Annotated in this window: 71 protein-coding genes and 2 tRNA genes (1 of these 73 cut by a window edge); 41 read left to right on the top strand and 32 right to left on the bottom strand. The window is 65.8% G+C overall.

What is annotated here, in order from left to right:
• Positions 1-437, top strand: the 3' portion of a protein-coding gene (gene ahpC / locus JS528_RS04570) for an alkyl hydroperoxide reductase subunit C (protein ID WP_214357912.1). It extends 127 nt beyond the left edge of the window; 437 of the gene's 564 nt are visible here — the last part of the coding sequence; its start codon lies beyond the left edge, outside the window; its stop codon occupies positions 435-437.
• 178 nt (positions 438-615) lie between these two features.
• Positions 616-2505: an FAD-dependent oxidoreductase gene (locus JS528_RS04575; protein ID WP_214357913.1), complete on the top strand. Its 1890-nt coding sequence runs from the start codon at positions 616-618 to the stop codon at positions 2503-2505.
• Between the two features lie 242 nt (positions 2506-2747).
• Here JS528_RS04575 and JS528_RS04580 read toward each other — a convergent pair whose 3' ends face one another.
• Positions 2748-4058, bottom strand: coding sequence for an OFA family MFS transporter (locus JS528_RS04580; protein ID WP_214357914.1), 1311 nt, complete (start codon positions 4056-4058; stop codon positions 2748-2750).
• A gap of 530 nt (positions 4059-4588) precedes the next feature.
• A complete protein-coding gene (locus tag JS528_RS04585; protein WP_214357915.1) occupies positions 4589-9217 on the bottom strand; it encodes an Ig-like domain-containing protein in 4629 nt (1542 codons plus the stop codon).
• Positions 9218-9588: 371 nt separating this feature from the next.
• On the opposite strand from JS528_RS04585, the gene JS528_RS04590 reads away from it, so the two are divergent.
• From JS528_RS04590 to JS528_RS04600, 3 genes are all read left to right on the top strand, one after another.
• A complete protein-coding gene (locus JS528_RS04590; RefSeq protein ID WP_214357916.1) occupies positions 9589-11169 on the top strand; it encodes an MFS transporter in 1581 nt (526 codons plus the stop codon).
• Positions 11170-11417: 248 nt separating this feature from the next.
• Entirely contained in the window at positions 11418-12977 is a 1560-nt protein-coding gene (locus JS528_RS04595; RefSeq protein WP_214357917.1) for an MFS transporter, read from the top strand.
• A 479-nt stretch (positions 12978-13456) separates the two neighbouring features.
• Entirely contained in the window at positions 13457-14461 is a 1005-nt protein-coding gene (locus JS528_RS04600; protein WP_214357918.1) for a LacI family DNA-binding transcriptional regulator, read from the top strand.
• A gap of 39 nt (positions 14462-14500) precedes the next feature.
• Here the strand turns inward: JS528_RS04600 and JS528_RS04605 are convergent, their stop codons facing one another.
• Complete coding sequence (locus JS528_RS04605) at positions 14501-15424, bottom strand: LysR family transcriptional regulator (protein ID WP_214357919.1); 924 nt, start codon at positions 15422-15424, stop codon at positions 14501-14503.
• Between the two features lie 218 nt (positions 15425-15642).
• On the opposite strand from JS528_RS04605, the gene JS528_RS04610 reads away from it, so the two are divergent.
• A complete protein-coding gene (locus JS528_RS04610; RefSeq protein ID WP_240541322.1) occupies positions 15643-16944 on the top strand; it encodes an aspartate aminotransferase family protein in 1302 nt (433 codons plus the stop codon).
• 28 nt (positions 16945-16972) lie between these two features.
• Entirely contained in the window at positions 16973-17593 is a 621-nt protein-coding gene (gene cysE, locus JS528_RS04615) for a serine O-acetyltransferase (protein ID WP_214357921.1), read from the top strand.
• 123 nt (positions 17594-17716) lie between these two features.
• Here cysE and JS528_RS04620 read toward each other — a convergent pair whose 3' ends face one another.
• The 3 genes from JS528_RS04620 to JS528_RS04625 form a co-directional block, all read right to left on the bottom strand.
• The gene (locus JS528_RS04620) at positions 17717-18649 is read right to left on the bottom strand and encodes an alpha/beta hydrolase (RefSeq protein ID WP_214357922.1); all 933 of its coding nucleotides are present in this window, start codon (positions 18647-18649) and stop codon (positions 17717-17719) included.
• Between the two features lie 597 nt (positions 18650-19246).
• On the bottom strand, positions 19247-19372 hold the full coding sequence (locus JS528_RS11720) for a hypothetical protein (protein ID WP_276312611.1): 126 nt from the start codon (positions 19370-19372) through the stop codon (positions 19247-19249).
• A 677-nt stretch (positions 19373-20049) separates the two neighbouring features.
• The gene (locus tag JS528_RS04625) at positions 20050-22806 is read right to left on the bottom strand and encodes a phosphoenolpyruvate carboxylase (protein WP_214357923.1); all 2757 of its coding nucleotides are present in this window, start codon (positions 22804-22806) and stop codon (positions 20050-20052) included.
• 577 nt (positions 22807-23383) lie between these two features.
• Here JS528_RS04625 and JS528_RS04630 point away from each other — a divergent pair.
• Together JS528_RS04630 and JS528_RS04635 are read left to right on the top strand one after the other, a co-directional pair.
• Positions 23384-25174 (top strand): threonine/serine exporter family protein, encoded by a 1791-nt coding sequence (locus JS528_RS04630; RefSeq protein ID WP_240541337.1) that lies wholly within the window; start codon positions 23384-23386, stop codon positions 25172-25174.
• 45 nt (positions 25175-25219) lie between these two features.
• Positions 25220-26830: a sodium/proline symporter gene (locus JS528_RS04635; RefSeq protein ID WP_214357976.1), complete on the top strand. Its 1611-nt coding sequence runs from the start codon at positions 25220-25222 to the stop codon at positions 26828-26830.
• Between the two features lie 524 nt (positions 26831-27354).
• Here JS528_RS04635 and JS528_RS04640 read toward each other — a convergent pair.
• A complete protein-coding gene (locus tag JS528_RS04640) occupies positions 27355-28896 on the bottom strand; it encodes an amidohydrolase (RefSeq protein WP_420838182.1) in 1542 nt (513 codons plus the stop codon).
• A gap of 290 nt (positions 28897-29186) precedes the next feature.
• Between JS528_RS04640 and JS528_RS04645 the strand changes: the two genes are divergently transcribed.
• On the top strand, positions 29187-30203 hold the full coding sequence (locus JS528_RS04645) for a hypothetical protein (RefSeq protein WP_214357977.1): 1017 nt from the start codon (positions 29187-29189) through the stop codon (positions 30201-30203).
• A gap of 342 nt (positions 30204-30545) precedes the next feature.
• On the opposite strand, the gene trpS is transcribed toward JS528_RS04645, so the two are convergent.
• Positions 30546-31646: a tryptophan--tRNA ligase gene (gene trpS, locus JS528_RS04650; RefSeq protein WP_214357925.1), complete on the bottom strand. Its 1101-nt coding sequence runs from the start codon at positions 31644-31646 to the stop codon at positions 30546-30548.
• A 161-nt stretch (positions 31647-31807) separates the two neighbouring features.
• Between trpS and JS528_RS04655 the strand changes: the two genes are divergently transcribed.
• Positions 31808-32206: a DUF3073 domain-containing protein gene (locus JS528_RS04655; protein WP_214357926.1), complete on the top strand. Its 399-nt coding sequence runs from the start codon at positions 31808-31810 to the stop codon at positions 32204-32206.
• A 90-nt stretch (positions 32207-32296) separates the two neighbouring features.
• Here the strand turns inward: JS528_RS04655 and JS528_RS04660 are convergent, their stop codons facing one another.
• Entirely contained in the window at positions 32297-32770 is a 474-nt protein-coding gene (locus JS528_RS04660) for a sterol carrier family protein (RefSeq protein ID WP_214357927.1), read from the bottom strand.
• Between the two features lie 406 nt (positions 32771-33176).
• Here JS528_RS04660 and JS528_RS04665 point away from each other — a divergent pair, with 406 nt between their 5' ends.
• On the top strand, positions 33177-35621 hold the full coding sequence (locus JS528_RS04665) for a glycogen/starch/alpha-glucan phosphorylase (protein ID WP_214357928.1): 2445 nt from the start codon (positions 33177-33179) through the stop codon (positions 35619-35621).
• Positions 35622-36156: 535 nt separating this feature from the next.
• On the opposite strand, the gene JS528_RS04670 is transcribed toward JS528_RS04665, so the two are convergent.
• On the bottom strand, positions 36157-36882 hold the full coding sequence (locus tag JS528_RS04670) for a rhomboid family intramembrane serine protease (protein ID WP_420838183.1): 726 nt from the start codon (positions 36880-36882) through the stop codon (positions 36157-36159).
• Positions 36883-37023: 141 nt separating this feature from the next.
• On the opposite strand from JS528_RS04670, the gene JS528_RS04675 reads away from it, so the two are divergent.
• On the top strand, positions 37024-37272 hold the full coding sequence (locus tag JS528_RS04675) for a hypothetical protein (protein WP_214357979.1): 249 nt from the start codon (positions 37024-37026) through the stop codon (positions 37270-37272).
• Between the two features lie 114 nt (positions 37273-37386).
• Here the strand turns inward: JS528_RS04675 and JS528_RS04680 are convergent, their stop codons facing one another.
• From JS528_RS04680 to JS528_RS04690, 3 genes are all read right to left on the bottom strand, one after another.
• Complete coding sequence (locus JS528_RS04680) at positions 37387-38031, bottom strand: anthranilate synthase component II (protein ID WP_214357929.1); 645 nt, start codon at positions 38029-38031, stop codon at positions 37387-37389.
• Positions 38032-38121: 90 nt separating this feature from the next.
• A complete protein-coding gene (locus tag JS528_RS04685) occupies positions 38122-39255 on the bottom strand; it encodes a class E sortase (protein WP_214357980.1) in 1134 nt (377 codons plus the stop codon).
• 33 nt (positions 39256-39288) lie between these two features.
• Positions 39289-40086 carry a DUF881 domain-containing protein gene (locus tag JS528_RS04690; protein ID WP_214357930.1) on the bottom strand — a complete coding sequence of 266 codons (798 nt, stop codon included), beginning with the start codon at positions 40084-40086 and terminating at the stop codon, positions 39289-39291.
• A gap of 178 nt (positions 40087-40264) precedes the next feature.
• Between JS528_RS04690 and crgA the strand changes: the two genes are divergently transcribed.
• Complete coding sequence (gene crgA / locus JS528_RS04695) at positions 40265-40675, top strand: cell division protein CrgA (RefSeq protein ID WP_214357931.1); 411 nt, start codon at positions 40265-40267, stop codon at positions 40673-40675.
• Positions 40676-41611: 936 nt separating this feature from the next.
• Here crgA and pknB read toward each other — a convergent pair.
• From pknB to JS528_RS04730, 7 genes are read right to left on the bottom strand one after another with little or no spacing between them, the layout of a single operon-like run.
• Positions 41612-43774 (bottom strand): Stk1 family PASTA domain-containing Ser/Thr kinase, encoded by a 2163-nt coding sequence (gene pknB, locus JS528_RS04700; protein ID WP_420838184.1) that lies wholly within the window; start codon positions 43772-43774, stop codon positions 41612-41614.
• Entirely contained in the window at positions 43767-44819 is a 1053-nt protein-coding gene (locus tag JS528_RS04705; RefSeq protein ID WP_214357932.1) for a serine/threonine-protein kinase, read from the bottom strand. Before JS528_RS04705 ends, pknB begins: the two co-directional genes overlap by 8 nt.
• On the bottom strand, positions 44816-46282 hold the full coding sequence (locus tag JS528_RS04710; RefSeq protein WP_214357982.1) for a peptidoglycan D,D-transpeptidase FtsI family protein: 1467 nt from the start codon (positions 46280-46282) through the stop codon (positions 44816-44818). The genes JS528_RS04705 and JS528_RS04710 overlap by 4 nt, the downstream gene beginning before the upstream one ends.
• Positions 46283-46287: 5 nt before the next feature.
• Positions 46288-47814: an FtsW/RodA/SpoVE family cell cycle protein gene (locus tag JS528_RS04715; RefSeq protein WP_214357933.1), complete on the bottom strand. Its 1527-nt coding sequence runs from the start codon at positions 47812-47814 to the stop codon at positions 46288-46290.
• A complete protein-coding gene (locus tag JS528_RS04720; RefSeq protein WP_214357934.1) occupies positions 47811-49595 on the bottom strand; it encodes a PP2C family protein-serine/threonine phosphatase in 1785 nt (594 codons plus the stop codon). The genes JS528_RS04715 and JS528_RS04720 overlap by 4 nt, the downstream gene beginning before the upstream one ends.
• Positions 49596-49602: 7 nt before the next feature.
• Positions 49603-50199 carry an FHA domain-containing protein FhaB/FipA gene (locus JS528_RS04725; RefSeq protein WP_214357935.1) on the bottom strand — a complete coding sequence of 199 codons (597 nt, stop codon included), beginning with the start codon at positions 50197-50199 and terminating at the stop codon, positions 49603-49605.
• A 27-nt stretch (positions 50200-50226) separates the two neighbouring features.
• Positions 50227-50928: an FhaA domain-containing protein gene (locus JS528_RS04730; protein ID WP_214357936.1), complete on the bottom strand. Its 702-nt coding sequence runs from the start codon at positions 50926-50928 to the stop codon at positions 50227-50229.
• Between the two features lie 404 nt (positions 50929-51332).
• Here JS528_RS04730 and JS528_RS04735 point away from each other — a divergent pair, with 404 nt between their 5' ends.
• The 6 genes from JS528_RS04735 to JS528_RS04760 all read left to right on the top strand — a co-directional run bounded on the left by JS528_RS04735 (position 51333) and on the right by JS528_RS04760 (position 59959).
• Complete coding sequence (locus tag JS528_RS04735) at positions 51333-53948, top strand: prolyl oligopeptidase family serine peptidase (protein ID WP_214357937.1); 2616 nt, start codon at positions 51333-51335, stop codon at positions 53946-53948.
• A 9-nt stretch (positions 53949-53957) separates the two neighbouring features.
• Complete coding sequence (locus JS528_RS04740) at positions 53958-55022, top strand: alpha/beta fold hydrolase (RefSeq protein WP_214357938.1); 1065 nt, start codon at positions 53958-53960, stop codon at positions 55020-55022.
• Positions 55023-55163: 141 nt separating this feature from the next.
• Positions 55164-56918, top strand: coding sequence for a VWA domain-containing protein (locus JS528_RS04745; RefSeq protein ID WP_214357939.1), 1755 nt, complete (start codon positions 55164-55166; stop codon positions 56916-56918).
• Complete coding sequence (locus JS528_RS04750; RefSeq protein WP_240541324.1) at positions 56918-57616, top strand: hypothetical protein; 699 nt, start codon at positions 56918-56920, stop codon at positions 57614-57616. The genes JS528_RS04745 and JS528_RS04750 overlap by 1 nt, the downstream gene beginning before the upstream one ends.
• A gap of 5 nt (positions 57617-57621) precedes the next feature.
• Positions 57622-58734, top strand: coding sequence for a substrate-binding domain-containing protein (locus tag JS528_RS04755; RefSeq protein ID WP_214357940.1), 1113 nt, complete (start codon positions 57622-57624; stop codon positions 58732-58734).
• A 40-nt stretch (positions 58735-58774) separates the two neighbouring features.
• Complete coding sequence (locus JS528_RS04760) at positions 58775-59959, top strand: toxic anion resistance protein (RefSeq protein WP_240541325.1); 1185 nt, start codon at positions 58775-58777, stop codon at positions 59957-59959.
• A gap of 207 nt (positions 59960-60166) precedes the next feature.
• Here the strand turns inward: JS528_RS04760 and JS528_RS04765 are convergent, their stop codons facing one another.
• Entirely contained in the window at positions 60167-60493 is a 327-nt protein-coding gene (locus JS528_RS04765; protein ID WP_240541326.1) for a hypothetical protein, read from the bottom strand.
• A gap of 94 nt (positions 60494-60587) precedes the next feature.
• Between JS528_RS04765 and JS528_RS04770 the strand changes: the two genes are divergently transcribed.
• Together JS528_RS04770 and msrB are read left to right on the top strand one after the other, a co-directional pair.
• Positions 60588-61544 carry a DMT family transporter gene (locus tag JS528_RS04770; RefSeq protein WP_214357941.1) on the top strand — a complete coding sequence of 319 codons (957 nt, stop codon included), beginning with the start codon at positions 60588-60590 and terminating at the stop codon, positions 61542-61544.
• Between the two features lie 860 nt (positions 61545-62404).
• The gene (gene msrB, locus JS528_RS04775) at positions 62405-63367 is read left to right on the top strand and encodes a peptide-methionine (R)-S-oxide reductase MsrB (protein WP_214357942.1); all 963 of its coding nucleotides are present in this window, start codon (positions 62405-62407) and stop codon (positions 63365-63367) included.
• Between the two features lie 361 nt (positions 63368-63728).
• Here the strand turns inward: msrB and JS528_RS04780 are convergent.
• The 3 genes from JS528_RS04780 to tgt all read right to left on the bottom strand — a co-directional run bounded on the left by JS528_RS04780 (position 63729) and on the right by tgt (position 66306).
• Positions 63729-63814 (bottom strand) — tRNA-Leu (locus tag JS528_RS04780).
• A gap of 316 nt (positions 63815-64130) precedes the next feature.
• Positions 64131-65045, bottom strand: a complete 915-nt coding sequence (locus tag JS528_RS04785; RefSeq protein WP_214357943.1) for a nitroreductase family protein — start codon at positions 65043-65045, stop codon at positions 64131-64133.
• A 13-nt stretch (positions 65046-65058) separates the two neighbouring features.
• Entirely contained in the window at positions 65059-66306 is a 1248-nt protein-coding gene (tgt, locus tag JS528_RS04790; protein ID WP_214357985.1) for a tRNA guanosine(34) transglycosylase Tgt, read from the bottom strand.
• A 298-nt stretch (positions 66307-66604) separates the two neighbouring features.
• Between tgt and JS528_RS04795 the strand changes: the two genes are divergently transcribed.
• From JS528_RS04795 to JS528_RS04820, 5 genes are all read left to right on the top strand, one after another.
• Positions 66605-68497: a S1C family serine protease gene (locus tag JS528_RS04795; RefSeq protein ID WP_214357944.1), complete on the top strand. Its 1893-nt coding sequence runs from the start codon at positions 66605-66607 to the stop codon at positions 68495-68497.
• 1035 nt (positions 68498-69532) lie between these two features.
• Positions 69533-71950, top strand: a complete 2418-nt coding sequence (locus JS528_RS04805) for an HAD-IC family P-type ATPase (protein ID WP_420838188.1) — start codon at positions 69533-69535, stop codon at positions 71948-71950.
• Between the two features lie 198 nt (positions 71951-72148).
• Entirely contained in the window at positions 72149-73603 is a 1455-nt protein-coding gene (locus tag JS528_RS04810; protein ID WP_214357945.1) for an FAD-dependent oxidoreductase, read from the top strand.
• A gap of 368 nt (positions 73604-73971) precedes the next feature.
• A complete protein-coding gene (gene htpX, locus JS528_RS04815; protein ID WP_214357946.1) occupies positions 73972-74913 on the top strand; it encodes a zinc metalloprotease HtpX in 942 nt (313 codons plus the stop codon).
• A 122-nt stretch (positions 74914-75035) separates the two neighbouring features.
• Positions 75036-75106, top strand: a tRNA-Gly gene (locus JS528_RS04820).
• 226 nt (positions 75107-75332) lie between these two features.
• Here JS528_RS04820 and JS528_RS04825 read toward each other — a convergent pair.
• Positions 75333-76619, bottom strand: a complete 1287-nt coding sequence (locus JS528_RS04825) for a polysaccharide deacetylase family protein (RefSeq protein ID WP_240541327.1) — start codon at positions 76617-76619, stop codon at positions 75333-75335.
• A gap of 418 nt (positions 76620-77037) precedes the next feature.
• Here JS528_RS04825 and fbaA point away from each other — a divergent pair, with 418 nt between their 5' ends.
• The gene (fbaA, locus tag JS528_RS04830; protein WP_214357947.1) at positions 77038-78105 is read left to right on the top strand and encodes a class II fructose-bisphosphate aldolase; all 1068 of its coding nucleotides are present in this window, start codon (positions 77038-77040) and stop codon (positions 78103-78105) included.
• Positions 78106-78896: 791 nt separating this feature from the next.
• On the opposite strand, the gene JS528_RS04835 is transcribed toward fbaA, so the two are convergent.
• Positions 78897-79895 (bottom strand): type IV toxin-antitoxin system AbiEi family antitoxin domain-containing protein, encoded by a 999-nt coding sequence (locus tag JS528_RS04835; RefSeq protein ID WP_240541328.1) that lies wholly within the window; start codon positions 79893-79895, stop codon positions 78897-78899.
• A 671-nt stretch (positions 79896-80566) separates the two neighbouring features.
• Between JS528_RS04835 and JS528_RS04840 the strand changes: the two genes are divergently transcribed.
• The 8 genes from JS528_RS04840 to JS528_RS04875 all read left to right on the top strand — a co-directional run bounded on the left by JS528_RS04840 (position 80567) and on the right by JS528_RS04875 (position 90097).
• Positions 80567-81853: an adenylosuccinate synthase gene (locus JS528_RS04840; RefSeq protein WP_214357948.1), complete on the top strand. Its 1287-nt coding sequence runs from the start codon at positions 80567-80569 to the stop codon at positions 81851-81853.
• A gap of 197 nt (positions 81854-82050) precedes the next feature.
• Entirely contained in the window at positions 82051-83232 is a 1182-nt protein-coding gene (locus tag JS528_RS04845; protein ID WP_214357949.1) for a fluoride efflux transporter FluC, read from the top strand.
• Positions 83229-83594, top strand: coding sequence for a fluoride efflux transporter FluC (locus JS528_RS04850; RefSeq protein WP_214357950.1), 366 nt, complete (start codon positions 83229-83231; stop codon positions 83592-83594). The genes JS528_RS04845 and JS528_RS04850 overlap by 4 nt, the downstream gene beginning before the upstream one ends.
• A gap of 393 nt (positions 83595-83987) precedes the next feature.
• The gene (locus tag JS528_RS04855) at positions 83988-85418 is read left to right on the top strand and encodes an ABC transporter permease subunit (RefSeq protein ID WP_214357951.1); all 1431 of its coding nucleotides are present in this window, start codon (positions 83988-83990) and stop codon (positions 85416-85418) included.
• A gap of 3 nt (positions 85419-85421) precedes the next feature.
• Positions 85422-86405 carry a branched-chain amino acid ABC transporter permease gene (locus tag JS528_RS04860; protein WP_214357952.1) on the top strand — a complete coding sequence of 328 codons (984 nt, stop codon included), beginning with the start codon at positions 85422-85424 and terminating at the stop codon, positions 86403-86405.
• Positions 86398-87480, top strand: a complete 1083-nt coding sequence (locus JS528_RS04865; protein WP_214357953.1) for an ABC transporter ATP-binding protein — start codon at positions 86398-86400, stop codon at positions 87478-87480. The genes JS528_RS04860 and JS528_RS04865 overlap by 8 nt, the downstream gene beginning before the upstream one ends.
• 108 nt (positions 87481-87588) lie before the next feature.
• A complete protein-coding gene (locus JS528_RS04870; protein WP_214357988.1) occupies positions 87589-88398 on the top strand; it encodes an ABC transporter ATP-binding protein in 810 nt (269 codons plus the stop codon).
• A gap of 430 nt (positions 88399-88828) precedes the next feature.
• Positions 88829-90097, top strand: coding sequence for an ABC transporter substrate-binding protein (locus tag JS528_RS04875; protein ID WP_214357954.1), 1269 nt, complete (start codon positions 88829-88831; stop codon positions 90095-90097).
• Positions 90098-90471: 374 nt separating this feature from the next.
• On the opposite strand, the gene JS528_RS04880 is transcribed toward JS528_RS04875, so the two are convergent.
• Positions 90472-91035: a GNAT family N-acetyltransferase gene (locus tag JS528_RS04880; RefSeq protein WP_214357955.1), complete on the bottom strand. Its 564-nt coding sequence runs from the start codon at positions 91033-91035 to the stop codon at positions 90472-90474.
• Positions 91036-91862: 827 nt separating this feature from the next.
• Between JS528_RS04880 and JS528_RS04885 the strand changes: the two genes are divergently transcribed.
• Both JS528_RS04885 and JS528_RS04890 read left to right on the top strand, forming a co-directional pair.
• Positions 91863-93437: a glycoside hydrolase family 25 protein gene (locus JS528_RS04885; RefSeq protein WP_214357956.1), complete on the top strand. Its 1575-nt coding sequence runs from the start codon at positions 91863-91865 to the stop codon at positions 93435-93437.
• Between the two features lie 676 nt (positions 93438-94113).
• A complete protein-coding gene (locus JS528_RS04890) occupies positions 94114-96273 on the top strand; it encodes an InlB B-repeat-containing protein (protein ID WP_214357957.1) in 2160 nt (719 codons plus the stop codon).
• Between the two features lie 257 nt (positions 96274-96530).
• On the opposite strand, the gene JS528_RS04895 is transcribed toward JS528_RS04890, so the two are convergent.
• Together JS528_RS04895 and JS528_RS04900 are read right to left on the bottom strand one after the other, a co-directional pair.
• A complete protein-coding gene (locus JS528_RS04895) occupies positions 96531-98990 on the bottom strand; it encodes an InlB B-repeat-containing protein (protein WP_214357958.1) in 2460 nt (819 codons plus the stop codon).
• Positions 98991-99184: 194 nt separating this feature from the next.
• Positions 99185-100486 carry a hypothetical protein gene (locus JS528_RS04900; protein ID WP_214357959.1) on the bottom strand — a complete coding sequence of 434 codons (1302 nt, stop codon included), beginning with the start codon at positions 100484-100486 and terminating at the stop codon, positions 99185-99187.
• Between the two features lie 225 nt (positions 100487-100711).
• Between JS528_RS04900 and JS528_RS04905 the strand changes: the two genes are divergently transcribed.
• Positions 100712-102181, top strand: coding sequence for a CAP domain-containing protein (locus JS528_RS04905; protein ID WP_214357960.1), 1470 nt, complete (start codon positions 100712-100714; stop codon positions 102179-102181).
• Between the two features lie 13 nt (positions 102182-102194).
• Here the strand turns inward: JS528_RS04905 and JS528_RS04910 are convergent, their stop codons facing one another.
• The 3 genes from JS528_RS04910 to JS528_RS04920 all read right to left on the bottom strand — a co-directional run bounded on the left by JS528_RS04910 (position 102195) and on the right by JS528_RS04920 (position 107186).
• On the bottom strand, positions 102195-104306 hold the full coding sequence (locus JS528_RS04910) for an MFS transporter (protein ID WP_214357961.1): 2112 nt from the start codon (positions 104304-104306) through the stop codon (positions 102195-102197).
• A gap of 136 nt (positions 104307-104442) precedes the next feature.
• Positions 104443-105744: a hypothetical protein gene (locus JS528_RS04915; RefSeq protein ID WP_214357962.1), complete on the bottom strand. Its 1302-nt coding sequence runs from the start codon at positions 105742-105744 to the stop codon at positions 104443-104445.
• Between the two features lie 98 nt (positions 105745-105842).
• A complete protein-coding gene (locus JS528_RS04920) occupies positions 105843-107186 on the bottom strand; it encodes a DUF2142 domain-containing protein (protein WP_214357963.1) in 1344 nt (447 codons plus the stop codon).
• Between the two features lie 199 nt (positions 107187-107385).
• Between JS528_RS04920 and JS528_RS04925 the strand changes: the two genes are divergently transcribed.
• Complete coding sequence (locus JS528_RS04925) at positions 107386-109233, top strand: hypothetical protein (protein ID WP_214357964.1); 1848 nt, start codon at positions 107386-107388, stop codon at positions 109231-109233.
• Positions 109234-109444: 211 nt separating this feature from the next.
• On the top strand, positions 109445-111817 hold the full coding sequence (phoA, locus tag JS528_RS04930) for an alkaline phosphatase (RefSeq protein ID WP_214357965.1): 2373 nt from the start codon (positions 109445-109447) through the stop codon (positions 111815-111817).
• The last annotated feature ends 257 nt before the right edge of the window (positions 111818-112074 follow it).

Raw genomic sequence — 112074 nt, forward strand, 5'->3', positions numbered from 1 at the left:
TCACCTTCGTGTGCCCGACCGAGCTCGAGGACCTCGCCGCCAAGTACGAGGACTTCAAGAAGATCGGCTGCGAGATCTACTCCGTCTCCTGCGACACCCACTTCGTGCACAAGGCGTGGCACGATGCCAACGAGAAGATCGCGAAGATCCAGTACCCGATGCTGGCCGATCCGACCGCCCTGCTCGCCCGCGACCTCGACACCTACAACGAGGCCGACGGCATGGCCGAGCGCGGCGATTTCATCGTGAACCCGGAAGGGCGCGTCGTGGCCTACGAGGTCATCTCCTCCAACGTGGGCCGCAACGCCGACGAGCTGCTGCGCCGCGTCCAGGCCTCCCAGTTCGTCTACGAGCACGGCGACCAGGTCTGCCCGGCCAAGTGGCAGCCGGGCGAGGACACCATCGAGCCGAGCCTCGACCTCGTCGGTCTGCTGTGACGAACAGCGAGCGGCGATAGCGTCATAGCGTCGCGCGCGTACATCGCACCGCGCCCCCGCCGGTGGGGCTGTCGGCGGAGCCGACTGGAGGTGATTCGACGGGCATGTCCCGCACCACCTCCACCCGCTTCGCGGGAGCCCCGCCGCGGGGGCGAACCGTTTGCAAAGGAGTGTTCCCATGTCCGATACCCAGAATCTCTATGACGTCGTCGTGATCGGCGGCGGTCCGGCGGGACTCACCGCCGGCCTCTACCTCGCGCGCGCCCGCTACCGCGTGCTCGTGCTCGAGAAGGACGATTTCGGCGGCCAGATCACCATCACCAACGAGGTCGTCAACTACCCCGGCGTCGGCCGCACCACCGGCCGCGCGCTCACCGCCACCATGCGCGAGCAGGCGAAGGACTTCGGCGCCGAATTCCTCTCCGCCGAGGCCACCGGGCTCGACGTCGACGGCGACGTCAAGACCGTGCACACCACGCGCGGCGACCTGAAGACCTTCGGCATCCTCATCGCCACCGGCGCCTCCCCGCGCAAGCTCGGCTTCGAGGGCGAGGCCGAGTACGCCGGCCGCGGCGTCGCCTACTGCGCCACCTGCGACGGCGAGTTCTTCACCGGCAAGGAGGTGCTCGTGGTCGGCGGCGGATTCGCCGCGGCGGAGGAATCGGTGTTCCTCACCAAGTACGCGAGCAAGGTCACCGTGCTCGTGCGCGAGGACGACTTCACGTGCGACGCGTCGGTCGCCGCCGAGGCCAAGAACAACCCGAAGATCGAAGTGCGCTACGGCGTCGAGCTCAAGGGCGTCACCGCCGGTCAGGGAGGACTGACCGAAGCGACGATCCTCGACCGCGCGTCCGGCGCGACCGAGACGTGGAGGCCGGCCGACGGCGGCACGTTCGGCGTGTTCGTCTTCGCCGGATACGTGCCCGCGACCTCGCTCGTCAAGGGCGTCGTCGACCTCGACCCGCAGGGCTACGTCGTTACGCACGGCTATCTCGAGACGAGCGTGCCGGGCGTCTATGCGGCCGGCGACCTGCGCGTCAAGAACCTGCGTCAGGTCGTCACCGCGACCGCCGACGGCGCGATCGCGGCCGTCGAACTGGAGCGCTACGCCAAGTCGATGAGCGAGAAGACCGGGCTGGTCCCGCCGCGCCCGACCATCTCCGCGTACGAGCAGGCCGAGGCCCGGGCCGCCGCATCGTCGGCGAGCGCCGGCACGACCCCGGCCCCCGCGCCGGTCAAGCGCAGCGCCGATGCGGCCGCCGCCGCGCGTAAGCCCGGCGAGCTGTTCTCCGACGCCGTCAAGCAGCAGCTGGGCGTCGTCTTCGGCCGCATGACCCGTCCGATCACGCTCGCGCTCGAACTCGACGACACCCCGCTGTCGACGGAGCTGCAGGGCTTCGTCGGCGAGATGGTCGCGCTGTCCGGCGGCAAGCTCAACTCCGTCGCCATCGACGCGGCCGGCCTCGTCACGGCGGTCGACGGCTCGTCCGTGCCCGCCTCGCTGGTCGTCGGCGAGCCGGCCGAGATCGTCCTGCCGTCCGGCGGTGATGGCGATGCCGCCCTGCCGACCTACGGCACGCTCGACGACACCGGCCGAGCCGAGTTCGACCCCGCCGGTCTCATGCCGGTCGCGCGCCCGGCCGTGCGCCTGTGCGTCGCGGGCGATGACGGCCGACTGGCCTTCACCGGCCTCGCGTTCCACGGCGTCCCGTCCGGCCACGAGTTCAACTCGTTCGTGCTGGGCCTGTACAACGCCGCCGGCCCCGGCCAGCCGATCGACGACGACCTCAAGTCGCGCGCCGAGGCGATCGACGTCCCGACCGACGTGATGATTCTCGTGTCCCTCACCTGCACGATGTGCCCGGAGACGGTCCTCGCCTCCCAGCGCATCGCCTCGCTCAACCCGGCCGTGCGCGCCGAGGCCTACGACATCTCGCACTTCCCCGAGCTCAAGGACCAGTACGGCGCGATGAGCGTCCCGTGCATCGTCATCGACAGGGGCGGCGAGCAGAAGGTCGAGTTCGGCAAGAAGAGCATCCCCCAGATGCTCGCCCTGCTGGGCGCCTGACGGCGTCTCGGGACCAGCCGATTCCGGCAGCGGCGTACGGCAAGTGTGGCCAGACAGGCCGAGGCCACAGGGAACGTACGGTGAGACGTCGTCAGCGTACGTTCCCCGTGGTGAATTGTCGTTCGACCACAGAAAACGTGCACTGACACGGCCTAGGAGTACGTTTCCTGTGGTTCATCGTCATTAAGCCACAGGAAACGTACGCGGACGCCGATCGAGTGTACGTTTCCTGTGGCTACGGGTCAGGCCGCCTTGCCGACGGCGGCGGACTTGGCTGTGACCGTCGCGGCCTCGTCGACGCGGCCGCCCCTGACCTTGACGAACGTGATGCTCGCCAGCGCCACCACATACAGCACGGTGAGCACCGGGATGAGCGCGGCGTAGCGGTGCGCCTGATCGGGTGCGTGCGTGACCACGAACGAGGCCAGCTGGTTGCCGGACAGGCCGGCGAACGCCCAGGCGCTCAGTGTCAGGCCGTGCGTGGTGGAGACGGTCTTCGTGCCGAAATGCTGGTCGAGCAGCACCGGCAGCGTGGAGAAGCCGCCGCCGTAGCCGGCGTTGACGAGGAACAGCATGGCCAGGATCGCCCACAGCAGCGCGTTGCCGATGCTGTTGAGGACGATCTGCAGCAGGCACACGGCGATCGACATGACGAAGATCACCTGATAGACGCTCTCGCGGCGCTTCAGGTGGTCGGAGAGCGTGGAGAAGCCCACGCGGCCGGCCGCGTTGAACACGGCGTCGACGGCCAGCACGAGGCCGATGATGCCCGCGATGGCGGTGGCCAGCGCACTCTGGTCGAGCCCCGAGTACCGCGGGAGCGCCTGCAGCACGTCGTGCAGGATGTCCTTCTCTTGGCTGATCAGGGCCAGACCGCAGGTGATGTTGAGGTAGAACGCGATCCAGATGCCCCAGAACACCGGCTTGGTGAGGATCGTGCGGCGACTGACGTGCGAGGTGGCCGGGTCGTACGTCCAGCCGGCCGGGCGGCGGATGATCAGGAAGCCGACGAGCATCATCGTCGCGTAGACCGCGGCCAGCACGTAGAACATGTTCACGAGGCCGACCGTGCCGATCAGCCACTCCATGACCGGGCTGGCGATGGCCTTGGCCAGACCGAATCCGGCGACCGCTATGCCGGTGGCGAGACCCTTGTTGTCGGCGAACCAGAGCATCAGGTTCTTGACCGGCGTCAGGTAGCCGACGCCGAGGCCGACGCCCATGATCGCGCCGTAGCAGATGAAGACGCCCGGCAGGAAGTGCAGTGCGATGCTCGCGCCCGTGCCGGCGAAGCCGACCACGAAGCAGATCATCGACGTGAGCGCGGAGCGCTTGATGTTCCTCTCCACCATCGGCCCGGCGAATGCGGCGGACATGCCTAGGAAGAAGATGGCGAGGGAGAACGCCCACTCCACCGAGGACGGGCTGGCGCCGAGCTCGTCGGCGATGAGCTGCTTGAACACGCTCCAGCAGTAGACGGTGCCGATCGGGATGTGGATCAGCAGCGCGGGAACGATGGCGCTGGTCCAACGGTTGGTGGCAAATCGTGCCATGCGGACGGGTCCTTTCATGAACGGACGTACGGGTTATCCGCCGGTCCCCCAAGAGTCCGCCAATCCGCGGCACGACCGGACGCGCATGCGGGGGTCTCTTCGCGCGCGGATATCGCGCGTTCCCCTCCCCGTTGCGAACATCATCGGTGTGCGTTTCATCGGCGCTGCTGACCCTTGTCGGCGCCGACAAAGAGCACGATACCACCGTTGTGTGTCGGCCACGCGCGGCCGTACCGCGGATGCTGCGTGATATTGTTCACATCGTTTTGCGCCTCCGGCGTGTGCGCCTGTACACGTCCAGCGCATATCCGCGCGCGTCCGCGCACGACGAACGGGCCCCGGTTCGCCGCGTTGTTGGTGGTGCATCGCGGTGAACCGGGGCCCGTCGAGGTCCGCGGCCGTCCTAAGCAGGAGAAGACGGACGGCCGCAATCAATCAGCCGGAGTCAGAGATGGGCGTATACGGCATCACCTCGCTTTCCGGGCAAAACATGACAAGTCATCGATTCCTCCTTGGGAATGGGCCGGCGGTCAGGCGGGCATCCGGGCGTCGCCGCGGACCTCGGTGATCGCCACGACGTTGCCGGGCTCGGACGTGAACGTGATCCTGATGCGGGACGTGCGGACCATGTCGAACGCGTAGGTCGTCTCGTCGCCCTTCGACGACATCGACGAGCCGGGCTTGTCGCCGACCGTCGCGTACACCCAGGCCGCGTCGTTGGTCTGCTCGACCGGGTGCGGCGTCACCGTGAGGTTCGCGACCGGCTTGAACTCGCCGTCCTCGTCGAGGAACTCGACGTCCACGTGCTCCGGCAGCGCCACGTTCTCGCCGTCGAGGCAGTAGTAGACCGTGAACGAGTTGAGCATGAACGGCGTCTCCTCGCCGTAGCCGAAGCGGTACTCCAGCCACGCGGTGTTCGACGGGTCGCCGGTGGTGGACCAGCGGTTCTTGAGGTTGTAGCCCACGCGCGGCGTGTAGGACACGATGCCGTCCATGAGCAGCGAGGCGTCCTCCTGGGCCTTCGGGTCCGGGTTGGTGTAGGACGCGCGCACCTGCGGGTACACGTCGTTGCGGTAGGAGAACAGGTCGCGGTTCTGCACGTACTCGTCGGTGACGCGCACGTGGGCGACGGCCCTGACGTCCAGTCCCTCGACGGCGCCCGAGAGGTCGAACTCGCCGGCCTCGGCGTAGTCGGCGGCCTCGGCGCGGTCCCACGTGACCTCGCGCTCCTCCTTCGTGCCGTCGGACCAGGTGACGACGACCTGCGGGTTGGTCTCCTGCGGCAGCGGCCTGATGCCGGTGATCGTCGCCAGCGAGACCTCCTCCACGGAGGCGACCTCGACGACGTGCACGGTCGTGGTCACGTCCAGATCGAAGCGCTCGACGCGGCCCGTGAGCTCGACGTCGCCGGCCTTGGCGTAGGCGTCGTCGGTCACGACCTCCCAGTCGATCGGCAGCGGCGCGGCGACACCGTGGTCGAACGTGACGGTCGCGGTCGCGGGCAGCGTCGGGACGACGCCGACCAGCGTGCGCACGTCCGGGACGGATGCCCTGACCGGGGTCTTCGGCTGCGAGCCGGCGGTGACGGTCACGACGGCCGGGTCGGAGGTCCTCGTGACGCCGCCGTAGGTGACGGACGCGGTGACGTTCGCGGTGCCGGACAGGCGGGCCTCGACCGTGCCCTCGGCGTCCTCGGCGGAGACTCCCGCCACGGACTCGTCGTCGGAGGCGAACGTCACCTCGGCGTCGTTGAGGGCGATGGCCGCGCCGGTCTCGTCGGTCGCGGAGACGACGAGCGTGGCGGTGCCGTCCTCGGCGACGGTCGCGCTCGACGGGGTCAGCGTGACGGAGGCGACCGGTGCCGGCGGGACGTCGAGATCCAGCGCGTAGGCGGCGTGCTGCTGACCGTCCTCCGACGTCACGCGGATGACGTAGGAGCCGAACGGGTACCTGATCGGCGGCACGACGACCGCGCTGGCGTTGTCGGCCGTCTCGACCTCGATCACCGGGGCCGGGTCGGTGTTGGCGCGGTGCAGCGTGACGCGCTCCTCGCCCTCGGGGAAGGCGACCGGTTGGCCGTCGACGAGCACGGAGGCGAGATCGGTGGTGTCGTGGGCGATCGGGGCGTCGGCGTCGGCGGCCGGCTCGGCCACGCGGACGGAGGCGGCGACGTTGAGGTCGTAGCCCTCGAGGGAGCCGCTGACCTTCACGACGCCGGGCGTACCCCAGGAGGACGCCTCGACGGATTCCCACGTGACCGGCGCGTCATCGGCGCTGCCGTCGTCGAACACGACCATCGCGCGCTCCGGCAGCGCCGGCTCCTCGCCGGCCTTGACGGCCAGCGAGACCGGGGCGGCCGCGACCGGGTGGGCGACGGTGACGAACGCCTTCACCTTGAGGCCCGCGGCCTCGCCTTCGACGACGAACGTCGACGTGGCGTGCGGTTCGACGTTCCACGTGACCGGTGCCTCGGCCGTGGTGTTGTCGCTCAGCAGCGCGGGGACGGTCTCGGGCAGGGCGAGCTCCTCGCCGGCGCGCACGCGCACGGCCACGTCCTTCACCTCGAGCACGTTCGCGTGCTCGGCGTCGGCCAGGGACTCGGCCACGAACACGGTCACGCCGCCGGGGCGCAGGCCCTTGGCGGTGGCGGTCACCTCGATCGGCTCGCCGGAGCCGTCGGACGCGACGATCGCCAGCACCTTGCCGGAGTAGGCGGAATGGACCGGGGACTGCAGCGGCTCGGTGTTCGCCTGGTAGCCGTTGTCGGTGCCGAGCAGACGGCCGTGTTTCACGTGGAACACGATCTCGTCGTTCGCGCGCGGCACGATCACGCCGTTCGCGTCGACCACGTCGGCCTCGATGAAGCTCAGGTCATGGCCGTCGCCGTCGATGACGTGGCGGTCGGGCTTGAGCTCGATGCCGGCCGGGTCGCCGGCGGTCGCGATGGAGTCGCGGGCCACGACGTTGCCGGCCTTGTCGTAGGCGACGACCTCGATCACGCCCGGCTCGAACGGCACCTCCCACTGCAGGGTGAGCTGCTTGGGCTCGTTGCCGTCCTTCTGGTAGCGGTACTCGAACGGCTTGTCCGCGTACTTGTTGCTCAGGTGGAAGGTGGCCTGGTGCGACTCGAACTCGCGCTTGCCGAGGGAGCGGCCGTTGAGGAACAGTTCGGCGGAGGCGGCGTTCGTGTAGGCCCAGACGGCCACGGACTCGCCCTCGTTCCAGTTCCAGTGCGGCAGCAGGTGCACCATCGGGGCGTCGTCCGGATCGGTCCACAGCGCCTTGTAGAGCCACCACGGGTTCTTCGGGAAGCCGGCGGTGTCGACCATGCCGTAGTAGGAGCGCAACGGTGCGAGCACGGTGCCGTCGGACTCCGGCATCTCCGGCTTGTTCCAGTAGAAGTTGGAGATGTACGGGGCGGGCTCGCCGATGTAGTCGAAGCCGGTCCACGCGAACTCGCCGACGTTGAACGGCAGGTTCACCAGGCGGTCGAACGCGATGTCGAGCGGGTAGCCGCGGTTCGTGGTGACGTTGTAGTCGGAGATCTCGTAGGTCTTCTCGTTCCACGGGCGGCGGCCCTTGGCGAACGGGTAGTCGCGGCCGCGCAGCTGCCATTCGTCGGTCAGGATCGTCGGATGCACGTAGTAGCCGCGGCACGGCGTGCAGTTGCCGGACTCGGAGTTGAGGATGACGTCGTCCGGGTGCTTCTCGTGCACCTGCTCCATCTGGTCGCGGTTGATGTAGGAGTAGCCGCGCACGTCCATCTTCTCGTGGATGCGGTTGCCGATGCCGTCGATGCCCTTGGACAGGTACGACGCGTCGTTGACGGAGTTCGGGCGGGTCGGGTCGAGCAGGTGGCAGCGGCGGGTGAGGTCCTCGGCGATCGGGATCTCGTGCTCCTGCCAGGCCACCTCGTTGCCCATGCCCCACATGAACACGCACGGCTCGTTGCGGTCCCTGAGGATCATCGTGGCGAGGTCCTCGGGGTAGTCCTGGGCGAAGTAGTTGGAGTAGTCGTTCGCGTTCTTCGGCGCGGTCCACATGTCGGTGAGCTCCTCGAGCAGGAGGAAGCCCATGCGGCTGCACTCCTCGGCCCAGACCTTCGAGCACGGGTTGTGGGAGGTGCGGATCGCGTTGACGCCCGCGTCCCTGAGGATCTCCAGCTGGCGCACGACGGCGCGGCGGTAGGTGGCGGCGCCGAGCGCGCCGAGGTCATGGTGCATGCACATGCCCAGCGCGCGCATGTTCACGCCGTTGAGGAACAGGCCGGACTTCGGGTCGAGGGTGATCCAGCGCAGGCCGAACCTCGTGTCGACCGAGTCGACGACCTCGCCGTCGACGAGCACCTCGGTGCGCAGCGTGTAGCGATACGGGTCGGCCGTGCTCCACAGGTGCGGGTCGGCGACGGTGAGCGTGCACTCGTAGCGGTTGGCGGCGGTCGCGTCGTCGTAGTGGACGGCGGCCTCGGTCGTGTCCGGGTGGGAGGCCGGGACGGTGACCGCGTCGTCGTCGATCGCGGCGACGACGCCGTCGGCGTCGATGACCGACGTGCGGATCGTCGCGGCGACGTCCTGGTCGGTGCCGTTGGCGACGATCGTGGCGACCTTCACCCGGGCGACGTGCTCCTTGACGTCCTCCTCGAGGGTCGGGGTGGTGATCTCGAGACCGAAGCGGGCCGTGTGCACCGGGTCGGCGACGGTGAGGGTGACGTTGCGGTACAGGCCGGCGCCGGCGTACCAGCGGGAGCTCGGCTCCTCGTTGACGGTGCGCACGGTCAGGACGTTCTCCTCGCCGAGCTTCAGTCTGCCGGTCAGGTCGATGCTGAAGGCGGTGTAGCCGTAGTGGTGCTCCCCCACCTTCTCGCCGTTGAGCCAGATCTCCGAGCGGTCCATCGCGCCGTCGAAGTCGAGCGTGACGTACTTGCCCGCCAGGGATTCGGGCGCGACGAAGGTCTTGCGGTACCAGCCCTCGCCGACCTTGAGGTAGCCGACGGTGGCGCGGGCGTTGCGCGAGAACCGGCCCTCGACGCCGTAGTCGTGCGGCAGCGCGACCTCGCGCCAGGTGGAGTCGTCGTAGTCGGGGCGCTCGGCGTTGGTCGGGGTTCCGCGGAAGAAGCGCCAGCCGAGATTGAAGTCGTTGGTGCGGTTGTCAAATGTCATCGGTGAGACCTCCAGTGGCTTTTCGATGAATGGTGGTGACCGGTTCGCGCTCCTGCGGTGGCGTGCGGTCCGGTGTTGACGAGTGTGTGATTCGTTGACGGAACCCATCATATCATCTCAACGATGAGATTGGGATAAAACCCTGAAAATCAGCACTCCATAAAGCGGTGTGACGCGCGAGAATCTTAACGTTGCGGGGATTTTGCACTATACTGAGGCTCAACAAGCAATCGGCGTGTCGAGGGCACGGGAACCGCGCGGAGGCGGCCCGGGCGCATCGACCGCGGCCGGCGACGGCCGAAAAGCAGGAGCAGGCGCGACGGCGTCGGACCGAGGTTGGTCCGCGTCCGGCCCGCGCGGAAAGGACGACGATGTCGAACGGACGAACGAACGGGACCACGGGAACGGCGGTGACGAGCCCGCTGTCATGGAAGGCGAAGCTCGGCTACGCCACCTTCTCCCTCTCCTACGTGATGCAGACGATGATCGTGACGTGGCAGATGTTCTACTTCACCACGTTCCTGGGCGTCTCGATGGCCGTGACGGCCGTCCTCATCGCCACCGGCAAGATCGTCGCCTCGGTGATCGGCCCGGTCTGGGGCTACATCTCCGACCGCATGTACCGCAACGCACTCGGTCGGCGCTTCGGCCGCCGCCGCTCCATCCTGATCTTCGCGATCCCGGCGAACTTCGTCTTCTACCTGCTGCTGTGGATACCGAACCTGCCGATCCCCGTCTACTTCTTCGCGAACCTCCTCTACTGGGCGTTCTTCGCCGGCATCACCACCGTGCAGTACGGCCTGCCGAGCGAGATGACCGAGAACCCGACCCAGCGCGCGCAGCTCGTCGGCGTCAACCAGATCGCCGGCGCGATCGGCGGCACGTTCCTGTCCGTCCTCAACGTCTACCTCTTCACCCTGTGGGGCAAGGACAACTGGGAGTCGTACTTCAACATGGCGCTGCTGTACGGCATCATCGGCACCGCCGTGCTCATGCTCGGCTTCCTGTCCATCCAGGAGCGCCCGTTCGACGAGTCGACCAACGTGTCCGACGCTGACGCGGACGCCGGTCCGGACGGCTCCGGCAGGGTCGGCGCGGGCCGGCGTCTGGTCTCCGTCGTGTGGAACTTCCTGTCGGTGCTCAAGGTCAGGGAGTTCCGCAACTACCTCGGCCTGTACCTGTCCGAGGAGATGTTCCGCACCGTGCGCGGCACGCTCAACACGTACTTCGTGATCTTCGTGCTGCTGCTCGACCCGCAGACCGTGTCGCTGGCCACCGGCGTCAACCTGCTGTTCGGCATCGCGTGCGTCGGCTTCTTCATGTGGGTGACCGCGCGCATCGGCGGCCCCAGGGCCTACCGTCTGGGCGGCGTCGAGGTGATCTGCGTGTTCCTTGCGATGTTCGCGCTGGCGATGAACGCCGGGAACCTGCCGGCCGGCACGCGCGCCGTGCTGTACATCGGGCTCGGCCTGTTCATGAACTTCGGCATCACCGGCGTCGTGAACGCCACGCAGTACACGTACACGTTCATCCCCGACGTCGACGAGATCATCACGTCCAAACGCCGCGAGGGCCAGTACGCGGCCATCAACTCGACGATCGACGACATCTTCTCGTCGGCCGAGACGATCGTCATCGGACTGGTGCTGGAGGCCACGGGCTTCGTCGAGGGCGCGCAGTCGCAGCCGCCGCAGACCGTGATGGCGCTCGCATGCCTGTTCTCGTTCGTGCCGATCGTGATCTGCGTCGTCGGCATCGTGTTCACGTACCGTCTGCGGCTCAACCGGGAGAACCACGAGCGGCTGCTCGCCGAGATCGCGCGCCTGCGCTCCGGCGGCTCCATGGACGACGCGACGCCCGAGACGCGCGCCCTGGTCGAGTCCCTGACTGGCATGCCCTATGAGCAATGCTGGGGCCACAACAACGTCATCAACGTGATGCACAAGGGCTGAAGTCCCCCGTGATGTGGCGGGACACGCCGATAATCGACAAAATAATCTCAACGATGAGATTTGTGGTATCGTAGGTATTGCAAACATCAAGAAAGGAAATCGGGCCTCAGAATCTCAACGATAAGGTTCCGAGGTAGGTGAGTCGGGTAACGGACGGAGAAGTCTTCCACCCGCACTGCACGCTCCAAGCAAGGGCCCTGCGCCGCGCTCACCGTGCCGATTCCCATGGAGAACAAGGAGAAACCCAAATGTCCAACTCGGCATCGCCCGCAGTGGGCCGCAAGCTGTCCTGGGTGACGAAGTTCACCTACGCGCTGCTGCCGCTGTCGTTCACCATGACCACGATGGTCATGACCTGGCAGATGATCTACTACACCCAGCCGCTGGCCATCGGCATCGGCATCGTCACTGCCCTGCTGGCCGTCGGCAAGGCCATCGGCGGCTTCATCACGCCGGTCTGGGGCTACATCTCCGACCGCATGTACTCCACCTCCTTCGGCCGCAAGATCGGCCGCCGCAAGGGCACGCTGCTCATCGCCGCACCGCTGAACCTCATCTTCTACGTGCTGCTGTGGGTGCCGAACATGCCGGTGGTGTACTACCTGGTCATCAACGTCATCTACTACGCGGTCTACCCGGGCATCAACACCGTCGTCTACTCCCTGCCCTCCGAGATGACCGACGACACCAAGGACCGCGCGGCCCTGGTCGCCATCCAGCAGATCGGCGGCGGCGTCGGCGGCTTCGCGTTCTCCATGCTCAACGCCTACCTGTTCACCGTCTGGGGCGCCACCGGCTGGCAGCCGTACTTCAAGGTCGCGATGATCTACGCGGTCGCCGGCACCCTGCTGCTCATCGTCGGCACGCTGTGCATCAAGGAGCGTCCGTACGACGAGACCACCGACATCTCCTCCGCCGACAAGGGCGACAAGGAGAAGGTCGGCTTCCTCGGCCGCCTCGTCTCCGTCTTCTGGAACTTCCTGTCCGTCATGCGCATCAAGACGTTCCGCAACTACCTCGGCATCTACCTCGCGCAGCAGACCTTCCGCACCGTGCGCGGCACGATCAACGGCTACTTCATCATCTTCGTGCTCCTGCTGACCCCGACCGAGGTCTCCCTGTCCACCGGCTTCAGCTTCCCGTTCGGCATCGCCTGCGTCATCCTGTGGGCCGCGCTGATCACCAAGCTCGGCGGCATCAAGTGCTACCGTCTCGGCGGCTGGCTGACCATCATCCTCTTCGCCGGCATCTACGTGCTCACCATGATGCGCGGCTCGCTGAGCCCGGCCCAGCTGACCCTGTGGTTCACGATCCTCATCACCGCGTTCTCGCTGGGCAACTCCGGCCTCGTCAACGCGCAGACCTACATCCAGGCCTTCGTCCCTGACGTCGACGAGATGGTCACCGGCAAGCGCCGCGAGGGCCAGTACGCCGGCATCCAGTCCACCCTCGAGGTCATCGTCAACACCGTCGTGACCATCGCCGTGGGCGCCATCCTCCAGGCCGTCGGCTTCCAGTCCGGCGCCGACGTCAAGACCCAGTCCCCGCTCGTGGTCAACGTGCTCATCTACATGTACGTCGGCACCGTGATCGTGCTCGCCCTCGTCGGCATCCTGCTGACCTACCGCATGCACCTCAACGAGAAGAACCACGACATCCTCGTGGCCGAGGCCGCCCGCCTGCGCAACGGCGGTTCGATGGACGACGTCACCCCGGAGACCCGCAAGGTCGTCGAGGACCTCTCCGGCATGAAGTACGAGGAGTGCTGGGGCCACAACAACGTGATCAACGTCTCCCGCGCCGCCTGATCACCGCGTGACCGCAATCGTCCGGCCCGGGCCCCGGCCCTTTACGGGGCCCACGGCCGGATTCCAATCCCCCTCCGACCGCTGCCGGCGTTCCCGACGGTACGACGGCACGGATGAACCGAACATCGAAATCCCCGACGAAAGGTCCGCGACAGAAACACATCACCAACCAATAGCTGCCAACCAACCAACCGGTCTCGGGGCGGGTCTACTGCCCTTACCTCCTTCCCCGCCCCGCGGCCGATCTCTTTTCCTTCCGTTCCTTTTTCTGCAAGGCGTCGGCCCCCTGCGATGAATCCGTCTCGTTCGCGAGACATCCGCTCATCACAGGGGGCCGACGCTATTCCATCGGCCCGTCATCGGGCCGATGCGGTAATCTCAAATCATCTGATATCCATCGCAACGATGAAACATGATGCGACGGCGCAACCGACGCCGTGCGATGGATACGTTCGTCACAACTAGGGAGTTGATTCATCATGGTGACGTTGAAGGACGTCGGCGAACTGGCCGGAGTGACGGCCACGACCGCCTCGGCGGCCCTCCGCGGCAAGGACTACGTCAAGCCGGAGACGATGCAGCGCGTGCGCGACGCCGCGCGAAAGCTCGGCTACAAGACCAACCTGTCGGGGCGGTCCCTGCGGTCCGGACGCAGCGACACCATCACGTTCCTCACCTCCGGCATCGAGGGCGACTACTTCTCCCATCTGGCGATGTGCGTCGCCGAGGAGGTGCACGAGCGCGGCTCGCACCTGCTCATCGAACTGTCGCGCTACCTCACCGACGACAACGACCTGTCCTACTCGTTCTCCGACGGCATCATCGCCATCAACGCGCCGCGCGCGGTCGAGATCCTCAAGCGTCATCCGGCGGTTTTGCTGGAGAACTACGACACGAGCCTGCCGATCGACACGGTCAACGCGCCCAGCGCCGAGGGCTCGCGTGCGGCGATCCGGCATCTGATCGCGCGAGGCTGCACGCGCATCGGCATCGTCGGCGACAACCGCGATCCGAAGAATCCGAACATCATTCCCGGTTCGCGCGACATCCGCATGCGCGCGGCGGCCGCCGAGATCCGCGCGGCCGGACTGGAGTTCGACGAGAAGCGCGACTTCATCAAGTGCTCCTGGTCGATCGATGGCGGCATCGAGGCCGGGCAGCGATTGGCGAAAAAGGGGCGTCAGGGGCTCAAATACGACGGCCTGTACTGCCTCAACGACGGCATCGCCATCGGCATGCTGCGCGGTCTGGCGGACGGCGGCGTGCACGTGCCCGACGACGTGCTCGTCATCGGCTTCGACGGCCTGGGCCAGGGCGCGTACACCGTGCCGACCCTGACGACCGTCGCCACCGACTTCAAGGGCATGGCCAACACGGCCCTGACGCTGCTCATGCGCCGCATCGAGCAGCCCGACAAGGACTACTTCCCCCAGACCGTGAGCGTCGGCTACAAGCTCATCGAACGCGAATCCACCAAGCGGTGAGGTCGGTCTGCCGACTTCCGGACGTCAGGGGCGTAGTAATCACTCAGGTATCCGCAGTTTCTCCGCCAGTTCCCTGGCGGTCTCCGCAAACTGGCGGATGGCCAGCCGGGACAGCTGCGACGACGTGGTCACCAGTGAGACCGAACGGGCCACCGTGGGCTCGATGGGGACCACGCTGATGCCATTCACGTTCGCCGTGGTCGCGAGCCACGGCAGCACGGCCACGCCGAAATCGCTCGCCACGGACTGCAGCACGGCCGGATATGAGCTGATCACGCCCGCCATGGTGGGCTCGAACCCTGCCTGGTCGGTCAGCGTGCGGATGTGGTTCGACAGATAGGTGCCCTCCGGCTCCTGCAGCCAGATATCGTCGGCGAGATCCTCGATATGTACGGACCGTTCGCCGGCCAGCGGATGGGATTCGGGCAGCACCGCGCACAGGCGGTCACTCAGCAGCGGCAGCGACATGCGCCCGAGTGATACCGCGGTTCCCGTCTTGCGCTCCCGTGAGGCGAATGAGGCGGAGAAGACGATGTCCAGCTGGCCGGCGTCCAGCAGCGGCAGACTACGGCCGGGCTCCAGCTCATTGAGGGTGATCGTCAGATTCGTGAACCGGGTCTTCATGGCCGCGCACGCCGGGGCCGCCAGCGGTGCCAGGGCACTGGTGAACGCGGCCACGCGTATGGCTCCGCGCACCTCCATGCTCTCGCTGCATGCCATGTCCTCGATCTCGCGCAGGTCGTTGAGTACGGGACGGGCCCGATCCACCAGCTCGTTACCCAGTGGGGTGAGCCGTACCTGTCGGCCCACACGTTCGATCAATGGCCTGCCGACATCCCTCTCCAGCGCGGCGATTTGTTGCGACACGGTGGATACGCTCAGGCGTGATACGTCGGCCACGGCCCGCATGGTCTTGAGCGCCTGCAGCTGCACCAGCAGGTTCAGTCGTTCCGGATTGAGCATGTCTGTCGCCTCCCGCCGTCAATCATGTGATGCCGGTCATGATAGACGGCGCCGGTATCATCGAATATTCGAAAACATGAAACATTATGTTTGATTTCATGTGATGGACGTAAACAATCAATCGCGTCTAGCATGCAGGCATGTTCATTGACAACAACAGATGGTATTCCGATCCCTTCGAATGCCGGGAGGGCTTCTGGAATGATGTGGACCAGCACATGCTTCGTTACGGCGCACCCTACTTCACCCCGGCCGTCATCGACCACGCCTCCGGCAGCTACGTATACACGGAGGATGGCAGGAAGATTCTCGACTTCACCTCTGGCCAGATGAGCGCCACCCTCGGCCACGCCCATCCGGCAATTGTGAAGACCGTCCAGGAGACCTACCCGAGACTCGACCATCTGTTCAGTGCCATGCTGTCCCGTCCGGTCGTCAACCTCACCCGTCGCCTGACCGATGCGGCCACCGCCGCGTCCGCCAAGGACGTGGACGGCCCCGCCGAACCACTCGACCATGCCGTGCTGCTCACCACCGGATCCGAGGTCAACGATGCTGCCCTTCGTCTCGCCAAGGCCGTCACCGGCAAATTCGAGGTCGTTTCGTTCAACCGCTCGTGGCATGGCCTGACCAGCGCCGCGGCCGGAGCCACCTACTCGTCGGCCCGCAAGGTGGGTGTGCCGGGTGTGCCCGGTCAGATCGCCATCCCCACCCCGTACGAGTACCGCCCTGACTTCACCGACGCCGACGGCAATCTCGACTGGAGCAGGCAGCTCGACTATGGATTCGCCATGGTTGACGCGCAGTCCGTGGGCAGCCTTGCCGCGTGCATCGTGGAGCCAATCGTCTCCGGCGGTGGCATCCTGGTCCCGCCGCCCGGATACTTCAAGGCCCTGCGTGATAAGTGCCACGAGCGCGGCATGCTGCTCATCTTCGACGAGGCGCAGACCAGCATGGGACGCGTCGGCAGCTGGTTCGGTTTCGAACGTGACGGCGTCACCCCTGACATCGTCACCGTCTCGAAGACCCTCGGCGCAGGACTCCCGCTCGCGGCCATGATCACCACCGCGAGCATAGAGCGGCGTGCTCACGACGCTGGGTTCGTGTTCTACACCTCGCACGTCAATGACCCGGTGGTGGCCGCCGTCGGTTACACCGTGATGGACGTAATCGAGCGCGACGACCTGTTCGGCAACGTGGAGCGCCGAGGCGCCCAGCTGCGCGACGGCCTGAGGCGGATTATGGACGGTCATGAGATCGTGGGCGACGCGCGAGGCCGTGGCCTGCTGCAGGGCATCGAGATCGTCGAGGACAAGGCATCCAAGATGCGCTCCGAGCACCTGGCCGATCTCATCACTCAGGAATGCTTCAAGCGCGGCCTGCACATGAACATCGTCTGCCTGCCGGGCATGGGAGGCGTCTTCCGCATCGCCCCGCCGTTGACCGTCTCCCCGGACGAAATCGATTTGGGATTGTCCATCCTCGACGAGTCGATCGGTGTGGTCGAACGGTCGCGCTGACGGCACCGATGGGATAAGGAGGAACATCATGACGATTACGATTACGCCGCGCGTCGATGCGGATTCCGGACATGGCGGAATCGCCCGTGGACTGTTCGCGGCGTTGACCGGTGGGCGGTCGGGGGCGTCCGTGACACGATTGGATTTGCGCGGCGACGTGGCGGCGGTGAGGGCGTATGATCCCTCTCTGTCGTCCGGCTGGCAGGTGTTGCTCACCTCCACCGGCATGCACGCGGTGTGGATGTACCGCCTGTCGCACCGCCTGTGGATTGACGGACACCGTCTGGCGGCGCAGCTCGTCAGGGCGTTCAGCCACACCATGACCGGCGTGGAGATTCATCCGGCCGCCACGATCGGCAGACGACTGATCATCGACCACGGCACCGGCGTGGTGATCGGGGAGACCGCGGTCATCGGCGATGACGTGATCCTGCACCATCAGGTCACGCTCGGCGGACGCGTCAACACACCCGGCAAACGGCACCCCACGATTGGCGACCGTGTGTACATCGGCGCCGGCGCCATGGTGCTCGGGAACATCACGGTCGGCGACGACAGCAAAATCGGTGCGATGGCGCTGGTTCTGCACGACGTGCCACCGCGTTCGGTGGCCATTGGCAGCCCGGCCAAAGTGCGCCCTATCAGGTGAGATGCCGATCGTCGTGCGGAGCTGAACGGATTGTTCCGGTGGCGGCGCCGTCCCAACGGCAAACCTCCATCCGCGAAGACAACGACAGTGGCTGATTCCCCTTCTGAAAATCGGGAACGGGGCTCAGCGCAGATGCGCGTCGCAGAACCCGACGAACCGGTCGGTCGCCGCACGCGAACGCCACACCTCCGGCTCGCCGTGGCCCCCGGTCGTCGGATACCACGTCTCGATGCGCCCGCTCAGACCCGCCTCGCGCAGACGGCACTCCAACGCGCGCGTCTGGGCGCACGGGACGACCGGGTCGTCGTCGGCGTGGGCCAGCAGCATCGGTGGCATGGTCGCGGCGAGCGACGGCGAGACGCGGGCGATCGGACTGGCGTCGGCCTCGGCCTCCGGCGTGCGGTCCCGGCCCAGGATCACGTCCTTGTAGTACTCGACCATGTCGTGCCAGTACGCGTCGTCCGTCTCCCACGTGCCGATGTCGCTGATGCCGAACGCGGCGATGACGAGATTCACCTCGGCGGACGCGTCTCGGGTCTCCTGATCGGCGCCGAGCGTGCGGTCGTCGTAGCGTTCGTCGCCGTTCGTGAAGCCGAGGAACTGCGCCAGATGCGCGCCGGCCGACGCGCCCCACGCGACGATGCGGTCCGGGTCGAGGCCGTATCGGTCGGCGTGCGCGCGCAGGAACCGGATCGCGGCCTTGCAGTCGTGAATCTGCGCGGGCCAGCGCGCCTCGGTCGACATGCGATAGTTGATGACCGCGACCGCGTAGCCGGCTTCGAGGAAGGCCCGCGCGTCCTCGCGGTCCGCGAGGCCGGTCGCACCGGGGGTGAAATTGCCGCCGACCCAGCCGCCGCCGTGGATGTAGACGACGAGGGGAAGGTTCGGTCCGGCTGCGGTCGGGGTCGCCGTTGCATTAACCGTGGGGTCGATCGGGGCATCGGCTGTCGATGACGGGAGCGCGAGGTACAGGCGGTGCGATTGCAGGCCGTCGCCGGCGTAATCCTGGTCGGTGAGCTCGATGACGGTGAGGTGCTGATGGTTCGGGGAAGTCATGGTATGTGAGTGCTCGCTTCGTTGCAGTTCCAATAATCTCATCGTTAAGAATAGTGTGATTCAAGGGGTGTGGTCAAGTCGCGCGATGCGGGTACGAGGGGCCGACGATGCGCACGCCCTTGCGCAGCGCGGTCAAGTCGCGCGACGTGTGGGGTCGAGGGGTGTGTGGTGAGGAGTGGGCTCGGGACGCGAGAGGCGACGGACGCCGGTCAAGGAAAGTTCACTGATGGAACCGACGGGCTCGGTGCGCGGGGCACGGGTCGATCGCACAGGTCAGCGACACGGATGGGAGGGCGGGCTCGGGGCTCGAGGAGCGACGGTGCAGAGGTGGGTCGATGAGGCGTACGGTGACGACGGATCCGGGGACGTGAGGTGGGATGCGGACTGTTCCGCCATCGGGAACGGTTCGCACAGGCGGGCCCAGAGATGCGAAAGACGACGAGGAGTGAAGGTAGGGGGCGGGATCGGAAGATCGAAAAGCGGGAGAGCAAGGAGATATGGACGCCGTTGTCCACTGATGTCGGGTGTTCGCCCGACGGTCGGTATTGCCGGAATGGCCTGCGGCCGATGGGTTGTTCGGCCTTGGTTTGGGGACGGTCAGCGGTCGCGGTCGTATTCGCGGGCGACCTCGATCATGGTCCTGGCCATCTCGTCGTTCATGTGCTTCATGTTCTCGAAGCCGGTCATCACCAGACCGCGCCTGATGTACTTGAGGAACGACATTACGTGCTCACCTCCCCCATTCTTATCGATGAAATCACTGTCGTGAGGCAGTATACGCCGGAGCCGTGAACGGATGTGATATGGGGTTGCGGAACATGTGCCACCCCCGCAACCGATACTGCAGAATCGGACGTTACAAGCGTGTCGTCGCTCCCGATTGCGCCCGATACTACAGAATCGGTCGCGAAGGGGCTGCTCAGAGGGGTGGAAACGTCCGATTCTGTAGTATCGGTCGCAAATGGTGTTCTCGGGGAACGTGAAGCATCCGATACTACAGAATCGGTCGCGAAAGGGCTGCTCAGAGGGGAGAAAACGTCCGATTCTGTAGTATCGGACGCAAATGGTGCTCTTGGGGAACATGAAACATCCGATACTGCAGTATCGGACACGAAAGGGGTTCTCGGGGGCGTAGGAACGTCCGATTCTGTAGTATCGGACGCGAAAGGGGTTCTCAGAGGGGCGGAAACATCCGATTCTGTAGTATCGGGCGTTCTTGCAGGGGTGTGGGGGATAAAGGAAAGCCTCCGCTGGGGAGCGGAGGCTTGCTGTGCCGCGGGGATTTCGCGCGCGCGAAGCGCGAATAATGCGAAATCCCCGCTACGTTTCGGATGGGAAAGCCCACTGGGCTTTCCCAGCGCTGTGGCGCGACGCAGGTCGCTCCACAGCGGCCCGAAACGTCAGCCCGTGTTCTGCAGGCCTGCGGCGACGCCGGAGACGGTGCAGAGGATGAGATAGATGAACCCGGCCTGCTGGCTCTTCGAGAGCTCCTCCTTGTCCACCTTCTTGCGCAGCGAACGCAGCGCCAGCACCTGGGTGACGGACAGCGCGTCCACGTACGGGGAGCGGATTCGGATGGCCTGGCCGAGCACGTGACGGTGCTGGAGCGGCCACTTGTCGCCCACGATCGCGAGCACCCACTTGCGGGTGAGCTCCATCTCGTGCATGACCTTCTCCGGCAGATCCTCGCGCTCGTCGAGCGCCAGGTACATCTTCGCGATGCGCTCGTCGGTCTTGGCCAGCGACATCTCGATGTTGTCGATGAAGGTGGAGAACAGCGGCCATTCCTCGTAGGCCTGGCGCATGGTCTCCAGATCGCCGAACTGCTCGCACGCGGTGCCGAGGCCGTACCAGGCGGCCAGGTTGATGCGTGCCTGGGCCCAGGAGAAGATCCACGGAATCGTGCGCAGATCGTCGAGCGACTTCGCGCCCAGGCCGCGCTTGGCCGGGCGGGAGCCGATCGGCAGCAGACCGATCTCGGTCAGCGGCGTCACGGTGGAGAACCACTGGGCGAAGTCCGGCGTGTGCAGCAGGTCGAGGAAGCGGTTGTGCGCGGCCTCGTCGAGCTCGTGCGCCATCTCGGCGTACTTGGCGGTCATGTCCGTGTTGCGCTTCTCGACGCTCGGCGCCGACTGGAGCAGGGTCGCGGCCGCGACGGACTCGACGTGGCGGATGGCCAGCACCGGGTTGCCGTAGCGGGCGAAGATGACCTCGCCTTGTTCGGTGAGCTTGAAGCGGCACTTGACCGAGCCGACCGGCTGCGCGAGCACCGCACGGTTGGCCGGGCCGCCGCCGCGGCCGACGGCACCGCCGCGACCATGGAACAGGGTCAGGTCGATGTCGTGCGACTCGGCCCACTTGGCGATGCGCTCCTGCGCGGAGTGCAGGGCCAGCGTGGCGGAGGTCGGGCCGGCGTCCTTCGAGGAGTCGGAGTAGCCGAGCATGACCTCGAGCTTGTTGCCGGTGGCCTTCAGACGAGCCTGGACCTCGGGGATCTTGATCATTTCCTCGAGCACGTCCACCGAGTTCTGCAGATCCTCGAGCTGCTCGAACAGCGGGATCACGTCGATGGTCGGCACGTCCTCCGGATGTGCGAAGGCGAGACGGTTGAGCTCGTAGACATCCTTGATGTTCTGCGCGCTCTTCGTGAACGAGATGATGTAGCGGCGGGCGGCCTTGGTGCCGTTGCGCTTCTGGATCGAACCGAGAGCGCGGAAGGTGTCGAGCACCTCCTGGGTCATCGGCTGCAGATCGCCGCGCTCGCCGTGCAGACCGTGCTCGCGGATGTCCGCGAGGGCGCGGGAGTGCACCACCGAGTGCTGACGGAACTCCATCTCGACCATGTGGAAGCCGAAGGTCTCGGCCTGCCAGATCAGGTCCTGCAGCGGGCCGTAGGCGGAGCGCTTGGCACCCGCGTCGGCCAGCGAGCGCTGGACGGTCTTGAGGTCGGCGATGTAGTCCTCGCAGGTGTGGTACATGAGGTCGGCGTCGCGCTCGATCGTGTAGTGCAGACGATCGGCGATCACCAGCATGACGGCGCGGTGCAGCTCCTTGGTGGAGATCAGCGCGGCCTTGTCGGTCAGGCGCTCGCTCATCTCCTTCTGGTGGCTCCACAGCACCTTGAGCTCGGCGCTCGGCGGCGTGGTCTCGGCCTCCATCGTGAGGTTGCGGCCCACGGTGCGGGTGGCCTCCTCGAGGGCGGCCAGCACGTGGTCGGAGAACTTGCGCGCGACCTGACGGCTCACCTTCGCGGTGACGTTCGGGTTGCCGTCGCGGTCGGAGCCGATCCAGCTGCCCGGGTGGAAGAACGCGGGGCAGACGGGCTCGACGAGGCCGGCCTGATCGCCCAGCACCCAGTCGTCGAAGCGACGGTAGACCTGCGGGATCGTGTGGAACAGCGTGTTGTCGAAGATGTCGAGGATCGTATCCGCCTCCTCGACCGGGGTCGGCTTCTTCAGCGCGATCGGCGAGGTGCGGAACAGCGCGTCGATCTCGTTGTAGAGACGGCGCAGGTTCTCCTTCTTGTCCGAACCGCCCAGCAGCTTGTTGGCCGTCAGCAGCTCGGAGATGCGGCGGATCTTGCCCTCGACCGCCTTGCGGCGGGCTTCGGTCGGATGCGCGGTGAACACCGGGTGGAACTCGAGACGATCGAGCAGCTCCTTGGCCTTCGCCGGGCCCATCTCGTTGATGAGCTGGTGGTAGGCGACGGTGAGCTCGTTGATCGGATCCACGGCGCTGTCGTCGGACACCTTGGCCTCACGCGCGTGCAGCACGGAGACGCGGTAGTCCTCCTCGCACAGGTTGGCGAGGTGGAAGTAGGTGGCGAACGCGCGGGCAAGCAGCTGCGCATCGTGCAGCGTCATGTTGTCGATGACGTTCACGGCCTTCTTCAGACCATCGTGATCGGGGTCGGGGTCAACCATCACCCCTTCGAAATGCTCGGCGCTGGCTTCGACCGCGTACTGACGCACCTGATCGAACGTGGAGAGCAATTTGGGATCGAATTCGCCCAGGACATCACGCAGAATGCGCAGACACAGATCCATGTCGCTGGCGAGTGATTCGGGCAGATGACGCTCTTCGGGACCTTTCGTTCCCGTGCCGGTCGAGACTATCGTCGCGTCGGCGGGCGTGATCTGCTGATCATTATCTGTCATCAGACCTCCTTCTGCCGTACCTCAGGTTGCTCGGTCTGACGGTCGCCCGCGGCTCCTCCGCGGTTGTTGAGGCCGTCCGTTGCGAGCCCACAGCCCGTATACGGCGTTTGGTTGTGGTCAGCATTGTATCGTCGCCTAATCGCAACGAATGTTACGAAGTCCGGTTTCCGGACGATTTCGTACACGGATGGTGTGCGTTTCAGGGGGCGTCCATCGCATTTCGACCCTCGATTGTCCGAAAGGTGGACCGGAAAGTGATCGCCGGGCCTCGCGGGGAGGGGCGCGGGGTAGCGTGAAACCTCAGAAATCTCGTCATTTGAAGCCAATCGGACCGCATGCGGCGGATCCGACGCGGCATGCGGATCGCATCATGCGGCCGCCGCGTCGCCTCCTTCCGTGTGGATCTTCACGAATTCGGACGAATCAGGGACATCACATGCGACAGCAGACGGACATGGGACAGACGGAACACGCGGAACACGGCCATCAGGGTCAGCAGAGTCAGCAGGGACAGGACCACAAGGAGCACGGCGCCATCGCCGTGTCCCACTACCACACGCACTCCATCCCGCTGGACATGGAGGACATCGAGCGTGACTGGGACAAGCCGATCGCCGAGGCCGGCATCGCGGCCAAGGCGAGCGTGATCGTGCGCGTCGGCCTGCTCGACCTGTCCGCCGGCACCGGATCGTTCCGCGTGCGCGAGATGATGCACCGCATCGCCTACCCGCTCGGCGTCCACGTGCGCGCCGACGTGAACCTCACGGACATCGAGGCCGCGTGCACCGACGGCAAGGACCGCATCACCGAGGTCATCGACCTGCCCACCACCGGCGTCAACACCGAGCGCATCTGGCTGCTCGAGCACTTCGCCGACTGGTTCAGCGTGAACCTCGGCGAGGAGAGCATGTACCACGTGCAGCCGGAGGTCTCGCAGGGCCTCATGCAGCACCTCGACGCCAAGGACGCCTCGCAGGTCTCCGCGGAGCTGTCCAAGCGGCTGCGCGAGGAGGAGCGAGAGGAGCGTCGCCAGGGGCAGGGAGGCGCCGGCGACGGCCGCGATCTGCCGGGCCAGGACGCCGTGCTCGACGCGCTCGAGGACGCCAGCCGCCACACCGACCCCGGCGACCCGCGCGCTCACCAGCTGCACGTGCACGAGACCGACTGGTCGCAGTCCGCGATGACGCAGTCGCTCGCCGCCCGCACCGCCGCGGAGCACGAGTCCGAAGCGACGGACCGTGACGAGACGGCCGCGTCGGCCCCGGCCGGACGCCGTCAGGCCAGAACCGGCCGGACCAAGCTCGCCGACCGCAAGCCGCCGAAGGAGTACGCCGAGCACTTCGACCACATCGGCTCCGAGCCCAAGCCCAAGGGCCAGCCCGGCATCACCGTGCGCCAGGCGCACCAGCGCCTCGATATGATCGAGCACCGCAAGCCGCTCTACTCCCCCGCCTTCGCCGGCCTCGCCTCCGCGATCGCCTGCGCGTCCTTCGTCTTCCTCCTCGGCGGCGGCCCGTACGACATGGTCGGCGCGTTCGTCGGCGCCGGGCTCGGCCACTGGCTGCGCCGCCGACTCTTCGCGCATCACCTCAACCAGTTCTTCGTCACGTTCGTGTGCGTGGCCGTCGCCGCGCTCGCCTGCACCGGCATGCTGCGTCTCATCGGCCTGTTCGACCCGATCGCGCTCAACCACGACACCGCGTACATCGGCGCGATGCTCTTCGTCATCCCCGGGTTCCCGCTCATCACCAGCGGCCTCGACATGGCCAAGATCGACTTCCCGTCGGGCATCCAGCGCCTGACGTACTTCTTCTGCATCGTGCTCATGGCCACGCTCGCCGGATGGATGGTCGCCTCGATCGTGCACCTCAACCCCACCGGATTCGAGCCGCTCGGCCTCAACCCGTGGGTCAACGGCTCGCTGCGCTTCGTGTTCGCGTTCCTCGGCGTGTGGGGCTTCTCGATCATGTTCAACTCGCCGCAGCGCATGTGCCTCGTGGCCGCGACCATCGGCGCGATCACCGACACCCTGCGTCTCGAGATCGTCGACATGGGCGTGCCCGCGGAGGCCGGCGCGTTCATCGGCGCGCTGCTGGCGGGCCTGCTCGCCACCGCCTGGCGCTCGTCCGTGCGCCGCGGCTGGCTCGCGCCGCACTTCGGCTATCCGCGCATCTGCCTGACCGTGCCGTCGATCGTGATCATGGTGCCCGGCCTGTACATGTATCAGGCCATGTTCCACCTGGGCTCGTTCGACACCCAATCCGCCCTCGACTGGGCCTTCCGCGCGTTCATGGTGATCATCTGCCTGCCGATCGGTCTGGCGATGGCCCGTGTTATCACGGATAAATCCTGGCGCTACGACATCTGATAGGAGTCACTTTTGGTCAACGCCGATTTCTGGATCCTCCTGGCCATGGTCATCTACTTCGCGGCCATGCTGTCCATCGGATTCATCTACTCGAAACGCTCGAACTCCTCGTCGAAGGAATACTTCGCCGGCGGCCGCGGCGTCGGACCGTGGCTGACGGCCCTGTCCGCCGAGGCGTCGGACATGTCCGGGTGGCTCCTCATGGGCCTGCCGGGCCTGGCCTACTTCACCGGCGCCGCCGACCCGATGTGGACCGCGCTGGGCCTGGCCATCGGTACCTACCTCAACTGGAAGATCGTGGCCCGCCGCCTGCGCCGCTACTCGGTCGTCGCCGGCGACGCGATCACCATCCCCGACTTCTTCGCCAAGCGATTCCACGACACCAAGGGAGTCATCTCCACGATCGCGGCGCTCATCATCCTCGTGTTCTTCAGCGTGTACGTGGGCAGCTGCTTCGTGACCGTCGGCAAGCTGTTCCAGGCCCTCTTCGGCTTCGACTACCACCTGATGATGATCCTCGGCGCCGTGGTCGTGTTCGTGTACACGGTCGTCGGCGGCTACCTGTCGGTCGTGATGACCGACTTCATCCAGGGCCTGCTCATGTTCTTCGCGCTCGCGGTCGTGTTCGTCGGCACGGTCGCCTCCGCCGGCGGCATCGACGAGACCGTCGCGTTCCTGCGCGCGATCCCGGGCTACATCTCCGGCACGCAGGTCGCGGTGCCGAAGCTCGACCCGGAGACCGGCCGCCAGATCGTCGAGGCCGGCCGCGCGATGTTCGACGCACCCGCCGACTACGGCGTCATCACCATCGTCTCGATGCTCGCGTGGGGCCTGGGCTACTTCGGCATGCCGCAGGTGCTCGTGCGCTTCCTGTCCATCCGCAGCGTCGAGGAGGTGCGCAAGTCCCGCATCATCGCGACCTCGTGGTGCGTGCTGTCGCTGGCCAGCGCGGTGTGCATCGGTCTGGTCGGCCGCGCGATGATGCCCACCCATCTGCTCACCTCCACCGACGCGGAGACCATCTTCATCGTGCTCGCGCAGACGCTGCTGCCGAGCTTCATGTGCGGCGTGGTCGTCTCCGGCATCTTCGCCGCCTCGATGAGCTCCAGCTCCTCGTACATGATCATCGGCGCCTCCGCGATGGGCGAGAACATCTTCCGCGGCCTGCTGCACCGCAAGGCCACCGATCGTCAGGTCATGATCGTGGCGCGCGCGACGCTCGTCGTCATGTTCCTGTTCGGCATCCTCGTGGCGTACGACCAGAACTCGTCGATCTTCCAGGTCGTCTCCTACGCGTGGGCGGGCCTCGGCGCCTCGTTCGGTCCGCTGATGCTGTGCTCGCTGTACTGGAGGCGCGCCAACAAGGCCGGCGCGGTGGCCGGCATGCTCTCCGGCACCGCGGCGGTGCTCGTGTGGCACAACCTCATCAAACCTTTGGGCGGCGTGTTCGCGATCTACGAGCTGCTGCCCGCGTTCCTCATCTCGCTGGCGTGCATCGTGGTCGTCTCGCTGCTCACCGAGAAGCCGAACGAGCGGATGCTCTTCGAGTTCGACCACTACATGGACGATCCGCTGCCCGGCGCCCTGCCTTCCGGCACGGTCCTCGTCGACGAACCGATGGAGGCCATGGAGGCCGAGGTCAACCCGCGCCGGTAGCGGTCGGGCCGCCGGCCGGTGCGGTGCGGCCGTGAACGGCTTGCATCGCACCGGTCCACATGCCTGTGCCCCCGGGCCCGGACCTTACGGCCTGCATGGCACGCCCGGTCCATGTATGAACCATATGAACCCCGTCGCCGGAAGCATCCGCCTCCGGCGACGGGGGTTTTGTGTTACGCGAGGCGTTCGCGGCATGCGGGAACCGCGCTATCTGCGTTGTGTGGGGTATTTCGGCGGGTTTGCGGATGCCTATCTCGTTTGCGAGGGGTACCCGGCCGGGGTATCGCGCCCCGGAAACGGCTTGACCGCGTTGCGGCGGGGCGGGTTCGCGGGCTGCGTACTCCCGGCAGGTACCCCTCGCAAACGAGATGGACATCCGCACGAGGCCGGAAGTACCCCTCACAACGCAGATAGCCAGCCAAACGACGACCAAATACATCCAAAACCGGCGAAGCCGGCGTCGTCGACCGCCCCTTCAGGAGCCACCTCCTCGTCCGCCGGAATCGTTCCGGCGGATGCCCGGGTCAGTGGGTCCGCTTCCCCGCGAGGAACGTCATCGCCACATGAGCCGGCATGGCGCGCATCGCCTCGGGGGTGGCCTGGACATACGGGTCGGCGTCCAGCAGCACGAGGTCCGCGGGATCGCCGGCCTCGAGACGGTCACGGCCGACCGCGGTGGACGCGGCCAGCGCCACCTCCACCGGCAGACACTGCTCCGGCTGGAACGGCTCGCGCGCGGAGCTCTCCGTGCCGAACACGGCCGCGGAGATCGCCATCCACGGGTCGAGCGGGGCCACCGGGGCGTCCGAGCCCATGCGCAGGGTCGCGCCCGCGTCGTACAGCGCGCGGAAGGCGTACGGGATGCCGGCCGGATGCGCCCAGAACCGGGTGATGACGTCGCGGTCGTCCATCGCATGCTGCGGCTGGATGCTGGCGGCGAGGCCGAGCGCGGCGAAGCGCGGGATGTCCGAACGCTTGAGCATCTGCGCATGCTCGATGGAACCGTGGGCGCCCGTGCGCTCGGCGGCGTCGAGCACGATGGTGTTCGCCTCGTCGCCGATGGCATGGCAGGCGATGTCGAAACCGTGTTCGGTGGCGAGGCGCATGTAGTCCTCGATCTGCTCGGGGGCGTAGCTCAGCACGCCGCGGGTCGGCGGTTCGATGCCGGAGTACGGGGTCGAGCAGTAGGCGGAACGGGTGTTGAGCGAGCCGTCGGAGATGAGCTTCATCGCGCCGACCGTGCCCAGTCCGTGCGAGCCGGGCAGCGCCTTGCCGGTCGTCCAGCCGTCGTCGATGGCCTTGGCCAGGCGCTCCGGATAGACGCCGGCCTCGACGCGCAGCCCGTCGAGCCCCCCGGCAAAACGGCCGATCCACGTGTCGATGTTCTCGGCCATCTCGTAGTCGCGGATGCCGGTCACGCCCTTGCCGGCCGCGTCCGCCTCGGCCTCGCGCAGCAGCCGGTCGGTCTCCTCGGCGGCGCCGGGCGCCTTGTCGAACTCCTTGTATGCCTCGAACCATTCGAGCTCGCCGACGAGGCCGGATTCGTCCACGTGCACGCCGAGGCGGCGGGCCGCCGCGGAGTTCACCCATCCGCAGTGCATGTCGGCGCTGGAGAGCGCGACCGGCTGTTCGCCGGCGGCTGCGTCGATGGCGGCCAGCGTGGGCTGCTCGTCGTCGGACCACAGCGAGTGGCGGAAGCGCATGCCCACCACGAACGCGTTCGGGTCGAGCGTGTCGGCGGCACGACGCTCGTCGAGGTGCGCGCGCAGCATCGCCATCGCCTCGTCGGCGGAACGCGCGTCGATGAGGTCGAGGCGGCCGAGCGTTTTCGACCACTGGGTGAAGTGCGTGTGGCAGTCCATGAGGCCGGGGATGACCCACAGATCGGAGGCGTCGATGACGTCGGAGGCCGGGGTCGAGGTCACGGAGGCACTCCGCGCGGCTGCGGAAGTGTTCTGCGCATGCGACGGATTCACGGAGACGATACGCCCGTTGCGGATGCCGAGATCCACGCGTGCCCCACTACCGGGGATGCGCGCGTTGGTGATGTTCAGATCGTTGTTCATAACCGTCATGGTGCCACCGTTATGTCCACGGACACGAGGGCGTTTTCGACGGCTGGAACGGCCCGACCGGAAAAGGCGGGAAACACAGCCGTGGCGGCATCCCACGCACGGCACGTTATCCACAGGAACCGGCGGTTATGCACTGTGGCATCCCCGGCGATGGCGCAACCGTCGCCGAGCATATAGTCTGGGGTTCCGGATGGATTTACCTCCCCGCCGAAGCATTGGAGCTCGAAGGGACATCCGATTCGGGGCAAGTCACGACGGACAACACAACGGGGTACGACATCATGGGTGATTCAATGGCGCTGGCCGAGCTCACGGAACGGAAATACCGCTGCATGGACGTGTGCGCCGCAATACGGCTCCGCACGGATTGGCGTCCTCCATATGCCCTGTCGACCGCGCTGGGCCTGTTGTCGATCGAAATGCCGAGGATGTCCTCGCCGCCGCGGACGGGGAGACGTCTCCGTTCCGGCATGGTCAATGATTCCCGTGAGCATATCGTGGTGGCCGTTCCGCACGCGAACCGCAAGTACCGCGTCAACGGGGTAGATGCCGTGGTGTGGAGGTTCCCGATGGAGACCGTCACGGTCGAACGGCAGTTCGTCTGCACATCCCCGGCCTGCACATGGGCGATGTTCGCCGCCCACCTGGATCTGGGGGAACTGATTGTACTGGGTGATTCCATGATGCGCCGCGATGGGCGTTTGCGCCGGACGACCGTGGATGAGCTCGAGCTGTACCTTGATGGCGCCGAGGAGTATGCACGACGCGAGGGGGAGGAGGGCCGCCCATGCCGGATGTTCAAGGGGTATGCCGATTGCCGGCGCGCCCTACCAGTGATTCGTCAGGGCACGGATTCCTCGATGGAGACTCGCACCCGGTTGGCGTTGATGCGATACGGGTTGGACTGTCCCCGTGTGAACTATCCAGTGTCGGTCGGGCGCGGAGGCAATACCCTGTATCTGGATCTCGCGTATCCCGAATTCAAGATCTGCATCGAATACGATGGCTCCCACCATGCCGGCCAATGGCTGAATGATGTGAGAAGGCGGCAGCTGCTCGAGGACGCGGGATGGAAATACATTCAGGTGACGTCGATGGACATCGGCGATGCCGCCGCCGAGGCGGATCTGGCCGGTCGTGTCGCGGCGAGGATATACGAGGTGACGGGCGTCGTCATGCCTCTGACGGAGAGAAAGACCATTCGTCAGGTGTGTGATGCCAGAAGCCGTCATCGCAGGCCGATGTACATACGGCTCGGATTCACGCCGCTGTTGGATCCCGATGGCGGGTGTCGATGATGTGCCGGGTATCGGCTTCGCCGCCGTCTTGCCGCTTGGGGGTGTCCATGGTCGTCGTTTGGCTGGCTATCTGCGTTGTGAGGGGTACTTCCGGCCTCGTGCGGATGTCCATCTCGTTTGCGAGGGGTACCTGCCGGGAGTACGCAGCCCGCGAACCCGCCCCGCCGCAACGCGGTCAAGCCGTTTCCGGGGCGCGATACCCCGGCCGGGTACCCCTCGCAAACGAGATAGGCATCCGCAAACCCGCCGAAATACCCCACACAACGCAGATAGCGCGGTCTCCCGCCGGAGTATGACGGGAAACCGCGCTATCGCTGATGAGATGATGCGGCGGGTTGGGACTCAGTACTTCATGCCCATGGCCTCGCGCACCTCGTCAAGGGTCGCCTCGGCGATCTCGTTGGCGCGCTTGTTGCCGTCGTGCAGCACGTCGCGGATGTAGTCCATGTCCTTGGCCAGTTCGGCGCGGCGCTCGCGGTGCGGGGCGAGGAAGTTGTTCACCGACTCGATGACGTACGCCTTGAGCGCGCCGGCGCCCGCGGCGCCGATCTCGTCGGCGATCTCCTTCGGGTCGCGGCCGGTCACGAGGCCCGCGGTGGTCAGCAGCGCGGAGACCTGCGGACGGTTCACCGGATCGAACGTGATGGTGCGCTCGGAGTCGGTCGGGCTCTTCTTGATGAGCTTGGCGGTCTCCTCGGCGGTGGCGCCCAGCATGATCGAGTTGCCGTACGACTTGCTCATCTTGCGGCCGTCGAGGCCCGGGATCTCCGGCGCGTCGGACAGGATCGCGGCCGGCTCCGGGAACACCGGGTGCTTCTTCGCGTAGCGCTCGTTGAAGCGGCGGGCGATGGTGCGCGTGATCTCGATGTGCGGCAGGTTGTCCTTGCCGATCGGCACGACGTTGGCCTTGCAGAACAGGATGTCGCACGCCTGATGCACCGGGTAGGTCAGCAGCAGGCCGGTCAGCGCGTGGCCGGAGGCCTCCATCTCCGACTTGACGGTCGGGTTGCGGTGCAGCTCGGCCTCGGTGACCAGCGACAGGAACGGCAGCAGCAGCTGGTTCTCGGCCGGCACGGCGGAGTGCGCGTAGATCATCGTCTTCTTCGGGTCGATGCCGGCGGCCATGTAGTCGAGCACGAGGTTCAGGACGTTCTCCTGGATGTGCTCGGTGGTGTCGCGGTCGGTGATCACCTGATAGTCGGCGATGATGATGTTGGAGTGCACGCCCTTGTTCTGCATGGCCACGCGCTCCTTGATGGAGCCGAAGTAGTGGCCGAGGTGCAGGCGGCCGGTCGGGCGGTCGCCGGTGAGCATCGTGAACTTGCCCGGCTCGGCCTCGAGCTTGGCCAGCGTCGCGTCCGAGCGCTTCTTCGCGGCCAGGAAGCTGGCGCTCATCTCATTGCCGGCAGCCGTGATCTGCGGTTCCTGCGTTTCGTCCGTCATCTGTTCGTCCTTTGAGTTCGATTCAGGTTGTCAGGTTGTGTCAAAACCGTGCAAAATATCGCTTTTATCGTAAAAGCGCGAGCCGACAAGCCCAACCAATCCAACAAGTGGTACTCTTCTATGTTGATGAATCGATAGCAAGCATTATCTCAGGGGGTCACATGGGCCGCGGACGTCAGAAAGCCAAGCAGCAGAAGATAGCTCGTAAGCTCAAATATCTGACTACCGACACCGATTACGATGAGCTTGCCAAGGAATTGAGCGGCCAGGAGCCCGGAACCGGCTCGATCGACCCGTTCGCCGACATCGAGGACCAGTACGAGTCCCACTATGCGGACAAGTCTGCGGACGATGACGCCGTCACGGACGCCGTCGCGTCCGAGCCGGCCGATCAGGGCGATGATCTGGACGAGTACGCCAAGTGGGCCGCCGAGGCCGCCGCGAAGGCGACCAGCGGTGAGTTCCCCAAGGCGAGCGCGAAGCCCGCGGTGCCGCACAAGCCGATTCCGATGCCGAAGCCGCGCCCGATTCCGAGCGCGCTCAAGCCGAAGCACGACTGAGTCGCTTCACGTAGTACGGTTTTGCCGAAGTCGCGCCGCGATCGTCCGATGACGGTCGCGGCGCGACTGCGTTTTGCGGAGTCGTGGCCGTCACAGCGGCAGCAGCCAACCCAGATCGTCTCGTTCGCCTACCGCGCTGATGCGCCCGGCCGACTTCTCCTCGTCCCATGACGTGATGCCGGCGGCGAGGCGCAGCCATACGTCGGGGTCGAGTTCGATGACGTCCGGCGGGGTGAGATTGTGCGGATCGGACGCCGGCCCGTCAAGGATCTTGATCGCGCCCCACGGCGCCACGCGCACCTCCACGCCCGGCCCCGGGGCCTTGCGTTCCAGCAGGAACAGCGAGTAGCGCACGGCCATCGCCATGACCGGCCGCGGCAGATGCGGGTTGATGGCCAGCCTCGATGCGGTGGTACCCGCCACGGTCTTTCCGTGCGCGGCCGACGTCATGTCATACCCTTCGCGATCCGCTGCCGTTGCGCGGGCCATCGTCCAAGCCGTCTCGCGCCATTGTTCGAACGCCGCGCGCCCGCGCGCCAGATCCTTCTCCAAAATCACAGCCATACCGGCCATTGTGCCACCATTCCACGCGGTTTCCGTGTGATATCGCACGGATCCTTCGGCGGTCTCATGCGATGCGTGCGGATGGCGTGCGATGCCGTACGGCCCCGTGAATCCCGTGGTGTGTGCCCGGGGAAGGACCGTCCGGGGCTCCGGCTCGCCACCCCGCGGACGACTGCATCGTTTGTCTTCCGCGTGGTCGTTGCCGCAGCGTGTCGAACCGTTTCGACCCGCGGAACGACGCGCGTTGGGCATGCTACGTAGTACAGTGGCTGTATTGGCTGATGACAACGTATGCACGATGGTGTGTGGAATGTAACGCACTGTTCATGTATGGGTTGAGACGCGTCCAATGGCGCGCCTTATCATGGTCAGGGAAGTTCCATCCCGGAAGGAAAACGAGAAAAATATGACCGAGATCACTGCACCGAAGTCTCCCGTCACTGCCGAGCAGTTCGCCGACGAGATTCGTGAACAGCTGAAGTACACCCAGGGCGTCACCCCCGAGCAGGCCACCGCGGCCGATGTCTACGTCGCCGCCTCCAAGGCCGTGCGCAACCACCTCGCCGACTCCTGGTTCAAGACCCAGTCCGATATGGTCAACGGCGACACCAAGGCCGTCGGCTACCTGTCCGCCGAGTTCCTCATGGGCAAGCAGCTGGAGAACGCCCTGCTCAACGCCGGTCTGACCGATCAGTTCGATTCCGCCGTCGAGGCCCTCGGCTTCCAGCCGAAGGACATCGTCGACGCCGAGTACGAGCCGGGCCTCGGCAACGGCGGCCTCGGCCGTCTCGCCGCCTGCTTCATCGACTCCCTCGCCTCCCTGGGCGTGCCGGCCTTCGGCTACGGCATCCAGTACAAGTACGGCATCTTCAAGCAGAAGTTCGACGAGAACGGCAAGCAGGTCGAGACGCCGGACTACTGGCTCTCCAACGAGGAGCCGTGGGGCCACATCGACTACAACCGCGACCAGAAGGTCTCCTTCGGCGGCGAGGTCGTCGAGGAGAACGGCAAGAAGGTCTGGAAGCCGGCCTGGTCCGTGCGCGCCGTGCCGGTCGACTACCTCGTGCCGGGCTACAAGTCCCAGCGCGTGAACACCCTGCGTCTGTGGACCGCCAAGTCCTACGACGAGTTCGATCTGCTCGCGTTCAACCGCTCCGAGTACCTGGACGCGGTCAAGCCGCAGGTCAAGGCCGAGAACATCTCCAAGATCCTCTACCCGGAGGACTCCACCAAGGTCGGCAAGGAGCTGCGCCTCGAGCAGCAGTACTTCTTCGTCTCCGCCTCCCTGCACGACGCCATCCGCGTCTTCTACCCGGGCGAGGCCAAGCCGGACCTGACCACCTTCCCGAACAAGATCACGTTCCAGCTCAACGACACCCACCCGGTGATCGGCATCCCGGAGCTCATGCGCATCCTCATCGATGAGTACGACTACGACTGGGACACCGCCTGGGGCATCACCCAGAAGACCTTCAACTACACCTGCCACACCCTGCTGCCGGAGGCCCTCGAGGTCTGGCCGTCCAGCCTGATCGGCGAGCTGCTGCCGCGTCACCTCGAGATCATCGAGAAGATCAACGCCCAGTTCGAGGCCGAGCTCAAGGACAAGGGCGTCGCCGACGAGACCGTCGAGAAGATGCGCATCTACACCGGCGACTCCGTCCGCATGGCGTACCTCGCCACCTACGGCGGTTCCCACGTCAACGGCGTGGCCGAGCTGCACTCCCAGCTGCTCAAGGACGTCACCCTCAAGGACTTCTCCGACGCCTACCCGGACAAGTTCACCAACGTGACCAACGGCGTCACCCCGCGTCGCTTCGTCAAGCTCGCCAACCCGGGCCTGTCCGACCTCATCACCGAGGGCCTCGGCACCGACAAGTGGATCTCCGACCTCGAGCTGCTGCAGGGCCTGGTCCCGCTGGCCCAGGACGACGAGTTCGTCAAGAAGTTCGCCGCCGTCAAGCAGGCCAACAAGCACTCCTTCGTCGGCTTCGCCAAGGACCACTACGGCATCGACATCGACGAGAACACCATGTTCAACACGATGGTCAAGCGTCTGCACGAGTACAAGCGCCAGAGCCTGAAGATCCTCGCCGTCATCTCCCGCTACGCCGGCATCAAGAACGGCACCATCGCGGCCGACGACGTGCTGCCGCGCACCGTGTTCTTCGGCGCGAAGGCCGCTCCGGGCTACTACCTGGCCAAGATGACGATCCAGCTCATCAACAACGTCTCCCGCGTCGTCAACAACGATCCGGACGTCAAGGGCAAGCTGGCCGTCCACATGCTCCCGAACTACAACATCGAGATGGCCCAGAACCTCATCCCGGCCACCGAGCTCGACGAGCAGATCTCCCAGGCCGGCAAGGAGGCCTCGGGCACCGGCAACATGAAGTTCGCCCTCAACGGCGCGCTCACCGTCGGCACCCTCGACGGCGCGAACGTCGAGATCCGCGAGCGCGTCGGCGCCGAGAACTTCTTCCTCTTCGGCATGGACGTCAACGAGGTCGAGGCCCAGTACGCCAACGGCTACGATCCGGCCAAGTACTACGAGGCCGATCCGCGCCTGAAGCAGGCCATCGATCTGGTCGCCGACGGCACCTTCTCCAACGGCGACCGCAACGCCTACGCGCCGCTCGTCTCCGACTGGCTGACCAAGGACTGGTTCATGACGCTGGCGGACTTCTCCTCCTACGCCAACATCCAGGCCCAGATCGAGGAGCTGTACACCCACCCGCTCGACTGGAACCGCAAGGCCATCCTCAACGTCGCGAACTCCGGCTTCTTCAGCTCCGATCGCTCGATCGAGGATTACCTCGAGCGCATCTGGAAGACCGGTCCGCTCGCCTGACGGCCGTCGGACCGACCTTCCAGCCGCGCGCAGGTTTCTGCCTCACGGCTGTCGCCGTTCGGCGTCGCCTACAAACAGTCCACCGGACTGTTTGCTTGACGGCGCCGCACTCTGGCACACCGGTCCGCTCGCCTGATTCTGATTGCCGTAGTAAGTAGTAGGGGGCGGCGACCATGATTGTGTGGTCGCCGCCCCCTACTTTGTGTATTGGGTCGGCACTACGGCGCGGAAGAACGCAATCCGTTGCGTTGTGCCAAAAAATCCTGGTACGACATCCGAATATGGGTGATTTCAGCGCACCGTACCAATCACCCTACTGGTTCGAATCGAGCGTTCCGATAGCAACCATTGCAAAACAAGGGTTTTCGTATCTTCGTACTTGGCACGATGCGCTCGTTATCGCCGAATGACTCCTTTGTCCCAAGGCTCGTTGGCACAAGAGAGAGTAATTAGGAAAATTCTTGCGTTGTACCAGGAAATCTTGGTACGACATGAACTTGCATTGATTGACGTGATCGTTGTGCCAACAATCACGTCACAGCATCCGCAACGGGGTGCAGATGATGGCGACGATCAGCAGCACGGCGACGATCGCGGTGCCGTAGATCCACATGCGCGCGTTGAACGAGCGGCCGCGCAGCGCGGGAAGCCCCGCGACCAGCAGCCAGGTGAGCACGCCGCCGGTCACGAATCCACCGACGTGCGCCTGCCACGCGATGCCGCCGACGACGAACGGCAGCAGGAAGTTGACCGCCATCCAGATCATCATCGAACGGATGTCCGCGCCGATGCGCCGGTAGACGACCAGAATCGCCGCGAACAGGCCGAACAGCGCGCCCGAGGCGCCGTACGTGGCCGTCATCCAGTCGCCGGTGAACCGAGCCCACACGACGAGCCCGACCGCGCCGCCGAACCCGGAGATCAGGTACAGCGCCAGATAGCGCCAATGCCCCATCAGACGCTCCAGCTCAGGGCCGACCGACCACAGCGCGATCATGTTGAACAGGATGTGCATGATGTTCGGCGCATGCAGGAACATCGACGTCAGCCACGTCCACGGTCGGGCGAGCATCGTCAGCGGCATCACCATGCCGGACGAGACGAACATGGCGAACAGGCCCGGGGAGATCAGCCGCAGGAGAACCTCCACGGCCCACACGGCCACGCACGCGGCGATCAGGACCTTGGTGACCACCGGCCCGTTGTGCTTCCACTCGTACGCGATCTGCTGTTTCGTAGGTAGGTTCATCCTCATGCTCATGGAGTCAAGTCTTGTGAGCGCTCCCGCCCAAGCGGGAGAGCGTTGGGCGAGTTCCCACCCAATTCTCACATAATCGCGCCTATGATGGTGAGCAAGGTCGGCCTGAACGAACAAGTCGACGAGAATGGGAAAGGAGCCGTCATGGAGAACAAGTCCTCGAACGGTTGGAAGTTCTTTGCATTGCTGTTCGGTGCGTTGCTCGCCGGTCTGGTGGGCCTGTACATCTACAAGCAGCAGAACCCGGATTACGATCCGTGGGAGGAACCGTGGGAGAACAGCTCTTCGCCGGTCGATCTGGGGCTCGACAAGGCCAAGGGCAAGGATAAGGACGCCGAGGCCGAGTCTGCCGACGAGCCGGCCGCCGACGCTCCCGAGGCCGCCGAGGCCTGATTCCTGCGCGATTGCCTCGATGCTCAACCACTGAGCGAGTACTTACGGCAAAGGTCCCGTGACCATCCGAAAAACGACGGATGATCCCGGGACCTTTCGCGTATGAAGCGGCTCCTACTTCGTGACCTTCGGCTGCAAACCGGCGGAGTTCGCGACTGCCGACTCCTGGCCGCACACGGCGAGCCAGTTGGCGAGCAGACGGTAGCCGTCCTGCGTCATCACGGATTCGGGATGGAACTGGACCGCGTACATCGGCTTGCCCTTGACGCGGATGCCCTGCACGATGTGGTCGCCCTGCGTCCACGCGGTCACCTCGAGCGTGTCCGGCACGGAATCCGGCTCGACGGCGAGCGAGTGATAGCGGGTGGCGGTCATCGGGTTGGCGACGCCCGCGAAGATCTCATCGTCGACGTGCTCGACGAGGCTCGTCTTGCCGTGCATGATCGTCGGCGCATGATCGACCGTGCAGCCGTACACCTCGGCCAGCGCCTGAAGCCCCAGACACACGCCGAACATCGGCTTGTCCTGCTTCGCGCACAGACGGATCATGTCCTCGCTGGCGCCCGATTCGGCCGGGGCGCCGGGGCCGGGCGAGATCAGCACGCCGTCGTAGCCGTCGGTCACGTGTTCGTCGGACGGGTCGATCGCGTCGTTGCGCACCACGTCGACCGTGGCGCCGAGCGTCTTGAGATACCCGACGATCGTGTAGACGAACGAATCGTAGTTGTCGACCACGAGGATGTGCGCGGAATCGGTCACGATGGCTCCTTTTCGACTGGACGCACGGGCTTGTGCTGCCGCCGGAAGCCGTGCTGAGCTGAACGCTATGCTGAACGCCAGTCTAGCCCACTACTGCTGCACGGCCACGTAGTTGCTCATCTGCTGCAGCATCGGGATGTTCGCCGACGCCCAAGGGAACGCCCACTGGAACAGCGCGCCCACCGCGGCCAGGACGAGCAGCGCCGTCAGCAGCACGCGGATCGGCAGGATTCCCGGCATGAGCCGCCAGATCCCGCCATAGAGGCTCGCGTCCGGCCTGCGCCGACGCCCCGCGCGGATGTCGGCCAGCAGCGGCCAGCGCCACGCGACCGCCGCCGCGATCGCGAACACGGCCCACGCCGTCAATGCGCCGACCACATACGGCTGCAGCGAGCCGATGCGCGCCGGCAGCGACATCTCGGTCGAGCTCGTGCTCGCGAACTTCACCTTGCCGCTCGAGTCGGTGGTCGACAGCTCCTGCGGGATGCCGTCGGACACCTTCGCCCAGTACTTGAGCTCGCCCCACGCGATCCACCGGTGCGTGGCGGTCGTGTACTTCGGCTCGCACGTGGTGAGCGTGATGAGGCGCTTGCTGGGATCCGCGCCCAGATTCTCCGGATCGGGGGCGATGACCCAGACGTCCGTCGGCACGACGATCTGGTAGCGCTTGTACGTGTAGACGTACCAGTAGTCCTGCGTGCGGATGATGATCGGGTCGCCCTCCTGGAGCTTGTCGATGTCGCCGAGCGGTTCGCCGTAGCCGGAGCGATGGCCGGCGATCGCGAAGTTGCCTACCTCGCCGGGCATCTGCGTGCTCTGGTAGTGGCCGAGTCCGTGGCGCGCGAGCTGCTCGGCGTCGGTGCCCTCGACGATGTTGCGCTGCCATCCCTCGCCGAACCGCGGAACGTACAGCTGCGCGATCAGGTCGCCGTAGCGCGCGCTCTCCGGCTGGACCGGGGCGTCGCCGGACTGCGCCTCGGCGATCGTCGTGTCGCCGGACGCGCTCGGGTCGGACCACGAGACCTGCTCGCGCGTCTCGACCTGCGTGCGTTCCGCCTGCACGCCGGTCCACCACATCTGCCACACGATGTACAGCGCGCAGATCGCGGCCATCGTGATGAGCAGCTCGGCGAGGATGCCGATCGCCTGCCACGCCGGTCCGCGCCGGGTGCGGCCCGACGTCTTTGGCCCGTCGATGGTCGCGTCCGTGATGCCGTCGTCCATGGCCCTCTTCGCGCTGTGCTTCATGCTCGCCCGTCACTCCCCCGTGGTCGTCGTGGTATCGTCCGTGCCGTCGTCCGATGCGCTGCCCGATCCCGCGACGGACGCGTACTTGAGCGGCTGCAGCAGCGACGCGGTCTCGTCGAAATGCAGGTTCTTCCTCCGTTCGACCTTCCATCCGAGGCCGAACGCGCTGACGTACTGCTTGTAGATGCGGATGGCCGGCGAATCGTCCAGCGCCTTGACGAGCGCGTCCTGATCGCCGATGGCGTAGATCGTGAACGGCGGCGAGTACTTCTTGCCGTGCAGCGAGACGACGTTGCCCGAGCAGATCACGGCGGAGTTGAACAGCATGCGTTGGTCCATGAACATCATGGACGTGGCGCCGCCCGCCCATAGCGCGTTGATCACCGATTCGATGTCCTGCTGGTGGATCACGTACTTGTCGATGTCGTCGCTGGAACCGGAGGCGTCGATCGCCTGCTCCCACATCGGCGAATCGTCGAGCGTGACGGCGACGCCCGGGCCGTCGACGGCCTGCAGGGTCGCGCCGGAGCCGGCGTCGGTGGTCGTGGCGGTGCTGCCGTTCTTCGAGACGAGATCGGTGAGCGTGCTCACGTCGGCACTGAGCTTCTCGACCTCGGCGTTGAGCTTGTTGACCTCGTCCACGCGCTGCTCGATGAGTCCGGCGGTGTCCGAATTGACCGTGGCCGTGCGGTTGAAGCGCAGGTTCGTGACGAAGAGATAGCCGGTCAGCGCGACGACGAGCATCACCGCGACGCCGCCCGCGAAGGACCGTTTCACGCTGTGCCGACCACCGCCGTGTCTGGCCATGCCGCCGCCTTTCCGCCGGGCCCGACGTGTTCACCGGGCCGTGTGCGCCGGTATCCACCGGTTCCGCCGGTTATTTGCACACATGCCTCGACGCTGCACATTTGGCCGCCAATATCCGCTGATCGCTCGCCACGTTCGAGTGTAACCACTATTATGACTTCTAGCCTATAGAACTTGAATGGAGACTACGCTGATGGCTGACGAAGAGCTGGACAACAACTCGAATGGACAGAAGGACTGGCAGTCCGATACGAAGCAGGACGACGCCGCGGGCATCGTCGATATGGACAAGGTCGAGGCCGTCCTCAACGCCACCGCCGACAAGTCGGCGATGACTCCGCAGATGCAGCGCATGATGGCGCGCCAGGAGGAGAACACCCGTCGAGTCGAGGAGACGATCAAGGGCACCAAGTCCAACCCGCGTTGGTTCGTGCCGCTGTTCTGCATCCTGATGGTGATCGGTCTGATCTGGGTCGTCACCTACTACCTGACCTCTGACTACCCGATCCCGAACATCGGCGCGTGGAACCTGCTCATCGGCTTCGTCATCATCATGATCGGCTTCATCATGACGATGTGGTGGCGCTGAGTTTTCCACATCCCGTGTGGCATGCAGGCCGTCGTCCCGTTTCCCGGGGCGGCGGCCTTCGTCGTCTCCGGGCGTGACGGCCGATATGACATCTGACGGAACGTCCGCATGTGGATAAGTCGGGGGTATGGGGTGTGTGCATAACAGTAATCCACAGGTTATCCACAGTGAAAATCGTTGGAATTCCGGCCTTTGTGGATTGTTATCCACAAGTTATCCACCACTTATCCACTGATACGTAGTGGTTGTCCACAAACTATCCACCGGATCGGGGCAAGTTATCCACAATCGGCGACGGTTATCCACCCGAAGGATGTGGATTTCCGCCCCCGGCGCCCCTTGCTGATCGCGTGGACGATTCCCCGGAAGTTGTCAACATGACTTCCGTACGATTGTGGATAACCCACTATGCACATATCCACAATTCACAATCGTTGATTTTTCAACGTTTCCGCAACCAGAGTGGGGTTGTGCACATCGGTTTTCCACTATGGGTCCACCGTTATCCCCAAGTTATCCACACTGTTTTCCACATCCTGTGGAAAACTACATATGTGTAAGTCACCCTACTAGGCACTACATGTAGTGTTCGGTTGGGTGGACGCGGCGGATCGGCCCATCCCGTTCGCGACACACTCAAGGCCGTTTGGCCAAGCCTACAGTCGCGAACGGGATGGGCCGATCCGCCGCTCACTCACGTACGGACGTTGCGCTGGGTGGGGTGATGACACTATCGGAGCCAGGAGCGACAATGCATATGCCGGGAAATGCGGCCAATACGGGCAACCATGGTGAGTTCACGACGAAACGGAGCAGAGGGGCGGGTTTCCTGTTCGCGATCGTAGGCTTGGCCGAACGGCCTTGAGTGTATCGCGAACAGGAAACCCGCCCCTCTGCGGTCACCGAACTAACGGCAAATCAGAAGCTAGGAACCCCCTACTTCGTAGCGGTCTTGCTGGCGGAGGACCCGGTGGATCCGGAGCTGGTCTCGCCTCCGGATCCGGACGAGCCGGAATTGCCCCCCGATTCGCCACCGGAGTTGGACCCTGATCCGGACCCCGAGTTGGAGCCGGAATTGCCCCCCGATTCGCTGCCGCCGGACGAGGTGGCGACCGTGGTCAGGGTGATCGTGGCGCCCTTCTCCGCGGTGGATCCGCTGGAGGTGCTCTGTGCGACGACGCGGTCGGATGTGGAGGCGGAACCGGACTGGTTCACGGTGAAGCCGAGCGCCTCGAGCTGCGCCTTGGCGTTCGCGTAGGTCTCGCCGATCACGTTCGGCACGGTGACCGGCTGCGAGCCCTTGGACACGACGAGGCTCACGGACGTGCCCTGCGCCACGGACGTGTTGGAGGACGGATAGACGCTCATCACGTTGCCGGCGGCCACGGAGTCGCTGTACTCCTCGGTGATCGTCACGCCGGTGAAGCCCGCGTCGCGCAGCGCGGCGACCGCGGAGTCCTTCGATTGGCCGACCAGTCCGTCGGGGATCGTGGTCAGGCCGGACGAGACGTACAGGAGCACGGTCGTGCCCTTCGGCTCGGACTTGCCCGCCGCCGGGTTGGTGCGGGTGACCTTGTCCTTCGCGATCGACGCGCTGTCCTCGGTCTGCACGCTGGTGCCGACCTTGAAGCCGGCCGATTCCAGCTCGGTGCGGGCCTCGGACTGCGTCATGCCGGTGACGTCGGGGATCTTCGTGCTCTGCGGGCCGGTGGAGAACCAGACGCGCACGGTCGAGCCGCGTGCGGCCTTCGCGCCGCCCTCGGGGTTTTGCTTGGTGAACGTGCCGTCGGGCTCGGTCGAGTCGTTGTCGTCGACGGCCTCGAAGGTGAAGCCCGCGGCCTCGATCTTCGCCTTGGCCATGTCCTTGGTCATCGACGTGGTGATCGTCGGGACGGTGGCCATCTGCTCGGTGGCCGCCTCGTTGCCGGAGACCATGAACCAGACGCCCAGTACGACGAGCAGCGCCACGGCCACGCCGATCAGCGAGCCGATGACGATCTTCTTGCGCTTGCGGGCCTTCAAGGCCGCGGCGCGCTGTGCGGCGCGCGTCTGGGCCATCGTGGTGGAGGCGGCGGGACGGATCTGCTCGAACTGGCCGGTGGCCGGGTTGAACGCCTGCGTGGACGAGCCGCCGCCGTCCGGGTTGAGCGGCACGGTGGCCGCGTCCTGCTCGGCCTGCTTGCGGGCCTTCATGTTCGCGAGGTCGGTGAGCGGGTTGAACGCGGCCGCCACCGGCACGCCGCCGTTCATGAAGGTCAGGATGTCGTTCTTGAACTCGGCGGCCGTCGCGTAGCGGTTCTGGCGGTCCTTGGCCATCGCCTTGGCGCAGATCGAGTCCCACATCTTCGGCAGGCCCGGCACCACGGCGGACGGCGGGGTCGCCACCTCGGAGACGTGCTGGTAGGCGATCGCCACGGCGGAGTCGCCGGTGAACGGCGGACGGCCGGTGAGCATCTCGTAGAGCACGCAGCCGGCGGAGTATAGGTCGGAGCGCATGTCGACGGTCTCGCCGCGCGCCTGCTCGGGGGAGAGGTACTGCGCGGTGCCGACGACGCCCTGCGACTGGGTCATCGTCGCGGCCGAGTCGTCGAGCGCGCGGGCGATGCCGAAGTCCATGACCTTGACCATGCCCTGATCGGAGATCATGATGTTGCCGGGCTTGATGTCGCGGTGGATGATGCCCATCCGGTGCGAGTACTCGAGGGCGTTCAGGACGCCGAGCATCACCTGTTCGGCGTCGCGCTGGCTCAGCGGGCCGTTGGCGCGGATGATGTCGCGCAGGGTCTGGCCCTTGACGTACTCCATCACGAGGTACGGCAGGCGTTCGGGCTGGCCGTTCTCGCCGGTGATCGTCTCCTCGCCCGAATCGTAGATGTTGACGATGTTCGGGTTGTTCATCTGGGCGACGGAGTGCGCCTCGCGGCGGAATCGCGCGAGGAAGATCTCGTCGTTGGCGAGGTCGGAGCGCATGATCTTGATGGCGACGGTGCGTCCGAGACGCGTGTCCATCGCCACGTGGACCTCGGCCATGCCGCCGCGGCCGACGAGCTGGCCGAGCTGGTAGCGGCCGTCCGCCAGAGCAGAGGGCATGTTACTCATTGGTGCTCCTTCCAAACGTCTGTTGGCTCGAGCCGTCCATGTTCGGCGCATCCACGACGCCGGTGTTGCCGGCGGTCCTGCCGGTCACGCCGGAACCGGGCGTCGGCGTCGTCACGGTCACGCGCGGGTTCGCCAGCGGGATGTGCGGGGTGCTCATCACCCGTCGCGGCAGACGCCCGCCGGCGACGATGCGCGTGGAGTCGGTCAGTTCGGTCTGCTGGTCGAGCAGACGGCGTTCGATGCGCGCCAGCGTGCGGGAGACGACGAGCGCGTCCTTGGGGCGGTCGAGCGGGTCCTTCGCCAGCATCGACATGACGAATTCGCGCAGCTGCACGTCGACGGTGGCCGGCAGCGGCGGCACGGGGTCGTTCACGTGCGCGGCGGCGATGTCGACCGGGGTGGCGCCGGTGAACGGGCGATGGCCGCACAGGCCCTCGTATGCGACGACGCCCAGGGAGTAGATGTCCGACTGCGGCGTGGCCTGCTGGCCCTGTGCCTGCTCGGGGGAGATGTACTGCGCGGTGCCCACGACCATGCCGTCCTGCGTGATCTGCTCCTGATTGGTGGAGTAGGAGACGCCGAAGTCGGTGATCTTCACCTCGCCGGTGTCGGAGACCATGATGTTGGCCGGCTTGACGTCGCGGTGGATCACGCCGTGGGAGTGCGCGACGAACAGGCCGCGCGCGGTCTGGATGAGGATCGGCAGCAGCTGCAGCGGATCCATCGCGCCCTGCTCGTGGAAGATGTCGGCGAGCGACTTCGACGGCACGTACTCCATGACGAGGAAGCCGATGCCGTCGTGCTCGTAGTATTCGAACAGCGCGGCGATGTTCGGGTGCGCGAGATTGGCGGAGTTGTGCGCCTCCGCGCGTAGGCGACGCAGCTTGGCCTCCGCGTTGGACAGGTCGGAGCGCAGCGCCTTGATGGCCACCGGACGATTGAGCTGGATGTCCCAGCCCTTCCAGACCTCGCCCATGCCGCCCTTGGCGATTCTCGAATCGAGGCGATATCGGCGATGGATGAGCTGTCCTTCGATCAGTTTCATTGCTTGAGCGCCTCCTGGATGACGGTACGGAAGATGGGGCCGGCCGACTGATAACCATAGCCGGTGGTGTTGTGCACGACCACGGCGAGCGCGATCTGCGGGTCGTCGGCGGGGGCGAATCCGATCACCCAGCCGTCGTTCGTGGCGTTGTTCGCGCCGATCTGCGCGGTGCCGGTCTTCGCGGCGATGTCCACGCCGGAGACGGCGAGCGTCGGCGCGTCCTTGGTGACGACCGACTGCATCATCTGCGTGAGCTTGTTGGCGGTGTCGGCGCTGAACGGCTCGCTCATCTCGGAGGCCTTGGTCTCGGAGAAGACGGACAGGTCGGCGGCGCGCACGCGGTCCACGAGGGTTGGGCGCATGAGCTTGCCGTCGTTGGCGATCGCGGAGGCGATCAGCGCGTTCTGCATCACGGTCTCGGTGACGTCTCCCTGGCCGATCGAGGCCAGCGCGAGCTTGTCGGCGGTCATCGAGGTCGGGTAGTTCGAGGCGACGGCCTTCATCGGCGATCCGGTGACGTCGGTGCCGTCGATGAGGATCGAGCTGCCGAAGCCGAGCTTCGAGGCCATGTCGGCGATGGCGTCCTGGCCGAGGCTCACGCCCAGCTGGGCGAACGCGGTGTTCGACGAGTAGGTGAGGGCGTCCTCGAGGCTCATCGAGCCGTTCGAGCCGTTGGCGGCCGAGCTGGAGTTGGTCAGCGCGGTGACGGTGCCGGGCAGCGTGTAGCTCGAGCCGGCCGGGATCTGCGTCGTCGTGTCGTACTTGCCGGTCTCGAGGGCCGTCGCGGCGACCACGGTCTTGAACGTGGAGCCCGGAGGGAAGAGCTGGCTGGTCGCGTTGTTGAGCATCGGGTTCGACGGGTCCGACGTGAGGTTCTTGTAGTTCTCGGTGAGCGTCTTGCCGTCGTGCGTGGCGAGCAGGTTCGGGTCGTAGCTCGGCGTGGACACCATCGCCAGGATCCGGCCGGTCTTCGGCTCGATCGCGACGACCGCGCCGGTCTGGCCCTGCAGCGCGTTGTATGCGGCCTGCTGGAGCTTGGTGTCGATCGAGGTCTCGATGTTCGCGCCCTTGTTCTCGCTGCCGGTCAGCGCCGACTTGACGCGCTGCCAGAAGAGGGTGTCCGATTCGCCGGAGAGCAGCGAGTTGCGCGACGCCTCGATGCCGCGGTCGGCGCGCTGGCTGATCGAGAAGAAGCCGGTGACCGGCGCGTACAGGGCGCCGCTGGTGTAGGAGCGCTGGTACTTGAACGCGTCGTTCGTGGCGGTCGACTGCGCGAGCACCGTGCCGTCGGCCGCGAGGATCGCGCCGCGCGGGGCGCCGAACTCGTGGTAGAGCGAGCGCGAGTTGCGCGTGTCCGAGTTGAGGGAGGTGGCTCGGATCGCGGTGATGATCGTCGTCGACAGGCCGAGGATCGTGAACAGGACGACGACCGCGGTGAACAGCTGGCGCAGCATCTTGTTCATGAAGTTCATCGTTCGCCTCCTTCCGACGTGATCGGGGTGATCGGCGGGGTCGGCGGAACCGGTGCGGCGCCCTGTACCAGCGCCTCGGTCTCGAACGCGTCGGCCTTCTCGGCGCGGGCTCGACGCTCCTCCTGGTCCTTGGCCTGACGGGCGACCTCGGCCTCGCGCTCCTTGAGCTCGTGGTCGCGCAGGACGGCCAGCGCCTCGTACTGGAAGGTGTCGGTGGAGACCTCGGGCGCGGGCTTGTTGGCCGCGTTCGAGATGACGATGAGCAGGGTGGCGAGCAGGTAGTTCGCGATGAGCGAGGATCCGCCGGCGGCCATGTACGGCATCGTCAGGCCCGTCAGCGGGATGACCAGCGTGATGCCGCCGACGACGGTGAACACCTGGAAGGCCATCGTGAAGACGAGTCCGGAGGACAGCAGCTTGCCGAAGCCGTCCTTGACCTTCATCGCGGTGACGAAGCCGGAGGCGATGATGATCATATACAGCACGAGCACGCCCATGCAGCCGACCAGACCCAGCTCCTCGCCCACGGAGGCGTAGATGAAGTCGGAGTTGCCGAACGGGGTGAGGTTCGGCATGCCCTGGCCGAGGCCGGTGCCGAGCAGTCCGCCGGAGGCCAGGCCGAACAGGCCGTTGACGATCTGGTAGGAGCCGCCGACGCGGTCGTAGAGCGACGGGTCGAACGGGTGCAGCCACACCTCGACGCGCGCGCCCACGTGGCTGAAGATGCTCGCGGCCGCCACCGCGCCGAACGCGAAGGCGATGAAGCCGATGACGAGCCAGCTCAGGCGTCCGGTGGACACGTAGAGCATGCCGACGAACATCGCGAAGAACATCAGCGAGGTACCGAGGTCGTGCTGCAGGATGAGCACGCCCATCGAGGCGAACCACACGATGATGATCGGGCCGAGGTCCTTGATGCGCGGCAGCTGCAGGCCGAGCACCTTCCTGCCGCCGACGGCCAGCTGGTCGCGGTGGTCGAACAGGTACGCGGCGAAGAAGAACGCGAGGAACAGCTTGGCGAACTCGCCCGGCTGGACCTGGCCGATGCCCGGCAGCTTGATCCAGATGCGCGCGCCGTTGATCTCCTGACCGAACACCGGCAGCATGGGGGAGAGCAGCAGCACGAGGCCGACGACCATGCTCACGTAGGAGAAGCGCCGCAGCACGCGGTAGTCCTTGAGGAACACGATGAGCAGCGAGCACAGCACGATCGCGATGCACACGAACTCGAGCTGGCGCTGGGCCACGGCCGTGCCCTTCTCATGGTCGATGCGGGCGATCATCACCGCGCCGATGCCGGTCAACAGCACCACGCACGGCTGGAGCACCTGGCTTGCGTACGGCTGGAAGTGGTTGATGAGCGCCCAGAAGATGAGCGAAAGCACCGCGCAGATGGTCAGCAGCGTGGTGAACCGGGTTGGCATGCCGCCCTCGGTGCGGGCGAACATCTGGTAGAACGCCATGCCGCACAGCAGGAACGACGCCAACAGCAGCGCGATCTGGCGCAGTCGAAGGGCTATCATTGCTGCGCATCGCCTCCCTGCTGGGTCTGCTGGTCGGTCTGTCCGGCCGCGGCGTCACCGCCGGTTGCGCCGTCGGCCGTGCCGGTGCCCGCCGCGTCGGTGCCGTCGGTGGTGCCGGTGTCGTCGGACGATTCGGCGGCCTTCTCCTGGGCGGCCTTCTCCTTGTTCGCCGCCTCGATCGACTTCAGTTCGTCGCGGATGAGCTTGACATGCGACTCGGCCTCCGCGTAGTTGTCGCGCACGATGCCCTGCTGCAGCTCCTTGTGCCATGTGGAGGGCAGGTCGGCGACCTTGATCGTGGTGCGCTTGACCTCGTGCGAGAGCGTCAGGCCGGCCACGCTCGTGGGCACGCCCTGATAGATCGCGACGTAGCCGTCGGACGTGCCGACGTAGTACTTCGACTGGCTGTAGGCGTATGCGCCGAACAGGCCGCCCGCGATCAGGGCCAGCACGAGCAGGACCGACGCGATGATCGCCGCGCGCTTGCGGCGGCGGCGCGTGCGCTTCGTGTGGTGGAGCTTGACCTGCTCGGCCCGGATGGCCTGCGCGACCTCCGGATCGTTCGGGTCCGTGGTGATGCGGCCGTTGCTCTTCGTGACCACCGGGATCTCGCCGGTGTCCGGATTCTTCTTGAGCTCGCCGTTCTCCTCGCGCGCCTGGGCCGGCTGGACGACGCGCGGGGCCTCGTCCTTGGGCTTGGGCTTGGCCGCGGGCTGCTCGTCCTCGTCCGCCTTCGGCGCCGGATGGTGCTCGGCGGCGATCAGCGCGGCCGCGCGCTGGGCGGGGGAGTCGTCATCGCGCAGCGCCGGGGCGGTGGCGATCGGCTCGTTGACGATGTCGGCGATCGGCTCGAGGCTCGCGCTCGCCGCGCCGCCCACCAGCGGCGTCTGATGCGTCAGATCGAAGGCGTGGGCGTCGAGCGCCATCGTGGCGTCGCCGATCACGGCGGTGACGTTGTCGGTGCTGCCGGCGCGCAGGGCCATGCTCACCAGACGCTGGGCGCAGTCGCCGGGGCCGGAGACCGTCGTCATCGTCTCGGCGATGGTGGAGTCCTCGAGCACGCCGCACAGGCCGTCGGAGCACAGCAGCCAGCGGTCGGCCGCGTGGGCCTTGAGGATGGCGATGTCCGGGTGGGGGTCGATGTCGAAATCGCCCAGCACGCGCATCACGACGTTGCGCTGCGGATGGTTCTTGCCCTCCGCCTCGGTGATGCGGCCGGTGTCGATCAGATGCTGCACGTAGCTGTGGTCCTGCGTGGCGCGGCTCAGGACGCCGTCGCGCAGCAGGTAGGCGCGGGAGTCGCCGATGTGGGCGAGCACCCAGTAGCCGGCCACGAGCGAGACCGCGGTGACGGTCGTGCCCATGCCGGACAGCTTGCGCTCGCGGCGGGCCTTGCCGACGATCGCGTCGTGCGCGGCCATCACGGAGGTCTCCATCATCGAGGCGATCTCGGCGACGTCGTCGGTCACGTCGTCGCGTTCGATGTGCGCGAGCGAGCGGATCGCGATCGTCGAGGCGGTGTCGCCTCCCGCGTGACCGCCCATGCCGTCGCAGATCGCGATCAGATGCTCGCCGGCGAACGACGAATCCTGGTTGTTCGCGCGTACGGTGCCCACGTCGGACACGGTGGCGGAGTACAGGAACAGCTGGTTGGGGTCGCGCGGCTTGCCCACGGGGTTCGCCGGACGCTGCTCCAACGCGACGGTGCGCGTGGAATCGGGCGACGGGGAGTCGGACCGTGGGATCTGTGTGGTCTGTGGCTGGTCGGCGGAGGCGGACATACGGCTATCACCTCAACTCGAATGTCGTGGCGCCGATGCGTACGGGTACGCGGGCGGGAAGTACGGTGGGAACGGTCAGACGCTGCCCGTTGACGACGGTGCCGTTCGTGGAATTGAGATCCTCGATGGCCCACTGGCCGGAACGGGGATCGGGGTACAGGCGCGCGTGGTGCGACGAGGCGAACTCGTCGTCGAGCACCACGGTGTTCGACGCGGCGCGGCCGATCGTGATCGCGTCCCCCGTCAGCGGGACGGAGGAGCCGGCCAGCGGGCCGTCGATGATCACCAGCAGCGACGGGGTGATCGCACTTCTGTTAGCGCTCACACCTCCGGACGCGCCGGAAGAGGCGGACCGTGCCGCGGGTGTGGCGCGCATCGCGTCGGCGGTCGGTGCCACGACGGGCGCTCCGGCGTTCGCCGAGACGGCGGCGGCCGGGGACTTGGCCCGGCGGGCGGCGTGACGCTCCTTGCGGCGGCGCGAGCGCGACGGGCGCGGGCTGAAGGACGAGATGTCCCGATGCAAGGAACGCACGGCGAGCCATACGAATACCCACAGCAGGATCAGAAATCCGTACTTGAGCAGTGCGAATGTCAGTTCGGTCATGCGGTTCGACCTTTGCTCGGCGGACGCTTATTCCTGTTCCTGCGAGGACGCCCAGTACAGGATTCGGGTGCGGCCGATGGTGATGGTGTTGCCGTCCAGCAGCGTGGCGGCGGGCACCTGATGGCCCTCGACGTACGTGCCGTTCGTGGAGCCGAGATCGCGGGCGATCACGCCGTTGGGCGTGATGTCGATCTCGAGGTGCTTGCGGGAGATGCCCGGATCGTCGATGACGATGTCGCAGCCGGAGCCGCGGCCGATGATCGTCTTCTCCTTGGTGAGCAGGTACTGGCTGCCGTTGATCTCGAGCAGCGGGCTGTCCTGGTTCTGGTCGTCGGTCGTGACCGGGACCGCGTTGCCCTGCACGGAGGCGGAGGTGAGCTTGAAGCTGCCCTTGGTCAGCTCCAGGTCCTCCTCGAAGATCACGACCACCGGGCCCACGAACGCGTAGTGCTGGCTGCGCGCGTAGTTCGTGAGGTTGTCGGCCAGCTCATCGGCGAGCGTCTCGCTGCCCCACTGCTCGATGCGGTCGAAATCGGGGGTGCTCAGCTTGAAGCGGTATTCGTTCGGGGCGACCGTGCGGTCGCGGCCCACCGGCATGGCCTCGTTGTCGATCTCGCGCTCAAGCGCGCTGGACAGATCGACGGGCTGCAGGTCCTTGGAGCCGAACTTCGAGAACACTCCGTTCACTGCGCCTTCCACGCTTTTCTCAAAACGGTCGAGAACGCTCATAGTCATCCCTTTCTATCCTTGACCAGTGTACGCATGGGTCGGAACGGTGCCCAGAACGTGGTCCAATACTTGCAAAAGTCACAAATCGGGCGAATAGCCGTCGAAATACCGTCGATTTTAGGGCACATGCCCCACCTGGGTGCCGTTTTCTGGTCGAAATCGTCGCCATCGCCGTCCGTCTGCGGTCTCAGCGGTACATATTCTCGGAATCCGCCCAGACCTCGAGAATATGTGCCGCTTGGCTCTCGTCAGCGGTACCTATTCTCGGGATCCGCCCATTGCTCGAGAATTTGGTACGCTGACCCGCGCTCAGCGTCACTTTTTCTCGAGCGCTGGGACGATTTCGAGAGAAACGTGCGTCGGGCGGTCGATCGGCGGCGCGTGGCGCGTGTAGCGTGAGGGGTATGAACGATGAAGTGACTGACGCGCCGTCCGACGATACGGCCGACGCGATTGCGAAGTTCCCGCGCGCCAAGGCGCGCACGCTGCGGTTCACCTCGGGCGCGCCGCGCTCGGCCAAGGTGATCGGCGACGGCTCCAAGGCGCTGTTCCTGCGCTCCGACGGCCCCGAGGATCTGGCGACCTCGCTGTGGCTGAGCTGGTTCGACGCCGACGGCGACCACTACGAGACCAAGCTCGCCGACCCGCGCGAGCTGCTCGGCGACAAGGCCGACAGCGAGGACGTGCCCGCCGAGGAGAAGGCCCGCCGCGAACGCGCCCGCGAGGGCGGCACCGGCATCGTCGGGTATTCGGTCGCGGCCGACGGCGACCGCGTGGTCTTCACGATCAACGGCCGTCTGTTCCTCACCGAGATCGGTGATCCCGAGGACGCCGACCACGACGGCGACCTCGACGTGCGCACGCGCGAACTGGCCGGCGCGTGGCTCGACGAGGACCCGGACCTGTACACCCCGGTCCTCAACCCGCGCATCAGCCCGGACGGCTGGCACGTGCTGTACACCACCGGCGAGCACCTGATGCTCGTCGACATCGGCGACTGGCCGTCGGACGGGATCGACCGGGAGGACCCGGCCGGCGAGCTGGACGACGGCGTCTCCGTGGTCGCGGACGCGCAGGACGAGGCCCTCACCGAGGGACTGTACGAGGCCGACGCGGATGCCGATGACGACGATGACGACGAGTTCTTCGACGACCGCATCACCGCGATCTACGGCGTCTCCGTCGAGGATGAGGACGGCGAGACGGCCGAGAACACGTGGAGGATCGGCCTGGCGGAGTTCGTCGCCGGCGAGGAGATGGACCGCTACGACGGCTTCTGGTGGGCGCCCGACTCCCGCCACGTGCTCTTCGAGTCCTTCGACACCGCCGACGAGCCGGTCTGGCATCTCTCCGACCCCGCCGACCCCGAGCGGCCGGCCGCGGCCCGCCGCTACCCGCGCGCGCTCACCCGCAACGCCGACGTGTACCTGACCGTCATCTCACTCGCCTTCAACGTCGACCAGCGCTACCGCGGCATCACCGCCAACGCCGACGTCGAGTGGGACCGCGACGCGTACGAGTACGTCGCGGCCGTCAGCTGGACGAAGGGCCACGACCCGCTCGTGCTCGTCCAGAACCGCCGCCAGACGCGCGACCAGGTGCTCGAGGTCGCGGTGGACGGCGCCTCGGACGCCGACGACGACGTCCGTACGCTCGGCTCGACGCGCGTGCTCGAGGAGCACGCCAACGACCAGTGGCTCGATCTGATCTCCGGCACGCCCGCCCGCACCCCGGACGGCCGTCTGGTCACCGCGCTCAACGACATGCAGACCGACACCAACCGCCTGATGGTCGACGGCCGTCCGTTCACGCCCGCCGGATGGCAGGTGCGCCACGTGCTCGACGTGACCGACGACGACGTGCTCGCCGTCGTCCAGCGCACGCCCGAACTCGCGCCCGACGAACCGATCGAATGGCGTCTCGCCGACGCCGGCGTCTCGCCCGACGACGCCTCCCGCATCGGCGCGCACGACGCGCGCAGCTTCGACGTGGTGAGCTTCGGCTACGACGGGTCGATCACCCCGCTGACCGTGACCCCCGGCTCGTGGACCGCCAGCCGCGCCGGCGACGGCTGCGTCATCACCGGCCGCGACATGACCTCGCCCGACGTGCGCATGTCCCACTCGCTGACCGCCGCGCTGCCCGCGGAGCCGGACGAGGGGGAGGAGCGCGACCCCGCCCTCACCATCCTCACCGCGCCCGTCGCGAGCCACGCCGCACGCCCCGGCTTCACGCCGAACGTGACGTTCACGCGCCTCGGCGAGCACCGCCTGTACACCGCGATCATCGCGCCCAGCGCCTCCAGCCCGTACGCCGGCGCCGACAAGCTGCCCGTCCTGATGAAGCCCTACGGCGGCCCCGGATTCCAGCAGGTCGTCGCCTCGCAGTCGTTCTACTGGGAGGCGCAGTGGTGGGCCGATCAGGGCTTCCTCGTCGTCACCGCCGACGGCCGCGGCACCACCGGCCGCGGGCCGAAGTGGGACCGCGAGATCTTCGAGGACATGAAGGCCGTGACCCTCGCCGACCAGGTCGAGGCCGTCCGCGCCCTGCCCGAGGCGCTCGCCGCCCTGCCCGGCATGCCCGCGCCCGACCTCGACCGGGTGTGCATGATCGGCTGGTCGTACGGCGGATTCCTCTCCGCGCTCGCCGTCCTCGATGCGCCCGACGTGTTCCGCGCCGCGTGCGCCGGCGCCCCGCCCACCGACTGGACGCTGTACGACACCCACTACACCGAGCGCTACCTCGGCCTCGACCCGGCGGTCTACGAGCGCAACTCGATCGTCGCCGACGCGCCGGGGCTCCGTCGCCCGCTCATGCTCATCCACGGGTTCGCCGACGACAACGTGACCATCGCCCACAGCCTGCGCCTGTCCCAGGCGCTCATGGCCGCGGGTCGGCCGCACACGTTCCTGCCGTTGACCGGCATCACCCACATGACCAATGACGAGACGGTCGCCGAGAACCTGCTCATCCTCCAGCGCGACTTCCTCCGGAACGCGTTCGAGTCGCCGCTCGCCTAGGATGGTCGTATGCAGCTGAACCTGATCGACGAGGGCGCGTACGCGCAGACGATGACCGAACTGGTGCGGCCGGCGCTGGCCGGCTGCCGCGAGGAGGGCTGGTTCAACCCGGCCCAGGCCGAGCGCGAGGCCGGCCTGACCCCGCGCGGCGGCGGCCTGCACTACCTGTGCTACGACGCCACCAAGTTCGACTACGAGCGCGAGGACGGCGCGACCGCCACGTTCCGCGGCGCCATCGTCATCAGCCACGGCTTCACCGAGTTCGCCGAGAAGTACGACGAACTCGTGTGGTACTTCCTCATGTCCGGCTACTCCGTGTGCGTGATGGACCATCGCGGACACGGCAAGTCGGCGCGCGACGTCGACAACCCGTCGCTCGTGTGGATCGACGACTGGCGCCGCTACGTCGCCGATCTCGCCGGCTTCGCGCGCACGATCGGCGAGCAGTACGCGGCCGGCGAGCCGATCAACCTGTTCTGCCATTCGATGGGCGGCGGCATCGGCGCGGCCGCGCTCGAGCAGTACCCGACCCTGTTCGACCGGGCCGTGCTCTCCTGTCCGATGATCGCGCCGCAGACCGGCATGCCGATGTGGCTCACGCGCGCGCTGGTCGGCGCGCTGTGCGCGTGCGGGCTTGGACGCCACCGCGTCTTCGGACAGAAGGACTTCGACGGCGTGCTGGACCTGGGCCCCTACCAGCGCTCCAGCGAGCCGCGCGAACGCTGGTACCACAAGCTGCGCTGCGAGAACCGCGACTACCAGACCTACTGCGCGTCGTTCGAATGGGTGCATCAGGCGATGCGCATGAACAGCGCGATCCTCCGGCCCGACGCGTGCGCCGAGATCGAGACGCCGATCCTGCTGTTCCAGGCCGGACACGACATCTGGGTGCGCAACCAGCCGCAGAACACGTTCGTCCGGCGCGTCAGGGACGGCGGCGGCCAGGCCAAGCTTGTGCACATCGCCGACTCGGAGCACGAGATCTTCTCGATGCCCAACAAGGTCTTCGGTCCGTATCTCAGGCAGGTGCTCGCCTTCTACAACGCCCCGATGATCGCCGGCGCGGAGGAGTAGCGGCCGGACGGTCCGATGGCCCCGATGATCAGACGGTCCGATGGCCCCGCAACGTAGTCGGGTGTTGTTTTTCATCGAGAGTTCACCTGCCGGTCATACGGCGGTCTCGGCCGCGTAAGGCCGCGGTTCGACAATGGAAGCATGGGTATTGAAGCCGTATTTCGCCGTCGAATCGCCGCCTGCGCCGCGCTGGTCGCCGCCACCGCGATGCTGCTGACCGGGTGCGCCCAGAACGGCGGCGAGGGGTCGAACGCCGCCGGCGGATCGGGCGAGGGCGGCAACTCCTCCTACGCCGGCCCGACCGGCACCTCCACCACCAGTTCGGACGGCAGCGAGCAGACGTTCACGCCCGGTTCCGGCAAGGCCTCCCAGACGATCACGATCGCGTCCGGATCGGAGAACAAGGAGGTCGCCGACGCGGTCCAGCGCGCGGTCGACGAATCGGACGTCGCCGTGACGATGAAGTACATGGGCTCGCTCGACATCATGAAGGTCCTCGAATCGGGCGCCGACGGCTACGACGCGGTCTGGCCGGCCTCCTCGATGTGGATCTCGATGGGTGACGTCAAGCATCTCGTCAAGGACCAGCAGAGCACCTCCACCACGCCGATCGTGTTCGGCATCGCCAAGTCGAAGGCCGTGAAGCTCGGCTGGGCCGACGCCTCCGGCAAGACCAAGGCCGTCTCCACCGCCGACATCCTCAAGGCGGTCACGGACGGCGACCTCAAGTTCTCGATGACCTCGGCCACGCAGTCGAATTCCGGCGCGTCCGCGTACCTCGCGTTCCTGACCGCGCTGCGTGGCGGCTCAGGCCCGATCACCGACGCCGACCTTGCGGACTCCTCGCTCACGTCCTCCGTCTCCCAGCTGCTCAAGGGCGTCGACCGCTCGTCCGGCTCGTCCGACTGGCTCAAGGACATGGTCGTCGCGAACCCCGAGCGCTTCGACTCGATGGTCAACTACGAGTCGCTCGTCATCCAGGCCGACAAGCAGCTGACGAAGGCGGGCAAGGACCCGCTGCTCGCAATCTACCCGTCCGACGGCATCGCCGTGTCCGACTCGCCGCTCGGCTACGTCGACCGCTCGCAGTCCGCGGACGTCAAACACGCGTACGAGAAGTTCGCCAAGGCGCTGACGACGAACGACGCGAAGCTCGCGTTCGAGCGCGCCGGCCGCCGCACGGGCCTCGGCGGCGCGCTGACGTACGCGAACGACAAGCAGGTCAAGCAGTCGTTCCGCGCCGAATGGGGGCTCAACACCGACGCGAGCGTGCTCAAGACCATCCCGCTGCCGGCCGCGAAGGTCATCACCAAGGCGCTCGACGTCTACCAGAACGGCCTGCGCAAGCCCAGCTGGACCGTGTGGGTCGTCGACTACTCCGGCTCGATGAGCGGCGCCGGCAAGTCGGGCGTCGTCTCCGGCCTCAACGCGGCGCTCGACCCGGCCAAGGCCGCCGAGGCGCACATCCAGCCCGGCAGCGGCGACGTCAACATCCTCATCCCGTTCGAAAGCCTGCCGCATAACCCGATCCGCGCCGAGGGCGCGAACACCGGCGAACTGCTGCACGTGGCCGACGCGACCGCCGCGTCCGGCGGCACCGATATCTACGGCGGCCTCGAGGCGGCCTACAAGCAGCTGCCCGACGCCGCCAAGGCCGGCGACTACACCACTGCGATCGTGCTCATGACCGACGGCCAGTCCGAGACGGCGCATCAGCAGGCCGCGTTCGACCAGTACCGCTCGCTCGGCCGCGACGTGCCGATCTTCTCGATCATGTTCGGCGAGGCCGATCCGACCCAGCTCAACCAGATCGCGCAGCTGTCCAACGCGAAGGTGTTCGACGGGCGCTCCGGCGACCTCGCCGACGTGTTCCGCACCGTCAAGGGATTCAACTGATGCTCCAGGTGATCTGCGGCTTTCTGGCGGGACTCGCGCTCGCCGCGACCGGCTTCTGGGTCGCCGGCGGCGGCGTGCCCGGACTCGTCGTCTCGCTGGCGCTGGCGGCGCTCGGCTACGTCGCCGGATCGACCCTGACCGAGCCGGAACGCCGCATCGGGCACATGCTCGTCTCCGCGCTGCCCAACGGGCAGAAGGCCGCCGATGCTATCGACGCGGCCAACACGCGCCTCAACGCGATCTCGATGCTCGCCACGCAGGTGCGCGACCCCGCGGTCAAGGCCGAGGCGGCCGACTTCATCGCCGCGACCCGATCCCTGACCGACTACGTGGCGCGCGACACGTCCGCCTACCCGACCCTGCGCCACTACATCACCGTGTACGGCGAGCAGACGCAGAAGCTGCTGCGCTCCTACGTGGACGTCGAATCGTCCGGCGCGCGCGACCAGATGCTCAAGGCGCGCGGCGAGACCATCGAGGCGCTGCAGGTGCTCGAACGGACCGCGGCCGGCGAGCTGAGCCGCGCGGTGAGCGCCAAGACGCTCGGCATCGCCGCCGACTCCGACGCGATCCAGCGCCTCGCGAGCATGGACGGGTACGACGCGCCGGCGCCGGCGGCAGTGACTACGCCGGTCGCGCCGGTCGCGGCAACAGGGGATCCGCAGCCAACGACGAAGCCAACAGGGGAGTCGAGGTAATGAAGATGTCCAAATCGAAGATCATCGGGCTCATCGCCCTCCTCGCGATCGTCGCGATCCTGGCCGGCACGCTCGTGTGGCGCCAGATCGGGCCGAAGCCGGCCGCGCCCGTCCAACCGGTCGAGACGGTGAACGTCAACGGGTACTTGGGCGGCGAGAAGATCGGACTGTTCGACGACCCGGTCTTCCTCAAGGCCGCCGCCGCGCAGGGGCTCGACGTGAACTATCGCAAGGCCGGGAGCCTCGCGATGATGACCGCCGACACCAAGGGCATGGACTACCTGTTCCCGTCCTCGCGCGCCGCCGTCGAATACGGCGCGGCGCAGGGCGTCAAGGCCACGCAGAGCGACATCGTCTTCAACTCGCCGATCGTCCTGTACACGCACAAGGTCGTTGCCGACGGGCTCGTCGCCGGCGGCATCATGAGCAAAGGCAAGGACGGCGTCTACTCGATGGACATGGCCAAGGCCGTCGACGCGATGCTCGCGAACAAGACCTGGGCCGACGTTGGCTACGCCGCCGGCTACGGCCAGTTCCGCATCGACTCGACCGACCCCGTCCAGTCGAACTCCGGCAACGAATACGCGGCGCTCATCGCCACCGTGCTCAATGGCGGACAGCCCGCCACTACCGACTCGCTCGCACGCGACGGCGACAAGATCCGCACGATCTTCGCCAAATCCGGCTGGATGGAGACCTCCAGCGAGGACGCGTTCAACCAGTTCCTCACCCTCGGCGTCGGCTCCAAGCCGATGATGGTCGGCTACGAATCGCAGATCCTCGACCTCGCCGTCAACCAGCCGTCCGCATTCAAACAGATCAAGGACGACGTCGTCATCGTCTACCCGACCCCGACCGTGTGGAGCACGCACACGCTCATGGCGCTCGACAAGAAAGGCGAGAAGCTGCTCTCCGTGCTCAAATCGTCCGAGATCCAGAAGCTCGCATGGACCCGTCACGGCTTCCGCGCCGCGAACTTCTCCGGCACCGACTCCATCAAGCGGTTCAAGGTCGGCGGCACGCTCGAGCAGGTGACCGCCGTCTCCGAACTGCCACGCAACAACGCCATGCAGGCGCTCATCGAACTGCTCAAAGGATTGACGCCGCAGCCGCAGTGACGCTGCCCCCGATCCACCCTCCTGAGAAAGGAATCCGATAATGGCCAAGCAAATCTCACTCGCCGACCTCGCCGGCGGCAACGCCGTCACCAACCCTGCGCTCGCGGGAGCCAACGCCGCCGGCGCCGCGAACGGCGACCTCGTCCCCACCGCATCCGAGGCGGCCGCGGACTCCGCCAGCCTCACCCCCGACCAGCAGATCGCCAAGCTCCCCGCGGCCGATCAACAGGCCGTCGCCCAGATGGCCGATCAGATCGACTTCACGCGTGACGGCATCGAATCTAGCTACGGCAAGGACGCGCAACGCGCCACCTCCAGCTTCGCCGACGAGATCCTCTCCGAAACCCGCTCCAAGGACACCGGCGAGGCCGGCGAACTGCTCAACACGATGCTCGTGACGATCGACGAGGCCGAACTCGGCGGCTTCCGCAAGATCCCGATCCTCGGCCAGGTCGCCGTCTCCATCGACAAGCTGCGCCGCCGCTACCAGAAGGTCGACGCGCAGATCGACGAGATCATCACCAAGCTCGAGGCCGCGCAGTCCCGGCTCGTCGCCGACATCTCCATGTACAACACGATGTACGAGCAGAACGCCCAGCAGTACCGCGAGCTCAAGATCACCGTGCTCGCCGGCAAGAAGGCGCTCGCCGACTTCCGCGCCCAGCAGCTGCCCGGGCTCGAGGCGCAGGCCGAGCAGAGCGGCGATCCGATGCAGGCGCAGATCCTCAAGGACTTCAAATCCAAGCTCGACCGCTTCGAGAAGCGTCTCGACGACCTCGACCGCATCGGCGTGGTGACGCTGCAGACCGCACCGCAGATCAAGATCATCCAGAACGCCGACCAGACCATTGTCGACAAGATCGACACGACCATCTCCACGACGATCCCGGTGTGGAAGTCGCAGATGGTGATCGCGCTGGGCCTGTCCAACCAGAAGAAGGCCCTCGATCTGCAGAACAAGGCCGACGACGTGACCAACAAGCTGCTGCAGCGCAACGCCGCCGCCATGCACAAGGGCGCGGTCGCCGCAGAGAAGGCCAACCAGCGCTCCGTGGTCGAGATCGAGACGCTCGAGAAGATCAACTCCGAGCTCATCGCCACGCTCAAGGAGACCGTGCAGATCCAGCAGCAGGGCAAGGCGAACCGCGAGGCCGCTCAGGTCAAGATGCGTCAGATCGAATCCGACTTGAAGAGCGCCCTCATCGAGTCCGCCCAGACGATGTGAGTCGGCTTTCTTCGTTATCAGGGGTACTTCGCGGGGCTGCGGACGTCCATCTCGCTTACAAGGGGTACCTGTCTCCGGTATGCGCGCCTGATAACGGCTCGGTCGCAATGCGGTCAAGCCGTTCGAGAGGCGTGATACTACGGACAGATACCCCTCGTAAGCGAGATGGACGTCCGCAGCCCCCGTAAAGTACCCCTCGAAGGCCAGTTACTTCCCCTGATTCCGGTGGTCGGAATGGGGTGGGGTGCGCCTGCCGGTGAACGGTTCGAGCAGTGTGTTCGGGTCGGAGACGCCGAGCATCTGGCGGCCGCCGGTCTTCTCCGGATGACGCGCGATGATCGCCATCGAGATGCCGCCCGGCACCATGATGATCGCGAAGATCGCCGCCAGCCCCCAGCTCACCGCGAATCCGAGCGCCAGGAAGATCGCGACCGCCGCCGCGACCGTGCCGATGAGCATCCATACGGCCTTGTTGGCCTTGCCGGATGCCTGCCTATCCGTCTCAGCGGTCTTGCCGCCGTCGATGTGCTTCATGGTCCCCAGCATAGGACCGGAGCATCCATTCGGGAGCCGCGGCGGGGATCCGTGGCGTGCGGGGCGCAATACCGTTACGACTAAGCTGGGCTCCATGAGTGAGAAGAGGGATGGGGCCGCCGGCACTGCGGCGACCGGAACCGCCGACAAGCGCACGCCGACGTTCGAGCGCACGCCGAAGGATCTGCTGGTCGGCGCCGCGCTGGTACTGCTTGGCGGCGTCATGTGGGGCTGCAACGCCACCGTCTCCAAGGTGCTGATGGGCGACTACCACGTCGATCCGATGTGGCTCGCCTGCGTGCGCGAGCTGCTCGCCGGCGTCCTGTTCATCGCCGTCGCCGCCGTGCGCACGCCGAGGCTCCTGACCGGGGCGCTGCGCGACCGTAAGGGCTGGCCGTGGTTCGTCGCCTGCTCGCTGGTGTGCGTGCTGCTCGTGCAGGTCGCCTACCTCTCCTCGATCGACTGGACCAACGCCGGCACCGCCACCGTGCTGCAGGCGTTGAATCTCCTGTTCGTACTCGCGTATGTGTGTCTGCGCGGCCGCCGATGGCCTGGGCTGCGCGAGGGAATCGGCGTCGCGCTCGCGTTCGGCGGCACCGCGCTCATCGCCACCGGCGGCGACCCGTCGTCGCTCAAACTGCCGCTGATCGGCCTCGTGTGGGGACTCGTCAACGCGCTCGCGACCGCCGCGATGGGCATCATGCCGGTCCGGCTCATCGCCCGATGGGGCAACATGGTCGTCAACGGCGTGATGTTCATCATCTCGGGCATCGTGCTGCTGCCGGTCGTGCGCCCGTGGGCCGGATCGCCGTCGTTCGATGCGCTCGGCCTGCTGCTCATGGCCTACACGGTCGTGTTCGGCACGTTCGGCGCGTTCGCGCTCTATCTGGCCGGAGTGATGCGCATCGGCGCCATGCGCACGACGATGCTCGGCACCAGCGAGCCGGTCGCGGCGACCGTCTCCTCGGTGGTGTTCCTCGGTGCGGTGTTCACCCCGACCGACCTGATCGGCTTCGTGATGATCCTGACGATGGTCTTCCTCGTGCGCTGACCGGACGTGAGGGTGTGATGCCGAGCTGGCCAGCCGGCCTCTGGCCGGGTTTGGCCGCTGGTCGGTGCTGCCCGTCGGATGCTGGGCCGGGTGCCGGGTGCCGGGTGCTGGGTGCCGGGTGCTGGGTGCCGGGGTGCTGGGTGCCGGGTGCCGGGCTGGCCGACGGCCAGTGGGTGGGCACTTCTGGCCCGTTCGACGCATCGGGACTATTGTCGGTGGTGCCGGTCGGTCGGCTGTTTGTGCCGTCCGGCAAATACGGAGGTACGCCAATTGGTTTCCTGTCGCCAATCCGCGGCTCCGCGTTGGGCCGGGCTGGCGATCTGGAACCCGCCAATCCGCAGTGTGGGCCGGGGCGTGGCGTACTAAGCCGCGCCCCGGTTCTCGTCTGATCCGGGGTTTGCACGTCCGATTCCGGGTTTGCTGGTTGGCTCCGGGGGTTGCACGGTTGGCTCCAGGTTTTGCACGTCCGATTCCGGGGTTTGCACGGTTGACTCCGGGACATGTATCACTTTTCCGTTACTAACCCCGGAGTGATGCGTGATGGAGACGGAGTGATGCGTGATGAAGGCGGAGCGAGGCGTGCGAAGCCCGGAGGATGCACGTGACTTCTGACTTCATTCTTGCTCAGCGGGACTGCAGGTGCGCTCGGCTCCGTTCTCGCTTGTTGCTCGGTAGTGGTTGTTTGCCGGGTGGTTGTTCGCCGAGTAGCTGCTTGCCGGGGTGGTTGTTCGCCGGGGTCTCGATAGGCGCATGCCCTCGACGTGCCGGTGTAGGATGCGCTGGTCGACAAGGGCGTCCTCGTCATGACGAATGCTCGTCGTGGGCGAACGCCCTCGGCGCGCCGGTGTAGGGTGGGGCGCATGAGTGACAACACCGCATCGCACAACGAAATCGCATACTTCGCCGGCGGCTGCTTCTGGGGCCTCGAACGCTACTTCCAGAACGTCGACGGCGTGACCGACACGACCGTCGGCTACGCGCAGTCCACGGTCGAGAACCCCACCTATGAGCAGGTCTGTTCCGGCGCGACCGACGCCGCCGAAACCGTCAAGGTCGAGTTCGATCCGTCGCGCGTGAGCCTGCGCACGCTCGCGCTGCTGTTCCTCGAGGTGATCGACCCGTTCTCCGTCGACCAGCAGGGCGAGGACAGGGGACGCCAGTACCGCACCGGCATGTTCTTCACGTCCGACGCCCAGAAGTCGGTGTACATCGCCGCGATCGAGCAGCTCATCGACCGCATCCCGCAGCGTCCGGCCGTGCTCATCGAGGAGCTGCGCAACTTCTATCCGGCCGAGGCGAACCATCAGGACTACCTGATCAACAACCCCAGCGGCTACTGCCACATCCCGCTCGCCGCGATCGCGAACGTGAAGCGTCGTCAGAAGTACGTCGGCAAGATCTGGGACCTGACGCTCGAGCAGTTCGCCGTGACGCAGAACGCCGCCACCGAGCGTCCGTTCGTCAACGAGTACGACCACACGTTCGAGCCGGGCATCTACGTGGACGTCGTCAGCGGCGAGCCGCTGTTCTCCTCGCGCGACAAGTTCGACTCCGGCTGCGGCTGGCCCGCGTTCTCCAAGCCACTCCGCGCCGATCTGGTGACCGAGCATGAGGACGACCGCGTGCCGGGCCGTCCGCGCATCGAGATCCGCACCTCGGACACCCAGATCCATCTGGGCCACGTCTTCACCGATGGTCCCGCGGACCGCGGCGGCCTGCGCTACTGCATGAACAGCGCGTCCCTGCGCTTCGTGCCGCGCTCGCGCATGGAGGAGGAAGGCTACGCCGACTGGATTCCCGCCGTCGACGGAGATGAGAAGTAGGCGGCGGCAGCGCTAGGTCATTGATCGGGACCTGCCGATAGTGCGGCGACGTTCCACGTCGGTAGGCCCCGGTCGGCCTCGGCTGGTGAACGGCATCGGGCGTGCATGAACCGCGGCGTACTGTAGCCCCCGACGTGCCTTCGGTACAGCGCACACGTGAGTCATTCGAGCGTGGTCCGGCGTCAGAAAAGGCTGGGCAGGACGGTCAAACTAATCCACGACACACCCGGATAAGACCCACGTTTTGACCCTTAACCCAGCGCACGCGTAGTCGTTCGAGCGTGGTCACGGCATCGGTCGGTTCGGGCTGATGCGGAGAAAGCAAAAGGGCTGGAACCTTTCGGTTCCAGCCCTTACTTGCTGGTGCGAGTGGAGGGAGTTGAACCCTCACGAGCATACACTCACTGCCACCTGAAGACAGCGCGTCTACCATTCCGCCACACTCGCGAACAAGCAGATAATTTAGCACAGCCTTCCGCATAAGGGCAAATCTGAGGGTCCTTACGGCGTGTCGCCTTTATTTGCAAGGGTTTGTTCTACTGTGGTTCGCCTTCGCCGGCAACTTCCTTTGGGAAAACACGGTCCGAAATCGTCTGATTCGGAGGGGACGCAGGTGGCGTGTACGGCAAGTCGTCCACACGCGAGCCCATTCGGAGCGGGCGTGCGGGCGTGTGAACGTCGGGGTGCGGGAGCGGGGTGTGAACGTGCGGGGTGCGGGGGCGCCACGCAGGCTTGGCACACGTGGCGCCCCCCGCGACGCGATCTACCGCCACTCGACCCGGTGCGGTGCCGCGCCGATCTCGAAGTGGTACTTGGCACAACCCAGGCCGACGTGGGCGAACAGGCCGTCGAGCGCCTCGGCCGTGACCGTGCCGTCGGACGGGTGGAGCGTGAAGTGGAACGGCTGCTGGCTCAGCGACGTGGGTGCCGCCATCGCGGCCTCCATGCCTGCCCTGAACCAGTCGGGGACGTCCGCAAGGGGAGTGGCGGCGGCATCGGCATCAGTGTCGCCGGCGTCCCCGGATGCGCGCGGCTCCCCGGCGATGCCGTCGGGCGCGGAGGAACCGCCCTCGATGCTCGCCAGCTCCTCCATCGGCTTGGTGCGGCGTCGCCCGCCGGGGCGCGCGCCGTGGCCGAACGCGATCACCCACACGACCGATTCGCCGGCGTCCGCGTCCAGCGTCCACCACGCGTCGTCCGCGCTCACGGCCTCGGCGCCGTCCAGCACGGCCCAGGATGTGTCCAATCCCAGCTGCACGGCGCGCAGGACGAGCCGTTCGCCGTAGTAGCCCACGCGCTCCTGCAGCGCGGCCGCGGCCTGCGAGACGGGCGTGCCCTCCGCGTCCTTGAACGACTGCAGGGTGGTGGCGGCATCGCCCGATCGCGTGGCGCCGCCAGCGCCGTTCGCGTCGGTCTCGCCGTCGTCGTTCGCGCTCCCGCTCCCGACCGCGCCGACCAGCGCGATCGCGTTGTGCACGCCCTTGAACCGCCCGTAGTGCGTCTTCAGGCCGAGGAACGCGTCGTCCAGTCCCGCGGCCATCTGGATGTGCAGTCCCGACTCGGCATTGCAGGCGTCGATTTCGGCCTGCAACGCGGCCAGCACGTCCGGTGCGACCGGTTCGTCGGTATACGCGCGGATGGCGTGGCGCGCGTCGATCGCCTCAAGAAGACTCGTCATGACGTAACCTCCGTCACTTGCCGTAGAAATGCGCCAGCGACTCGTCGCGGAACTCCTCGAAGTAGCCGCCGTCGATCGCGTCGCGGATGTCGTCGAGCAGCTTCACGAAGAAGCGCTCGTTGTGGATCGTGGCGAGCGTGAATCCGGTGAACTCGCGCGCCCGCAGCAGATGGTCGACGTACGCGCGCGTGTAGTGGCGGCACGTGTAGCAGTCGCAGCCCTCCTCGAGCGGGCCGAAGTCGAACTTGTGCTGCGCGCGCTTGATGTTGTAGCGGCCGCGGCGCGTGTAGATCGCGCCGTTGCGGGCGCAGCGGGCCGGCGCCACGCAGTCGAACGTGTCGCCGCCGTTCTCGACGCACGCGAAGATGTCGTCCACCTCCGCGATGCCGAGCACGTGGCGCGGGCGGCTCTCCGGCATCGCGTCGCAGATCCACGCGCACGTGTCGCCGATGATGCGCTTCTCGATCGCGCCGCCGATGCCCACGCCGTCGAAGTCGAGTGAGGCGATCTGCTCGGCCGCGTGCCGGCGCAGGTCCTCGTAGTTCGCGCCCTGCACGACGCCGTACAGCGCCTGATACGGCTTGCCGAGGCGTTCGGCCGTGAGCCGCTCGTGCTCGGCGACGCAGCGCTTCGCCCAGCGGAACGTGCGCTCGACCGACTCCTCCTGGTACGAGCGCGTGTTCATCAGCGTCGTCAGTTCGTCGAACGCGAACATGATGTCGGCGCCGAGCTTGTGCTGGATGCCCATCGAGATCTCGGCGGAGAAGCGGTGCTCGTCGCCGTTGAGGGGCGACTTGAACGTGACGCCGTCCTCGTCGACCCACGCCATGCGCTCCTTGCCCTTGGCGATGACGTCGTCCGACTTCATGCCGGTCACGTCCATCGCGAGCGTCTTCTTGAAGCCGACGCCCAGCGACATGACCTGGAATCCGCCCGAATCGGTGAACGTCGGGCCGTGCCAGTTCATGAACCGGCCGAGGCCGCCGGCCTGATCGAGCACGTCCTCGCCGGGGCGCTCGAACAGGTGGAACGCGTTGGCGAGCAGGCACTGCGCGCCGAGGTCGCTCATCGACTCGGGCAGGACGGCCTTCATCGCGCCCTGCGTGGACACCGGCACGAAGGCGGGCGTGCGGATGTCGCCGTGCGGGGTGTGCAGGATGCCGGTGCGGCCGTAGCGCGCACCATCGCGTCCTTTGCCGTCGGCGGCGTCGGACAGGCGGGTGACGGTCTCGAACCGGAACACGGAACGGTCGCCGGGCATGCCGTCGGCGGCGCCGCGCGGGTGCAGATTGAGGTCGACGGCGCCGTCGGGGACGTCATCGACCGCGGGGGAGGAGGGGATATGTGCAGAAAGGTCGGTCATAGCCTTCACTTTAGGCGAACAAGGGGATTGCGCAGTGTCCCTAGAAAGTCGGGAGAAGATTCACTCATCACTTCCAACAAACGTTCAGGAAACTTCCAGAGGTGGCGCTTTTACTCTTAGATAGCAATACGAACCGGCGGCGAGATTGCTGAAAAGAAAACCAAAGGTCGCCGGTCATATGAAGGAGCGAACGATTATGGCTGATGAGCAGAACAACTGGGCCCCGCAGGGCGACCAGAACGCGCAGCCGCAGCGCGACGCGCAGGAAACGCAGCACATCCCGACCTCGGCGAACGCGGCGTCCGCGAAGGCCTCCGCCGAGCGTCCCACCGAGACGATCCCCCCGGTCGCCGGCGAGGTCAAGCCCGACTACGCCTCCGCCGCCGGCGAGCAGACCGTGGTCTCCAACAGGCCGACCGCCCCGGCCGCGGCGCCGCAGGCCGCTCCGCAGGGCCAGCCCGCGTACGGCCAGTACCGTCCGGCGCCGGAGTACGGTGCGTACGGTCCGACCCCGACCGCCCCGGCCCAGGGCCAGCCCGGCCAGTTCAATCCGACTCAGGGTGCCCAGAACGCCGGTTTCGGCGGCGCACAGCAGCGTCAGGACCGCAACCCCTACACGAACTCCTCCAACCCGTTCGCGCCGTCCCCGTCCCCGACTTCGCCGAACGCGAACAACGGCAACCCGTTCGCCCCGCAGAACTCGGGCGATGCGGGCAACGGCGGCAACGGCAACGGCGGCCCGTTCGGCAACCTGTTCGGCGGCCAGCCGTCCGACCCCAACCAGCCGGGCGCCGGCCAGCCCGGCGTTCCGGGCACCAAGTCCTCCAACGGCGTCGGCCGCCTCGTGGTGACCGGTGTGGTCGCCGCGCTCGTCTCCGCGGCCCTGTGCCTCGGCGTCGGCTACGCTGCCATCACCTCCGGCGCGGTCCGCGTCGCGACCACCAGCTCCCTGTCGAGCGTCGACTCCAGCAAGTCCGGCTCCGGCTCGGCCACCGCCAAGTCCGGCGAGGCGGTCGACTGGACGGCCGTCGCCGACGAGGTCTCCGGCGCCGTCGTCTCCATCCAGACCCAGCTGTCGAACGGCTCAGCCCAGGGCTCCGGCGCGATCCTCGACAAGGACGGCCACATCGTGACCAACAACCACGTGATCTCCGGCGCGCAGAAGATCCAGGTGACGCTGTCCAACGGTCAGATGTACTCCGCGCAGGTCGTCGGCACCGACACCACCACCGATCTGGCCGTCATCAAGCTCGACAACCCGCCGAGCGACCTCAAGACCGTGAAGTTCGCCGATTCCGACAAGCTCGCGGTCGGTGAGAACATCATGGCCGTCGGCAACCCGCTCGGCTACGACGACACCGCCACATCCGGCATCGTCTCCGCGCTCAACCGCCCGGTGACCGTGATGGACGACGACAACAACGACATCGTCACCAACGCCGTCCAGATCGACGCGGCCATCAACCCCGGCAACTCCGGCGGTCCGACCTTCAACGCGGCCGGCGAGGTGATCGGCATCAACTCCTCGATCGCCTCCACCTCCAGCTCGTCGTCGTCCAGCTCCTCCGGCTCGATCGGCATCGGCTTCGCGATCCCGTCCAACCTCGTCAAGCGCGTCGCCAACGAGATCATCGAGAACGGCTCGGTCAAGCACGTGGCGCTCGGCATCACGATCACGTCCGACACGGTCGAGGCCGACGGCGTGACCCGCGCCGGCGCGAAGATCACCAAGGGCTCCTCCGGCTCCGCGGTCGTCTCCGGTTCCCCGGCCGACAAGGCCGGCCTGAAGGAGGGCGACACCATCGTGGCCTTCAACGGCAACGCGGTAAGCAGCAACGCCTCCCTGCTCGGCTACGTGCGTGCCGCCGCCCTCGGCGACAAGGTCACGCTGACCATCGTGCGCGACGACAAGACGATGGACGTCGACGTGACGCTCGACCAGCAGGAGGAGGCCGTCAACGGCTCCAACCGCTCCGAGTCCTCCAACGGCAACAGCCAGAACAACAACGGCAACGGTAACGGCAACAGCGACGGCAACGGCCAGGACGGCAGCGGCAGCGACAGCTTCGGCTTCCCGTTCGGCTGGTGATTCCTGGCAGCCGATTTCAGCTGATTTCGACCGGTTCCGGCCGGTCTTGGCCGACCGGTTCCGACCGACCTCGACCACTTGACCTACTCTGATGGGCCCCGAATCGTTCGCATCCACGCGGACGGTCCGGGGCCCGTCCTCGTTTCGGATCTCCGTGGCTCCCCGCGCCGCACATCCCGAAGGTCGCGTCAGGTTCCCGGACGGGGCACGATCGAATCGCCGGCGTGCAGTATGACGTCGTGCGCCGGCGGGTTGCGGTTGCGGACGGCACGGGGGCCTGTTAGGGTGGCCCCGATAACCGAATATCGAATCTTTACGCCGTGTATCGCGCGCGAAGCCGACGACGGTCCACCGGACCGGACGGAAGGGCATGCGCCGATGGGTTAACAAGGCGTGATCGCACCATCGCCGTGCGTCACGTTTTGCTGACCGCCGAACCCGGCAGACCGGGTGGACCCGAACGCAGCAAAGCGGCGCGTTCGGCCCTGATACCAACGTAAGGAGCATCAGATGAGCACACTCATCGCATCCCCCGACCCCGTTCGTGAACCGGATGGTCATCGGGCATCCGATTCCCCGCAACGAGACGTCACCGAATCCTCCTCATCCGTGCGGCCTGCCACCGATCATGACGATGTCCGTGTCTCCTCGGCGGCCCAAGCGCCGAAGACCCATGCCTCGGCAGGCCACGCTTCCGTCCGGCGAACCCCCATCGCCGCGGTCGCCGACCTGTGCCGGCGCGTGCCGATGCTGCCGGTCGTCGTGCTGTCCGTCATCCCGATCGCCCTCATGTGGAGGCTCAGGCCCTGGGGCGTAGCGCCATGGGCGCGCGGCTACCACGGGGCGCTCGCCGTCGATCCGTCGATCGGACAGTGGATCGTCGTCGCGCTCGTCGCGTACACGGTCGTCGACACCGTGCGCGGCATGATCGACGACATCCGCCATGGCCAGGTCGGCGTCGATCTGCTCGCCGTGATGGCGCTGCTGTCGACCCTCGCCGTCGGCGAATACTGGGCCAGCTGGGCGGTCGTCCTCATGATCACCTCCGGCGAGGCGATCGAGGAGTACGCGCAGTCGAAGGCCGAGGGCAGCCTGACCGCGTTGCTCTCGGCCGCGCCGCGGACCGCCCACGTCGTCACCCTGCCCGGCGTCGGCAGGGGAGTCGCGTCGGGCGTTGGCGGGAGAGCCGCGTCGGGCGTCGGCGGGGCCGACAGACCCGACGACGACGGGACTGCCGGCTCCGACGGGTCCGGCGCAGCCGCGCACCCCCGCGCCGCCCGCAACATCGCGCCGATCCGCGACACCGACGGATTCCGGCACGTGATGGCGTCCGCCTCGCGAGGAGGAACGTCTCGAGATGGCGGGGCGCCCCGGCCGCAGTACGGTTCCCACGCCGAAGGGGAGCCGTCCGTGCATCAGGCCGAGAGGAGTCGCGGCGAGTCCGCCCCGCATCCAGCCCGTGATGGCGCGGTCCCGAACTCGAACCTCCGAGGCGACGCCGTGTGCGCGCTGACCGGGCGGGACCCGGAGACCTGCGACCCCGTCGTCGCGAAGGCCGACCGACGCGTGCGGCCCGGCGCCGACTCGCGCTTCGAGACCGTTCCGGTCGAACGCGTGCGGCTCGGCGACGTGATCATCGTCCTGCCCGGCGAGACCGTGCCGGTCGACGGCGAACTGCTCTCCGGTTCGGCCACGCTCGACCTGAGCGCCATCAACGGCGAACCCGTGCCGCGCGAGATCTACGCCGGTGCCCGCGTCATGTCCGGCGCGGTCAACGGCTCGACCACGCTCGCCATGCGCGCCACCGAGGTCGCCGCCGACTCGCAGTACCAACGCATCCTCGCGCTCGTCAGCCAGGCGCAGGAGTCGCGCCCGGCCGTCGTGCGGACCGCCGACCGTCTGGCCGTGCCGTTCACCGTGATCTCGCTCGTGATCGCGGGCGTCGCGTGGGCGCTCGCCGGCACGCCGACCCGCTTCGCGCAGGTGCTCGTGCTCGCGACCCCCTGCCCGCTGCTCATCGCCGCGCCAGTCGCATACATCGCCGGCACCGGGCGACTGGCCGCCGCCGGCATCCTCATCAAGACGCAGGACGTGCTCGAGAACCTGGGCCGCGTCACGCAGGTGTTCTTCGACAAGACCGGCACCCTCACCGTCAAGCAGCCGCAGGTCGTCCGCGTCGAGATGGTGCCGGGCGGCGGTGCGTCGGCATCCCGTCTCGACGAGGACCACGTGCTGATGTTCGCCGGCGTGGTCGAGGGCTACTCGGTCCACGTGCTCGCCAAGGGCATCGCCGCCGCCGGCCGAGAGGCGATCGAGCGTCTGCACGCGCGGTACGCGGCCGGTCGTCGCGACTGCCCCGAAGCCGGCGAACCGGGTCACGGTCGCGATTATCCGGTCGTGACGAACGTCCACGAGGAGCCCGGCAAGGGCATCTCGGCCGAGGTCAACGGCCATGCGGTGCGCGTCGGACGGCTCTCGTTCGCCGCCGCCGGCGACGACGGATTCCTGACCGCCGGTCTTGGCCGTGTCGATGCGACCTCCGACCGTGCCCCGGTTGAGACGACGGCCGATTCCGGCCCCGCGGACAAGGGCCGCCGCCGGCTTCCGACTGAAGACAATCGACCGGACGTCCCCCGCACTTCCGCCCCCATTCCCACGCGTACCCGCTTCGGCATCGGCGCGGTCGAGGAAGAGGCATCCGAGCCCCACATCTCCCTGCGCACCCGCTTCGGCATGCTCGCCCCAGACGAGATGGCCTCCTACGTGGCGATCGACGGCCGTCTGACCGCCCGCATCGTGCTGCGCGACGTGCCGCGCTCCAACGCGCGCGAGGCCCTGACGCGCCTGCACGAGCTCGGCGTCGCCAAACTCGCGATGCTCACCGGCGACAAGCGCGCCTCGGCCGAGATCATCGCCCGCGAGGTCGGCATCGACGAAGTCCACGCCGAACTGTTCCCCGAGGACAAGGTGGCCGCGGTCCGTGCCGCGACGCACTCGACGTCGGGACGTGGGGAGACTCGCGACGCCGGCGTCGCCGGTGCGCCAGCCGCTCCGGCCGCGCGCGAACGGAACGGCAGGTCGGTCGTGCCGACCGGCGCACCCCGGTATGAGGTCACGATGATGGTCGGCGACGGCGTGAACGACGCGCCCGTGCTCGCCGCCGCGGATCTCGGCGTCGCGATGACCGACGGCACCTCCACCGCCGCATCCGAATCGGCGCAGGTCGTCATCATGAACGACGACATCGCCGCCGTGCCGCGCGCCATCGCCATCGCCCGCCGCACCAGGCGCGTCATGCTGCAGGCGGTCGTCCTCGGCCTCGCGCTCGCGCTCGTCGGCATGGTCGCGGCCGCGTTCGATCTCATCCCGGTCGTCGTCGGCGCTTTCCTGCAGGAGGCGATCGACGTGGTCAGCATCCTGTGGGCCCTCACGGCCCTCCTCGACCGCGACTGATCCGTCGAACGGCACTTCCTAGGCAGATTTCACGCTTCTTAGGCAGGTCTTCCGTCGGAGTCCGGAACATCCTATTGGAATATCAGGGGACCGAATCGGTCTCTTCGGTATGACCTGCCTAAGAAGCGTGAAATCTGCCTAGGAAGTGGAGGAAATCACCTCTTCCGCGATTCGGCGGCTTGAGATACCCTGTATCGCGTGACTGAATCTTCGAATACTGAACTCCGTATCGCCGTGATCGGCGCCGGCCCGGCCGGCGTCTACTCCTCCGACATCTTCCTGCGCCAGCTCAAGAAGCTCGGCGAGGAGCTGGGCCTCGGCACCCAGGCCCGCATCGACCTGTTCGAGAAGCTGCCCGTGCCGTTCGGTCTGGTCCGCTACGGCGTGGCCCCCGACCACCCGTCCATCAAGTTCATCGCATCCGCGCTCGAGAAGACCCTCGACAACCCGGACATCCACCTGTACTGCGACGTGGAGTTCGGCAAGGACGTCACGCTCGACGACCTGCTCGAGCGCTACGACGCCGTGCTGTTCGCCACCGGCGCCGTCAAGGACAAGCCGCTGCGCATCCCCGGCGCCGACCTCGACGGCGTCTACGGCGCCGCCAAGTTCGTCGAATGGTACGACGGCTACCCCACGGGCGCCCGCGAATGGCCGCTGACCGCCGAGAACGTCGCCGTGATCGGCGGCGGCAACGTCGCGATGGACGTCGCGCGCGAGCTCATGCGCAACGCCGACGACCTCAAGGCCAAGACCGACATCCCGGACAACGTCTACGAGGGCATCCAGAACAACAAGGCCAAGGTGCTCCACCTGTTCATCCGCCGCGGCGTGGCCCAGGCCAAGTTCAGCGTGCAGGAGCTGCGCGAGATGGAGAAGCTGCCCGGCGTGCAGCTCATCATCAACGAGGACGACTTCGAGCTGGACGACGAGACCATCGAGGTCGCCGGCAAGGACAAGCTCACCCGCCAGATGGTCGAGGAGCTGTTCGCCATCCGCGAGATGGCCGAGGACATGGAGGACGACGGCGACGTCGACTACGAGGGCAACCCGGCCGACCGCAAGTACTACGTCCACTTCAACTCCGCGCCCACCGAGATCCTCGGCGAGGACGGCAAGGTCAAGGCCATCCGCGTCGAGCGCACCGAAACCGGCGCCGACGGCAAGATGCACCGCACCGGAGAGTTCACCGACTACCCGGTCGAGGCCGTCTACCACGCGATCGGCTACCAGCCGGCCGAGGCCCCGGGCATCGCCTACGACGAGCACGGCGCCCACCTCGCCAACGCGAACGGCGACGGCCGCATCACCACCGAGGCCGACGGCGGCGAGGTGCGCGAGCGCCTGTACGCCACCGGTTGGGCCAAGCGCGGTCCGGTCGGCCTGATCGGCTCGACCAAGTCCGACGCGCTCGCCATCGTGACGAACATGCTCGAGGATCTGGCCAAGGCCGCCGAGGGCGGTCGCGTGGCCGCCGACCGCGATCCCGAGTCGATCGACCGTCTGCTCGCCGAGCGCGGCATCAAGCCGATCGACTTCGCCGGCTGGAAGAAGGTCGACGCCTTCGAGCGCGCCGAGGGCGCCAAGGAAGGCCGCGAGCACAAGAAGGTCATCGAGCCCGCCCAGATGCGCGAGCTCGCCCACGCCGAGTGACGCGTAGGTCTCGCCTCGCCTAGGCGATTACGGCAGGTCCTGCAGGCTCCTTTCCGTTCGGAAGGGAGCCTGTTTCCGTATGTGGCGGGACCGCCCTTCTCTCAGGTCCCTGCCGTATGCGGCCGATATGGCGTCCGATTCTATAGGATCGGACGCGAAAGGCGACTCGTGGGGCCTGATTGCGACGGATCCTATAGGATCGGACGTGAAAGGCAGCTCGCGAGGCCCGATTTCGTCCGATTCTATAGGATCGGACGCGCGGAGGAGCGAATGGGGATGAGCGTGGATGGCGAGCCGCGTCCGGGAAGCCGTTTCGCTCCCGGCGTGCGTTCAGCTAAGACTCAGCTCGTGAATTTAGTGTGTGCTTTATGGACGGCAAATTGCGAGTGCACGGCCATCACAATGGCCTGAAGACGACCCTCCTGTTCGGGTTGATGTGGGGCGTCATCATGCTCATCTGGTGGGCCACCGGCGGCTCACGGGGCACCCTCGGCGTCTACATCGTCATCGGACTGGTCACCACGTTCGGCTCGTACTGGTTCTCCGACAAGCTCGCCATCGCGTCGATGGGCGCGAAGGAGGTCAGCGAGGCCGAGGCACCCACGCTGTACCGGATCGTGCGCGAACTGTCCGCGAAGGCCGGCAAGCCGATGCCGCGCATCTACGTCGCACCCACGATGAGCCCGAACGCGTTCGCCACCGGCCGCAACGAGCGCCACGCTGCTGTGTGCTGCACGCAGGGCATCCTGCGCATCCTCAACGAACGCGAGATCCGCGGCGTGCTCGGCCACGAGCTGATGCATGTGTACAACCGCGACATCCTCACCTCCGCGATCGCCTCGGCGATGGCCACCGTCATCACGTATCTCGGCTACTCGCTCATGTACTTCGGCGGCGGCAACTCGCGCGACGACCGCGACAACTCCTCCGGCGGCCTCGGCCTGATCGGCGTGCTGATGAGTATGATCCTCGCGCCGATCGCCGCATCGCTCATCCAGATGGCGATCTCCCGCACGCGCGAGTACGACGCCGACGAGGACGGCAGCGTACTGACCGGCGACCCCGAGGCGCTCGCCTCCGCGCTCAACAAGATCTCGTACGGCGCGCAGACCACGCCGATGCGCAAGACCGCCGGTACGCAGTCGGTCTCCGCGATGATGATCGCGAACCCGTTCTCGACCATCGGCTTCTCGCGCCTGTTCTCCACGCACCCGCCGACCGAGGATCGCATCAGCCGCCTGATGCAGATGGCCCAGGAGATGCGCGCCCAGCAGATCTACGGCCCCGGTGCGCCGCAGACACGCTATTGAGCCACAGGTGCGTCAGAAGGACTCATCGCGATTCCCTCCGCGTCCCGCCTGCTGAGATGTCTCCGGGAACCGTCCGCCGCCGTGGATACACTGGTGGCTCGCGTCCAAAAGACGCACCTTCCGCGAATGTAGTTCATCGGTAGAACGACAGCTTCCCAAGCTGTAGAGGCGGGTTCGACTCCCGTCATTCGCTCTCATGTGATGAGAGACCTCCGTACAGGGACGGTTTCCCCTTCCCTTTTCCCACGTTCAGTGCCCTTTGGCACCGTCTCCCGTCTCCGGGCGGACGTTCGATCGGGCCTTTCCTTTCCGTTTCCGGTTGAACGTACGCTGACCGTGCCCTCAGCATACGTTCGACCGAACGAGTACGACAAATACCCGGGCAAATGTACGGCTACCGCACGTGAACCTCGAACCGCCTACTTCTGCTTCTCCCACTCCGGCTTCGGGCTCATCTTGATGAGCTGCTTGACGGTCACGAACTCGTATCCCTGCCCGCGAAGGTCGTCGATGATGCGCGGCAGCGCCTCGATGTCCTGCTCCCTATCGCCGCCGCCGCCGTCGTGCATGAGCACGATCGCGCCGTTGTGCGCGTGCTTCATCACGTTGTCGTGGATCGCGTCCGCGCCGGGACGCTTCCAGTCGAGCGTGTCGATGTCCCACAGCACGTTCATGTCGATGAGGTCGCCCGCGTCCTTCCACTGCTGTGACCCGAACGCGCCGTAGGGGGAGCGCAGCACCTTCGTGTCCACGCCCGACGCGTCCTTCATCGCCGAGAAGCCCTTCTCGATGTTCGCACGCAGCTCGTCGCGGCTCAGCTTCGGCATGTTCGGGTGATCGTAGCTGTGGCTCGCCACCTCGTGCCCCTCGCTGACCATGCGCTTCTCGACCGACGCGAACTCCTTCGACTGCTGGCCCAGATCGAAGAACGTCGCCTTGACGCCCTTCTCCTTGAGGATGTCGAGCATCGGCGCGCTGTACTTGCTCGGACCGTCGTCGAACGTCAGCGCGATCACCTTCTTGCCCTCCGGACGCGGGCTGTACGAGCGCACGACCATGTCGGTCGGCTTCGTCGTCACGCCCTTGTCGACCTTCTTGCCGGACTTCTTGCCGACCCACGTCTCGGCGACGCCGTCCTTGCCGTGGCTCACGCGCACCTGGATCGTGCCGCCGGCGAGGTCCACGTCGGCGCCGTACGGGGCGGCCCTCTTGATGACGGTGTGCCCCTCGGTCACGTCGGCGCCGGAATCGACCGTCACGTCCGCGTGCTCCGGCACGACCATCTTCGACCAGTCCGATTCCGGGATGGCCTGTCCGGCGATCGACGGGACGATCGCCTTGCCGCCGCGCTTGTCGATGACGGATCCGTCGATCGCGAGCAGACGCCCGCGTTTCGCACCGAAGTCGTCGTTCTTCTCGAGGAGCTTGACGAGCGTCGTATCGACGCGCGTGCGCACGGTACGGCCGTTCACGGTCACGTCGATCGGGCGCCAGTGGTCGTCCCACATCCACGAGAATCCCGCCGCGAGGCTCGCGACCAGACCGATCACGACGATGACGATCGCCGTGCGGGCCCACGGCGCGAGCGGTCGACGTGGCTTCACCGCGCCTTCGAGCGTGAGTTCCTCGGGGTCCGGACCGTTCTGCGCGCTGCGTGCGTCCATCGGACCGACCGGACGCATATTGCGATCGTGCGAATCGTGCATGTCGTTCTCCTTACCGACGCCCCATTGTATGGAGATCGCGCGCGGACGGGTAATCCAAAAGTAATACTTTTGGGTAGGTCGGGTGACGGTTCGGGAAACCGTCTGTCTGTGCGAATGCGCAGGTGCTTGGCATCCCTCGTGGCGCGCCGGGATCGGCTGGGGCCGAGCCGTTGGTGCCGGTGGTGATGCCGCATCCCTCTCGGCGCGCCGGGGTCGGCTTCGCGGATGGTTATCGACGCACCCGTACGCGAGTCGCTCCATGCGCGGATCGTCCGGCCGTTCGACCTTGAGCATCGATGCGCCCGTACGCGAGTCACTCGCGGGGCGTCGTCGGGATGTGACGAAACGCACACGCCGGTGCGCATCGTGTGCGGCCCGCCCGGCCCGTGACGTCACCGCGGCGCGGGATAATGAAGGCATGACTATCGCAACGCCAGAACGCTATGCCGAGATGCTGGATGCCGCCCGCCGCGGCGGCTATGCCTACCCCGCGATCAATGTGACGAGCACGCAGACCCTGAACGCCGCCCTCCAGGGCTTTGCGGAGGCCGAGTCCGACGGCATCATCCAGGTGTCCGTGGGCGGTTCCGCCTACTTCTCCGGACAGTCGCTCAAGAACCGCGTCACCGGTTCCCTCGCGTTCGCCGCGTTCGCGCACGAGGTGGCGAAGCAGTACCCGAACATCACCGTGGCTCTGCACACCGACCACTGCGCCGAGCAGTACCTCGACGACTGGGTGCGTCCGCTGCTCGCGTACGAGGCCGACGAGGTCGCGCACGGCAAGGAGCCGACCTTCCAGTCGCACATGTGGGACGGTTCGACGGTCCCGCTCGAGCGCAACCTCGACATCGCCGAGGAGCTGCTCGACAAGTCGCAGGCCGCGCACACGATCCTCGAGATCGAGATCGGCGCGGTCGGCGGCGAGGAGGACGGCCAGTCCGCCGCCATCGACGAGAAGCTGTACTCCACGCCGGCCGACGGTGTGAAGGTCGCCCAGCGTCTGGGCCTGGGCGAGCGCGGCCGCTACATGGCGGCGTTCACGTTCGGCAACGTGCACGGTGCGTACAAGCCGGGCATGGTCAAGCTGCGCCCGTCCCTGCTGGGTGAGATCCAGTCCGAGGTCGCCGGCGCCGTGGTCGACGGGCGCGTGCCGTCCGCCGCCGGCATCGTCGACTTCCCGGCCGGCAAGCCGTTCGAGCTCGTCTTCCACGGCGGCTCCGGTTCGACTCCGGAGGAGATCGCCGAGGCCGTCTCGTACGGCGTCGTCAAGATGAACATCGACACGGACACGCAGTACGCGTTCACCCGCGCGATCGCCGGCCACATGTTCGAGCACTACGACTCCGTGCTCAAAGTCGACGGCGAGGTCGGCAAGAAGAAGTTCTACGACCCGCGCTCGTGGGGCAAGAAGGCCGAGGCGTCGATGGCGCAGCGCGTCGTCGAGGCGTGCCAGCAGCTCGGCTCCGCCGGCCGCGCCCTCAAGTAGCCGCAAGCCGCGTCGTACGCGGATAGGGGTTCTCGTACCCGGATGTGACGTCCGATTCCACGGAATCGGACGTTGCGCCATGCCCGATACCGCATCAAAAACGTCCGTTCCTATAGGATCGGGCGTTTTCGTATGCGGTGGCTCCCCGCTGGCGTCCGATTCTGTAGTATCGGATGTTTTCGCGAGCCATGTCGCACCGTAAACGTCCGTTCCTATAGGATTGGGCGTTTCGCGGGCGGATTCGCACTTGGCGGCGTCCGATTCTGTAGTATCGGACGTTTCCGTGCTTCATATCGTCCCCTAAACGTCTGTTCCTGTAGTATCGGACGGTTTCATGAGCCGGGCCGCACCGTAAACGTCCGTTCCTATAGGATCAGACGTTATTGCGCTCCGTTGTGCGTCGTGAACATCCGTTCCCGTAGTATCGGGCGTTTCCGTATGCGGCGGATTCTTGCTGGCGTCCGATTCCGTAGTATCGGGCGTTTTCGTGTCTCATACCGTTCCCCAGACGTCCGTTCCTGTAGTATCGGTCGTTCTGGATGGTGGATTCGTATTTGCAACGTCCGATTCTGTAGTATCGGACGGTTTCATGAGCCGGGCCGCACCGTAAACGTCTGTTCCTATAGGATCGGATGTTATTGCGCTCCGTTGTGCGTCGTAAACGTCCGATCCCGCAGTATCGGACGTTTCCTGGGTGGATTTGCGTTCCGTGGCGTCCGATTCTGTAGTATCGGACGCCACGGATTCACGGATGGGATGACACGGATGGATGAGGGGGTGAGAGCGGGAAATTAGTATTCGGTGCACACGTAGCCGGTGAACGGCGTGCGTTTGCCGAGATTCGGTCGCGGCACCTGTGCCGCGACCAGACGTTGCTCGAACGGCGTGCGGTTGCGCACGTGGACCATCTGGAACCGCACGACCGGGATGTTGAGCATGTTGATCTCCGTCTCCCGGTCCTTCTCCCGCAGGGTGACGGCGACGACGTCGTCCCCTCCGGTCATGGCGGGGTTCACGTACTTCTCGCGGCCGTCCAGCTCGCCGACGACGAGCGATCCGTCGTCGCGCGTCCACGTGAAGTCCGCGTAGATCGCGCCTCCGTCGATCGGGCTGATGAACTGCCGCTGACACTGCGGCTGGGCGAATCCCAACTCCAGCGAGACCGCCAACGAGACGGCCTCGCCGCCGTTCGTGCACATCGGGTCGACGTGCTCGGCCACGAATCGGGCGCGGGGCAGGCCGCGTTTCCGCCGTTGGGCGGCGCAGTAGTCCTGCAATGACGCCGCCGGATTGCCCGTGGCGCGCAGTCCCATGGTGCATATCGACATGGCCGTGGGGAAATCCAACGTCCGCGCGCAATCGAACATGGTCTGTTCGGGTGAGGTGACGCGGATGCCGTCCACTACGACGACCTGCAGGTCCGGCGTGTAATGGGCTACGACCAGACCCCGCTTTCCGGTCTGGTGTGGATCGGTCACGGCGATGTGCACGTAGCGCTGGAGATACATGGACGAGGTGTATCGGTGGATGGCGGCGGCCGAGACGCCGGACAGCACCCAGTCGGGATGCTCGCGGCAGATCGTCCGCAGCCGGTATGCGATGCGGTCCCCGTAGGATAACGAGTCCCATAGCGGTTTGCGTATGTAGCGTCCCTTCACGGGCATGACCAGTTCTCCGGCGCCCAGCCGCCGGTCGAGGAGATGACGGTCTCCCGGCCGTTCGGCCTTGGCGAAGGTACGGCGTTGTTCCGCTTGCGTCAGCAGCTGTTCGATTCTGATGTGTTGTCTCATGTCGCGATGATAAAAGCCCGGAGGCTCGCTTCCTAGCCGTCGGGACAATGTGGACGAAGCCCTCATGAATCTTCACAAATCCAGGCATCGCACGGCGCCGTGATGCGTCCGATTCCACCCGAACCGACCATTCCCGCGTCCGATCCTGCAGTATCGGACGCGGGGCTGCACGTAGGAGGACCCGAATCGTCACATCCTATAGGATCAGACGTTCTCGGGTGTGGATTCGCCCTCATAACGTCCGATTCTGCAGTATCGGACGTTTCGGCGCCCCGCGTCGAACTCTAAACGTCCGTTCCTATAGGATCGGTCGTTCTGAGTGGTGGATTCGTGCTTGTGACGTCCGATTCTGCAGTATCGGACGTTTTCGTATGTGGATGGTTGCCGTTGACGTCCGATTCCGCAGTATCGGACGCTTCGGAGGGGCATTGCGCGTTGCGAACGTCCGATTCTATAGGATCGGGCGTTTGGGGAGCGGGGAGGGTGCGGAGTGAGCGGGCTGGCGGGCGGTGGAGGAGTGCCCGGGAGCGGATGAAGAGGTGTTCAGGAGTGAGCGAGGAAGCGCCCGGTGGGTGGGCGGGAGGATGCCCGGGTAGAGGGCGTACGGTAGGCTGATTCGCGGCGGAATCGAGCGAATCGAGCGTAAAAGCAAGCGTATGCGGAGGTGCGTAATGCCTGGAATTGTGTTGATCGGTGCCCAGTGGGGAGACGAAGGCAAGGGCAAGGCGACCGATCTGATCGGTACGAAGGTCGACTATGTCGCGCGTTTCAACGGCGGCAACAACGCGGGCCACAGCGTGGTCGTGGGCGATGAGTCCTACGCGCTGCACCTGCTGCCCTCCGGCATCATCAACCCGAACCTCACCCCGGTGATCGGCAACGGCGTCGTCGTCGACCCGGAGGTCCTGTTCCAGGAGATCGACGGCCTCGAGGCCCGCGGCATCGACTGCTCGCATCTGAAGGTGAGCGAGGCCGCGCACATCATCGCGCCATACCACCGCACGCTCGACAAGGTCACCGAGCGCTTCCTCGGCAAGCACAAGATCGGCACCACCGGCCGCGGCATCGGCCCGGCCTACGCGGACAAGATCAACCGCGTCGGCATCCGCGTGCACGACCTGTTCAACGCCGAGCACCTGCACGACAAGGTCGAGGCCAGCCTGCACCAGAAGAACCAGATCCTCGTCAAGCTGTACAACCGCCGCGCCATCGACGTCGACCAGACCACCGACGAGCTGCTCAAGCTCGGCGAGCGCCTCAAGCCGTACGTCGCCAACACCGGCCTGATCCTCAACAAGGCCCTCGACGAGGGCAAGACCGTCCTGTTCGAGGGCGCGCAGGCCACGATGCTTGACGTCGACCACGGCACCTATCCGTTCGTCACCTCGTCCAACCCGACCGCCGGCGGCGCCTGCACCGGCACCGGCGTCGGCCCGACCAAGATCACCCGCGTCGTCGGGGTTTCCAAGGCGTACGTCACGCGCGTGGGCGAGGGCCCGTTCCCGACCGAGCTGTTCGACGAGTCCGGCGAGTGGCTGCGTCAGCAGGGCCACGAGTTCGGCGTGACCACCGGCCGCCCGCGCCGCTGCGGCTGGTTCGACGCGGTCGTCAACCGCTACGCCAGCCAGGTCAACGGCCTGACCGACCTCGTCCTGACCAAGCTGGACGTCCTCACCGGCCTCAAGGAGATCCCGATCTGCGTCGCGTACGACGTGGACGGCGTCCGTCACGACGACATGCCGACCGACCAGGCCGCGTTCGCCGCCGCCAAGCCGATCTACGAGACGATGCCGGGCTGGGACGAGGACATCTCCAACTGCCATTCCTTCGACGAGCTGCCGGCCACCTGCCAGGCGTACGTCAAGCGTCTCGAGGAGCTGAGCAACTGCCGCATCTCCGCGATCGGCACCGGCCCGCAGCGCGACCACATCATCTCCGTCCACTCGCTCATCGACTGACATCGACTGACTTCGATCGATGCCGGCTGACGTCAGATCGGCCGGCACTGGTTCCGGTGATGGCCGATCGGTCCGATCGCATCGTGGCGGTCGGCCGATCGGCCGCTCGCCGGAACCTCGCAGGCCCGTGACGCGACGTCAGAGCCGAGTATCGAATCGAAGTCGAGAAGCCGAGAAAAGACGGACCGGACGAGCCTATGCCCGAGTATTTCGCCGAACCAGATCCCGCGACGCAGGAGATGAGCGCCGCGCACGCGCGTTCGTACGCGGTGGCCGCGCCGCATCCGCAGGGGGCCGCCGCGGCCGAGCGCCCGCCGCAGATCCCGCTCGCGCCGGTCAAGCGCGTCCAGGCGCAGTTCAATCCGCTCGCCGATGCGATGCTGTACGTGGTCGTGTTCCTCGGAGGCATGGTTGGTACGGCGCTGCGGTACGCGCTGTCGTTGGCGATGCCGGCGCCTCTTGGCGAAACCGGTTTCCTCAGCGCGTTCCACACGGCCACGTTCATCGCCAACATGGCCGCATGCTTCATCTTCGCCACGCTCACCGCGTACATGGCTCAGGCCTCGTGGATCCGCAAACGCGTGCGGCAGCTGGCCTCGCGAGGCGTCGGCATGGGCATGTGCGGCGGGTTCTCGACCCTGTCCGCGATGGTCATCGAGGAGCTGACCTCGATCCACGGCGATCAGATCGGCGGATTCCTCTTCTATATGTTCGCGAGCTTCACCGTGGGCATGCTCGTCGCCGCGCTGGGCGCGTGGCTCGCGACCGATCTCGCCTCGCATCACGCCGCCCGACTCGCCTCTGCCGAGATCGACGAGCGCGCCGCCGCGGCCTCCGGCGGTTCCGCGCCGACGAGCCACAAGGCGCCCAAGGCCCGGAGGCGAGGCATTCTCAGCCGCCGCATCGCCGACGACCTGGTTGTCCACATCGTGGACGATTCCGCGTCGGTATTCGTCGACGTACGTTCCTCCACGCCGCCCTCCGGCGACTACGGCCAGCCGCTCGCCGGCGGATCCGCCGGTGCCCATGCAGTGAACGTCGGCGGAGCCGGCGGCATCGGCCATGCCGTCGGGGAGCCGACGTCGTTGCGCACGTCCGATCCGTCCGGTTCGGACGTCTCGATGCGGCCCGGTTCGTCCGATACCGTCGTCGCGCCGTCGTTTGAACCGGCGCCGACCACCGACGAGATTCCGATGGTGGGGGATCCGACCACCGGCGACGCACGCGAATCGGCCGGGAGCAACGGTGCCGGCCGGGGTCGAGACCGGACCGGCGGCGCGGATTCGGACGCGCGCGACGCGTCCGCCCGTCCGGGCGACGCCCATGGCGTGCGCTACTTCCGCGGCGCTCACGCCGATGAGCGGAGGTGGCGTCGATGACCTTTATATTGGTGTGCCTGTGCGGCGGACTCGGCGCGATGACCCGGTTCGTCGTCAACACGTCGGTGCAGCGCTGGTGGAACCGCGCGTTCCCGCTCTCCACGTTCGTGATCAACGTGATCGCCACGTTCTGCGCCGGCATCGCGGCAGCCGCCTATGCGAAGAGCGGCGTCGACCACAACACGTACCTATTGTTCGTGACCGGCTTCCTCGGCGGCTTCTCCACCTTCTCCACCGCCATCAACGAAATGGTCTCCCTCCTCAGAGCCCGCAACTGGCCCATCGCCGCCCTCTACATCACCGCCACCATCCTCGTCCCCCTCATCTGCGTAGCCGCCGGCTGGTGGGTCGGCTCCCTCTAACCCACCACCTCCCCATAGCGCGGGGCGCGCTCCCCGCCTTCTCTCCCGCAGTCCACATGCACGGCCAGCTCCCCTCAACAAGAGGAACCAAACCCCCAATCCGCTCCATAGCGAAACCGGCCCGCGCGCTCCTGCCCCGTACGTCACGTAACAATGTGTGCGGAACCTGGCGCGGGGCGGTATGTACGATGCCCGACCGTAGGCTTGGCCGAGCGGCCTGGAGCGTGTCGGGCATCGTAGATACCGCCCCACGCCCCACAGATAAACCACAGCCCATTCATTATCCCAACGTAACGAATCACAGCGCGCGGAAACGAAAGAGAAACACCTGCATAACGGTGCCCGCCCTTTCCCTCTCTAGATTCAGGAATCAAATCCAGAGAGGACATTCATATGACAGCCGTATCAACGCAACGGCGTCATCGAATGGGATTGCTACTGTTCACAGCGGTTTTCACCCTACTGATGGCGTTATGCATCACACAACCGATCCAAGCCCGGGCCGCCGAGGCGGTGCCGACATGTAACCCCTCCGCGACCAACGGATGCGTCAACGGCATCCTGCAGGACGCGAACAAGACCGCGATCGCGGGCATCACGATCACCCTGTCAGGCGCGGAGAGCGCGACGACCACGACCGACGCGAACGGCAACTGGGCGTTCAGCGTGTCCAAGGACGGCAAATACACCGTCGCGATGGACGAGTCGGTCGCCAAGCAGCACGGCCTCAAGGCCGCGACCGCCACGGTCGAGATCAAGATGAACAGTTTCGACAAGGCCCGGCAGGTGGTCCGCTTCGACAAGCCCGCGCCCGCCGAGTCGAACGGCGGCGCGGGATCCGGCGCGGGCGCGTCGACCGGCGCCGCGAACGGCAAGTCCGGCGGCTCGACCGGCGCGACGAGCGGCACGGCCGAGACCAGCGGCTCGTCGCTCGGCGCCAACATCGGCGCCCGATTCTGGCAGCAGCTGTTCTCCGGCGTGATCTTCGGCCTCATGCTCGGCCTCATGTCCGTGGGCATGAACCTCGTCTACGGCACCACCGGCCTGAGCTCCTTCTCCCACGGCGAGCAGGTCAGCCTCGGCGGCCTGATGGCGTACGTGGGCACGCAGATCCTGCACTGGCCGCTCGTCCCCGCCGCGATCTTCGCGGTCGCGGTCGGCGCGCTCACCGGCTGGATCCAGAACGAGATCGTCTGGGCGCCCCTGCGGCGCAAGCGCGTCGGCACGATGCAGCAGATGATCGTCACCATCGGCCTGTCGATGGCCCTGCAGTACCTGTTCCAGTTCTTCTTCGGCGGCGACATCAAGGGCATCGTCAAGTCGGTGCCCGCGAGCTTCCGTCTCGGCCCGGTCACGACCGACGCACCGACGCTCATCTCCGCCGGCATCGCGATCGTCGTCATCATCGGCGTGAGCCTGTTCCTGTACAACACGCGACTCGGCCGCGCGACCCGAGCCGTCTCGGACAACGCCGCGCTCGCCGCCGCGTCCGGCATCAACGTCGAACAGGTCGTGCGCATCGTGTGGATCATCTCCTGCGCGATGGCCGCGCTCTCCGGCGTGCTGCTCGGCGTGTACCTCAACGGCATCTCGTGGAACACCGGCGCGACCCTGCTGCTGCTCATGTTCGCGGCGGTCACGCTGGGCGGCCTCGGCACCGCGAACGGCGCGCTCGTCGGATCCCTGATCATCGGCGTCGTCGCGGACATGAGCTCGCTCGTCATCCCCAACGACATGCGGTACGCCAGCGCGCTGGCGATTCTCATCATCGTCCTGCTGGTGCGTCCGCAGGGCATTTTCGGCAAGCAGCAGAGGGTGGGCTGAGACATGGACCTCATGACCGTCATCACCAATACGCTGGGCGAGCTCATCGCCCCGACCACGGCCGCGTACGCGCTGGCCGCGATCGGACTGAACATCCACTTCGGCATGACCGGCCTCATGAACATGGGACAGGCCGGATTCATGCTGCTCGGCGCGTACGGGTTCGCGATCGTGCAGATGATGGGCGGCAACCTGTTCGCCTCGCTGTGCGCCGCGATCGCGCTCGCCGTGATCTACGCGCTCCTGCTCGGCATCCCGACCCTGAAGCTCGGCCCGGACTACCTCGCGATGGTCACGCTCGCGGCCGCCGAGATCATCCGCATCATCGGGCGGTCGACCGCGATGACCAAGCTGACCGGTGGTTCGGCCGGCATCTCACCGCAGGACTTCACCACGCAGTTCGAGTCGCTCTCGCCGCTGCCGAACGAGTCGACCACGGTCCTGCTGTGGACGTACTCGAACAACATCGCCGACTCGTGGTGGCTGCGCATCGTGGCCTGGGCGCTTGTCGCGATCGCCGCTCTCCTGTGCTGGCGCTGGTTCCACTCGCCGTGGGGCCGCGTCCTGAAGGGCATCCGCGAGGACGAGAACGCGATCCGGTCCCTGGGCAAGAACGTCACGGTCTACAAGATGCAGGCCCTGATCCTGGGCGGCATCTTCGGCGCGCTCGGCGGCATCGTCTTCGTCCTGCCGCGCTCCGTCCAGCCCGATTCGTTGGGCCGCGCGGTCACGTTCTACGCGTGGACGATCCTGCTGCTCGGCGGCGCGGCCACGATCTTCGGCCCGATCATCGGCTCCTGCCTGCTGTGGGTGCTGCTCACGTTCGTCAAGGAGCTCATGCGCGGGGCGATCCCGGACACCGTGATCTCGTCGAACCAGGTCGAGTCGCTCGGCTGGGTGATCGTCGGCGTGGCGCTGATGTGCCTGGTCATCTTCAGACCGCAGGGAATCCTGGGAGACCGAAAGGAGCTGGCCTTCAATGCGTGATTCACGTGAAACAATCGAAACGACGTCGGCGGGCGTGACACCGGCCGAGACCATCGCCGGCGTGACGCCGTCCAACCTGTCCGAAACCGACGTGAACCCCACCGAACCGGGCAGGCCGTTCCACGACCTCGCCCAGTGGGCCACCAAGGCGCCGGAGGGCGAGCATCTCATCTCCACCGCGTTCGGCGACAAGGTCCAGGAGGACCTCGAGTTCGTCGCGAACACGCCCGGCGTGCACAAGCCCGACCCGATCCTCGTGGCCGACCACGTCACGCGCCGGTTCGGCGGCATGACCGCCGTCGACGTCGACCACTTCGAGATCGAACGCCACGGCATCACCGCCCTGATCGGCCCGAACGGCGCCGGCAAGACCACGTTCTTCAACCTGATGACCGGATTCGACACCCCGAACACCGGCACCTGGCAGTTCGACGGACGCGACCTCGCTCACGTGCAGCCCGAGAAGGTGGCGCGCATGGGCATGGTCCGCACCTTCCAGCTGACCAAGGTCATGAGCCGTCTGACCGTGCTCGACAACATGCTGCTCGGCGCGCCCGTCCAGCCCGGCGAGGGCATGTTCCGCGCCCTCGTGCCCGGCCTGTGGCGGCGTCAGGAGAAGGCGAACATCGAGAAGGCCGAGGCGCTGCTCGCCCGGTTCCTCCTCATCAAGAAGAAGGACGACTTCGCCGGATCGCTCTCCGGCGGCCAGAGGAAGCTCCTCGAGATGGCCCGCGCGCTCATGTCCGACCCGCAGCTGGTCATGCTCGACGAGCCGATGGCCGGCGTCAACCCGGCCCTGAAGCAGTCGCTGCTCGACCACATCATGGCGTTGCGCGAGGAGGGCACCACGGTGCTGTTCGTCGAGCACGACATCAACATGGTCCGCCACATCGCCGACTGGGTGACCGTCATGGCCGAGGGCAAGATCGTCGCCGAGGGCCGGCCGAGGACCGTGATGAACGACCCCGCCGTCATCGACGCCTACCTCGGTGCCCACGCCAACATCGACCTGGGCGACGACTCGGTGGTCAAGGACGCCGAATCCGGGAACATCGAGAGGAAGGGCACGAAATGAGCACCATGATCTCTGGCTCCTCGCGCCGAGGGGAGCTGTCCGCGCAACGGACTGAGGGGAGTCGCAACCATGACTGATACCGATACCGCAACCGTACCCAACGTAACCATGGAATCCGCCGAGGGGTCCGCGGCCGACACCCGCCCGCGCTCCGAAATCCACGTGGGGGAGCCGGCCGGCGAGCCTCTGCTCGACGCCGTCGACCTCGTCGCCGGATACATCCCCGGCGTGAACATCTTGAACGGCGCATCCCTGACCCTGCACAAGGGCGAGATCGTCGGCATCATCGGCCCGAACGGCGCCGGCAAGTCCACGCTCCTCAAGTCCCTGTTCGGACTGGTCCACATCCACTCCGGACACCTCATCCTGAAGGGCGAGGACATCACCAACCTCCGCGCCGACAAGCTCGTCTCGCTCGGCGTCGGCTTCGTGCCGCAGACCGAGAACGTGTTCCCGAGCCTGACCATCGCGGAGAACCTGCACATGGGCGCCTACCAGGCCCCGCGGAAGTTCAACGAGCGCTTCGACTACGTGTGCTCGATCTTCCCGAAGCTGGGGGAGCGCAAGGACCAGCTCGCCGGATCCCTGTCCGGCGGCGAACGCCAGATGGTCGCCATGGCCCGCGCCCTGATGATGAACCCGTCCGTCCTGCTCCTCGACGAGCCGTCCGCCGGACTCTCCCCGATGCTCCAGGACGAGACCTTCATCCGCGTGCGCCAGGTCAACAAGGCCGGCGTCTCCGTCATCATCGTCGAGCAGAACGCCAGACGCTGCCTGCAGATCTGCGACCGCGGATACGTGCTCGACCAGGGTCGCAACGCCTACTCCGGCAAGGGGCGCGACCTGCTCGAGGACCCCAAGGTCATCAGCCTCTACCTTGGAAATCTCGAAGAGGAAGTCAAAGAAGAAGGCCGCTGATGGTGTGTCTTCGTCGTTGCTCCTCGGTCGACGTGCCTGTTGCGCTTCGCGCAACCTTCGCGGCATAGCCGCTCACTTCGCCTGAGGACAGCCCACCGGGCTGTCCTCTATACGGCTCAGCGTATCCCTCGGTGCGCCTAGAAGCCACACGCATCAACGACCTTCTTGCAGAAGGCCGCTGAATCCCATGTTTCCGCCGGTTTTCGGATGTCATGCGGCGGTTACATGGGAACAACCTTTCCGAATCAACCCGCGGCTATGGTGAGTCACAAGATTCGGGAAGATGAACAATCACAGATCAGCGACTCGCAATCCCATCAACCGATCGCCCCGCCCGCGGCAATGCAATCGCGGCGCGGCCCGTCGATCGGCAATCACACAAGTCGAAACACCATTGCCCGCAAGGGCTTGAGAGGAAGTGGTGATTCACATGTTGAATTCAAGGAAGCTCGCGTTCACAGCAACGGCGGCCGTCGCGGCCGCGGTCATGGCGCTCGCCGGCTGCGGCTCGGCCGGCTCGTCGTCCGGTTCCGGCGACTCCGGTTCCGGCAAGACCGACACGTTCACGCTCGGAGGTCTGTGGCCCGAGACCGGCTCGCTGGCCTACCTGGCCCCGCCGGAACTCGCCGCCGAGAAGCTCGCCGTCAAGGACATCAACAAGGCCGGCGGCGTCCTCGGCAAGGACATCACGACCGTCGACGCCGATACGTCCGACGCCGACCACGCCGACCAGAACACGTCCGCCACCCAGTCGGTCCTGTCCAAGAAGCCGTCGTTCGTCATCGGACCGGCCTCCAGCGCCGTCGTCAAGAACGTGTACAAGTCGATCACCGAACAGAAGATCCCGATGCTGTCGATGGGCGCCACCAGCTCCGACTTCTCGGGACTGAGCCCCTACTTCTTCCGCACCGTCCCGCCGGACACCGTGCAGGGCACCGTGCTCGGCCAGGTCATCGCCCAGGACGGCGTGAAGAACCTCGCCGTCGCGGTGTTCAACGACGAGTACGGCACCGGCCTGCGCGACACGATCGTCAAGACCGTCAAGGACGCCGGCGTCAACGTCGTCTACGGCGAGAAGGACGCGTTCGACCCGACCGAGACGAACTTCTCGTCGATCGTCACCGCCATCAAGGCGTCCAACCCCGACGCGATCGCCATCGTCGCATTCGACCAGACCAAGCCGCTCGTCAAGGAGATGGCCTCGCAGGGCATCGACACCCACAAGCTCTACTTCGTCGACGGCAACACCGCCGACTACTCCAAGGACCTCGACGCGGGGCTCCTCGAGGGCTCCAAGGGCACCATCCCGGGCGTCCAGGCGTCCGACGAGTTCCAGAAGAAGCTCGTCGACGCGTACGGCAAGGACATCTCCACCTTCACCTACGGCGCCGAGACCTACGACGGCATCATCCTCGCCGCGCTCGCGGCTCAGAAGGGCGGTTCCGCCGACGGCGAGACCATCCAGAAGAACATGGCGGCTGTCTCCGGCGCGAACGACGGCACCGAGTGCAAGACGTACGCCGACTGCCTCGCCGCCCTTAAGTCCGGCAAGGACATCCACTACAAGGGCGTGACCGGCATCGGCCCGTTCAACAAGAGCAACGACCCGAGCTCCGCCAACATCGGCGTGTACAAGTTCGACGCGAAGAACGTCCCGAACTTCGACCACGCCCAGGAGGGCGAGGTCCCGTCCAACTGACCGGTCGACTCTGGCCGACTGGTTCGGCCGGGTCTGGTCGGTGTCGGTCGGACCTGTCTTCGACGGTTCATGACCGGCCCGACCATATCCCGGTCGTCCTTGAGACGTCGGGAACCGGCGATAGCCGCACGAACCGTATGCCGACTCACATCCGGCGTACGTTCCGTGCGGCTTCGTCATGCCCCGACCACGGGGACCGTACGCTGGGATGATCCCGGCGTACGTTGCGCGTGGTCAATCGGCGCCGAGCCCGCAAAACCGTACACTGATCCGGACTCAGCGTACGAATTCCGGGGGTAGTCGATGAATGACCACGGGAACCGTACACTGGGTCGACATGGGCGTACGGTCCCTGTGGCCTGTGGTCGCGTCCCTCAGTCCAGTAGCCGCGCCCTGTCGATCAGGAAGTCGTGGATCGCCTCGGTGCTGACCATGCGGTTCGCGTAGATGCGCCGCGCGCCGATGCCGGTGACCTGCTCGAAATCGTTGCGCACGTGCACGAAATCGAGCTTGTCGGCGATCAGACAGGACGTGAAGTTGTCGCGCAGGGTGGCGAGGAACACCGGCAGATCCTTGTCGAAGTACTGCGCGGCCGCGACCCCGGCGCTCGCCAGATACGTGCCGTATCCGCAGTGCCAGTATTGCGGGCTGACGCAGTAGCGCAGGCTCCACGCCTTGCCGCAGCGCCTGACGCCGCCCACGCCGAGGAACCGGTCGATCGCGTCGCGCGCCACCCACAGGCCGATCGCCTCGTACCGCCAGTCGGCGAGCCACTGGTTCAGCATCAGCTTGGTGTACTGGATGTTCTTGTGCGGGGCGCCGGGCTGGTTCCACCACATGCGCGGATCGGAGTACATGCGGTACAGGTCGGGCAGGTCCTCGGGAAGCGGACGTCGCAGTTTCGGCGCGCGCGGCTTCTCCTTCTTACGTGCTGGCATGATTGCCCCCTTTCCATCGTCTCTTCTCTCTTCGAAACGATTGGTCGGGACCCGGCGTCGTGGCGACGATGCCACGACGGAGCCGGGTCGGATTGGATCGGATTTGGGTTGATGAACGTTCGTTCGAGCGTGGTGATGCGGCGATTGTCCGGCCGATGCCGTCGGAGGCGCGTCGCGCATGGTTGCGCCCGTCGTTTTGGGGATGACGCGTCGTCCCGGCTGCTCCCTTGTGGGGAGGAGTCCGGGCGTTCGTGCGTCAAACGACGTGCGCATCGTTGCGCGACGTGACCGACCGGGTCACGCGGGTCGTCGGTTCGGATGTGCGACGGTCCACGCGATCGTATGGTGCGGCACCGTACGGTGCGGCGCCAAGACCGGATGATTGGTGTGATCGAGTGATCGCTCGTCATTGGCGCGATCCGGAAGAAACACGATCAGCCCATGATTCCTCGAGCATGGGTGCCAGATATCGCGTTCCGATATTCCGTTATATCGATGCCGCTCGCCCCAACGAACGATTCCCAGCGTAGGCGATTGCCGGAGGTACGTAACTCCGTAGGCCACGATGCGGCCCTACGCCCGACGGCATGCGAGCCCCCTTCGCCGCCGCGGCCGCGATGCGAATGGGGGATCGGTGGGTGGACATGGATCACAGACAACTGTCAGGACTGTCAGGTATGGGATGGTCGTGTGCGCGAACGCGTGCGATTGTTCACATTTTGCACAGAGTCATGGTCGGGCACCCCTTCGTCTCAAGGAACGTCGCTTAGAGTGGACAGCGGAAGATGCTATTCGCACCAAGGAAGGTCCAGGGGAAGAAAAGAACTATGTCCAATCTGGCGAAATTCATAGCCGCCGTATCCGCGGCAACGATGACGGCCACGTTCGCGCTGCCCGCGATCGCACAGCCGCTGCGCGACACGGATCTCGATGCGCCGACGACGGTGACGTTGCAGTCCCAGCCCGCATCCGACGACTCGACCGACGCGATGCCCGGCAATCCGGACGCGGAACTGCCCGACAAGGTCGCTTCGAGCATTCCGGATGATGCGACCATCGTGTCCGAGAACCATGCGGTCACCTCCGACGGCAAGCTCAAGGACATCGAGACCGGCAAGACCGTGACCGACCCCGAGCTGGTCGGCACCAAGACAGAGCAGCCCGATCCGCTCGCCAAGACCGACGGCGAGTCGTTCATCCCGGTCGAGGCCAGCGAGGTCAAGGACGCGGTGAAGGCCAGTGGTGATTCCGAGTCTTCCGCATCTTCCACCAAACCCATTGCCCTAGATAATAACGAGTATGGTGCGTACTGGGGTACCTACAACGGCACTCAGGCATTCTTCGAGGGAAGCGGCAAACTGTTCGTCCAGTCGGCCAAAGGGGTGGTCGACGTTTCCGCATGGCAGAAGAACATCAATTGGCAGTCCGCGAAGAATGATGGTGTGGAAGGTGCGATCGTCCGTATCGGCTACGGTTGGGGCAACGGACTGGACACCGAGGCCGCGCGCAACATCAGCACACTCAAGAAGCTCGGCATTCCATTCGGCGTATACCTTTATTCATATGCATATGACGCCACTACAGCTGCCAAGGAAGGTGCGAACGTCGTCAATCTGCTGCGCAAGCTTGGTGTGACTCCGAGCGATATGACGTTCCCCGTCTACTATGATCTCGAGCGTTGGTCTTGGACGGGTCATGTGCCCCCGACCGACCCCGATGTCTATGATGCGATCGCCAATGCTTGGTACGAAAAGCTGCAGGCTGCAGGCTACAACAACCTGTCCATTTATTCCTACACCTCATATCTCAAGACCGCGCTGAACTCCAGCAACATCTGGTCCAAGACCCGTTGGGTGGCCAGCTATGGCTCCAGAAGCGGCTTTTCCTTCTCCACGAACGATCGCGCTTGGCAGTACACGAGCAGCGGCACGGTGAACGGCATCACCGGCAACGTCGATCTGAACGCATTCGGGTACGCGCGCGCGATCGTCGAACAGGGAGCGGCCAATTCCGTGTACCGTCTGTACAACCCCAACAGCGGGTTGCACCATTACACGACTGTATATAATGAGGCGCTCACCCTCGCTACCATCGGTTGGCGATATGAAGGTGTATCGTTCTTGGCCTCGGATAGCGGATCACCTGTGTACCGTCTGTACAATCCCAATGACGGCAACCACCTGTTCACCATGCAGAATGGCGAACGGCTGATTCTCGCTTCGCAGGGGTGGAAGGATGAAGGCGTTGCCTGGTACGTGGATGCCAAGGCTGCCAACCCTGTGTATCGTCTGTATAACCCGAATTCCGGAGAACACGTCTATACAACGAACGCCGACGAGTATGAGCAGGTCGGTCAGGCCGGTTGGCAGCAGGAGGGCGTCGCTTGGCGCACTAATGGATGAGATGACCAGCAGTCGGAACAGATAGCGCAAGGGGCAGGCACCATTGCCTGCCCCTTCTTGTTGCTAAACCCCTCTAGAATGTCGTTAGCCTCCACAGACCTTGGCCTGTGGAGGCTAACGACACCGCGATGTCCCGAAAAGCGCAATGCATTTGCGTCATGCATTACAACTGCAGGTACAAAACCCGTGCTCGCACACAAATCCTGCGCCTGAAAAGAAGAGTAAGGTCGAACGTGGACATAAACGCGATCCTTGTGCGTGTTCGCTGTTAGCGAGCTCGGCTGCCTCCGAATGATGAGATGGACGTCAGTATGGCGACACGCCCACGTTATACGTGATCCTTATATGGTGCTGTAACACAGAGGAAACCGACAGGGACTCTCAATCTGACTGAGAGCTGAATGCTCACTGAGTGCGAAAACACTACGTAGAGGCTGCCGATACCGGCGGAAAACCACGCGAAAGCACTGGAATCAAGCTTTTCATGAGCTGGTAAAGATGAGGATTGCCTGACCGGAGAAGCAAGGGGAACTGGTAGACAACGTACAGCTTCGGAAGAAGGCTGAACGGACCCTAGGTTGACAATGTCCAAGGGGTAGGGGTAAAAAAGGATGCATTCGGGATGGAGAGAGTCTCCATGGAAAACCCGATGTCCCTAAAAGAAAGGTTCCTGAAGATGACAGGAAATACTAGCAAGTGGCGCGCGCCGCTCGCCGGCCTGGCCTCCGTCGCGATGCTCGCGACCATGGGCGTCGCCGCCAGCACCGCCAACGCCGCCGTGGGTGATGTGCCCGAGGTCAATCTTCATATCGACACGACTTACACGAACGCCAAGGGCTTCGGCGCCGACAAGGACGGCGTCAAGGTCGTCAAGGACGCCACGAACGACAACAACCTGAAGACGGAGCTGTACGGCGCATCCACGATGGCCGAGATGAACAACGTCAACTCCAAGTGGGTCTTCACCGGCTGGTACACCTCCCCGAACGCGGGCGAGGCCTACGACCCGGCGGCCGAGCTGTCCACGAGCGCCCCGAAGGACCTGTACGCGCACTACGCGCAGCTGGACCAGGCCGTTCAGGTCAAGCTTCCGACCTCCTCCGAGACGTCGTTCGCAGAAGGCTACTACGAGTCCAACGGCAACGCGTTCTACCTGAACCGCGCCGATTCGGTCGCCGCATGGCAGACCGCGACCGCCGACAAGAACAAGGGCAACCACAAGCTGTTCTCCGCCTATCAGGCGGATACCGACGGTGACGGCAACTACGAGGACGTGACGCTGTCCGGCAAGACCGGCGACGCCCTGGCCGACCTGATCTCCCCCGAGCCCGCCGGCACCGCGGTCCTCAGCCTGCGCGAGAACCTCGACACCAACGCCAAGGTCGTGGAGTACAAGATCAGCAGCCAGAACACCGCCAAGGGCTGGAAGCTGAACGGCGACGCCAAGGTCGACGTGCACGTGAAGGGCACCGCCCCGCAGCAGTCCGCCAGCAAGGACGGCGGCTACACCGCCTCCGCGTGGACCAACGAGGACACGAAGAAGGCCTGGGACTTCTCCGACCCGGTCAAGACCGACACCACCCTGTGGCTTGACATCACCGGCGCCGCCGCCACCTACACGGTGACGTACGAAGTCCAGACCTCCGGGGCGGCGTTCGGCGCGCTGAAGAACGACTCCTACACCGTCCAGGCCCCGGCCGGCGAGGCCCTGCCGTCCCACGAGGTTCCCGCCGCGAAGGAAGGCTACAAGTTCCTCGGCTGGACCACGGACTCCTCCCTCACCAGCGGCTCCTTCGTCAAGGACGTGAAGCTGTTCAACGGCACCGTCGACAAGGACCTCACCGTGTACGCGGTGTACGCTCCGGAATACGTCGAGGTGACCTACAACCTCGGCTACCCGACCGCGAACAAGACCTACACCACCCAGAAGTACGCCGAGGGCGACACCTTCAAGGCCCCGTCCGACCCGACCCGCGACGGCGGCTACGAGTTCCTGAACTGGACCCCGTCCATCAAGTGGCAGAACTTCACCGTGAACCTGACCCTCGACGGCCAGATCTGGTCCCAGGGCTCCGCCCCGCAGCAGATTCCGACCACGTACACCGCCAACTGGGTGCTCGGCACCAAGGAATCCCTCGCGGACTACGAGAACAAGATCCCGGAGAACTACCTCAAGAAGGACGCCGCCAACTACAAGAACGGTGACGACGAATCCCAGCCGTACTTCACCGCCGCCTCGTTCGACCAGTACGTCAAGGACTGGCAGACCTACAAGAAGGACAAGGCCGCCAAGGGCACCCTGTCCCGCGACGAGATCGTCGCCCTGATCAAGGAGCTGTCCGGCTTCCAGTCCAAGCTGGTCGAGACCGGCACGGCCCCGCTGTACCGCGCGTACAACAAGAACAACGGCGACCACTACTACACCAAGAGCAAGGCCGAGTACGAGGCCCTGGTCAAGCTCGGCTGGACCGCCGAGGGCAACAAGTTCAACGCCGTCAAGACCCGCGTCGCCAACACCGGCACCTACGCCGGCGATCCGAAGGCCGTCCCGGCGAACCTGGGCGAGAGCGTCTACAGCGTGTACAACCCGAACACGGGCGAGCACCTCCTGACCACCAAGGGCGAGGCCCAGTCCCTGGCCAAGGTCGGCTGGAACAACGAGGGCGTCAAGTTCTACACCCCGCAGAACGGCTCCGAGGCCGTGTACCGCATCTACAACCCGAACACCAACGGCCCCGCCCACGCCTACGTCGGCAAGGACGAAGGCACCAAGGTCGTGGCCAAGGGATGGAAGTGGGACAACAACGCCAACGCCGTCTACCACTTCACCAAGTGACAATGACCCTCACTCCTAGAGTAGAGCCATAACACATGCGAGGAGGTCTCCTCCCGGGGAATACCGGGAGGAGACCTCCTCCGTCGTATACGCGCGAATGAGAGCATGCGCGCGGAAAACAAAAGGGGAGGGTGTCCCGCAGGAACAGAATCCTGCGGGACACCCTCCTCGCGTTACGGACCGTTAGGGTCGGAACGGTGGGCCGGGAGCCCGGTCCCGTCGGCCGTCAGGCCGCCGGGGATCCGGACCCTGGGTGCTCACTTGGCGTAGGCCTTGAAGGCCACGCCCTCGTCGTTCCAGCCGGCCTTGACCGCGTGGTTCACCTCGGCCTTGCTCAGGGTGAACACGTGCTCGCCCGAGTTCGGGTTGTAGATGCGCAGCACGCTCTCGGACGCGTCCTTGGCCACGTACCAGGCCACGCCCTCGTCCTTCCAGCCGGCCTTGATCACGTGGTTGAACTCGACCTGGGACAGCGTGTAGAAGTGCGAGCCGTCGTTCGGGTTGTACGCGCGGTACACCGGCTCGGCCTTCTTGCTGGAAGTGGTCTGGAACTGCACGCCCTCGGCCTTCCAGCCGGCGCGCACCACGCTGGAGTACTCCGCGAAGCTCGTGGTGTACAGGTGGGAGCCGCCACGGGTCTCGTTCGGGTTGAACGCACGGTAGACCGCGACCTTACCGTCCGGCACATCCGCACCGTTCGACTTCACCAGCAGACCCTGAGCAGCCTCATACTTCGCCGCAAGAGCCTTCGCAGCATCGATCTTGTCCTGGCCCTCAGGCAGCGCATTGTACGCGGCGTACTCGTCCTCAAGGGCGTTGACCGCGGCCACGTAGGCCTTCGCGGAAGCGTCCGTGTAGCCGTACGCGGCGACAGTCAGCGCGTCGGAAGCCTGGTTCTTGTTACCGAACTGCAGCTTGAACTGGTTGCGGTAGCCCTCGATGCCACCAACCGCAGACTGCTTCCACTCAGCCTTCAACGCAGAACCGGAGAGGATCTTGCCGAACTTGGCGTCCTTCTCGTTGCCGTTCTTGATGGTGTACCAGTAGCCGTCGGACAGGTTGGCGATGAGCTGGCCCTCGCCCTTGGACACGACGGTGCCGTCGTCCTTCTGGGCGTAGGTGGTGGCGTCATCATTGCGCCACTGCAGGAAGTCGTAACCGTCCTGGGAAGGCTTGACGACGACATCAGCCCACTTCTGGCCGTCCTCCTTGGTGACCCACTTGACGGTGGTGTTGCCGTCGAACTTGCCGCCGTTGGCGACCAGCTTGATGGAGGAGGCGCCAGTCCACTTGGCGGTGAACGCGGTCACGTTCAGGGCCTTCCCAGCGGTGAACTTGGTGACGGTGTTGCTCTTGTCGACGCCGACGTACCAGCCGGTCAGCTTCTTGGCGGTGTACTCGCCCTTGGCGGCGTTCTGCTGAGCGGTGGTCTGGAAGTACTCCTCCCAGCCGTTCGGCAGGGTCACGGACTCGGCCGGGTTCACGAACAGGACCTGCTGGGCCGGGTTGCCCGCCCAATCCCAGTAGTCGAGGTTGAACAGCAGGGCGGAGACGTTCACGTCGTCCCAGCCGGCGTACAGGGTAACGGTGCGGGTCGGGTTGGAGAAGTTGCCCGCGACGGTCTTGGAGAAGTCGTACTTGACGGCGTTCGGGTTGCCGTAGGCCGGGCTGGTGTACCAGCCGGTGAACACGTAGCCCGCGCGCACCGGGGCGGTCGGCTCGGCGATCGTCTGGTCGGAGGTCGTCTTGATGTCATCCGGCGTGTACTTCGCGGTCCTGGGATCAAACTTGACGGTCACGTTCTGGGCGCCGGCGGAGGTGACGTTGTACAGGGTCGTGTCGGTGGTGCCGGCGTTATCGTCGTCGTTCTTCACCGGGGTGGAGAAGTCGTAGTCGGCGCCTTCGAGATTGCCCTTGACCTTCCAGGAGCCCGCCGCGAACGGGGCGCGGAACTCAGGGAACGCGTAGCCGTTCAGCGTGTAGAAGTCACCGGTAATCGGAGCGGTGTCGTTGACGGACTTGTAGAAGTCGACCTTGGCGAGGTCCTTGCCGGTGTTCACGGAAGGGACCGAGCTGTCGTACTTGGCGTAGCGGGCGTACAGCACGGTGTCACCGTTCAGCGCGGCGCCGGTGTACAGGGCGTCGGACGAGGAGGAATCAAGGGTGCCCTCGGTCGTCCAGCCGGCGAACTCGTAGCCGGACTTCGGGGCAGCGAAGGAATCGCCGCCGATCTCGGCGTACTCGTCGGCGGTCAGGCCGGTGCCCTTCGCGATGGTGATGGTCGTGTTGCCGGCCGTGGTCTTCGGGTTGCCGTCCTTGTCGAACGTGACCTTGACGGCGTCCTTGAAGTGGGCGTACAGCTTGACGTCACCGGTCACCACGTACGGGGTGGAGACCTTGTTGTTGCCGTCCTTATCGAACGACAGGTAGTCCAGAACCTTGTGGGAACCCGCGTAGGAATCGATATCGGAGGACCTCAGGGCCTCGCCGTAGTACTTCCAGAAGTTGTAGGCCGAAGCGCCGTCGTACGGCTTGGCGGCATCATAGACCTTGATCTCGTACTTGCCGCTCTTCACGACGGAGCCGAAGGCCGGCACCGTGCTCGGCACGCTGGACGCGGCGTTGGCGGTCGACGCGGCGACGCCCATGGTCGCGAGCATCGCGACGGAGGCCAGGCCGGCGAGCGGCGCGCGCCACTTGCTAGTATTTCCTGTCATCTTCAGGAACCTTTCTTTTAGGGACACCGGGACAGGAAGTACGAGCAAGATTGCATTCGCGACAGGATGAGCGGAATTAATCGGACATGTCCGATAACGGTGTCCGATGAAATGTCCGATTCAACGGCAGCAGCCCTCCATGTGCAATCCAAATACACATGGAGGGCTGCTGCGAAATCAGGCGTCAGGCGGACTCAGCGCTTCTGCGCGATGTTGACCACGGCGGACAGCGGGTGTCCGGTCGTGTTGGTGGATGGATCCACTGCGCTGAAACTGGTGTCCCATGTCCACGGCTTGCCGTCGGGGCCGTTGCCCGGGATGTTGGCCCGACCGTTGATCGCGACGTCCACGCCGTAGCTGGGTGCGCCATTCGTGCTGAACGGACCGTCTTCATCGTTGACGGTGCCCTGCTTGGTGATGGTGCCGTCGAGGCCGAAGTAGTCGTTGCCGTCGTTCCAGCCACTGATCGTGCCATAGGATGCGGCGCTGTCACCGGCCTTCACCGTCACGTTCCTGACCGTGGCGTTGATGGTGTCGCCGTTGCGCGCGGCGCTGCCTTCGACCGCGAAGATGAACGGGGCTCCCATCGTGGTCTTCGTGCGGCCGATCTCCTGATCGTTGACGAAGAAGCGCGCCGTGTTGTCCTTGTACCAGGACAGGCGCACCTTGACGTCCTGCCCCAGCGGGGCGGCCTTCAGATACATGTACTGCTTACCCGCGGGGCCGGCCTGGGTGGCGTGCGACATCACGTTCTCCACGAGGAAGACCGTGTTGCCCGGGTACTGCGGGTACGCGTAGTGGATGTCCTGCTCGTACTGGATGCCGAAGGACACGACCGATCCACCGCCGGACATGACGAGCTTCGCATGGTAGCCGGAACCGCTGCCGCGCAGGTTCATCACGCCTTCGACGGATGCATACGCACCGTCGTTCGTCTGGGTCTCGGCGGGAGCGGCGGAACCACCGCCGACGCCGTACCAGCCGATGCCCTCGTCATGCCAGCCGGCGCGGATCAGATTGTCGCGTTCGCCGGCGTTGGTGGTGTAGTTGTGCGATCCGGCGACCGCATGGGGGTTGTACTGGCGGTACAGCGGAACGCGCTTCTGCGTGTCGGAGTACCAGCCGATGCCCTCGTAGTTCCAGCCGGAACGGACCAGGTTGTCGCGTTCGGCGGCGTTCGCCGTGTAGTGGTGGTCGCCGGCGTTCTTGTTGTACAGACGGTAGACCGGAGCGTCGGACTGGGACGGGGCCTGCCAGCCGATGCCTTCGTAGTTCCAGCCGGCGTCGCGCAGGGTCTCTCGCTCCTGCGTGCTGGCGGTGTAGAAGTGTTCGCCGGAGTTCGGATTGTACAAGCGGTACATCGACACCGTTCCGTCGGCCGCGGACGCCGTTTCGGGCGCAACGGCCCCCGGTGCGACCGCCAGCGCGACGGTCGCCGCGGCGGCTACGGCAAGTGCCGTGATTCTACTGGTTTGGCGCGCGAATACATGAGACATATATGTACCCCTTAACTTCATCGTCTTCCTGTGCAGCGTCATGCTGACAGCACCAGTGTAGACTTTCCTCCCCGCCGACTTGCTTGTGGTTTCGCCTTCGGGACGGCGGCGGCGCATCCGAGATCCGACGCCCCGGTATGTCCTGAGTTGTGCCGTGACGGAATGGCGGGAGGCCTCTTCGCTGATGCGTTTTATACTGGCGCTCGAAGCAGGAAAGGAACGGCCATGGGAATCGCTAGGCATTTCGGGAAACGCATCACCTCGTTCATCACGGTCATCGTCATGCTCTTCGGCATGGCATCGGCGCAGGGCACGGCGATGGCGGGCGAACCGGCGACTCCCATCGTGGCCATGGCCGCCGAGGCCTCGTACGTGTCCGGCCTCGGGGTTGAGCTCGGCGGCGGCACCACCGTGTATGCCAACGAGACCCTGAACCAGAAGGACGTGTACTCCAAGGCGCTCGCCCATGTCATCAAGTGGCGCCGGGACGCGCTCAACGACGGCCGCATCAAGATCGAGCGGACTGTGGACGGCGTCACCTCCAGCTGGAGCGTGAAGGAGTATCTGTCGAAGATCGGCATGTCCGAGCAGGAGTATCTGTCGCCGAAGTGGTCGAACGCGTTGGAGCGCATCGCCGTGCAGCGCGCCGTGGAGGCCGCGGACTACGACCTGCACCATACCCGTCCGAACGGGTCGAGCTGCTTCACCGCGACGTACAACGGCATCGGCGCCAACGGCGAGATCCTCGCGTGGGGCGGCAGCGACATCGTCTATGCGATCGATTCGCAGTGGGCTTCGGAGAAGCAGGACTACATCAACCATCTTTCGGGCAAGGACACGGGCGAGACTGGCCACTACACGCAGCTGATCGACCCCGCCGTCCGGCGATACGGCTTCGGGCAGGCGTCCAGCCCCGACTGGAAGCACGTGTTCGCCGGCGAGACCTCCTCCGGCAACACAGCGGACACCTCCACCGAGCCCACCAACTGGGAGGGCGCCAGGACCGTCGAGGTCAACGTGTCTGATTCCCTGCTCAACAGGGGCGTGATGTCGAATCTGCCGGTGATGGTCAACGAGGGCACCTCCATCCAGGCCACGGCGTCGCTCGTGTATCTGTCCGGCAGGTACGAGTTCCGCGGCGCATGGACGTCCTCGGATTCGTCGGTGGCCAGCATCACCGCGGGCGGCGATTTGAAGGCGCTGAAGGCGGGAATCTCGACTATCAAGGTCTCCGGGCAGGGCAAATCGTACATCTTCCCGATCCAGGTGCAGGCGGCGTCCGCCGTCACGAAGCAGCCGGTGTACCGCGTGTACAACCCGAACTCCGGACTGCACCACTACACGATCTCGGCCGGGGAACGCGATTCCTTGGTCCGTCAGGGATGGCGCGACGAGCACGTCTCGTTCAACGCCGCGACCGGTTCCGCGAACCTGACGCCCGTGTACCGCGAGTACAATCCGAACGACGGCAATCACAACTGGACCATGAACAAGGCGGAGCATGACATGCTGGTCCGTCGCGGCTGGCGGAACGAGAACATCGCCTGGTACGTGGACGGTTCGGCGACGACCGACGTGTACCGTCTGTACAACCCGAACTCGGGAGAACACGTGTACACCACGAATCGTGCGGAATACGACAGTGTGCAGCGCGCGGGCTGGCATGGCGAGGGAGTCGCCTGGAAGAGCCTGTGACAGGTGAAAGCCGTCACCGTTTCGGATGGTGATGGTGGTTCTTCCTCGCCTTGTTCTTGCTGACCTTACGAGGCCCATGCGGATGCGCAGGTGAATCCGGCGTCTCCGGCTCCACCGCGGGCCATTCGATTTCCACGGGCCGGCACAGCACCGGCGATTCCGCCATGCTCACGGTCAGCCACTTCAGATAGCTGCGCCAAACGAGCTTCGCGGTCTCCACGACGCTCTGCAGCAGGAACAGGCAGGCGGCGATCTCGAGAATCTGCACCAGAGGGGTGATGCCCACGGTGTAGAGCTTGCTGTGCAGGTGCATGAGGTCGTCGCTGGTCGGGTAGGTGATCCACGCCGTGGCCAGGATCAGCGCGACCGCACAGACCCCGAAGGACAGGAACAAGCCCCACAGCGCCATGCCCCTGCGGTTCCAGTCGCGGCTGACACGCCGCAGCGGCCATGCCAGCATCAGCAGCAGAGACGCCACCAGAGCGGCGATGCCGAGATTGACCAGCGTCGGCGCATACGCCTGGTATCCCTCGATGATGCGTCTCGCCTGGGCCACGTATGGGCGCTGCCTCTTCACCGTCGGGTCCTTGACCGAGGTGGGGAGTTTCTCGCCGATTGTCTTGTCGACCGTCGCGCAGCGTTTGGCCAGCTTCCGTCTGGTAAGCGACGCGTCGTCGCCCGGGTCCGTCGAGCACACGTATTTCGAGGGCTTGTTGATGGTGTAGCCGTCCCAGTACAGGACGCTGTTCGCGGAGGTCTGGAACGAGGGGCTCATGCTCCATATCTGATCGAGCGTAAGGGGCCCCAGGGAGGCCGACGGTGAGAACCCCTTGGTCTGCTGCGGCAGATGCGCGGCGTCGATCTCCTGATTGACCTTGTGGAAGAACCGCTGGGTCTCCTTCTGATTGCGGAACAGCCGCAGGGAGGCGATGTCCCAGTGCACAGCCCATACGCCCATGTCCTTGGTGGCGGTGCCGTCCCACGAGCCGGAGCCGAGGAACCCCTCCTCGTACATGTACCACAGCAGCGCCGGCTTCGACTGGAGCGTCGGCGAGATCTCGTATACGCGTTCGATCACGGAGCTCGGCGCCCACTGCTTGATCGTACGGTCCTTGCTGCGGATGTTGTACAGACGCTGGAAGAATCCGGCGATCTCCCCCTCGGTGCGGGAGGAGGCGATCGAGACGCCGTAGTTGTCCACGTTGACCTGACGGTATGCCTTGTCGCTCTTGTCGAACACGACGAGCGGCGTGGCCACGATGGCCAAGGCCGCGATGACGGCCACCAGACGCACGACGATATGCCTACCGTCCCGGACGAATGCGGTGCACAGGATGCCGACGACCGATACCAGCAACGCCGCTCCCGCCATGGGGGCGAGCCAGATGCTGGACTCCTTGATGAACCAGAAGAACGCCCATACCGCGCCCAGCGCCAAGCCGAGAGCGACCTGCAGCGCCCATCGCGCCACCCACTGGCCGAACCGCCAGGACAGCACCCACCATCGCCGGTCGAACGGGGACCGGGCGCGCGGCAGGAATCCGGCGGCAAACGCCATCGCCAATCCGGCCAGCAGCATGACGATTGGCGGCAGCAGAGCCTCCCTGTAGATTCTGATGCCGGACACATCCTCGAATGCGGTCGGCGAGAACAGCAGGAACAGAAACGCCAGATGCCAGAACCACACCGGCGGCCGCCATCCGCGCACACCCCTTGCGTCGGCCTTGCGGCTCGGAATACGCGTAAGACGACGCCACAGCCGCCACAGGCCGAACGTCGCGACGAACGCGCCTATGACGTACAACCCGGTGAACGCGGTGCGGTAGGGGATCCCCTGATCTCGGATGGCGTTGAGGAAATAGGGGAAGGACATGGTCTTCGCCAATGCGAACGCCTTGTCCCAGGCCGTGACCGGGTGGAAGTGCCGCTCGAGCTGCGCGTATTGGATGAGCAGCCAGTCATCAAACAGATTGCGCGTGCTCCTGTACCCGTCCAACGGCAGGTTGTGCCCCAGGTTCCAGCGGATGAGCACGGCCTGCCAGGACAGCCACGTGCAGATGACGGCCTGCAGCAACCACCATACGCGCCTGAGCACGTTGGCCCGCAGGGCCGCAACATCAGTCACCTGCACAGATGTCTCCCGTGATGTTCCTCGTATTACTGGTGTAGGGAATTCACGGCGACGCGAAACCCACTGGAAAATGGATTATAGGGGGGATGCGGCGACATACAGGCGCCCGCCTGACATGCCGCCGCACACATCACCACTCGGAGTCGTCGTCGGAGGATTCGCGGTACTGGGCGATGTTCGCGATGGCGGACAGCGGGTGCCCGATTTCGCCGGTGTTCGGTTCGACGGTCTCGAAGCTCGTGTCCCAGGTCCATGGCTGACCCTGCGCGTCCACGCCCGGGATGTCGGCCGTACCGCGGAACACGAAATCGGCGCCCTGCACGTGGCCGCCATGCGTGAAGTACGGCCCCTGCTGGTCGATCTTCGCTCCGTACTTGGAGATGATGGCGTCCAGACCGAAGTAGTCGTTGCGGTCGTTCCACTCGCCCATCGTGCCGTACGAGGAGGAGTCGTTGCCGACCTTGATGCGCACGTCATGGATGCCGGCGTCGATGGAATCGCCGTTCCTGGCCACGCTGCCCTCGGCCGCGAAGATGAACGGGCGGACCAGACGGGTCCTCGTGCGCACGATCTCGAGGTCGTTCACGTAGAACCTGATCGAGTTGTCCCGATACCAGGAGATGCGCACCTTCACGTCCTTGTTCAGCGGGGCCTCGTCCAGGTACAGGTACTCTTTGCCCTCGGGGCCCGGCTCGTCGGAGTGGGACGTCACGTTCTCCACCAGGAACGCGACGTTGGACGCGAGACGCGGGTACGCCAGATGGATGTCCTTCTCGTACTGGATGCCGAACGAGACCACGGCGCCCTTGTTGTCCGAGATGTCGATCTTGGAATGGTAGCCGGTGCCGGCGCCGTCAAGCCTCATATAGCCCTCGATGGAGGCGTACGAGCCGTCCTTGTCCATCGTCACGGCCTGCTGCGCCTGACCCTTGGCCACGGCGTACCAACCGACGCCCTCGGCGTTCCAGCCGCGGGAGACGAGCATATCGTCCTCGGCGGCGCTGGTGGTGTAGTTGTGCGCGCCAGAGACCGCGTTCGGGTTGTATTGGCGGTACAGGGGCACGCGCTCGTCGTCGTCCGAATACCAGCCGATGCCCTCGTAGTTCCAGCCGTGCTCGACGAGGTAGTCGCGCTCGGCGGCACGCACGGTGTAGTGGTGGTCGCCCGCGTTCGGGTTGTACAGACGGTACACGGGCGTGTCGGACTCCTTCGGAGCCATCCAGCCGATGCCCTCGTCGCGCCAGTGCTCGTAGAGCAGGTGCTCGCGCTCGTCGGGGTTGGCGGTGTAGAAGTGCTCTCCGGAATTGCGGTTGTACAGACGGTACATGGGCGTGGTTCCCGAATCGGCCGCCTGTGCGACGCCCGACGCAGCGGTCTGCGCCACCATGCCGAGGGACGCCATCGCCGCCACGGCGGCGAACGAAGCGCACATCCTTCTCGCCATATCAAACATGCTGTTTCCCAATCTCTTCCCTCTTCTCGGACGGCCATAACCGCCGTCTCACGACAGTGTAGCCGTTCGCGCCGAATTCAAGCGGCGTCATCCGTCTCATTCCGCCGTCCGCCGACGACAACGGAACACAGCAGCAGCGGCGCGAGGGGTAGCAGATACCGTCCCTGGAATCCTTCGACCTCGCCTGTGAGCGGCAGATCGGGCATGTCCATCCACGTCGCCATCAGGGACGCGTAGATCGCCGTCAGCACCGCCACGGCGACGATGACCGCAATCGCGGCATACCGATACGATCGCCACCATCCCGCCAGATCATCCGGAGGATTCGTCCGACCGGCGTTGGCGGTGGCCAATATCCATCCGCCGACCACCGCCGCCACGGCGAGCGCTCCGACGCCCGGAAGATCGGGAATGGTCTGCGGCAGCTGGCAGATGTTCCATAGGATGATCTTGAGCACGCGAATCGGGTAACGCGTCATGAACGCGATATTGTCCCCGACGTTCACTCTGGCCAGCATGCCGCCGAACCGGGCGTGCCAAACCAGATACGGCACCGCGGCCAACACCGCGACCAGCGCAGCGAACACCCCCTTGCGCCTCCAGGACAGCACGGCGGCGGGCAGTGCCAGCGCCAGAAGCGCCTCCGCCGCATACACCCCCTTGCAGGAGAACAGCAGCACGGCGGACGCCGTCAACCCGGCGAACTCGATGAGGGACAACCGGCTGCCGCGATCCGCGAAACGCAGCACCAACGCGACGAAGCACGCGCTGATGCCGATGTACGACGCATCCGCCATGAGACTGGACGAGATGAACGCCGTCTGGGGGATCACGCCAATCAGCACGAGCAGGAACTTGCCGCGCGGCGCGAGCATGATCGCCAGCGAGAACAGCATCAGGAACATGACGAGATTGGCCTGGCGCCCCATCTGCCAGCTGTCGTACGGGGAATGCCCGGTATGCATGCCTATCGCAAGCCCTATGCCTTGGGGCAGATACGCGATTGGCACGTACTGGTTCGACCGGTTGCGCATATGGGCGTTGGGGATGGTGACGGTCCGTGGCGTTTCCCGGTTCGCGCCCTGCTGAAGCGCATCATGCTTGTCCTTGGTGAACGGCTCGTCGAGCAACGAGGAGACCAGCACGTTCCTGAAGTTCTCGTTCTCCAGATAGCGCGAGTCGCCGACGAGCGGCTGGACCTTGACCGGGTTGCCGTGCTCGTCGGTCTTCGTGACCGTCGGATTGAACACCTGTCCGGTCGCCACCGCGTAGGAGGTGGTCGCGTGCAGGTCGGGGTCGGGCATGGTCAGAGGGCCCACGGCATGCATGTAGTACGTGCCCTGCAGCATGGCGAGCACGAGGAACACCAGCACCGGTGCGAGATTATGCACCGCGAACCGTTCGATCCGTTGCCGCCGCATGCTGCAAACCCCCTACGTTGGCGTACAAGACAGCCCTCATCATAGCGGTGATGCGCGCGGCGGCGCATCGGTCTTCATCACATGATTACGTTTCGCATTTCCGCCGCGGAGGCGAGCCCGAAACCATTCAGGAGTAGCGTTCGCCTTACTGGGCGGATACGGGTTCCGCCCGTGATGGAACGAAAGGGGTTCCGAAGAGATGAGAAGATTGGGAAAGATAGCGGCGCTGCTGGTCGCGGTCGGCACGATGTTCGCCGGCGCGTCCGTGGCCAACGCCGATGAGACCTCCAAATACGAAGCCGTCAAGATTACCGGCGTGCAGATTGAGGACGTGGGCGCCCACACCGCCGGTCTGAAGGTCAGCTACACGGTCGATCCGGCGTATAGGGACCAGATCAAGTCGATCTGCCCCGTCGCGTACCTGTACGACATCACCTCCATCAGGTTCAACAACCCCAAGAACGAGCAGCTGGACATCGCCTCCGCCGGCTTCCCATGGGACGCGGACTGCACCGGCATCCTCGACCCCGACGTCACCCAGTCGGACTACGAGAGGATGTACGGCGAACGCACCTGGAACTACGCATACAACGGCGACATCAGCGTCGACGTGACCGGTCACCGCTGGACGCGTTTCTACCAGGACGCGTGGGACACCGACAAGCGCCCCACCAGCGGCACGTTCGACATGACGCTGGTCGGGCTCGAACCGAACCATTTCTACGGCAACCGCAACGTGGAGACGGACTGGCACTACAGTGATTGGGACACAGTGATGTCCTGGGTGTTCGACAACAAGGACAAGGCCGGGCAGACGGTGAGGACGGACATCCACCAGCTGTCCGTCGGCGCACGCGTGGAGTACACGGACGGCACGAACAACAGCCTCTCCGGCGAAGAGGACCATGGCGCGGCAGGACTGAACGCCGCCAGCGTGCCCGGCTTCACCACCATCGCCGAACCCAAGACCCCCAGCGAGCAGGAGCTGCTCGGCTCGTCCAAGAACGGCGTGACCCCGCAGGACGGCAACGCGAAGCGGGACTCCGTGTACCGCCTGTACCTCAAGGATCTGTCCGCCACCTGCAAGGCGCAGCTCGAATCGGGCGTGGATCCGTGCGTCTGGTACGGATACATCTACTCGACCCCGACCAGACTCACCAGCCCGACCGGCGCCCCCTACCTCGGCGTTCAGAAGGACGACAAGGCGACCGATTCCGCCAAGCAGTACTACGTGGACGTCTACATCCCCAAGACCGTCGCCGACGGCGAGCACAGGATCCTGTTGACCGACAACCAGGGCAAGTCGCAGGGATGGACGCCCGTCACCGTGGGCGAAGCCGATTCGGCCGAGACGACCGCCGGCAGGCTCTACGACGAATGGGGCGACCCGATCGTCGACGAGTCCCTGCAGAAGGGCCGTGGAGAGCTCACCGACCCCGCCACGTACACCAAGGAGTCGCTCGCCGCGTACAAGACCGCGCTCGCCGCGTTCGCCCAGAAGCTCAGCGGCATACAGCAGGACGCGCTGAACTCCACGGACAGGACGTCCGCCGTCGCGCTGCTCGCCAAGCAGGAGAACCTCAACGACCTGTACGCCGAGCTCGACAACGCGCATGCCAAGCTGGTCAAGGCCGTCAAGGAGGTGACCGTGTACCGCCTGTTCAACCCGAACGAGACCCGCGCCGGATCACACCACTACACCTCCAGCAAGGCCGAGATCAAGCATCTGGTCTCCCTCGGCTGGAAGGACGAGGGCGTGGCGTTCGTCACGGTCGAGTCCGGCAAGCCCGTCTACCGCGCGTACAACCCGAACGACGGCTCGCACTTCTACACGCTGAGCAAGACCGAGTTCGATCATGCGGTCAGGGCCGGCTGGCACGACGAGGGCATCGGCTTCCACGTGTCCGACGATGCCAAGGTGCCGCTGTACCGCGTCTACAACCCGAACTCGGGCGAGCACTTCTACACCGTCAGGGAGGCCGAGGTCAAGTTCGACGTCGCCCACGGCTGGAAGAGCGAGGACATCGCCTGGAACGTCATCAAGTGATGTTCCGGTAGGCCTCTTCACCGGCCATTCCGAGTGGGCGTTCCGCCGAGCCGATGCTCCGCGGAACGCCCACTCGTCGTTGATGCGTCTCCCGATTGGTTCCAAGAATTCACCCAAATATCCCCCAGCCACCCCACAGCCGTCGCCCGGCGTACGCGTGTGAACGTTAACGTGAGTCCCGTACTGCAATCGGGAGTACGAAAGGACAATTATGGGGAAGCACAATGGCCTGAAGGCGGCGGTGGCCGCTCTGGCCGCGGTCGCCACGCTCGCGGGTGTCGCGGGCACGGCGAACGCCGCGGAAGGCAAGGATGTGGCGGCGCTGTCCGTCCACGGCGGCGCGCAGCGCATCGCCGCGGTCGGCTCCAAGACCGCGAAGAACGTGATCCTGTTCATCGGCGACGGCATGGGCGATTCCGAGATTACCGTGGCGCGCAACTACCTGCACGGCCTCAACGGCAGGTTCGAGGGCATCGACCGCCTCGGCCAGCCCACGCAGGGCGTCGAGACCGGCGTCGGCCAGTACACCACCTTCTCGCTGGGCGCCAACTCCAACGACGGCCTGCTCGCGAAGAAGGCCGACGGCACCCTCGCCGGCTCCAAGACCGCGGGCGTGCTCACCCCGGTCACCGACTCCTCCGCGTCCGGCTCCGGCTGGGCCACCGGCACGAAGACCTACAACAACGCCGTCGACATCGACGTCAAGGGCAACCCGCAGCTCAACCTCATCGAGCTCGCCAAGGCCGCCGGCAAGGCCACGGGCAACGTGACCACCGCCGAGATCCAGGACGCCACCCCGGCCGTCCTCGAATCGCACTCCTCCGAGCGCGCCTGCTACGGCCCGCAGGGCAAGTGGGACGGCAAGACCGACACCAACAAGGACGGCAAGGTCGACGCCTCCGACGGCAACCAGGCCAAGAACTGCCTCGCCGACCAGCTCAAGGTCAACGGCGGCATCGGCTCCATCTCCGAGCAGCTGCTCGACACCCGCGCCGACGTGACCATCGGCGGCGGCGCCAAGTACTTCAACCAGTTCGGTCTCGACGGCAAGACCCTGTGGGATCAGGCCGCGGCCCGTGGATTCCAGACCGTCAAGTCCGGTGACGTGAACGGCTTCAAGAGCCTGTCCGCCGCCGACCAGACCAAGCCGGTCCTCGCCCTGCTCGGCGACGGCAACCTGCCGACCGAGTTCAACCCGTCCGTCGCCACCAAGCAGGACCCGAAGAAGGACGAGAACCCGACCACCTGCACCGTCAACCCCAAGTGGCTCGGCAACAGCGGCGCGTCGCTCGCCGACTTCACCAACAAGGCGATCGACCTGCTGCAGAACAACAAGAACGGTCAGCAGAACGGCTACTTCCTGCAGGTCGAGGGCGCCTCGATCGACAAGCAGGACCACAACGGCAACGCCTGCGGCCAGATCGGCGAGACCGACGACCTCGACAAGGCCATCTCCGCGGCCCTCGCCAAGGTCGACCTGAGCAACACGCTCGTCATCGTCACCGCCGACCACGCCCACACCTCCCAGATCGTCGAGTCCCAGCCGATCTACGCGCTGAGCACCGTGCTCAAGAACCGTGACGGCTCCAAGACCGTCATCTCCTACGGCACCTCCGAGGACGACCTGTACGGCAACGGCAAGGACACCAGCGACGACGTCGAGGGCAAGGCTGACCCGAGCAAGGCCCAGGGCAACATGAGCCACACCGGCACCCAGCTGCGCATCGCCGCCTCCGGCCCGAACGCCTCCCGCGTCGACGGCCTGACCGACCAGACCGACAACTTCTACACCATCGGCAACGCGCTGGGCCTGGCCACCAGCACCGAGGCTCAGAAGCAGCTGTCCGACGGCGCCCAGGTGAGCGTCGAGGGCAAGGACGGCGCCTACACCGCCAAGGCCACCGGCTTCAACGGCGATGCGGTCCTCGCCTACCAGCTGACCGACGCCAGCGGCAAGGTCGTCGACAAGTCCGCCTCCACCACGCCGCTCTCCGGCGTGCGCGTCCAGACCGCCGGCACCACCGAGATCGCGCTGAAGAACGCGAAGCAGGGCTACAAGCTGACCGTCACCGGCCGCCAGTCCGGCAAGACCGTCACCGTCACGCTCGGCGAGGGCGGCCAGACGCCGACCACGCCGTCCAAGCCTGACGTGCCGGAAGGCCGCGTGGCCGTCTACCGTGCGTTCAACCCCAACGAGACCCGCGGCGGCTCCCACCTGTACACCACCAGCTACGACGAGTACTCCGCTCTGGTGCGTGCCGGATGGACCGGCGAAGGCGAGCAGTTCCAGACCACGAACGACGAGAAGGCCAAGCCCGTCTACCGTCTGTACAACCAGAACGATGGCTCCCACCACTACACCCTGAGCGAGAAGGAGAAGAACAACCTCGTCAAGGCCGGATGGAAGTACGAGAAGATCGCCTGGTACGTGACCGACGACGCCCCGGACAGCGTGTTCCGCATCTACAACCGCAACTCCGGCGAGCACGTCCTCACCCTGTCCAAGGCCGAGGTCAACGCCGCGGTCAAGGCCGGATGGAACGACGAAGGCGTTGCCTTCAAGGCCTACGCCGTCAAGAAGTGATCTGATTCCCTGACGGCAGTCAGGCACTGAAAAGGCGCTTACCAGATTTGGTGAGCGCCTTTTCATATCTGCAGTATGACTAGTCGCGCGGATACCAGTGGGGAATCTTGTTACCGGGCTTGTACGAGCAGACGTAGATCTTGCCGTACGCCGTGCCCAACTGACCGGCCTCGGCCTTCTTGCAGTACGCGCCCGGCGTGACCTGCTTTCCAGGCAGCGTCGGAGTCGGGTTGGGGGTAGGCGTAGGAGTGGGGGTC

Origin of the sequence: Bifidobacterium santillanense (genome assembly GCF_018555385.1) — a bacterium.
Lineage (GTDB): Bacteria > Actinomycetota > Actinomycetes > Actinomycetales > Bifidobacteriaceae > Bifidobacterium > Bifidobacterium santillanense.

Excerpts from the sequence above, each read along its gene's own strand:
- JS528_RS04720 (WP_214357934.1), bottom strand. The coding sequence starts at position 49,595 with ATGTCCGCCTCCGCCGACCAGCCACAGACCACACAGATCCCACGGTCC.
- JS528_RS04710 (WP_214357982.1), bottom strand. The coding sequence starts at position 46,282 with ATGAACAAGATGCTGCGCCAGCTGTTCACCGCGGTCGTCGTCCTGTTC.
- JS528_RS04925 (WP_214357964.1), top strand. The coding sequence starts at position 107,386 with ATGAGAAGATTGGGAAAGATAGCGGCGCTGCTGGTCGCGGTCGGCACG.
- fbaA (WP_214357947.1), top strand. The coding sequence starts at position 77,038 with ATGACTATCGCAACGCCAGAACGCTATGCCGAGATGCTGGATGCCGCC.
- JS528_RS04580 (WP_214357914.1), bottom strand. The coding sequence starts at position 4,058 with ATGGCACGATTTGCCACCAACCGTTGGACCAGCGCCATCGTTCCCGCG.
- JS528_RS04770 (WP_214357941.1), top strand. The coding sequence starts at position 60,588 with ATGAGTGAGAAGAGGGATGGGGCCGCCGGCACTGCGGCGACCGGAACC.
- JS528_RS04920 (WP_214357963.1), bottom strand. The coding sequence starts at position 107,186 with ATGCGGCGGCAACGGATCGAACGGTTCGCGGTGCATAATCTCGCACCG.
- JS528_RS04635 (WP_214357976.1), top strand. The coding sequence starts at position 25,220 with ATGGTCATCTACTTCGCGGCCATGCTGTCCATCGGATTCATCTACTCG.
- JS528_RS04585 (WP_214357915.1), bottom strand. The coding sequence starts at position 9,217 with ATGACATTTGACAACCGCACCAACGACTTCAATCTCGGCTGGCGCTTC.
- JS528_RS04865 (WP_214357953.1), top strand. The coding sequence starts at position 86,398 with ATGCGTGATTCACGTGAAACAATCGAAACGACGTCGGCGGGCGTGACA.
- JS528_RS04670 (WP_420838183.1), bottom strand. The coding sequence starts at position 36,882 with ATGAGCATGAGGATGAACCTACCTACGAAACAGCAGATCGCGTACGAG.
- JS528_RS04835 (WP_240541328.1), bottom strand. The coding sequence starts at position 79,895 with ATGAGACAACACATCAGAATCGAACAGCTGCTGACGCAAGCGGAACAA.
- JS528_RS04675 (WP_214357979.1), top strand. The coding sequence starts at position 37,024 with ATGGAGAACAAGTCCTCGAACGGTTGGAAGTTCTTTGCATTGCTGTTC.
- JS528_RS04605 (WP_214357919.1), bottom strand. The coding sequence starts at position 15,424 with ATGCTCAATCCGGAACGACTGAACCTGCTGGTGCAGCTGCAGGCGCTC.
- JS528_RS04705 (WP_214357932.1), bottom strand. The coding sequence starts at position 44,819 with ATGAAACTGATCGAAGGACAGCTCATCCATCGCCGATATCGCCTCGAT.
- JS528_RS04610 (WP_240541322.1), top strand. The coding sequence starts at position 15,643 with ATGCTTCGTTACGGCGCACCCTACTTCACCCCGGCCGTCATCGACCAC.
- JS528_RS04625 (WP_214357923.1), bottom strand. The coding sequence starts at position 22,806 with ATGACAGATAATGATCAGCAGATCACGCCCGCCGACGCGACGATAGTC.
- tgt (WP_214357985.1), bottom strand. The coding sequence starts at position 66,306 with ATGCCCGGCGACCGTTCCGTGTTCCGGTTCGAGACCGTCACCCGCCTG.
- JS528_RS04900 (WP_214357959.1), bottom strand. The coding sequence starts at position 100,486 with ATGTCTCATGTATTCGCGCGCCAAACCAGTAGAATCACGGCACTTGCC.
- JS528_RS04860 (WP_214357952.1), top strand. The coding sequence starts at position 85,422 with ATGGACCTCATGACCGTCATCACCAATACGCTGGGCGAGCTCATCGCC.
- JS528_RS04895 (WP_214357958.1), bottom strand. The coding sequence starts at position 98,990 with ATGACAGGAAATACTAGCAAGTGGCGCGCGCCGCTCGCCGGCCTGGCC.
- JS528_RS04870 (WP_214357988.1), top strand. The coding sequence starts at position 87,589 with ATGGAATCCGCCGAGGGGTCCGCGGCCGACACCCGCCCGCGCTCCGAA.
- JS528_RS04850 (WP_214357950.1), top strand. The coding sequence starts at position 83,229 with ATGACCTTTATATTGGTGTGCCTGTGCGGCGGACTCGGCGCGATGACC.
- JS528_RS04655 (WP_214357926.1), top strand. The coding sequence starts at position 31,808 with ATGGGCCGCGGACGTCAGAAAGCCAAGCAGCAGAAGATAGCTCGTAAG.
- JS528_RS04805 (WP_420838188.1), top strand. The coding sequence starts at position 69,533 with ATGATCACCTCCGGCGAGGCGATCGAGGAGTACGCGCAGTCGAAGGCC.
- JS528_RS04745 (WP_214357939.1), top strand. The coding sequence starts at position 55,164 with ATGGGTATTGAAGCCGTATTTCGCCGTCGAATCGCCGCCTGCGCCGCG.
- JS528_RS04735 (WP_214357937.1), top strand. The coding sequence starts at position 51,333 with ATGAACGATGAAGTGACTGACGCGCCGTCCGACGATACGGCCGACGCG.
- JS528_RS04765 (WP_240541326.1), bottom strand. The coding sequence starts at position 60,493 with ATGAAGCACATCGACGGCGGCAAGACCGCTGAGACGGATAGGCAGGCA.
- JS528_RS04590 (WP_214357916.1), top strand. The coding sequence starts at position 9,589 with ATGTCGAACGGACGAACGAACGGGACCACGGGAACGGCGGTGACGAGC.
- JS528_RS04620 (WP_214357922.1), bottom strand. The coding sequence starts at position 18,649 with ATGACTTCCCCGAACCATCAGCACCTCACCGTCATCGAGCTCACCGAC.
- JS528_RS04845 (WP_214357949.1), top strand. The coding sequence starts at position 82,051 with ATGCCCGAGTATTTCGCCGAACCAGATCCCGCGACGCAGGAGATGAGC.
- JS528_RS04630 (WP_240541337.1), top strand. The coding sequence starts at position 23,384 with ATGGAGGACATCGAGCGTGACTGGGACAAGCCGATCGCCGAGGCCGGC.
- JS528_RS04685 (WP_214357980.1), bottom strand. The coding sequence starts at position 39,255 with ATGGACGACGGCATCACGGACGCGACCATCGACGGGCCAAAGACGTCG.
- phoA (WP_214357965.1), top strand. The coding sequence starts at position 109,445 with ATGGGGAAGCACAATGGCCTGAAGGCGGCGGTGGCCGCTCTGGCCGCG.
- JS528_RS04575 (WP_214357913.1), top strand. The coding sequence starts at position 616 with ATGTCCGATACCCAGAATCTCTATGACGTCGTCGTGATCGGCGGCGGT.
- htpX (WP_214357946.1), top strand. The coding sequence starts at position 73,972 with ATGGACGGCAAATTGCGAGTGCACGGCCATCACAATGGCCTGAAGACG.
- JS528_RS04645 (WP_214357977.1), top strand. The coding sequence starts at position 29,187 with ATGGGTGATTCAATGGCGCTGGCCGAGCTCACGGAACGGAAATACCGC.
- crgA (WP_214357931.1), top strand. The coding sequence starts at position 40,265 with ATGGAGACTACGCTGATGGCTGACGAAGAGCTGGACAACAACTCGAAT.
- JS528_RS04760 (WP_240541325.1), top strand. The coding sequence starts at position 58,775 with ATGGCCAAGCAAATCTCACTCGCCGACCTCGCCGGCGGCAACGCCGTC.
- JS528_RS04730 (WP_214357936.1), bottom strand. The coding sequence starts at position 50,928 with ATGAGCGTTCTCGACCGTTTTGAGAAAAGCGTGGAAGGCGCAGTGAAC.
- JS528_RS04715 (WP_214357933.1), bottom strand. The coding sequence starts at position 47,814 with ATGATAGCCCTTCGACTGCGCCAGATCGCGCTGCTGTTGGCGTCGTTC.
- JS528_RS04690 (WP_214357930.1), bottom strand. The coding sequence starts at position 40,086 with ATGGCCAGACACGGCGGTGGTCGGCACAGCGTGAAACGGTCCTTCGCG.
- msrB (WP_214357942.1), top strand. The coding sequence starts at position 62,405 with ATGAGTGACAACACCGCATCGCACAACGAAATCGCATACTTCGCCGGC.
- JS528_RS04750 (WP_240541324.1), top strand. The coding sequence starts at position 56,918 with ATGCTCCAGGTGATCTGCGGCTTTCTGGCGGGACTCGCGCTCGCCGCG.
- JS528_RS04825 (WP_240541327.1), bottom strand. The coding sequence starts at position 76,619 with ATGCACGATTCGCACGATCGCAATATGCGTCCGGTCGGTCCGATGGAC.
- JS528_RS04880 (WP_214357955.1), bottom strand. The coding sequence starts at position 91,035 with ATGCCAGCACGTAAGAAGGAGAAGCCGCGCGCGCCGAAACTGCGACGT.
- trpS (WP_214357925.1), bottom strand. The coding sequence starts at position 31,646 with ATGACGGACGAAACGCAGGAACCGCAGATCACGGCTGCCGGCAATGAG.
- JS528_RS04740 (WP_214357938.1), top strand. The coding sequence starts at position 53,958 with ATGCAGCTGAACCTGATCGACGAGGGCGCGTACGCGCAGACGATGACC.
- JS528_RS04915 (WP_214357962.1), bottom strand. The coding sequence starts at position 105,744 with ATGTGCGCTTCGTTCGCCGCCGTGGCGGCGATGGCGTCCCTCGGCATG.
- JS528_RS04795 (WP_214357944.1), top strand. The coding sequence starts at position 66,605 with ATGGCTGATGAGCAGAACAACTGGGCCCCGCAGGGCGACCAGAACGCG.
- JS528_RS04890 (WP_214357957.1), top strand. The coding sequence starts at position 94,114 with ATGACAGGAAATACTAGCAAGTGGCGCGCGCCGCTCGCCGGCCTGGCC.
- JS528_RS04600 (WP_214357918.1), top strand. The coding sequence starts at position 13,457 with ATGGTGACGTTGAAGGACGTCGGCGAACTGGCCGGAGTGACGGCCACG.
- JS528_RS04660 (WP_214357927.1), bottom strand. The coding sequence starts at position 32,770 with ATGGCTGTGATTTTGGAGAAGGATCTGGCGCGCGGGCGCGCGGCGTTC.
- JS528_RS04855 (WP_214357951.1), top strand. The coding sequence starts at position 83,988 with ATGACAGCCGTATCAACGCAACGGCGTCATCGAATGGGATTGCTACTG.
- JS528_RS04665 (WP_214357928.1), top strand. The coding sequence starts at position 33,177 with ATGACCGAGATCACTGCACCGAAGTCTCCCGTCACTGCCGAGCAGTTC.
- JS528_RS04595 (WP_214357917.1), top strand. The coding sequence starts at position 11,418 with ATGTCCAACTCGGCATCGCCCGCAGTGGGCCGCAAGCTGTCCTGGGTG.
- pknB (WP_420838184.1), bottom strand. The coding sequence starts at position 43,774 with ATGAGTAACATGCCCTCTGCTCTGGCGGACGGCCGCTACCAGCTCGGC.
- JS528_RS04755 (WP_214357940.1), top strand. The coding sequence starts at position 57,622 with ATGTCCAAATCGAAGATCATCGGGCTCATCGCCCTCCTCGCGATCGTC.
- JS528_RS04875 (WP_214357954.1), top strand. The coding sequence starts at position 88,829 with ATGTTGAATTCAAGGAAGCTCGCGTTCACAGCAACGGCGGCCGTCGCG.
- JS528_RS04785 (WP_214357943.1), bottom strand. The coding sequence starts at position 65,045 with ATGACGAGTCTTCTTGAGGCGATCGACGCGCGCCACGCCATCCGCGCG.
- JS528_RS11720 (WP_276312611.1), bottom strand. The coding sequence starts at position 19,372 with ATGTCGTTCCTCAAGTACATCAGGCGCGGTCTGGTGATGACCGGCTTC.
- JS528_RS04640 (WP_420838182.1), bottom strand. The coding sequence starts at position 28,896 with ATGAACAACGATCTGAACATCACCAACGCGCGCATCCCCGGTAGTGGG.
- JS528_RS04840 (WP_214357948.1), top strand. The coding sequence starts at position 80,567 with ATGCCTGGAATTGTGTTGATCGGTGCCCAGTGGGGAGACGAAGGCAAG.
- cysE (WP_214357921.1), top strand. The coding sequence starts at position 16,973 with ATGACGATTACGATTACGCCGCGCGTCGATGCGGATTCCGGACATGGC.
- JS528_RS04905 (WP_214357960.1), top strand. The coding sequence starts at position 100,712 with ATGGGAATCGCTAGGCATTTCGGGAAACGCATCACCTCGTTCATCACG.
- JS528_RS04725 (WP_214357935.1), bottom strand. The coding sequence starts at position 50,199 with ATGACCGAACTGACATTCGCACTGCTCAAGTACGGATTTCTGATCCTG.
- JS528_RS04885 (WP_214357956.1), top strand. The coding sequence starts at position 91,863 with ATGTCCAATCTGGCGAAATTCATAGCCGCCGTATCCGCGGCAACGATG.